At 35.3% G+C, this 113290-nt stretch carries 107 protein-coding genes, 1 tRNA gene and 1 rRNA gene; 18 read left to right on the top strand and 91 right to left on the bottom strand.

Annotated elements, in window-relative coordinates:
* Positions 1 to 16: 16 nt before the first annotated feature.
* The 8 genes from BN2667_RS09050 to BN2667_RS09015 all read right to left on the bottom strand — a co-directional run bounded on the left by BN2667_RS09050 (position 17) and on the right by BN2667_RS09015 (position 10454).
* Positions 17 to 1544, bottom strand: a 16S ribosomal RNA gene (locus BN2667_RS09050).
* 352 nt (positions 1545 to 1896) lie between these two features.
* Positions 1897 to 1973, bottom strand: a tRNA-Pro gene (locus BN2667_RS09045).
* Positions 1974 to 2122: 149 nt separating this feature from the next.
* Complete coding sequence (locus BN2667_RS09040) at positions 2123 to 2329, bottom strand: PF20097 family protein (RefSeq protein WP_054252996.1); 207 nt, start codon at positions 2327 to 2329, stop codon at positions 2123 to 2125.
* A 66-nt stretch (positions 2330 to 2395) separates the two neighbouring features.
* Positions 2396 to 3499: a peptide chain release factor 2 gene (prfB, locus tag BN2667_RS09035; RefSeq protein ID WP_054252995.1), complete on the bottom strand. Its 1104-nt coding sequence runs from the start codon at positions 3497 to 3499 to the stop codon at positions 2396 to 2398.
* A gap of 11 nt (positions 3500 to 3510) precedes the next feature.
* Entirely contained in the window at positions 3511 to 6255 is a 2745-nt protein-coding gene (gene secA, locus BN2667_RS09030; RefSeq protein ID WP_054252994.1) for a preprotein translocase subunit SecA, read from the bottom strand.
* A gap of 168 nt (positions 6256 to 6423) precedes the next feature.
* Positions 6424 to 8517: a type I DNA topoisomerase gene (gene topA / locus BN2667_RS09025; protein ID WP_054252993.1), complete on the bottom strand. Its 2094-nt coding sequence runs from the start codon at positions 8515 to 8517 to the stop codon at positions 6424 to 6426.
* A gap of 70 nt (positions 8518 to 8587) precedes the next feature.
* Positions 8588 to 9535, bottom strand: coding sequence for a DMT family transporter (locus BN2667_RS09020; RefSeq protein ID WP_054252992.1), 948 nt, complete (start codon positions 9533 to 9535; stop codon positions 8588 to 8590).
* The gene (locus tag BN2667_RS09015) at positions 9528 to 10454 is read right to left on the bottom strand and encodes a DMT family transporter (protein ID WP_054252991.1); all 927 of its coding nucleotides are present in this window, start codon (positions 10452 to 10454) and stop codon (positions 9528 to 9530) included. The genes BN2667_RS09020 and BN2667_RS09015 overlap by 8 nt, the downstream gene beginning before the upstream one ends.
* 328 nt (positions 10455 to 10782) lie before the next feature.
* On the opposite strand from BN2667_RS09015, the gene hydE reads away from it, so the two are divergent.
* Genes hydE through hydF form a run of 3 tightly spaced genes read left to right on the top strand, consistent with a single transcriptional unit; the run spans position 10783 to position 14421 of the window.
* Positions 10783 to 11832, top strand: a complete 1050-nt coding sequence (hydE, locus tag BN2667_RS09010; protein WP_054252990.1) for a [FeFe] hydrogenase H-cluster radical SAM maturase HydE — start codon at positions 10783 to 10785, stop codon at positions 11830 to 11832.
* Complete coding sequence (gene hydG / locus BN2667_RS09005) at positions 11825 to 13246, top strand: [FeFe] hydrogenase H-cluster radical SAM maturase HydG (protein WP_054252989.1); 1422 nt, start codon at positions 11825 to 11827, stop codon at positions 13244 to 13246. Before hydE ends, hydG begins: the two co-directional genes overlap by 8 nt.
* Positions 13246 to 14421 carry a [FeFe] hydrogenase H-cluster maturation GTPase HydF gene (hydF, locus tag BN2667_RS09000; RefSeq protein WP_054252988.1) on the top strand — a complete coding sequence of 392 codons (1176 nt, stop codon included), beginning with the start codon at positions 13246 to 13248 and terminating at the stop codon, positions 14419 to 14421. Before hydG ends, hydF begins: the two co-directional genes overlap by 1 nt.
* A 276-nt stretch (positions 14422 to 14697) precedes the next feature.
* On the opposite strand, the gene BN2667_RS08995 is transcribed toward hydF, so the two are convergent.
* The 9 genes from BN2667_RS08995 to BN2667_RS09640 all read right to left on the bottom strand — a co-directional run bounded on the left by BN2667_RS08995 (position 14698) and on the right by BN2667_RS09640 (position 32728).
* Positions 14698 to 17568 (bottom strand): Rib/alpha-like domain-containing protein, encoded by a 2871-nt coding sequence (locus BN2667_RS08995; protein ID WP_054252987.1) that lies wholly within the window; start codon positions 17566 to 17568, stop codon positions 14698 to 14700.
* Between the two features lie 369 nt (positions 17569 to 17937).
* Positions 17938 to 25485, bottom strand: a complete 7548-nt coding sequence (locus BN2667_RS08990) for an S-layer homology domain-containing protein (RefSeq protein WP_054252986.1) — start codon at positions 25483 to 25485, stop codon at positions 17938 to 17940.
* A gap of 574 nt (positions 25486 to 26059) precedes the next feature.
* Complete coding sequence (gene surE / locus BN2667_RS08985; RefSeq protein WP_054252985.1) at positions 26060 to 26806, bottom strand: 5'/3'-nucleotidase SurE; 747 nt, start codon at positions 26804 to 26806, stop codon at positions 26060 to 26062.
* A complete protein-coding gene (locus BN2667_RS08980; RefSeq protein ID WP_278308143.1) occupies positions 26803 to 27591 on the bottom strand; it encodes an MBL fold metallo-hydrolase in 789 nt (262 codons plus the stop codon). The genes surE and BN2667_RS08980 overlap by 4 nt, the downstream gene beginning before the upstream one ends.
* A gap of 32 nt (positions 27592 to 27623) precedes the next feature.
* The gene (locus tag BN2667_RS08975; protein ID WP_054252983.1) at positions 27624 to 28961 is read right to left on the bottom strand and encodes an MATE family efflux transporter; all 1338 of its coding nucleotides are present in this window, start codon (positions 28959 to 28961) and stop codon (positions 27624 to 27626) included.
* A 102-nt stretch (positions 28962 to 29063) separates the two neighbouring features.
* Positions 29064 to 29726, bottom strand: a complete 663-nt coding sequence (locus tag BN2667_RS08970; RefSeq protein WP_054252982.1) for an S-layer homology domain-containing protein — start codon at positions 29724 to 29726, stop codon at positions 29064 to 29066.
* Between the two features lie 146 nt (positions 29727 to 29872).
* Positions 29873 to 31879: an alpha/beta hydrolase family protein gene (locus BN2667_RS08965; RefSeq protein WP_054252981.1), complete on the bottom strand. Its 2007-nt coding sequence runs from the start codon at positions 31877 to 31879 to the stop codon at positions 29873 to 29875.
* Between the two features lie 10 nt (positions 31880 to 31889).
* Positions 31890 to 32507 carry a rhodanese-like domain-containing protein gene (locus tag BN2667_RS08960; RefSeq protein WP_054252980.1) on the bottom strand — a complete coding sequence of 206 codons (618 nt, stop codon included), beginning with the start codon at positions 32505 to 32507 and terminating at the stop codon, positions 31890 to 31892.
* 116 nt (positions 32508 to 32623) lie between these two features.
* Complete coding sequence (locus tag BN2667_RS09640; RefSeq protein ID WP_154865170.1) at positions 32624 to 32728, bottom strand: IS3 family transposase; 105 nt, start codon at positions 32726 to 32728, stop codon at positions 32624 to 32626.
* Between the two features lie 959 nt (positions 32729 to 33687).
* Between BN2667_RS09640 and BN2667_RS08955 the strand changes: the two genes are divergently transcribed.
* Entirely contained in the window at positions 33688 to 33933 is a 246-nt protein-coding gene (locus BN2667_RS08955) for a transposase (protein WP_054252979.1), read from the top strand.
* A 177-nt stretch (positions 33934 to 34110) separates the two neighbouring features.
* On the opposite strand, the gene ftcD is transcribed toward BN2667_RS08955, so the two are convergent.
* The 13 genes from ftcD to BN2667_RS08890 all read right to left on the bottom strand — a co-directional run bounded on the left by ftcD (position 34111) and on the right by BN2667_RS08890 (position 44670).
* Positions 34111 to 35031 (bottom strand): glutamate formimidoyltransferase, encoded by a 921-nt coding sequence (gene ftcD / locus BN2667_RS08950; protein WP_054252978.1) that lies wholly within the window; start codon positions 35029 to 35031, stop codon positions 34111 to 34113.
* Between the two features lie 163 nt (positions 35032 to 35194).
* Positions 35195 to 35941 carry a cyclase family protein gene (locus tag BN2667_RS08945; protein ID WP_075967917.1) on the bottom strand — a complete coding sequence of 249 codons (747 nt, stop codon included), beginning with the start codon at positions 35939 to 35941 and terminating at the stop codon, positions 35195 to 35197.
* A 205-nt stretch (positions 35942 to 36146) separates the two neighbouring features.
* Positions 36147 to 37670: an AbgT family transporter gene (locus BN2667_RS08940; protein ID WP_054252977.1), complete on the bottom strand. Its 1524-nt coding sequence runs from the start codon at positions 37668 to 37670 to the stop codon at positions 36147 to 36149.
* Between the two features lie 18 nt (positions 37671 to 37688).
* Entirely contained in the window at positions 37689 to 38870 is a 1182-nt protein-coding gene (locus BN2667_RS08935) for a M20 family metallopeptidase (RefSeq protein WP_054252976.1), read from the bottom strand.
* 29 nt (positions 38871 to 38899) lie between these two features.
* Positions 38900 to 40723, bottom strand: coding sequence for an adenine deaminase (locus BN2667_RS08930; RefSeq protein ID WP_054252975.1), 1824 nt, complete (start codon positions 40721 to 40723; stop codon positions 38900 to 38902).
* A 14-nt stretch (positions 40724 to 40737) separates the two neighbouring features.
* Positions 40738 to 40998: a EutN/CcmL family microcompartment protein gene (locus BN2667_RS08925; protein ID WP_054252974.1), complete on the bottom strand. Its 261-nt coding sequence runs from the start codon at positions 40996 to 40998 to the stop codon at positions 40738 to 40740.
* Between the two features lie 10 nt (positions 40999 to 41008).
* A complete protein-coding gene (locus tag BN2667_RS08920; RefSeq protein ID WP_054252973.1) occupies positions 41009 to 41584 on the bottom strand; it encodes a hypothetical protein in 576 nt (191 codons plus the stop codon).
* Positions 41585 to 41613: 29 nt separating this feature from the next.
* Positions 41614 to 41895: a BMC domain-containing protein gene (locus BN2667_RS08915; protein ID WP_242848732.1), complete on the bottom strand. Its 282-nt coding sequence runs from the start codon at positions 41893 to 41895 to the stop codon at positions 41614 to 41616.
* A 28-nt stretch (positions 41896 to 41923) separates the two neighbouring features.
* The gene (locus BN2667_RS08910) at positions 41924 to 42286 is read right to left on the bottom strand and encodes a BMC domain-containing protein (protein ID WP_054252971.1); all 363 of its coding nucleotides are present in this window, start codon (positions 42284 to 42286) and stop codon (positions 41924 to 41926) included.
* A 1-nt stretch (position 42287) separates the two neighbouring features.
* On the bottom strand, positions 42288 to 42500 hold the full coding sequence (locus tag BN2667_RS08905) for a hypothetical protein (protein ID WP_054252970.1): 213 nt from the start codon (positions 42498 to 42500) through the stop codon (positions 42288 to 42290).
* Positions 42501 to 42511: 11 nt separating this feature from the next.
* Positions 42512 to 42778: a BMC domain-containing protein gene (locus tag BN2667_RS08900; RefSeq protein ID WP_054252969.1), complete on the bottom strand. Its 267-nt coding sequence runs from the start codon at positions 42776 to 42778 to the stop codon at positions 42512 to 42514.
* Positions 42775 to 44097, bottom strand: coding sequence for a UbiD family decarboxylase (locus tag BN2667_RS08895; protein WP_054252968.1), 1323 nt, complete (start codon positions 44095 to 44097; stop codon positions 42775 to 42777). Before BN2667_RS08895 ends, BN2667_RS08900 begins: the two co-directional genes overlap by 4 nt.
* Before the next feature lie 12 nt (positions 44098 to 44109).
* Entirely contained in the window at positions 44110 to 44670 is a 561-nt protein-coding gene (locus BN2667_RS08890) for a UbiX family flavin prenyltransferase (RefSeq protein ID WP_054252967.1), read from the bottom strand.
* A 547-nt stretch (positions 44671 to 45217) separates the two neighbouring features.
* Here BN2667_RS08890 and BN2667_RS08885 point away from each other — a divergent pair.
* Together BN2667_RS08885 and BN2667_RS08880 are read left to right on the top strand one after the other, a co-directional pair.
* Entirely contained in the window at positions 45218 to 46942 is a 1725-nt protein-coding gene (locus BN2667_RS08885) for a transporter substrate-binding domain-containing protein (protein WP_054252966.1), read from the top strand.
* Positions 46920 to 48290, top strand: coding sequence for a sigma-54-dependent transcriptional regulator (locus tag BN2667_RS08880; RefSeq protein WP_054252965.1), 1371 nt, complete (start codon positions 46920 to 46922; stop codon positions 48288 to 48290). Before BN2667_RS08885 ends, BN2667_RS08880 begins: the two co-directional genes overlap by 23 nt.
* Before the next feature lie 850 nt (positions 48291 to 49140).
* Here the strand turns inward: BN2667_RS08880 and BN2667_RS08875 are convergent.
* From BN2667_RS08875 to BN2667_RS08840, 8 genes are all read right to left on the bottom strand, one after another.
* A complete protein-coding gene (locus BN2667_RS08875) occupies positions 49141 to 49545 on the bottom strand; it encodes a hypothetical protein (protein ID WP_054252964.1) in 405 nt (134 codons plus the stop codon).
* 143 nt (positions 49546 to 49688) lie between these two features.
* Positions 49689 to 50798 carry an ABC transporter permease gene (locus tag BN2667_RS08870; RefSeq protein WP_054252963.1) on the bottom strand — a complete coding sequence of 370 codons (1110 nt, stop codon included), beginning with the start codon at positions 50796 to 50798 and terminating at the stop codon, positions 49689 to 49691.
* Entirely contained in the window at positions 50785 to 51882 is a 1098-nt protein-coding gene (locus BN2667_RS08865) for an ABC transporter permease (RefSeq protein WP_054252962.1), read from the bottom strand. The genes BN2667_RS08870 and BN2667_RS08865 overlap by 14 nt, the downstream gene beginning before the upstream one ends.
* Position 51883: 1 nt before the next feature.
* Positions 51884 to 52822: an ABC transporter ATP-binding protein gene (locus BN2667_RS08860; protein ID WP_054252961.1), complete on the bottom strand. Its 939-nt coding sequence runs from the start codon at positions 52820 to 52822 to the stop codon at positions 51884 to 51886.
* A 142-nt stretch (positions 52823 to 52964) separates the two neighbouring features.
* On the bottom strand, positions 52965 to 53321 hold the full coding sequence (locus BN2667_RS08855; protein WP_054252960.1) for a hypothetical protein: 357 nt from the start codon (positions 53319 to 53321) through the stop codon (positions 52965 to 52967).
* Positions 53318 to 54730, bottom strand: a complete 1413-nt coding sequence (locus tag BN2667_RS08850) for a Y-family DNA polymerase (RefSeq protein ID WP_054252959.1) — start codon at positions 54728 to 54730, stop codon at positions 53318 to 53320. The genes BN2667_RS08855 and BN2667_RS08850 overlap by 4 nt, the downstream gene beginning before the upstream one ends.
* Before the next feature lie 16 nt (positions 54731 to 54746).
* Complete coding sequence (locus BN2667_RS08845) at positions 54747 to 55292, bottom strand: ImmA/IrrE family metallo-endopeptidase (protein ID WP_054252958.1); 546 nt, start codon at positions 55290 to 55292, stop codon at positions 54747 to 54749.
* A gap of 4 nt (positions 55293 to 55296) precedes the next feature.
* Positions 55297 to 55695, bottom strand: coding sequence for a helix-turn-helix domain-containing protein (locus BN2667_RS08840; protein WP_054252957.1), 399 nt, complete (start codon positions 55693 to 55695; stop codon positions 55297 to 55299).
* 262 nt (positions 55696 to 55957) lie between these two features.
* Between BN2667_RS08840 and BN2667_RS08835 the strand changes: the two genes are divergently transcribed.
* Positions 55958 to 56725, top strand: a complete 768-nt coding sequence (locus BN2667_RS08835) for an SDR family oxidoreductase (protein ID WP_054252956.1) — start codon at positions 55958 to 55960, stop codon at positions 56723 to 56725.
* Between the two features lie 112 nt (positions 56726 to 56837).
* Here BN2667_RS08835 and atpC read toward each other — a convergent pair whose 3' ends face one another.
* The 16 genes from atpC to BN2667_RS08755 form a co-directional block, all read right to left on the bottom strand.
* Complete coding sequence (gene atpC, locus BN2667_RS08830; protein ID WP_054252955.1) at positions 56838 to 57248, bottom strand: ATP synthase F1 subunit epsilon; 411 nt, start codon at positions 57246 to 57248, stop codon at positions 56838 to 56840.
* Positions 57241 to 58638 carry a F0F1 ATP synthase subunit beta gene (gene atpD / locus BN2667_RS08825; RefSeq protein WP_054252954.1) on the bottom strand — a complete coding sequence of 466 codons (1398 nt, stop codon included), beginning with the start codon at positions 58636 to 58638 and terminating at the stop codon, positions 57241 to 57243. The genes atpC and atpD overlap by 8 nt, the downstream gene beginning before the upstream one ends.
* Positions 58639 to 58650: 12 nt before the next feature.
* Entirely contained in the window at positions 58651 to 59538 is an 888-nt protein-coding gene (atpG, locus tag BN2667_RS08820; protein WP_054252953.1) for an ATP synthase F1 subunit gamma, read from the bottom strand.
* Positions 59539 to 59550: 12 nt separating this feature from the next.
* Positions 59551 to 61278, bottom strand: a complete 1728-nt coding sequence (atpA, locus tag BN2667_RS08815; protein ID WP_154865169.1) for a F0F1 ATP synthase subunit alpha — start codon at positions 61276 to 61278, stop codon at positions 59551 to 59553.
* Between the two features lies 1 nt (position 61279).
* Positions 61280 to 61759 carry an ATP synthase F0 subunit B gene (locus BN2667_RS08810; protein ID WP_054252952.1) on the bottom strand — a complete coding sequence of 160 codons (480 nt, stop codon included), beginning with the start codon at positions 61757 to 61759 and terminating at the stop codon, positions 61280 to 61282.
* 9 nt (positions 61760 to 61768) lie between these two features.
* Entirely contained in the window at positions 61769 to 62104 is a 336-nt protein-coding gene (locus BN2667_RS08805; RefSeq protein ID WP_082380244.1) for an ATP synthase F0 subunit C, read from the bottom strand.
* Positions 62105 to 62132: 28 nt separating this feature from the next.
* Complete coding sequence (locus BN2667_RS08800; RefSeq protein WP_054252951.1) at positions 62133 to 62933, bottom strand: F0F1 ATP synthase subunit A; 801 nt, start codon at positions 62931 to 62933, stop codon at positions 62133 to 62135.
* A 241-nt stretch (positions 62934 to 63174) separates the two neighbouring features.
* Complete coding sequence (locus BN2667_RS08795; protein WP_082380243.1) at positions 63175 to 63654, bottom strand: FMN-binding protein; 480 nt, start codon at positions 63652 to 63654, stop codon at positions 63175 to 63177.
* A gap of 111 nt (positions 63655 to 63765) precedes the next feature.
* The gene (locus tag BN2667_RS08790) at positions 63766 to 64713 is read right to left on the bottom strand and encodes a S41 family peptidase (protein ID WP_054252949.1); all 948 of its coding nucleotides are present in this window, start codon (positions 64711 to 64713) and stop codon (positions 63766 to 63768) included.
* Between the two features lie 109 nt (positions 64714 to 64822).
* The gene (alr, locus tag BN2667_RS08785) at positions 64823 to 65992 is read right to left on the bottom strand and encodes an alanine racemase (RefSeq protein ID WP_054252948.1); all 1170 of its coding nucleotides are present in this window, start codon (positions 65990 to 65992) and stop codon (positions 64823 to 64825) included.
* A 197-nt stretch (positions 65993 to 66189) separates the two neighbouring features.
* Complete coding sequence (locus BN2667_RS08780) at positions 66190 to 66372, bottom strand: hypothetical protein (RefSeq protein WP_054252947.1); 183 nt, start codon at positions 66370 to 66372, stop codon at positions 66190 to 66192.
* Positions 66373 to 66447: 75 nt separating this feature from the next.
* Complete coding sequence (locus tag BN2667_RS08775; RefSeq protein WP_054252946.1) at positions 66448 to 66876, bottom strand: hypothetical protein; 429 nt, start codon at positions 66874 to 66876, stop codon at positions 66448 to 66450.
* Positions 66877 to 66933: 57 nt separating this feature from the next.
* Positions 66934 to 67878, bottom strand: a complete 945-nt coding sequence (locus BN2667_RS08770) for a DUF4367 domain-containing protein (protein WP_054252945.1) — start codon at positions 67876 to 67878, stop codon at positions 66934 to 66936.
* A complete protein-coding gene (locus BN2667_RS08765; RefSeq protein ID WP_054252944.1) occupies positions 67868 to 68416 on the bottom strand; it encodes an RNA polymerase sigma factor in 549 nt (182 codons plus the stop codon). The genes BN2667_RS08770 and BN2667_RS08765 overlap by 11 nt, the downstream gene beginning before the upstream one ends.
* 88 nt (positions 68417 to 68504) lie before the next feature.
* Entirely contained in the window at positions 68505 to 69005 is a 501-nt protein-coding gene (locus tag BN2667_RS08760; RefSeq protein ID WP_054252943.1) for a hypothetical protein, read from the bottom strand.
* Positions 69006 to 69091: 86 nt separating this feature from the next.
* A complete protein-coding gene (locus tag BN2667_RS08755; protein ID WP_054252942.1) occupies positions 69092 to 70399 on the bottom strand; it encodes a S1C family serine protease in 1308 nt (435 codons plus the stop codon).
* A 150-nt stretch (positions 70400 to 70549) separates the two neighbouring features.
* On the opposite strand from BN2667_RS08755, the gene BN2667_RS08750 reads away from it, so the two are divergent.
* A complete protein-coding gene (locus BN2667_RS08750; protein WP_054252941.1) occupies positions 70550 to 71233 on the top strand; it encodes an MBL fold metallo-hydrolase in 684 nt (227 codons plus the stop codon).
* Between the two features lie 60 nt (positions 71234 to 71293).
* Here BN2667_RS08750 and BN2667_RS08745 read toward each other — a convergent pair whose 3' ends face one another.
* The 7 genes from BN2667_RS08745 to BN2667_RS08715 form a co-directional block, all read right to left on the bottom strand.
* Complete coding sequence (locus BN2667_RS08745; protein ID WP_054252940.1) at positions 71294 to 72145, bottom strand: DegV family protein; 852 nt, start codon at positions 72143 to 72145, stop codon at positions 71294 to 71296.
* A gap of 17 nt (positions 72146 to 72162) precedes the next feature.
* Entirely contained in the window at positions 72163 to 73503 is a 1341-nt protein-coding gene (gene glmM / locus BN2667_RS08740; protein ID WP_054252939.1) for a phosphoglucosamine mutase, read from the bottom strand.
* Positions 73496 to 74845: a CCA tRNA nucleotidyltransferase gene (locus BN2667_RS09670; RefSeq protein ID WP_054252938.1), complete on the bottom strand. Its 1350-nt coding sequence runs from the start codon at positions 74843 to 74845 to the stop codon at positions 73496 to 73498. Before BN2667_RS09670 ends, glmM begins: the two co-directional genes overlap by 8 nt.
* A 72-nt stretch (positions 74846 to 74917) precedes the next feature.
* Positions 74918 to 75889 (bottom strand): acyl-CoA dehydratase activase, encoded by a 972-nt coding sequence (locus BN2667_RS08730; RefSeq protein WP_054252937.1) that lies wholly within the window; start codon positions 75887 to 75889, stop codon positions 74918 to 74920.
* A 12-nt stretch (positions 75890 to 75901) separates the two neighbouring features.
* The gene (locus BN2667_RS08725; RefSeq protein ID WP_054252936.1) at positions 75902 to 76966 is read right to left on the bottom strand and encodes a hypothetical protein; all 1065 of its coding nucleotides are present in this window, start codon (positions 76964 to 76966) and stop codon (positions 75902 to 75904) included.
* Positions 76959 to 77882: an acyl-CoA dehydratase activase-related protein gene (locus tag BN2667_RS08720; protein WP_082380242.1), complete on the bottom strand. Its 924-nt coding sequence runs from the start codon at positions 77880 to 77882 to the stop codon at positions 76959 to 76961. Before BN2667_RS08720 ends, BN2667_RS08725 begins: the two co-directional genes overlap by 8 nt.
* Before the next feature lie 191 nt (positions 77883 to 78073).
* The gene (locus BN2667_RS08715; protein WP_054252934.1) at positions 78074 to 79393 is read right to left on the bottom strand and encodes a D-alanyl-D-alanine carboxypeptidase family protein; all 1320 of its coding nucleotides are present in this window, start codon (positions 79391 to 79393) and stop codon (positions 78074 to 78076) included.
* A 144-nt stretch (positions 79394 to 79537) separates the two neighbouring features.
* Here BN2667_RS08715 and BN2667_RS08710 point away from each other — a divergent pair, with 144 nt between their 5' ends.
* On the top strand, positions 79538 to 80551 hold the full coding sequence (locus BN2667_RS08710) for a PTS sugar transporter subunit IIC (RefSeq protein ID WP_054252933.1): 1014 nt from the start codon (positions 79538 to 79540) through the stop codon (positions 80549 to 80551).
* Positions 80552 to 80655: 104 nt separating this feature from the next.
* Here the strand turns inward: BN2667_RS08710 and BN2667_RS09385 are convergent, their stop codons facing one another.
* The 7 genes from BN2667_RS09385 to larE form a co-directional block, all read right to left on the bottom strand.
* Positions 80656 to 80832, bottom strand: a complete 177-nt coding sequence (locus BN2667_RS09385; RefSeq protein ID WP_156191371.1) for a hypothetical protein — start codon at positions 80830 to 80832, stop codon at positions 80656 to 80658.
* Complete coding sequence (locus BN2667_RS08705) at positions 80833 to 81099, bottom strand: hypothetical protein (RefSeq protein WP_054252932.1); 267 nt, start codon at positions 81097 to 81099, stop codon at positions 80833 to 80835.
* 9 nt (positions 81100 to 81108) lie between these two features.
* Entirely contained in the window at positions 81109 to 81597 is a 489-nt protein-coding gene (locus BN2667_RS08700) for a GAF domain-containing protein (RefSeq protein WP_054252931.1), read from the bottom strand.
* Positions 81598 to 81849: 252 nt separating this feature from the next.
* The gene (locus tag BN2667_RS08695) at positions 81850 to 82668 is read right to left on the bottom strand and encodes an Mrp/NBP35 family ATP-binding protein (RefSeq protein ID WP_054252930.1); all 819 of its coding nucleotides are present in this window, start codon (positions 82666 to 82668) and stop codon (positions 81850 to 81852) included.
* A gap of 77 nt (positions 82669 to 82745) precedes the next feature.
* The gene (gene larC / locus BN2667_RS08690) at positions 82746 to 84005 is read right to left on the bottom strand and encodes a nickel pincer cofactor biosynthesis protein LarC (RefSeq protein ID WP_054252929.1); all 1260 of its coding nucleotides are present in this window, start codon (positions 84003 to 84005) and stop codon (positions 82746 to 82748) included.
* Positions 84006 to 84021: 16 nt separating this feature from the next.
* Positions 84022 to 84768: a nickel pincer cofactor biosynthesis protein LarB gene (gene larB, locus BN2667_RS08685; RefSeq protein ID WP_054252928.1), complete on the bottom strand. Its 747-nt coding sequence runs from the start codon at positions 84766 to 84768 to the stop codon at positions 84022 to 84024.
* Positions 84768 to 85520: an ATP-dependent sacrificial sulfur transferase LarE gene (gene larE / locus BN2667_RS08680; RefSeq protein ID WP_054253026.1), complete on the bottom strand. Its 753-nt coding sequence runs from the start codon at positions 85518 to 85520 to the stop codon at positions 84768 to 84770. The genes larB and larE overlap by 1 nt, the downstream gene beginning before the upstream one ends.
* 286 nt (positions 85521 to 85806) lie before the next feature.
* Between larE and BN2667_RS08675 the strand changes: the two genes are divergently transcribed.
* The 3 genes from BN2667_RS08675 to BN2667_RS08665 are packed head-to-tail and all read left to right on the top strand — an operon-like array spanning position 85807 to position 88590.
* Positions 85807 to 86892 (top strand): MGDG synthase family glycosyltransferase, encoded by a 1086-nt coding sequence (locus BN2667_RS08675; RefSeq protein ID WP_054252927.1) that lies wholly within the window; start codon positions 85807 to 85809, stop codon positions 86890 to 86892.
* Complete coding sequence (locus BN2667_RS08670) at positions 86892 to 87533, top strand: polysaccharide deacetylase family protein (protein ID WP_054252926.1); 642 nt, start codon at positions 86892 to 86894, stop codon at positions 87531 to 87533. Before BN2667_RS08675 ends, BN2667_RS08670 begins: the two co-directional genes overlap by 1 nt.
* Entirely contained in the window at positions 87520 to 88590 is a 1071-nt protein-coding gene (locus BN2667_RS08665; protein ID WP_082380239.1) for a flippase-like domain-containing protein, read from the top strand. Before BN2667_RS08670 ends, BN2667_RS08665 begins: the two co-directional genes overlap by 14 nt.
* A gap of 57 nt (positions 88591 to 88647) precedes the next feature.
* On the opposite strand, the gene BN2667_RS08660 is transcribed toward BN2667_RS08665, so the two are convergent.
* Positions 88648 to 89295 (bottom strand): helix-turn-helix domain-containing protein, encoded by a 648-nt coding sequence (locus tag BN2667_RS08660; RefSeq protein ID WP_054252924.1) that lies wholly within the window; start codon positions 89293 to 89295, stop codon positions 88648 to 88650.
* Positions 89296 to 89418: 123 nt separating this feature from the next.
* On the opposite strand from BN2667_RS08660, the gene pepT reads away from it, so the two are divergent.
* From pepT to BN2667_RS08645, 3 genes are all read left to right on the top strand, one after another.
* Positions 89419 to 90633 carry a peptidase T gene (pepT, locus tag BN2667_RS08655; protein ID WP_054252923.1) on the top strand — a complete coding sequence of 405 codons (1215 nt, stop codon included), beginning with the start codon at positions 89419 to 89421 and terminating at the stop codon, positions 90631 to 90633.
* Positions 90634 to 90799: 166 nt separating this feature from the next.
* Positions 90800 to 91213 carry a GtrA domain-containing protein gene (locus BN2667_RS08650; RefSeq protein WP_054252922.1) on the top strand — a complete coding sequence of 138 codons (414 nt, stop codon included), beginning with the start codon at positions 90800 to 90802 and terminating at the stop codon, positions 91211 to 91213.
* 34 nt (positions 91214 to 91247) lie between these two features.
* Entirely contained in the window at positions 91248 to 91661 is a 414-nt protein-coding gene (locus tag BN2667_RS08645; RefSeq protein WP_054252921.1) for a GtrA family protein, read from the top strand.
* Between the two features lie 118 nt (positions 91662 to 91779).
* Here the strand turns inward: BN2667_RS08645 and tnpA are convergent, their stop codons facing one another.
* From tnpA to BN2667_RS08600, 10 genes are all read right to left on the bottom strand, one after another.
* Positions 91780 to 92229 (bottom strand): IS200/IS605 family transposase, encoded by a 450-nt coding sequence (gene tnpA, locus BN2667_RS08640; protein WP_154865151.1) that lies wholly within the window; start codon positions 92227 to 92229, stop codon positions 91780 to 91782.
* Between the two features lie 168 nt (positions 92230 to 92397).
* Complete coding sequence (locus BN2667_RS09380; RefSeq protein ID WP_154865168.1) at positions 92398 to 92610, bottom strand: hypothetical protein; 213 nt, start codon at positions 92608 to 92610, stop codon at positions 92398 to 92400.
* A 5-nt stretch (positions 92611 to 92615) separates the two neighbouring features.
* Positions 92616 to 93035 (bottom strand): hypothetical protein, encoded by a 420-nt coding sequence (locus BN2667_RS08635; RefSeq protein ID WP_054252920.1) that lies wholly within the window; start codon positions 93033 to 93035, stop codon positions 92616 to 92618.
* 30 nt (positions 93036 to 93065) lie between these two features.
* The gene (locus BN2667_RS08630) at positions 93066 to 93350 is read right to left on the bottom strand and encodes a hypothetical protein (RefSeq protein ID WP_054252919.1); all 285 of its coding nucleotides are present in this window, start codon (positions 93348 to 93350) and stop codon (positions 93066 to 93068) included.
* Positions 93344 to 93988 carry a hypothetical protein gene (locus tag BN2667_RS08625; protein ID WP_054252918.1) on the bottom strand — a complete coding sequence of 215 codons (645 nt, stop codon included), beginning with the start codon at positions 93986 to 93988 and terminating at the stop codon, positions 93344 to 93346. The genes BN2667_RS08630 and BN2667_RS08625 overlap by 7 nt, the downstream gene beginning before the upstream one ends.
* A 69-nt stretch (positions 93989 to 94057) precedes the next feature.
* Positions 94058 to 94459 (bottom strand): hypothetical protein, encoded by a 402-nt coding sequence (locus BN2667_RS08620; RefSeq protein WP_054252917.1) that lies wholly within the window; start codon positions 94457 to 94459, stop codon positions 94058 to 94060.
* Positions 94460 to 94514: 55 nt separating this feature from the next.
* Entirely contained in the window at positions 94515 to 95201 is a 687-nt protein-coding gene (locus tag BN2667_RS08615) for a DUF4367 domain-containing protein (protein ID WP_054252916.1), read from the bottom strand.
* A complete protein-coding gene (locus tag BN2667_RS08610; protein ID WP_054252915.1) occupies positions 95194 to 95751 on the bottom strand; it encodes an RNA polymerase sigma factor in 558 nt (185 codons plus the stop codon). Before BN2667_RS08610 ends, BN2667_RS08615 begins: the two co-directional genes overlap by 8 nt.
* A 149-nt stretch (positions 95752 to 95900) precedes the next feature.
* Complete coding sequence (locus BN2667_RS09270) at positions 95901 to 96491, bottom strand: rhodanese-like domain-containing protein (RefSeq protein ID WP_054252914.1); 591 nt, start codon at positions 96489 to 96491, stop codon at positions 95901 to 95903.
* Between the two features lie 93 nt (positions 96492 to 96584).
* On the bottom strand, positions 96585 to 98009 hold the full coding sequence (locus BN2667_RS08600) for an aminoacyl-histidine dipeptidase (RefSeq protein ID WP_054252913.1): 1425 nt from the start codon (positions 98007 to 98009) through the stop codon (positions 96585 to 96587).
* Positions 98010 to 98191: 182 nt separating this feature from the next.
* Here BN2667_RS08600 and BN2667_RS08595 point away from each other — a divergent pair, with 182 nt between their 5' ends.
* The gene (locus BN2667_RS08595; protein ID WP_054252912.1) at positions 98192 to 99004 is read left to right on the top strand and encodes an SDR family oxidoreductase; all 813 of its coding nucleotides are present in this window, start codon (positions 98192 to 98194) and stop codon (positions 99002 to 99004) included.
* Positions 99005 to 99078: 74 nt separating this feature from the next.
* Here the strand turns inward: BN2667_RS08595 and nox are convergent, their stop codons facing one another.
* The gene (gene nox, locus BN2667_RS08590; protein WP_054252911.1) at positions 99079 to 100425 is read right to left on the bottom strand and encodes a H2O-forming NADH oxidase; all 1347 of its coding nucleotides are present in this window, start codon (positions 100423 to 100425) and stop codon (positions 99079 to 99081) included.
* Between the two features lie 407 nt (positions 100426 to 100832).
* Between nox and BN2667_RS08585 the strand changes: the two genes are divergently transcribed.
* A complete protein-coding gene (locus BN2667_RS08585; RefSeq protein WP_054252910.1) occupies positions 100833 to 101222 on the top strand; it encodes a hypothetical protein in 390 nt (129 codons plus the stop codon).
* A 26-nt stretch (positions 101223 to 101248) separates the two neighbouring features.
* A complete protein-coding gene (locus tag BN2667_RS08580; protein ID WP_054252909.1) occupies positions 101249 to 101635 on the top strand; it encodes a hypothetical protein in 387 nt (128 codons plus the stop codon).
* Positions 101636 to 101686: 51 nt separating this feature from the next.
* Here the strand turns inward: BN2667_RS08580 and BN2667_RS08575 are convergent, their stop codons facing one another.
* The 11 genes from BN2667_RS08575 to dnaA form a co-directional block, all read right to left on the bottom strand.
* Positions 101687 to 102190: a dihydrofolate reductase gene (locus tag BN2667_RS08575; protein ID WP_054252908.1), complete on the bottom strand. Its 504-nt coding sequence runs from the start codon at positions 102188 to 102190 to the stop codon at positions 101687 to 101689.
* Between the two features lie 8 nt (positions 102191 to 102198).
* Complete coding sequence (locus BN2667_RS08570; RefSeq protein WP_054252907.1) at positions 102199 to 103068, bottom strand: hypothetical protein; 870 nt, start codon at positions 103066 to 103068, stop codon at positions 102199 to 102201.
* 35 nt (positions 103069 to 103103) lie between these two features.
* Complete coding sequence (locus BN2667_RS08565) at positions 103104 to 103880, bottom strand: SigB/SigF/SigG family RNA polymerase sigma factor (protein ID WP_054252906.1); 777 nt, start codon at positions 103878 to 103880, stop codon at positions 103104 to 103106.
* A gap of 11 nt (positions 103881 to 103891) precedes the next feature.
* The gene (locus tag BN2667_RS08560; protein ID WP_054252905.1) at positions 103892 to 104242 is read right to left on the bottom strand and encodes an ATP-binding protein; all 351 of its coding nucleotides are present in this window, start codon (positions 104240 to 104242) and stop codon (positions 103892 to 103894) included.
* Positions 104235 to 104558: an STAS domain-containing protein gene (locus BN2667_RS08555; protein WP_054252904.1), complete on the bottom strand. Its 324-nt coding sequence runs from the start codon at positions 104556 to 104558 to the stop codon at positions 104235 to 104237. Before BN2667_RS08555 ends, BN2667_RS08560 begins: the two co-directional genes overlap by 8 nt.
* Position 104559: 1 nt before the next feature.
* A complete protein-coding gene (gene gyrA / locus BN2667_RS08550; RefSeq protein WP_054252903.1) occupies positions 104560 to 106986 on the bottom strand; it encodes a DNA gyrase subunit A in 2427 nt (808 codons plus the stop codon).
* 8 nt (positions 106987 to 106994) lie between these two features.
* Complete coding sequence (gene gyrB, locus BN2667_RS08545) at positions 106995 to 108914, bottom strand: DNA topoisomerase (ATP-hydrolyzing) subunit B (protein WP_054252902.1); 1920 nt, start codon at positions 108912 to 108914, stop codon at positions 106995 to 106997.
* Positions 108914 to 110032 carry a DNA replication/repair protein RecF gene (gene recF, locus BN2667_RS08540; protein ID WP_054252901.1) on the bottom strand — a complete coding sequence of 373 codons (1119 nt, stop codon included), beginning with the start codon at positions 110030 to 110032 and terminating at the stop codon, positions 108914 to 108916. Before recF ends, gyrB begins: the two co-directional genes overlap by 1 nt.
* Positions 110033 to 110245 carry a S4 domain-containing protein YaaA gene (gene yaaA, locus BN2667_RS08535; RefSeq protein WP_054252900.1) on the bottom strand — a complete coding sequence of 71 codons (213 nt, stop codon included), beginning with the start codon at positions 110243 to 110245 and terminating at the stop codon, positions 110033 to 110035. It abuts the gene before it with no gap.
* Positions 110245 to 111342, bottom strand: coding sequence for a DNA polymerase III subunit beta (dnaN, locus tag BN2667_RS08530; protein WP_054252899.1), 1098 nt, complete (start codon positions 111340 to 111342; stop codon positions 110245 to 110247). Before dnaN ends, yaaA begins: the two co-directional genes overlap by 1 nt.
* Before the next feature lie 114 nt (positions 111343 to 111456).
* Positions 111457 to 112770: a chromosomal replication initiator protein DnaA gene (dnaA, locus tag BN2667_RS08525; RefSeq protein WP_054252898.1), complete on the bottom strand. Its 1314-nt coding sequence runs from the start codon at positions 112768 to 112770 to the stop codon at positions 111457 to 111459.
* Positions 112771 to 113290: the final 520 nt, after the last annotated feature.

Below are 113290 nucleotides of genomic sequence, written 5' to 3'. Positions count from 1 at the left end.
AGAATATACTCCTTAGAAAGGAGGTGATCCAGCCGCACCTTCCGGTACGGCTACCTTGTTACGACTTCACCCCAGTCATTCAATTTGCCTTAGGAGGCTGCTTCCATATGGTTAGCTCACCTACTTTGGGCCCCTCGAACTTCCATGGTGTGACGGGCGGTGTGTACAAGACCCGGGAACGCATTCACCGCGACATTCTGATTCGCGATTACTAGCAACTCCGACTTCATGTACTCGAGTTGCAGAGTACAATCCGAACTGAGATTGGCTTTTTGAGATTTGCTTGACATCGCTGTTTTGCTGCTCTCTGTACCAACCATTGTAGCACGTGTGTAGCCCAGGACATATAGGGCATGATGATTTGACGTCATCCCCACCTTCCTCCGATTTCTTATCGGCAGTCTTGCTAGAGTCCTCATCCTAAATGTTAGTAACTAGCCACAGGGGTTGCGCTCGTTGCCAGACTTAACTGAACATCTCACGACACGAGCTGACGACAACCATGCACCACCTGTATTAGTGTTTCATAGAAAACAGTGTATCTCTACACTTGGCACTAGTATGTCAAGTCCTGGTAAGGTTCTTCGCGTTGCTTCGAATTAAACCACATGCTCCGCTGCTTGTGCGGGTCCCCGTCAATTCCTTTGAGTTTCATACTTGCGTACGTACTCCCCAGGCGGAGTGCTTATTGCGTTAACTGCGGCACCGAGATTTGACTCCCGACACCTAGCACTCATCGTTTACGGCGTGGACTACCAGGGTATCTAATCCTGTTTGCTACCCACGCTTTCGTTCCTCAGCGTCAGTTAAAGGCCAGTAAGTCGCCTTCGCTACTGGTATTCCTCCTAATATCTACGCATTTCACCGCTACACTAGGAATTCCACTTACCTCTCCTTCACTCAAGTTATGCAGTTTCAGATGCTCAATGTGGTTAAGCCACAAGATTTCACATCTGACATGCATTACCGCCTACGAACCCTTTACGCCCAATGATTCCGGACAACGCTCGCCCCCTACGTATTACCGCGGCTGCTGGCACGTAGTTAGCCGGGGCTTTCTTCTATGGTACCGTCATTATCTTCCCATAGGACAGAGCTTTACGAGACGAATCCCTTCTTCGCTCACGCGGCGTCGCTGCATCAGGGTTTCCCCCATTGTGCAATATTCCCCACTGCTGCCTCCCGTAGGAGTTTGGGCCGTGTCTCAGTCCCAATGTGGCCGTTCACCCTCTCAGGCCGGCTACTGATCATGGCCTTGGTGAGCTTTTATCTCACCAACTAGCTAATCAGACGCGAGCTCATCATACACCGATAATTCTTTGACATTAAAGTAATGCTACTTCTATGTTTCATTTGGTATTAATCCCAGTTTCCCAAGGCGATCCCAATGTGTATGGCAGATTGCTCACGTGTTACTCACCCGTCCGCCGCTAATCCAGAAATGCGTCACTCCGAAGAGATCTGCTTTTCTTTCATCGCTCGACTTGCATGTGTTAGGCACGCCGCCAGCGTTCGTCCTGAGCCAGGATCAAACTCTCCAAAAAAATTTTTGTTCATTTAATCTTTAAGCTCATCTAAAAACTGACTTTGTTCGCTTTTATTTCGCTTGTGTGTTTTTTTCGTTCTCACACTATATTCAATTTATTTGGTTCTTGCTTTCCCAAAAGGTTAGCTTGATTATCTTATCAAATCTATTTTATCTTGTCAAGGCCTTTTTTAAAGTTTTTTAATTTTCTTTACTCAAGGCTTACATTCCCTTTCGAGACAGCTTATTTATCTTACCAAGCCACCATTCTTTTGTCAAGAACTTTTTTTAGAAAATTTACTTCCATTCTTGGTAAGCTAATCCAATTTATGGATTAAAAAAACCTGCCTATATAATAGGTAGGTTTTTATTGGTCGGGATGAGAGGATTTGAACCCCCGGCCCCATGGTCCCAAACCACGTGCGCTACCAAACTGCGCTACATCCCGTAAGACAAAAACTATTATAGCATAGCTTTTATTTCTTTGCAAGTGCTTTGTTAAGCTTCTTTAAAGTTTTTAAATTCTGCTTAAGAATCAACTTAGCTTTAATAATATACCACGGCTTATATTTTTTTGCAAGCCCTTATTTTATTTATTTACTTTTCTTCTAATTCTGCTAGGCAGTAGTGGCAAGATGGACAGTACCAAGCCTCTCCAACCGTCTCTAAGTTTACTTGGTCCTTGTCCATTATCTTTTTTAAGTTTTCTTCTTTTCTAAATGACATCATAGTTCCAAAGAGATTTGGGCTAGATGCTATTACTTTTCCTTTGATCATTTGGTCCTTGCACTTATTACATTCCATTTTGTTTTCTCTTCCTTCTATTATATATAGATAGAAAAAGGGCGATTTTGTTTTCTCGCCCTCTCTTTATTTTGCTTTCATTTGTAAGTATCCATCTACAAATATATCTAAGTCGCCGTCCATTACTCTTTGAGTGTCGCCTACTTCTATATTGGTCCTGTGGTCCTTGACCATTTGATAGGGGTTAAAGACATAGGACCTGATTTGAGATCCCCAGGCGATTTGGTTATAGTTGCCTTGGAGGTCTTCGATTTTTTCTTTTTGCTCTTCTTCTTTTATGGCTAGAAGTTTTGCTGTTAAAAGTTGCATGGCCTTTTCCCTGTTTTGGATCTGAGATCTTTCGTTTTGGCACTGGACAACTACTCCTGTTGGTATGTGAGTTATTCTAACTGCTGAGTCTGTTGTGTTTACGTGCTGGCCACCTGCTCCTGACGACCTGTAAGTGTCAATCTTTAAGTCTTCATCTTTTATATCGACTTCAATTTGCTCAGAAAATTCTGGATAGACGTCTACTGATGCAAAGGAAGTGTGGCGTTTTTTTGCTGCGTCAAAGGGAGATATTCTAACTAGTCTGTGGACTCCTTTTTCTGCTTTTAAATATCCATAGGCGTTTAGGCCTTCAATAGATAGGGTTGCAGATTTTATTCCTGCTTCTTCTTCTTTTAAGATATCTAAGACTGTTACCTTGTAGCCCTTTCCTTCTGCATAGCGGGTGTACATTCTAAGGAGCATATCTGCCCAGTCTTGGGCCTCTGTGCCTCCTGCTCCTGCATGAATTGACAAGATTGCATTTTCCTTGTCGTATTCTCCTGTTAAAAGGGTCTTTATTTCAAAGGACTTGGTATTTTTTTCTAATTTTTCCAAGGCCTTTTCAAGGTCTTTATAGCTTTCTTCGTCGTCTTCTTCTCTTAAAAGTTCGATTAAGATTTCTATTTCTTCTGCCTGGTCATTTAAATCATCATAGGCTTCTACATATGACTTTAGGCCATTTATTTGTCCAATTAATTTTTGCGCCTTGTCTGTATCATCCCAAAAGCCTGGCTCTAGGGTTTTCTTTTCTAGGTCCAAGGCTTCTTTTCTTTTTTCTTCTATTGTAATAGACTGGCCTAGGTTTTCTATTGTTTCTCTTGCATTATTTAGTCTTTCTTGGTCTAAATATATATTTTGCATAAGTCTCCTAACTAGCGTCCGTGACAGTTTTTATATTTTTTACCTGAGCCACATGGACAAGGGTCGTTTCTTCCTATTTTCTTTTCTTTTCTAACGTAGGTCTTTCCCTTTTTCTCTTCTCCTGAGTCAGATCCACCAACTTCTGAAATATTTTTAGCAACTCTCTTTCTTTCCATTCTCTCTGGGTTAATTACATGGTAAAGCATTTTTACTGTGTCCCTACGAATGGCATCGTTCATTGCCTCAAACATATCAAAACCTTCGTTGCCGTAGGCCCTAACTGGATCTTCGTTGCCCATAGCCCTTAGCCCGATTCCTCTTTTTAGTTGGTCCATGGCGTCAATGTGGTCCATCCACTTTTCGTCTACAACTTGAAGAAGGACAACTCTTTCTACTTCTCTAAAGACTCCCGCACCAAATTCGTCTTCCTTGCTTGAATATTTTTCTCTAGCAATTTCCTTGATTTTGTATTCAAGGTCGTCTAGCTTGTTAAGATCTTTTAACCTTGCAAAGTCATTTTCATTAAAGTCAAAAATTTCATTTAGGGTCCTGTATAGGCCTTCATAGTCGCGAGAGTCTTCGTCTACCTTAGATCTTAAGAAGAAGTGGATTTCGTCTAAGATTATTCCGTCTACCATTTTTAGAATGTCGTCTTTTAGGTCTTGGCCTTCTAGGACTTTCTTTCTCTCTTCGTAGATTATTCCCCTTTGCTTGTTCATTACGTCGTCGTATTTTAAAACTGACTTTCTAATGGCAAAGTTATTTGACTCTACTCTTCTTTGGGCTGTTTCTATAAGTCTTGTTAAAATTGGAGTTTCTAAGGATTCATCTTCTTCAACCTTGGACTTGTCCATTACTTGCTTAAATCTTTCGCCTGCAAATAGTCTAATTAGGTCATCTTCTGCAGAGATATAGAATTTAGATGAGCCTGGGTCTCCTTGTCTTCCTGACCTACCTCTTAATTGGTTGTCAATACGACGAGACTCGTGTCTTTCTGTACCGATAATGTGAAGGCCACCTGCCTTAATAACTTGGGCTGCTTCTTCTTTGGTTTCGTCTTTAAATTTTTCAACTAGGTTTTTGTATTCTTCTCTGGCTGCTAGGATTTCTTTATTATCAGTTTCTGCATAGCCGTCAATTTGTTCAAAAACTTCGTCTGCAAGGTTTTTCTTTTTCATAACTTCCTTGGCCATGTATTCTGGGTTACCGCCAAGGACAATGTCTGTACCACGGCCTGCCATGTTAGTAGCAATAGTTACTGCCCCTAGACGGCCTGCTTGGGCGACGATTTCAGATTCTTGTTCGTGGAACTTGGCATTTAAAACATTGTGTTTGATGCCTTGCTTTTTCAAAAGTGAAGAAAGGAGTTCTGACTTGTCAATAGAAACTGTACCTACAAGAACTGGTTGACCCTTAGCATGACATTCTTTTATGTCTTCAATTACCGCCATAAATTTTCCAGCTTCTGTTGAATAAATTCCGTCGTCGTCATCTTGTCTAATAACTGGTTTGTTTGTAGGCACTTCAATAACGTCTACATTGTATATTTCTCTAAATTCTTCTTCTTCAGTTTTTGCAGTACCAGTCATACCAGAAAGTTTTTTGTACATTCTAAAGTAGTTTTGGAAGGTAATTGTAGCAAGGGTCTTAGATTCTTTTTTGATCTCCATACCTTCCTTGGCTTCGATAGCTTGGTGAAGGCCGTCTGAGTACCTTCTACCTAACATCATTCTTCCTGTAAACTCGTCAACAATTATAATTTCCCCATCTTTAACAACATAGTCAACATCTCTTTTCATTACAGAGTTAGCCTTTAGAGCCTGTTTAATGTTGTGGGCAATTTCCATATTGTTTGGGTCTGCTAGGTTTTCTATATTAAAAAACTGCTCTGCCTTTTCTACACCAAGGTCAGTTAAGGAAGCTGATTTTTGTTTTTCGTCAACTAAATAATCTACAGTTTCTTCTTTAAACTCTCTGTCAAAAGGATCATTGGTCTTTTCGCTTTCTTCAATGACCCTGTGAGTTAACTTCTTTACAAAGTTGTCTGCTCTCATATAAAGGTCAGTAGACTCAGCTCCTTGGCCAGAAATAATAAGAGGAGTTCTAGCTTCGTCAATTAAAATCGAGTCAACTTCGTCTACTATGGCAAAGTTTAGTTCTCTTTGAACTCTTTCTTCCTTGTAGATAACCATGTTGTCACGGAGGTAGTCAAAGCCAAATTCGTTGTTAGTTCCATAGGTAATGTCTGAGTTATAAGCTTCTCTTCTTTCTACAGGGCTTAGGCCGTGGACAATATTTCCAACACTTAGGCCTAAAAATTCATAGACCTTACCCATCCACTGCCTGTCTCTAGTTGCTAGGTAGTCGTTTACTGTAACTATGTGGACTCCCTTGCCAGTTAGGGCATTTAAATAAGCAGCCAAGGTTGCCATAAGAGTTTTACCTTCACCAGTTTTCATTTCTGCAATCCTACCTTGGTGGAGAATTACCCCGCCATAAAGTTGGACCCTGTAGTGTTTCATTCCTAAAACTCTGTAGGATGCCTCCCTACAAACAGCAAAAGCCTCTGGCAAAATATCATCAAGGCTCTCTCCGTTTTTTAGTCTTTTCTTAAATTCTTCAGTCTTATCTTTTAGTTCTTGGTCTGACAAGGCTTGGGTAGGCTTGTCTAAACTTTCTATTTTGTTTATTATAGGATCAATTTTCTTTAGTTCTCTGTCGCTATATGATCCAAAAATTTTATCAAATAAACCCATATCTTTCCTTTCCCAAATTAAAATCTTAAGTTCAATTTTTTTCTTCTATTATATAAGCTGTTTTTCTCAAACTTTTTCTTTCTATATTATAACATATCTTATTTATTATGTATTTAAAAGAAAATTTTTTGTGAAAAAAGCACCTCCATCATAGAGGTGCTAGTGTTTTTATTTTTTTGAAGTTTTTTCAATAGCTTCCTTGTGAGAACATTCTGGATTAGAACAGCTATAGTACTTTCCTCTTTTTGTTGTAGGTTCTGTTAGTAAAGACCCACAAACTGGACATTTTTTCTCAATAGGTTTACCCCAAGATACAAAGTCGCATGCTGGATAAGAAGAACATCCATAAAAGACCCTGCCCTTTTTAGATCTCTTCTTAATAATTTCTCCATCTTCGCACTTTGGACACTTGATGCCAATTTTTTCAAGTAGAGGCATAGTGTTTTTGCATTCAGGGAAGTTTGGACAGGCTAAGAATTTGCCAAAACGGCCCATTTTTATTACCATATTGGCCCCGCACTTGTCACAAATTATATCTGTAACTTCATGTTTGATTTCCACCTTGTCCATTTCCTCTTCAGCAAATTTTAAATCTTTCTCAAAGGGACCATAGAAGTCTCTAATTACATCTTTCCACTTTTCCTCGCCAACAGAAATTTTATCTAACTCGTCTTCCATTTTTGCAGTAAAGTCCTTGTCAGTAATCATTGGGAAATATTCCATTAGCTGGTCGTTTACTGTTATTCCCAGTTCTGTTGGGATAAATCTCTTGTCTTCAACTTCTACATAATTTCTCTTTGTTATAGTTGTAATTGTTGGTGCATAAGTTGAAGGCCTGCCTATACCTAGGTCTTCTAGGGTTTTTATTAGGCTGGCTTCAGTATACCTAGCTGGTGGTTTAGTAAAGTGCTGGTCGGCTATTAAGTCTTCTAGCTTTAATTTCTCCCCTTCTTTAAGAACTGGAAGTTTATTTTCCTTTTCGTCTTCGTCGGCCTTGTTTTTTAAAATTAAAAATCCATCAAAAACTAGGTTTGAACCAGAAGCCCTAAAGACTTGGTCCTTGGAATAAATTGAAGCATTAATTGTATCGTATTTTGCTCCAGCCATTAAGGAAGCTAAAAATCTTTCCCAAATTAATTTATAAAGTCTATACTGGTCTCTAGTCAAATATTCTTTTATAGACAGAGGACTTAAAAATACATCAGTTGGCCTAATACACTCGTGGGCCTCTTGGGCTCCTCCCTTAGACTTGTACTTTCTAAAGGCTGAGTCATAGTCCTTGCCATATTTTTCTAGTATATAATCTCTGGCCTGGTATCTGGCTTGGTTGGAAATATTTACAGAGTCAGTTCTCATATAGGTTATAAGTCCTGTAGGTCCGCCTTTTCCAAGACTAATACCCTCATAAAGTTGTTGGGCAACTTGCATGGTCTTTCTTCCTGGGAAATTTAAAAACCTAGATGCCTCTTGTTGGAGGGTTGAGGTTGTATATGGTGGCCTTGGAGACCTAGTCCTCTGACCTAATTTTAAATCACTTACAGTAAAGTTTTCCTCGTCTATGGCTTTTTCGATTTTTTCTACATCGGCCTTTGATTTTAGATCAACTTTTTCTTCCTTGCCTTCAATTAATTGTCCATAGTAGGAGCTTTTAAAAGATCCACCTTTTGCTTTTAGTTCTGCATCAAGGGTCCAATATTCTTCAGGGACGAAGTTTTCAATTTCTCTTTCCCTGTCGCAAATTATTTTTACAACTGCAGATTGGACTCTACCTGCAGAAAGACCAGACTTTACTTTCTTCCAAAGTATTGGAGAAATTTTATAACCTACAAGTCTGTCTAAAACCCTTCTGCCTTGTTGGGCATCGACAAGATTTTGGTCAATGGCCCTTGGCTCCTTTAAGGAATTTTTAACTGCGTCTTTGGTAATTTCGTTAAAGGAAATTCTATTTTTACCATCTGGGTCCAAACCTAAAATATAGGCCAGGTGCCAAGATATTGCCTCTCCTTCACGGTCATTATCTGTTGCCAGGTAAACTTTTTTTGCGTCCTTGGCTTCTTTTTTTAAATCTTTAATTAAAGGGCCCTTTCCCCTAATATTTATATACTTAGGCTCAAAGTCATTTTCTATATCAACTCCAAGGGTAGACTTTGGCAGGTCTCTAACGTGACCTACTGAGGCTACAACCTTGTAAGATCTTCCTAACATTTTGCCTATGGTTTTTGCTTTAGTTGGCGACTCAACTATAATTAAATTCTGTGCCATATTCACCATCCTTATGGTATCTTAAACTATCACAAGTTAAAAACTTTTTCAACTATTTATAAATTTTCTTCTAGACTCCCTGTCTTTTTCTAACTGTCGCCTCATAAACTTGGATAAAGACAACTGATCCAAATAGAATAAAGGCACCTAGCATTTCTCTAGAAGACATAACTGTTCCTAGGAAAATCCATTGAGCTAAAAGAGCAATTATCGACTCTAAAGAAAGCATAAGCTGGGTTGTCAAGTCTTCAACGTGGACTTGGGCAAAGGCTTGGAGAGTAAAGGCTAGGCCTGATGAAAATACACCAGTAAATAACAAAGTTGGCATAGCAGTTTTTACAGCATCCATTGATACATCTTCAAAAATTAAAGACAAAATCGTACAAATTGTTGCTGCAAAGAAAAATCTAAAGGTGGTGTACTTAAAAGTCTCAACCCTAGTAGAATAATAGCCAGTTAAAATTGTATTAAAGGCATAGATAAAGGCTGAAATAATTAAATAAATTTCTCCTGTACTTATAGAAAGGTCTGATGTTAATGACATTAGACCAACGCCAAAAATTGCCGTAGCAATTCCCAGCCATTGAGGTAGTCTTATTTTTTTCCCAAAGAAAAGTCCAATAACTGCAACAAAGACAATAGTAAGAGAGGCTAAAAATCCTCCCTTGCCAGGGCTAGCTGTGGCCATTCCCATTTGTTGGAAGGTAACACCAAAGGTTATAGTTAGAGAATCGATAAAGGCACCCTTAATAGTCAAGGCCTTATTGTCAACGTGATACCAAAAACAAAGTTTACCAGTGTTTTTTGTCGCCCTTAAAATCGCAACAGGAAGGACAACTAAACCACCAATCCAAAATCTAACTGCATTGAAAAACAAAGGCGGAACGTGTTTGGCTCCTTCAGATTGGGCTAAGAAAGTAAAACCCCAAATTAAAGTGGCGGTAAAGAGCATCATCAGTCCCAGTCTTCTCTTTTCAAACCTATTTAAATCTCCAGCAATTGCCTTACCCTTAGTCATAACCTTTCTCCTTTCTTATTTTTTTGGCCCCATAAACTTGCATGGCCATAACAGATGTAAATAAAATTGTCGACCCTAAAATCTCCCTAGGACTAAGTTTCTGTCCCAAGACTACAAAACCAGCTAGGAGAGCAAATACAGATTCTAGACTCATAATTATTGATGTTGAAACATTGTCTAAATTTCTCTGACTCAGTGCCATTAAGGTAAAAGCAAGGCCTGAACCAAAAACTCCAGAAAACAAAACTGGTTTAAGAACAGGTCTTAGGTCTGCCCAGCTAAAGTTTTCTAAAAATATCATTATAATAAAAGAAAATATTCCTGCAAATAAAAATCTAAAGAGAGAAAATTTTATAGAGTCTACTCTTTTATTAAAGTGGCCTGCAGTGACAATGTGCAAGGCTATAAAAAAAGCAGTAGCAACCATAAAAAGATCTCCAATGTTAATTCCATTTAAATCATTAAAGGAAAGAATGAAAGCTCCAAGGAGGGCAAAGAAAATTCCCAGCCACTGGTAGCCCCTAACTTTTTTCCCCTCAAAAATTGAAATTAGGGGAACAAAAATTATAGAAAGAGAAGATAGAAACCCTGCCTTGCCTACAGAAGTGAACTTAATTCCACTTTGTTGACAAGTTAAACCTAAAATTAAAACAAGGCCACAAATTATTCCACCTTTAATTGTCTCCCTAGCCTTGTCTTCTTTAGACCAAAAAAATACCTTCTTATAGTTTTTATAATTTCTAAAAAATATAAAAGGTAGAAGAAAGGCAGTGGCAATAAACATTCTAACCATATTAAAAGAAAAAGGTCCTAGATGTTTTGCTCCTTTTTGTTGGGCAACATAATTTAGGCCCCAAAGCACAGTTGCAAAAGTCAAGGAAAGTCCACTTAATAATCTAGTTTTTTTTGAAACTTCCATGGCCTACCTCTTTCTACTTTATAAGAAAAATATTAAATATTCTTACAATCTTTTTCAATCGTCACTTCTCATTTTAACATCTCATAAAATCAAAGGCAAATTTTTGTAAATAAATTTTAGAATTTTTTTCACCTTCTTACAATTATATAGGAGTTAATAAAAGTCTATATAGGAATTAATAAAAGTCGCTTATAAGAACTAAGTTAGAACTTAAACTGTTACAGATAAATATAGAAAGATTCTAATATCTTACTTGATAAAATTTCTGTAAGTATTATAATAGATTGTGTACTTTTTAACTAATTGAACTAGTAAAGACAAGGAAAAAATGAATAAGACACTAGAAATATGTGAAAAATTTTATAAGACAAAAGACTTATCTTTTGAAGACTTTAAATATTTAATGGACTTAGAAGACTACGCAGACTTAAATACCTACGCCAGGTCTTTGGCAGTAAAAAACTTTGGCAGGAAGATTTATATTCGTGGCCTTATAGAGATCTCTACCTACTGTAAAAATAATTGTTTTTACTGTGGCCTTAGAGCGTCCAACAAAAATATTGAAAGGACCAGGCTAAGTAAAGAGGAAATTCTTTCAAGAGTTGCCCATGCAAATTCTCTTGGCATAAAAACAATAGTCCTCCAAGGAGGCGAAGATGATTTTTATAGCCTGGATTTTCTAGAAGACTTGATAGGAGAAATTGAAGATAAATACGATTTGGCCTTGACTCTTTCATTAGGCGAAAGATCTTTTGAAGACTTAGAAGCCTTAAAGAAGCTTGGAGCAAATCGCTATCTCCTCCGCCACGAAACTTCATCTAGGGACCATTACTATAAACTCCACCCAAGGTCCATGGACTTTGATAATAGAATTAAAAGTCTCTTTAAGCTCAAGGACCTAGGTTATCAAACTGGCTGTGGCATGATGGTTGGCTCGCCCTTTCAAACTCGAGAAGACCTCTACAGAGACCTTCAGTTTATATTAAAGCTCCAGCCACAAATGGTAGGTCTTGGCCCTTTTATTCCCCACCACGATACGCCTTTTAAAGACTATCCTGCTGGGAACTTAGACGATGTTTTAAAAATCCTGTCTATAGTTAGAATAGCAAAAGAAAATGTGCTCTTACCAGCAACAACTGCCCTAGGAAGCATTGACGACAGTGGCAGAGAAAAGGGAATTTTAGCAGGCTGTAATGTCCTTATGCCAAATATTGGCGATGAAAAACTTAGACAAAATTACAAGCTCTATGACAATAAAATTGGAACACAAGTCGAAAATAGTGACGACTTTTTAGACTTAGAAGAAAAACTTAAGAAAATTGGATATGAAATCTCCTTAGACAGAGGAGACTACAAGGAAGAAGGAAAATATGTATAAAAAAGACTCATCAAAAGCAGAAGAATTTATAAACCACCAAGAAATTTTAGACACTCTTGCCTATGCAGAGGAAAACAAAAATAACAAAGACTTACTTAGGAAAATTTTAAAAAAGGCCAAGGAAGAAAAAGGCCTAGACCACAGGGAAGCCTCTGTTCTTTTAATGACAGATGACAAAGAAATCAACTCTGAAATCTACTCCCTAGCAAGAAAAATTAAAGAAGACCACTACGGTTCTAGAATTGTGCTCTTTGCTCCCCTTTATCTTTCTAACTATTGTGTCAACGGCTGTGTCTACTGCCCTTATCACTTAAAAAACAAAAACATAAGAAGAAAGAAACTTAGCCAAGAAGAAATTAAAAAAGAAGTTATTGCCCTTCAAGACATGGGCCACAAAAGACTGGCCCTTGAACTAGGAGAAGACCCAGTTAACAATCCAATTGAATATGTTATCGAATCAATAAAGACCATCTATTCAATAAAACACGAAAACGGCCAAATTAGAAGAGTTAATGTAAACATCGCTGCAACTAGTGTAGAAAATTACAAAAAGTTAAAGGACGCAGAAATTGGAACCTACATCCTCTTCCAAGAAACCTACAACAAAAAATCTTACGAGGCCCTTCACCCAACTGGCCCAAAACACGACTACGACTACCACACAGAAGCCATGGACAGAGCAATGGAGGCAGGCATTGACGACGTTGGTATTGGCGTTCTCTTTGGTCTTGAAACTTATAAGTATGAATTTGCAGGACTTTTAATGCACGCAGAACACTTGGAAGCAAAATTTGGCGTTGGCCCACACACAATTTCTGTACCAAGGATCCAACCTGGAGACGACATTAATCCAGCCGACTTTGAAAACCAACTAGCAGACGAAATTTTTGAAAAGCTAATCGCCTTAATTAGAATTTCAGTTCCTTATACAGGCATGATTATTTCAACTAGGGAAAACCAAAAAGTTAGAGAAAAGGCCTTAGAACTAGGAGTTAGCCAAATTTCTGGCGGCTCAAAAACTTCAATAGGCGGCTACTCAGAAGAAGAAAAAAAAGAAGACAACTCTGCCCAATTTGACCTAGCAGACAACAGGACCCTAGAAGAAATTGTAGACTGGCTAATTGAACTTGGTTACATTCCTAGCTTTTGTACAGCCTGCTACAGAGAAGGCAGAACTGGCGATAGGTTTATGCAACTTTGTAAGTCAGGCCAAATCCTAAACTGCTGCCAACCAAATGCCCTAATGACCCTAAAAGAATATTTATTAGACTACGGCTCAGACTTTTCAAAAGACCTAGGCCAAAAACTAATAGATGAAGAGCTTGAAAAAATTCCTAATGAAACAGTAAAAGCCAAGGCCAAAAAATATATTGAAGAAATGGAAACAGTAGGAAAGAGAGACTTTAGATTTTAATGGATTTAAACAAGACAAATTCTGGAAACAGAGTTCACATAGGATTTTTCGGCAGGGTCAACGCAGGGAAAAGCTCCCTTATAAACGCCTTTGCCAACAGAGAAATCTCAATTGTATCAGACCAACCTGGCACTACAACAGACCCAGTTTATAAGTCAATAGAATTAAAAAACCTAGGCCCATCCCTTTTAATGGACACAGCAGGCCTAGTAGATCAAACAAATCTTGGCGTAGTAAGAACAAAAAGAACCAAGGAAGTTTTAGAAAAAACTGACCTGGCAATAATTGTAGTTGCTGGAGCTGACCTAGATGTAGAAAAAGACCTGATAAAATCCTTAAAGGACACTCCTAGAATAATCGCCATTAATAAAATTGACATCTTATCTACTGATGAAATTCAAAAGATAAAAAGTGAACTTCCAGGAGAAACTATTGTTGAAGTTTCTGCCAAGGAAAAAACTTCTATAGACAAACTTCTTGATGAGATCTTAAAATTTGCTCCAAAATCTGACGACCAGCTTTTTGAAAATATGGTTGAAGAAAAAGATTTAGTTTTTTTAGTTGTGCCCCAAGATATAGCCGCACCAAAAAACAGGCTTATCCTACCTCAGGTCCAAGCCTTGAGAGAGCTTTTAGATAGAAATTGTATAAGCCTAATGATAAAGTTAGAAGAATTCGAAACTGCCCTAAGGCTAGTAAATAAAAAACCTGACCTTATAGTTGCAGACTCTTCAGTTTTTTTACAAGTCTACGAAAAAAAGCCAGCTAATGTAAGGCTAACATCATTTTCAGTTTTATTTGCAAAACTTAAAGGAGACATTGATGAATATGTAAAAGGAGCTAGGGCCTTTAAAAATATAAATTCAAATTCGAGAATTTTAATAGCAGAATCTTGTGCCCATGCTCCAACAGAAGAAGACATTGGCAGGGTTAAAATTCCAAATATGATCAGGAAGAAGTTTGGCGACGAGATTATAATTGATAACACATCAGGTCCAGTCCTTCCAGAAAACCTAGAAACCTACGACCTAATAATCCAATGTGGTGGCTGTATGCAAAACAAAAAAAGCATCCAAGGAAGAATTAAAAAAGCCCAAGAAAAAAATATCCCCATAACAAACTACGGCATAGCCATAGCCTATTTTATGGGAATATTAGATAAAATAACTTACTAAGAACCAGCACAAGCTGGTTTTTTCAATATTGGGGACATTCCTTTAGGTGTGTCCCCTCTTTCTTGGTGTATACCCTTTTTTCTTTTTGCGTCCCATTTCCTTCCTCACCTTTTCTCTCACTCAAATTTCTTTCTTCTTTCCCCAGGGACAATCCCCTAGCTCTTTCTCATCTTCCACATTTTCCCCCAAAAAAGAACGAGAGAAATATTCTCCCGTCCAAAAATATTTTTCTTCAGTTAATAAAATTTCGCTGTCACTAACTTTTATTTTTCCATTTTAATAAGAATTAGCTGCTGCCATAATGTCCTTATAGGCCCAATGCTTTGAATTTAAATCTGTAAATTTCTTTACGTCTTTAGATCTTTCTAACTTTTCAAGACCCTTATCGTCAAGTTTTATATTATAAAGACGGTTGACCATAGCTGTAACTTCTGCCCTTGTTATGGCTGCATCTGGTCTAAAAGTACCATCTGGATAGCCTAAAATTCTTCCATTGGCGTAGGCTTTATTAATATAGGACTCATACTTGTGGCCTTTTGTATCTGCAAAAGGTGCAATGGCGTCTGACTTCTTATCAATAACAGAAATTAATCTAGCCAATTCTCCTCTAGTAATAGGATCGTTTGGTCTAAAGTTTTCGCCAATCTTTTCTTCTAAAATACCTTCTTCGTAGGCTGAATTAATAAATTCATTATACCAAGCCCCGTTTTTAGTATCGGAGAAATTCCCCTTATCTGAACTTGACTTAAGACCTTCAAGTTTTGCAATAATTGCAAGAGCTTCTGCCCTTGTCATCATTCCTTCTGGCCTAAAGTCACCTTGAGGATAGCCACTTATATAGGCCTGGTGACTTACTTCTTTTGTAGGTTTTTGAAGTCTTTGACTTGGCCTAGCTACTTGACTTGGTCCAAATATAAAATCAAGTGGAATATAAGAATAAGCTGGTCTTTGGTCTGGTCTTGGATTTATTTTTTCCTTATCATTATTATCTGCTGGAACTTCAGGTTTTTTCTCTTTTTCTCTTACTATCTTTTCAGCTGGAATTTCATTTATTGACCCATCTGCATATATAAGACTTCCATTTCCTTGGTCATCAACTTTCACTTCTTTGGTTAATGGGTTTTTGTCCTTAATCTTCTTTATTATTTCTGCTTTTTCTTCATCTCTTAACTTATCTTTATTGTCAATTTCTGTTATATCTGGATAAACTAAAGGATTATTTTCTGCATCAGATGCTTTTACTGTTACTTTTACTTCTACTATTCTCGTCGACCCATTTTTGAAAGTGATTTTTATTTTTCCTGTGTAAGAGCCAGACTTTTTATTATCAATTACTCCATCTTCTGTTAGGTCCTCGACTTTCGAACCTTCTGGCAGGTTTTTGATGTTATCTGTTAGGTCGTAGTCTTTTCCCCAGTTTACAATTTCTTCTTCTACATCTACTTCTGGAATTGGCCAAATTATGCCAGCTTCTTTTTCTACTTTAATTTTTACTAAAGCTTCTTCACTTGATCTATCTGGATAAGTTATTAAAACTAGCGCATCTACATTTCCTGCTTTAGCAGTATCTGGATTTTCTTTCCACTGGTATTTCGTATTTTCTGGCAAGTCGTCCTTGTTTTTAATGGCATCTTCTGCCTTTGGATTTTCGCCTTCTTTTATTGTAAGGTCTTGAGTTTCTGGAGTATATTTTTCTGCGTCAGATGCTTTTACTGTTACTCCTACTATTCTTGTTGATCCGTCTTTGAAAGTTATTTTTATTTTTCCTATATATGTGCCAGATTTTCTATTATCAATTGCTCCATCTTCTGTTAGGTCTTCGACTTTCGCACCCTCTGGCAGGTCTTTGATGTTATCTGTTAGGTCGTAGTCTTCGCCCCAGTTTATAATTTCTTCTTCTAACTCTACTTCTGGTATTGGTGTGATTAAACCAGCTTCTTTTTGTATTTTTATTTTCACTAAAACTTCTTCACTTGATCCATCTGGATAAGTTATTAAAACTAGCGCATCTACATTTCCTGCTTTAGAAGTATCTGGATTTTCTTTCCACTGGTATTTCGTATTTTCTGGCAAGTCGTCCTTGTTTTTAATTGCATCCTCTGCCTTTGGATTTTCGCCTTCTTTTATTGTAAGGTTTTGATCTTCTGGAGTATATTTTTCTGCTTCTGTAAAATCGACTACAGTAATTTCAACGGTTGAAGTTTGAATTGTATTTACTATACGAGGATATTTAATATTAATTGTAGCCTTTATTGGTTGACCATTAGTAGGCTTGCTTACGTCTGGTTCTTTTATCCATTCAAATATTATTTCGTCTAAGAGTTCTTTCTTATTTGCAATTGCATCTTCAGGCTTTGGAACTTTCCCAATAGTTGTAGTTATATTTTGGACTATGGCTTCTATATGTGAATACTTAGCAATATTTTCTACAAAATCACTATACATATAAGTTAATGGAAATTTCCATCCTGTGTGCTTCCAGCCCTTTTTGGCTATTACTTTTGGTGGTGTTAAGGTCACTTTTTTTCTAGGCTTTACCCAATAAATAGTTGTTTCTGTAGCTGGAATTTTTCCATGTTGACCTTTCGAAAATGTCACTTTGTTATATCCCATTGGAACATCTGGTCTTTTACTTCCAATTTGTGGAACTACATCTTTTACATAAGTTGCTACAAATCTGCTTGTCTCAACTTGACCTTGTTTTTCTGTTAGCCTTGTTCCTTGTCCACCATTATCTCTCCAAACGAAGAAGTTTTCATCATCGCTAACAGGTTCTGGATCTTCTGGCTTTATTTGAGTTTCTACTTCTGCCCAAGTTGCTTTATCAAATACATCAAAGATTTTTACTTGAGAATCTTTGGCCTTACTTGTTGGATCAAAAGTTATTCTAACATAGCCTTCTTTTGGTTTTTCTGTTTGTGGATTTTCAATTATCATGGGAGCTTCTGCTAATGGCTGCTTATCTAAGTTTTCATCAGCCCTACTGGTTCTTATTATGTAGTTATCAGTATCATCTACTAAACTAAGTTCATCTGCTCTAGCTTGATTGTTTTCTGATTCTGGTCTAAGTCCACTTGCTAAGGCTGGATTTGCTGTGCTAAAAATTATTATTAAGGCTAGCACAAGCGAAGTTATTTTTCTTTTCATAATCTTCCTCCTAATACGTTTTCCTACTAGCGATTTCAAGTTCTCTTATAATTATTCTCCATATAATTTATTGTAAGGTTTTTATATATGTTTTTCAAGCTGGTTATTGATTTTTAATATTCTTTTAATAAAAGACTACTGTTTTTATTGTTTGGGTTTTAGCCTAAAAGCAAAGTAGGTTAAAATAATTAGTTAGAAAAATTATTCTCTTGCTCTTAAAATTATTTTCCATGCTTAAAGCTAATGGGACGCACATAAATGAATGTCTCTTAAACTCACAAAGCAATGTCCACTTGCTTAGAATGTCCCTCCCAAAAAACAAAAACAAAAATGAGCGAAAGATTTTTCTCTCGCTCAAAAAATTATTTTTTATTCAATCTTTTCTACTAGAATTCTCTTCCAGTTTTCGACAATCATATCATCTACATAGTTTCGTCTTTCATATCTGTGGGAGTTTGCTGCTTCCATAACATCATAATAGGCCCAGTGACTTGGATTCATATCAGTAAACTTCTTCAAGTCATAGTGATTTGCTAAATAATCAAAGGACTTGTCGTCAGCTTTTCTGTCGTATAGACGGTTTATCATAGCTGTAACTTCTGCCCTAGTTATATCTGCATCTGGTCTGAAAGTACCATCTGGATAACCTAAAATTCTCTTGTTGCCATAGGCTTGGTTAATATATCTTTCGTACTTGTGACCTTTTACATCGGCAAAAGGTGCAATGGCATCTGACCTCTTATCAATAACAGAAATTAGTCTGGCTAATTCTCCTCTAGTAATTGGGTCATTTGGCCTAAACTTTTCTCCTGATTTTTCTTCTAAGATGCCCTTGTTATAGGCTGCATTTATAAATTTATTAAACCAGTCTTGCTTCTTAGTATCAGAGAAAATTCCCTCGTCTGAACCAAGAATATAATTTTCAAGTCTAACAATTATTGTAACTGCCTCTGCTCTAGTCATCTTGCCTTCAGGTTTAAAGTCTCCTTCAGGATAGCCCTTTACATAGGCCTTGTGAGGCTTTTCTTCAAGAACTTTTGGTTTTTTTGGTTCAACTGGCCTAAATATTGAGCCTAGTGTAAAACCAGGAATTTCTGGTCTTTCAACTTCAGGTTTTTCTTTTTCAGCTTTTTCAAACATAGCTACATAAACTTCTGAAGTTGGAGAGATTTCTTTAATAGTAGCTTCTCTTGAAACTTCCTTGCCCTTCTTATCAATCCATTTTACAAATCTATAACCAGCTTTTGCTGTAGCTGTTGATCCTTGAACATTATTAGCATTTGTAAGCTGTTCATAAGATGTGCTTACTGCTCCCATGTTTTCATCTGCTGGAATATAAAGAATTTGGATATTGTCATCAGCTTCTACATAAGTTGCAGTAATTGTGGTATCTTCTATAAATTGTTTTCCAACTTTTGGATCATAACTTTCTCCAGTTATTGGATCTCCAATTTTCCATTCGTTAAATACCCATCTATTTTTTCCACTTGGATCTTCAACTGGAATAGTTACTTCTTTTTTTGGATTTACCCAGAAAATCCTATTGGCTTTTGTCTCATCTGTTGCCTTGTCTGTTGGAACAAAGGTTACTTGAACAAAATTATTTGGCACATCAGGCTTCTTATTTGGATCAGTTTGTTCAACATAATCTGGAAGGACTTTTACTATAACTACAACTTCTTCTGTTTTTCCGTCATCATAAATAACTTCTATCTTAGCAGGACTGTAGCCTTCTTCACTTGTATCTGCATCTTCAAGTACTTTTATAGCTTTTACATCAACTAGTGGTTTTCCTTCAGAATCTTCTAGGATTATTAAAGCATCTTCATATTCTTGAACAGAAACTTTATCTCCTATATTTTTAATAATCTCATTGCTTTCAAAGCCTATTTGAATTTCAGGGTCTCCATTTTTTTCATAGAAGGCATAGATTTCTGTGTCAACTGTAAATTGATAGTCTTTTGTAAAGTCATAAATTCCATCATTATTTGATGAGTTTATTTCTTTGTTATTTGTTGTCCATTTCTTAAATCCATATTCTTCTTTGTCTGCTTCCTTTATTGAAATTTCAGGAATTGTAACTTTTGCCAATGGATTTACATAGTAAACTTTGATTTTTTGTTCGTCTTCATCATAAGCTTTAGGATTTACAGTAATTTTTACATAATTATCTGGTGTTTCAGAAGTCTTGTCACCATTTGTATCACCAGGATAAATGTTGTCATATACTTTAACTGGAACTGTAATTTCTTTTACTTGTCCATTGTTAAATTCTACCTTGACCTTTGCCTCAGTCATGCCTGGCTTACTTACATTAGGATCTTTTGTTATTTCAAAACTTGAAACATTTTCATCAAAGGATAAATCTGTTTCTCCAAGTATCATCTTTAAAGCCTTTTCATAATCTGAAAGTTCAGGTTCTCTTCCAACATAAGTTTCAACAAGACTTGCATCAAATATAGGTTCTGGAATAGTCTTTTCATACTTAGCAGTAATTATAGTTTCTTCTGTAAAATTAGCTGTTAAAGAACTTGACCATTCTTTAAATTCCCATTTAACTTCATTACCTGCAGCATCTGTTACTATATTGCCAAATTCGTCTTTAACTACATCACCTGTTGGTTCACTAACTGGGATAGTTACTACTTTTGTTGGATTAACCCAGAAAGTTCTTTCAAATCTTGTGTCTTCTGTAGCTTTTTCGATATCATCTTCTGTTGTCTTAACAATAACTTTTACAAAATTATCTGGTACATCAGGTTTATTATTTGGATCTTCTTGTTCAACAATGTCTCCAGTTACATTATATTTTACTGTAACTTCTTTTTCTTCTCCGTTAGGATAAATAACTCTAATTGTTGTTTCTTTGTTTGTTCCTGGTGTTTGAGTGTCAGGTTCTTCTCCTGGAACAAATTCAAACTTTGTTCCTGGTGGAAGATTATCTGGATTGTTTGGATCGTTATCGTCATAAGGATTTTTTATAAAATCTTTTGGCGATGGATCTGATCCTTGTGGTATCCACTCGTTATCTTTTCCTATAGGTTCAACATTGTCATCATACTTGTAAGTTGCTTCTATATAAGTTTCTTCACTAAAGGTATCAAAGATAGTTTCTGAATAAGTTTTACTATCATCTGGTTTAGTTGTCTTCCATCCACTAAACTTAAATTCTCTAAAGATTCCATCTACAAGTTTACTTGCGCCTGTAGGTGTATTCACTGCTAACCAAACTTCTTTTTCAGGATTTACCCAGAAAGTCCTTACAAAATAAGTGTTGTCAGTTGATAGTTCAGTTGTATCTACAGTTACTTTTACATAATTTTCAGGAACATTAGGTTTGTCTTTGCCCTTTTGTTCAATGACATCATCATTTTTACCTAGAGTTATAACAGTGTTTTTAGTAAATTTATGGCGTTTATTGAAGTCAAAAGCTCCATCCTCATTTTGATTTGTATCATCTGCGCTCCAATAAGTGCTTCCAAGAATTTCTTTGTCAGCATCACTTATAATTATCTCAGGAATATCTACCCAAGCTTTAGGATTTACATAATAAACTTTTGAATCCTTGTTTTGTGGCTCACCAGTTGGATTTACTGTTACCTTTACATATGGTCCTGTTATTTTGAATAATTCTCCATCTGGATCTTTTAAAGCATCATTTAATAATTTTTGTTCAGCTTCACTTGTAAGTCCTTCGTAAACATTTTTGTAAATTTTTACTGGAATTTCAATATCTTGTACAGAATTGTCTGCAAATTTAACCTTGGCCTTAAAGATTTCTGTTCTGACAAGTTCATCCTTGTCTAGCTTATTCTTTTCTTTTACTTTTTCATAGATGTCTTCTTGACTAAGTGAATTTCCAGCTTCATCAACGATTGTTATTTCAGCACCTGCTGGCAAGTCACTTTCAACATCATCTTTATTAACCCACTTAACTTGTGCTTTTAATTCATCAATTTTTGGAACAAAATCATTGGTCCAAATTCTCTCAGGATCTTTATAGGATTCTGTTTTTACAAGTTCATTTACCTTTACTCCTGACCAATCGAAATAAGCGGTAAAAGTGTAGTCCCTGTCTATGACAGTGTTGCTATTTAAAAGTTTTTCCTTGTCCCACTTGATAAATTTCTTACCAGCATCAGGAGTGATATAATACTTGCCTTCTTCTTTTGTTTGGCCTTCTTCCAATTTTTCTGGAACTGGAAGATTATCTGATTTTAGTCCAACTATTACATCGTAGTAAAGTTCCTTAACTGGATTGTCATTATCATCTGTAAAGTTTCCGCCATCATCTGCAATAAAAGTTACTCTCTTATATCCATCTGGCACTGGATCATCAGGCTCTTTTACTTCAATAACTCTTACATCCTTGTAGAAGAAGTTAATTTCATCAAGTCCACTTTCATTTATACCTGCAAAAGTATCTGTATCTTCATAAATATCAAAGAATAATTGTTGTTGAGGCTTGTCATTTAGAACCCAACCAGGAATTTCTCTGTAATTTCTAGCATCGTAATGACGCTTGCCGTTTACTACTGTTTCGTTAGGAACAATGGCATATTCTTTTTTTATATTTGCAAATTCTTCTTTATTCTTTGCAAGAAGTTCTTTATATGCAGCACTCTTTTCTTCAGAACTCATTTGAGTATTATCTTTTATAGCTTTATAAGCAGCTTTAGCCTTTTCCATAAAGGCTTCAACTTCTGTTTTACCTCTTTCATCAAGATAATTTACATCATAGACTCTTTCTTTAAATGGCTTGTAGAAAAATTCAAAGCGATTGTTCTTTGCCTTAGGATTATCTACTAAACCGCCTGTGTCAGGGTCATGAACTTTTTCTGGCTCAACTCTTAAAATTTGGTTGTAGGAGTTTTCTCTACCTGTTTCATCCTTATAAGTTTGATAATCAGTATTTGCATTGTAAAGGGCATCCCACTCAGCTTGAGGAACTAACAAGTACTTGTCCCCTTGTCTACCTCCAAGGCCTGTTGTATAGGATCCAACTCTTCTGTTATAAAGATTTTGTAATTCCTTAGATGTTTCCTTATAACCTGCATATAAGAAGTGGTGGATAGCCTTAACTGTAATTAGGTCTTGTTTGTTCCAAATTGCTCTAAGATAGACATTTCCTACAACTTTGTTGCCAAAGTGATACATTTCAGGAACCTTATACAAGTCCTTGTAACTTGTATCTTCGATTTCAGTGTCATTGCCATTTTCATCTTTTGTATATCTTACAAATTCCCAACCAGCAAAGTTGTAGCCAGGTCTTGTTGGTTCAATAGTATTCTTAATTCCATCTTCAGGTTCTTTAAGAATCATCTTGTGGACAAAATTAAAGGTGTTAGGTTCTCCAGCTACTTTTTCTGGATAAGTGTGAACTTCGCCATCTATTTCAAGTTTTTTACTTTCATCGGAAATATTTTCTGGGCTTAAGTTTCTTAAATTTCCACCATTTGGATCAAACTTTACCTTCCAAATTGTCTCTGGTTCTCCCCACTTAGCATAGAGAACTTGGTCGTAGTGAAGTTTGGTTTCTTTGCCGTCTTTTACCAGATTTTCGCCGGCAGGATCCAGTGCCCAGCCTAAGAAGCTCCAATCATCTGGTACCCAAGCTGGTCTAGTAGGTACATATTTTGTATCTAACTCTAAATCCTTTAATGGAAATTCATAAGGCACATCTAAAATATTACCCTCACCATATTCATTGTCATTTTTTACGGTCTTAGGGTCGTTGTTTAATTTTAATTTGTACTTGTTGCGAGAATAATTTGCAAAATTGTAGGCATTTCTACCTTCAAAGGATTTTGTACCCCAAGGAAATTTATCGATGTATTCAATCTTGTCGGTCTCGCTTCTAAAAGGCGTCTTTTCATTTCTCTCTGCATTTAATTCATCAAAAGATTTATCAAATCTACCTTTTGGATTAACAAATATCCATTCTGCTTCTCTTGTTTCTTCTTTTAGGGTAAAGCCTTGAAGATTAGGCAAAATGAAGGCATAGTTTGCATTCGTGTCGCTCTTCCAATAGGAAAGGTCATAATCTATTTGCTCATTGCCATCGAAATCGTCTTTTATAATATCAATGTGGTGGACAACGGATTCGACCCAGGATGTCGATCCAAGGGAAATCTCATATTTATCCCTAGCTTTTGTTTCATTTTCTCCTATAGGTATTTGATCTCCGTGACCAAATCCGTAATCCTTTACATCATCACTGTCGATAAAATCTTCTGCACTCAAACGATAAGGCGGTGTGTCACGAAAAATTAGTTCTCCTGGTTCATTAACGTTAATTGTCCATCCTATAGGACCCATGTCTCCATCCGGTGAACTACTGGCAGGCGGAAGTCCTGAGAGCTCCTCATCCCTTGGCCATATTTTATCTAAACTTTGGTTAAAGCGAGCCTCTACTTTATAAGGAGATCCTTTTGTCCCTATGACTTTTCCATTTCTTGTTATAGTAGGCCAATAGCTAGACGATGGATCCCATCCCTCTTCATTAGGGGCCGTAAAGTAAAGAGTATAGACTCTGCGGTCGTAGTAGACATTGTAGACAGTTTCTCCTGTTGCTAAGACTTCTTTTTGAACATTAGGATCCTCTTTTGAAGCATTTTGCTCTTTTGTCAATTTTTCATTTAAGAAATAATATCTTTCGAATTCTTCTTTGTCTTCTTGAGCTTTTTCCAAACGTCCGTCATTTAAGTCTGGGAAGGTAATACCATGGATATCTAAATCAGTAAGCTCTGGAGTTGAACCCGTATCAGCATTGTCTATCCTTCTTGCGCCGATAAAGTCGTAGCGGTCACGTAAAGGAAGGGTGTCGTCTTGGTCATTATAATCTGGTTTTTCAGTCCAAAATTGGATGACGTAGTCTGCCTTATCATTTTCAGTCCACTGTGCAGTAAAAGTAAGGCTTTCTGCTGACATGGCATTTTTTATACCGTCTTGGAACTTTCCACCTACTTCAAAGTCTGCTTTGGTAATTAAATCATCTGTAGAAAGAGTTTTTTTATTGCCATCAGCATCAACATAGTTTATATCTTTATTTACCTTCCAGCCTTGTAAGGTCGCTCCCAATTTTTTAATATCAAAATTTAATTTTGGAATAGTTTGTCCATAGATAAGAGTCATTCCTGGCAGTTCAGTTCCGCCTGCAGAATCAAAATTCACATCATAAATAGCACGGTTGTAACGCATTTCTATTTCAAAGTCAGCTGAATTTTGTGGCACTTGGGTTGTTAGAACATTGACTTCAGGCTCATATCCTTTGATTTTTTCTCCATCTAGAGCCTTTATAGTAACAGATGTTCCTGTAACACCAGTTTGAGATGTATAAATAAAGTTAGTATCTCCATCCCTATGACCATACTCATCACGATTTTCCAATTTTTGGAAAGTGTGTTTTATCTTTATTGTTCCTTGTTTTGCCTTATAAAGATATGGGTGCTCTCTCTTATATTCATTGCCATCCCAGTATCCTTCTCCATCATTTTTTTTAATGTAGTCATAATTTACAGTAAAGCTTTTTGTAGGCGAAGTATAGCCATCAATGTCTGGCAAGTCTATAGTCTTATTAATCTTTAATTTTTCTTCGTCTGTTAGAACTTTTTCGTCACCAACTGTTGCTATATAAGGCTGATAACCAATAACCTCTTCATCATTTCTTGGCAGCTTATAGTCTGCACGCATGGTGTAAAGCTTTGGCATGTCCGGATTTTTTATAATTTCCTCTGCAGCTTTGCCATTTGTCTTTGCTACTTCTACAGGCAGCTTTTCATTGTTAACAATGTTTGCCTTGTTACTTTTTAAGTTTTCATAGTTATAAGTAACTTGGGCAAAGGCCTGTACTGGTACTGATATTAGCATTAGTATTGCTAATATAAATGTTGTGATTCTTCTTGAAAAGTTGTTCATAATTACCCTCCTGTTGATTAACTTTTCTCTTTATATTTTTGTGTTTAGTTCTTTTATTATTGACCTTCAGCTATGGAATATAAATTATATATATAATGGTAATGTTTTCATGGTTTTTAATTTTCTCACTTATATTAGGTTATTAGGTCGATTTTACATTGAAAAGTTTTGATTTTTATAATCTTTCTATTTGAGTCTTTAAAAAAATTTGTTTGTTCTTTTGTGTAATAAATTTATCTTAATTATAAACGTTTTTTCGCTAAAATACAAATGTTTATGGGGTCTAGTTTTGTTTTTATTCTTGATTTTTTATTTTTATATTTTTCGATTGCAAAGAGGATAAAGTTAGTTGAGAAATTGTTTTAAGATAATAAAGCAGACAAGTTCTAAAAAATGTCTTCTTGCTTAAATGAAAATTAGGTCTCGTTTATAAAAATTTTTCTTCGTTTCATCGGGGACAGGCCACAAGGGACAGTCCCCTAACTTTTGGACTAGGGCTTCAAATGTCACCCAAAACAAAACATCTCCCAAATAATAAAAAATGAGCGAAAGTTTTTTCTCTCGCTCACAGTTTTTATTTTACTTGTAGAAATTCGTCCATTAGGGCTTGGTCTTTGTATATATATTTTATTGGTGTTAGGGTGATGTAGCCTTGGCTTAAAAGTTTTTGGTCGGCGCCGTCTTTTAGGTCTATCATCTTCCTGTCTTTTAAGAAGACATGGCTGATTTCTTCTGATATTATTTCTTGTCTAAATCTGTCGTGGACAAGGTCGCCAAGTTCACAAACTTTTATACCCTTGATTTCTTCTTCTGGAAGTTTTGGCACATTGATATTTAAAACAATAGGACCTGCTAAAACCAAATCTTGGTATTTTTGAAATATTCCTGGGACAAAACTGGCTGCTGTTTTAAAGTCGCTAGACCCGTCTTTGAATTCTGCTGATACTGCTACTCCTGGCAGGTTGTGAAGGTTGGCTTCTGCGCAGGCTGCTACTGTTCCTGAATATTTTATATCTCCTCCTGCATTGTAGCCTCTGTTGATGCCAGAAAAAATTAGGTCTACGTCTTCGTGTAATAGAGCCAGGCCAATTCTAACACAGTCTGCTGGCGTTCCACTTACTGAATAAGATGGATTTTTTAAGCCTTCAAGCTTTACTTTTTTTATTTCTAAGTGACTTCTTAGGGTTACTGCATGAGATGTGGCAGATTTTTCTGAGTCTGGTGCAACTACATAGACTTCATAATATTTTTCGAGTTCTAAGGCCAGAAGTCTAAGGCCTTCTGAATTAATTCCGTCATCGTTGGTTACTAATATTTTCATTTTTTCTCCTTTAGGTCGTATAGTCTTGATGGTTCAAATCTAGTGGCAATGTCTAAGTCAACTACTGACTTTTCGACTTTTAAATTCATTTTTTCTATTGTATCTTCCATATTCTTATAGGCCAGATGAGTGGTATTATTTTCTATTGATAGATGAGACAAAACCAAGGCCTCGCCATTTCCCTTTAATATTTCTCTGGCAACTTCTGAGCAGTTTTCGTTTGATAAATGACCTTGGGTTGATAAAACTCTTTGTTTTAATGGCCAAGAATATGGTCCGTTTTTTAGCATTTCTATGTCGTAGTTAGATTCTAAAAAGTAAAGGTCTGAGTCTCTTATGGCGTCGATTATCTCCTGACTGACCCAGCCTGTGTCTGTTATTAGAGAAACTTTCGATTTTTCGTCTGAAATTGTGTAGCCATTTGGATTTACTGCATCGTGAAAGGTTGGCACTGGAGTGATAAACATATCTTTAAAGTAAAAGCCCTTTTCATTTGAAAATTTTTTTATGTTTTTCATCTCAAGTTTTCCAAGTGATTCTTCCATGGCCTCCCAGGTTTTATAATTTGCATATATTGGCAGGTCAAGTTTTCTTGAAAGAATTCCAACTCCGTGAATGTGGTCTCTGTGTTCGTGGGTGACAAAAATTGCATCTAGGTCTTCTGGTCTTAGGTCAATTGTTTTTAAAAGACTGAAAATCTTTTTTGCTGACAGGCCTCCATCTATTAAAATTTTTCCTTTTTCCGATTCAATATACTGGCAGTTGCCTGATGAGCCACTGGCCAGTGAACAAAATTTAATTTTAACCAGCTCCTTTTTTAAATAACTATTCCCTTACTTTGCCACCTGTTTGACTTGTATCTAATAAAGACATAAAGAAATCCTAGAACCCAGCCGATAGCAGATCCGAACCAAACACTTCTTATTTGTAAAAGTGGATTTAGGCTGTAGGCAAAGATAACCCTGGCTCCAATTGAAACCAGCGACCCATAAAGGGAGTGCATGTTGTCTCCTGCTCCTCTTAATAAGCCTGAAATATTATTTAAAAGGCCTAGGAAAATATAAAATGGAACTAGGTCCCTAAGCATTAGGGCTCCAACTGCAATTGATTCTCCTGTTTGTGTCTTTAAAAATATTGCCACCAAATCTTCTGCAAAAATCCAGGCTATTGGCAGGGTGATAATTGAAATTACAAGTAATATTTTTGCTGCTGCCCTTAGGCCTTCTTTAACTCTCTCAAATTCTTTGGCTCCAATGTTTTGGCCAGAATAATTTGATAGGGCAACTCCTACGTTCATATATGGAAGAACTATAAAGGAGTCTATTCTAATTCCTGATGAATAGCCTGCTGCTGATGCAACTCCATAGCCGTTAATTAGCCTTTGGACTAAAATATTTCCTATGGCAATTACTGACATTTGGAAGGCTGATGGCAGGCCAAATCTTAAGATTATTTTAAACTTGTGAGAATCAAACTTGTAGTCTGATTTTTTTAGGTGTAAAAGTGGCAGTCTCTTTCTAATATAAACCATACAAAACAGAGATGATACCCCTTGGGATATTATTGTTGCCAAGGCTGCTCCCATTGTCCCCATAGAAAGATTAATTATAAAGACCAGGTCTAAAATTACATTTAGAAAAGCTGCTATGGCTAAAAATAAAAGGGGACTTTTTGTATCTCCTACTGCCCTTAGTATTGCTGAATACAAGTTAAACATCAAAGTAAAAATTGTTCCAGCCAAATAAATTTTTAAATAAATAGACGCATGGTCAAAGGCCTCAACTGGTGTGTCAATGACCTTTAAAATTTTATCTGTAGCTAGTATTCCTATAATGCTCACTACAATAGTTATCACTGCCAAACTTACAATTGTCGTTCCAATTGACTTGGCCATATTATCATAGTCCTTGGCACCAAAATACTGGCTGACTACAATTGATAGGCCGACAGAAATTCCCATTACTACAGAAGATAGGAAAAAAATTATTGGCATCGATATACCAACTCCTGCAAGGCCAGCTTCGCCAACGTAGTTTCCTACAATAAGTGCATCTACTGTGTTATATAATAATTGTAATATTGCTGATAGTATTTGGGGAATGGCTAGAGCCACAAGGAGCTTTAATGGATCTCCCTTGGTTAAATCTTTTTGCATATAAGTCCTTTCTAATTTATCATCACTATCTTATTATAAGGCAAAATTTTTCTAAATAACATAATGAATTATTTTTTCACAAAAAAATAGAGCAACTATGCCCTATTCATAAAGTCCCCTTGGTCCAAATTTAATTTCTGAATCTACTAAATATGTGGCCTTGGTTTCTTTTAACTTGTCCATGCTTAAATATAAAATTTTACATACCTCGCCTCTGGTAATTTCTTTTTTCGGATAGAAATTTCCATCTTGGTAGCCTTCTATAATTTTTAAATCAACTAAAGCACCAACATAGCCTAAGGTATCTTCTTTAATTTCGCCTTTGTCTAAAAAATCCTTGGCCTTGTCTGGAAGTTCGTCTAGTTTATAAACTTGGCCTAAAATTTTTACTACCTCCTGCCTGGTTATTGGCCTATTTGGGTGGAGGTTACCTGTTGTTGGTATAATGTAGCCAGCTTTGATTCCCCTTGCTACCTCATCATAATACCAATCACTTTTCTTTACGTCAGAAAAAGAGACAGCATAGCTTTTGTTGTAGCCTACTAGAGAATTTATTATTTTATAAAATTCTGCCCTAGTAATATTGTCATCTGGCTTAAAGCTTCCGTCTTTATATCCTGTTAACAGTTTTTTCTCTGCAAGAAAATCCACATACTCAGCTGACCAATGTTTATCTGTATCTGTAAAAGCATAGGTCTTAATAGGCTTTATAGTTATTAATGCAAGTAACAATAGAAAAATCAAAGGCAATTTTTTTCTTTGCATAATATCACCCTTGTTAGTCTTTGCTAACTTAATTATAACCCATATAAAAAAAGAATTTTTACTATAATATTACATTTTTAAAAATACTTAGGGAAAATAAAAACCCAAAAGCCTAAAGAGGTTTTTGAGTTTTAATCTTAGTTTTCTTATTTAATTTTTCTTTGGAAAAAGTCGCTCAATGCCTTAAGTCTTTCTATTCTTTGCTTAGGTCTGCCCTCTCTTGAAAGGTTGTGGTTTTCTCCTCTAATCATTAGCATTTCAGCATCGACTCCAAAGTACTTTAAGGCTGTGAAAAATTGGTAGCCTTGGTCTACGTCGCAGCGGAAGTCGTCTTCTGAATGGATAATAAGTGTAGGAGTCTCAACTTGGTCGGCGTATTTTAATGGCGAGTTGTCCCAAAGTTTTTCCATGTCTTCCCATGGGGTCACTCCAACTTGGTCTTTGACAAAGTAGTAGCCAATGTCTGTTGTATTAAATTTCGATGTCCAGTTGGAAATACACCTTTGAGTTACTGCTGCCTTGAAAATATTTGTGTGACCTACAATCCAGTTGGTCATATAGCCGCCATAGGATCCTCCAGTTACTCCTAATCTTTCTTCATCTATAAAGTCGTATTTTTCTATCATTTCATTGGTAAAGTACATAAGGTCATCGTAGTCAATTGAGCCGTATTTGCCTCTAATATCTGAAAAATCAAAACCTCTGCCATCTGATCCCCTTGGATTTGTATAAATTACAACATAACCAAGGTTAGCTAGGTATTGCATTTCTGAAAAGAATATTGACCCAAAGGCAGTTTTTGGTCCGCCGTGAATTTCTAAAATAGTCTTGTACTTTTTGTCTTCTTCAAAGTCAATTGGCTTCATTATATATGATTGAAGGAGGACGCCATTGTGGTCTACTTCTACATATTCTGGACTTGAAATTTTGTACTTTTCTAAAATATGGTCGTTAAAGGAAGTTAGTTTTTCTTCTACGCCATCCTTGTAGGAATATAGTTCTTGTAATCTATTTTCTCTAAAGGCAACAGTATAAAATTCTCCATTCTTTCCAATGTCAAAGCCGTCAGTTGATCCTGGAATATCCATTTCTAGGCGGTAGTCTCCGTCCTTGTCTATGGAATAAATTTTTGCATCTACTCCTTGGACTGAAGTAAAGTAAAACCTGTCCTTGTAGATCTTTTTATTTGTTGATCCATAAAGTCTGGCGTCTGAATTTATGTCAGAGCAAATTGAAATGTCTAGGCCTTCTGGATTTATATTTTTAAGGCTGCCGTCTTTTAGGATATAGAAGTTTATGGACCCGTTTATGCCTTGGTCACTTAGGTCTCCTCCTACTAAAAATATTTCTCCACCTAGTTCATTTACATAAAATGTAGAAATGTTTTCGTCACAGAAGAGATGGTTAAATGATAAGTCTTTTCTATCATAATAGCCGACTTTGTTATAAAGTTTCATTACTGGACTTAGGTCTTCATAAGTTACATAGATCCTAGAGTCAGTAAGTTCAAAGCTGGAAATTTCTATATTGTCAGCAGAAAGTTTTTCTGTTTTTCCTGTTGATATTTTATAGATGTAAAGACCGCTTACATCTCCATCTGTAAAGCCTGATCCATTAAACCAAAATGGAATTTGGCTTAGTCTTTCGTAGCCCTTTTCTTCTTCTAGGGTCTTTGCAAAGGCAGAAATTTTTTTATCTCTTTCTTCCCCTTCTAGGTCTTGGATGTCAAAGAGAGATAGTTTTTTTGCATTATAGGTCCCTGTGAAAATATAAGTGTCTGCATCTAATTTTTCTATCTTACCAATATCAAGGGGCAGGCTAAAAAGTTTTTTTGCCTCTCCGCCATCTAGGCTTAGGCTATAAAGATTGCTAGCCTTTAGGCCCTTGTCATTTAAGTCTTTTTCTTCTTTGGTCCTTGTGGCCTTAAAAACTAGGTCGTCATCTAGTAGATAAAATGAACTAACCTTGTTGTCAAAGGTCATTTGTTTTAAGGTCTTATCTTCTAAGTTATAGGTAAATATATTTGAGTCGTAGGAATTTTCGTCTTCGTTGGCTTGAGATACAACAAAGGCTAGGGTCTTTCTAGCTTCAATATATTTTAAGTTTGAAAGATACTTGTATTCTAAAAATGTTTTTAAATTTATTCCAGTCATTTTTCTCTCCTTATTTTTCTAGTTGGTTTGGATATCCCTTTATTTCTCCTAGGTCAAAAACTATTTTATAGCCTAGGTCTCTTAAGGCTCTGGCTCCGTCTCTTGCTTGCCTTTGACTTTTCCCATAGACGAAAACCATTTGGTCTTTTCTGTCTAGGTCTTCTAAAGATTCTCCTGCTTCTACTTCATTTAGGCTAATATTTATTGCCCCTGGCACATGGCCTTCTTTATATTCTTCTGAAGATCTTAGGTCTACTAAATAATATTTATCTGCATAGACTCCCATTATTGAAGAAGCCTTTACAAAGGACATATATAAATATTCGAACCTGCCTAGGTCTTCTGAAATTGATTTAATCTTAAAGGACGGCGGAGTTATTGTTGGCAGCTCTTCATCAACTAAAATCGAATAATTTTGCCCAAAGATTAGGCCGTCTTGGTCAGTTTTGTTAGAGGCGATAATTAAATCACCTGGCACAAAGTTTTCAGATTTTTTGCTGACGACAAAGCCTCCATCTCCAATATAATAGCCTTCAATTCTTCCTGACTCTGTTGCATTTATACAGGCTACTAGGAAGATCATTATAAAAAGTCCTAGGACCATAATTTTTCCAAATTTGTTTTTCATAGTTCACCTTTTCTTTCCTAACTATAATACAGCAAAAAGGTTCTTTTGTTAAGACAAATTCAAAAAGATAGGAAAATGAACTGAACCCGTAAACACAGAACAAATTTAATGTTATTTTACGTTGAATATAACTTATAGCTTATAAGGGACATTCCTTTTAATTTTGTTCTAATGCTATCATTATTGTACCATTCAATATATCTTTCTATTTCTTTTATCAATTATTTGTAGCTTTTAAACTCTAAGCCCTAGAGTATTTTCTGTTATAGTGTTCCAATGAAATTTTCTATAGGAGACTTATCTAAACAATTTCCTTTTCCAGATATACTTTATGTTATTTTATTTGCTTCTAGTTTAGTAGACCAAGATGTGTGTTGATTGTAGAAGCCTTGCTCTGAGTGTATTATTAATTTATCTTTATCTGCATCAGTTGTTTTTTAAACGCCTTATCAAGCATTGAGTTAGTAAGTTCTATGTTGGATGATAGATTGTTTTTTAGCTTATTATTTCGCCATTGTATACGTCTAATATCGGTTATAGGTATATCTCCTTTTCTTTTTCTTTTCCTTTTATTCTAAATTCTGTTATATCTGTTTGCCATAATCTATTTGGATTATTTGCTACAAACTTTCTATTTACTATGTTAGGAGCAACTTTTCCAACTTGGCCTTTGTATGATGAGTGTTTTCTTGTCCTTCTTTGAAATTTGCTACAGAGGATATTCTCTTCTCCCTTATCTTTAATACTTTTTATGGTTAATCTTAAATCCTCTTTCTTTTAATTTAGTCTTTTATTTCTTTATCTTTATAAATATGACTTTCTAACTTATTTTCACTCTTAGAATGATAAATTAGAAATATTAGTTATATTTAGCCAGTTATTAATTTTCGTTTCAGGATATTTTTCTATTCGATTTAAAATTACTTCTATTTTAGCCTTGTTTCTGCTTCCTGTTCCATCAACAAGACTTGTAGATTTTTTTCGTATATTATTTTCATTTTTAGAAGTTTGTTTTCTTTTCTAAGTCTTATTAATTCTTCTGTTTCAGACTCATTTATTGGTTTATTAAACTTAGATTTATTATATGATTTTCCATATCTTTATTAGACATTCCTATCTTATTTTCTAAGTCAGATAAACCACGCTCTTTATACGCTTTCTTCTTTATTTCATTTGAGACTTGATTCTAAGTGTTTCTCACTATGTTAATGTGGCAATTGAGATTTATAGGAGAAGTGAGGAGTTTATTTTAAATGCTTGTAAATACAATCTTTCTAATGGGCCTTTAGAAGGTAAAATTACCAAGATTAAGCTTATTAAGAGAACTGCTTTTGGTAATAGAAATTTCTATAACTACAAGAAAAGAACAATTTTAGTCTTTGAAAAGTCTCAATATATTGAAAATGACCCAGACATTTCTGTCTGAGTCATTTGATAGTTACTTTTCTCTTCATCAACACTATTTGACAAAGAGACAATCAAATTTCCTGGGTCATATAATTTAGAATTTGTCTTAAAATATAATAATTAATACTAACTTATATATTTGCAGTCTGTTTCATATCACACAATATTGTTTAATTAGATATTATTATTTTTTATATCATCCCATCAAATGATATTCAAGTAATTGTTTTATATCAAAGTTTTGTAATCTTAAATAAAACTTTAAACTATCTATAATATAATCTAATTTTACAGGTCCCACAAGTTCTGATCCTGTAACCATTACGCCATAAGCTTCTGCTTCTTTTTTAACAAATTCAAATGCTCTATATATTGGTGTATTGACACAATCAAACATATTCATTGAAACAACAACACCATCTCTTTCTGGAAATTTTATACCAACCGATCTTATTGTTGAAAAACCACCAGAGGGTCCTCTCAAAGCACTAGAAATTTTTTTAGCAATATTTAAATCTTCAGTATCCAAAAAAATATTATATGCAGTTAGTCCTTCATAGTCTGAAGAAACTATTGTAGCACCTAGTTTTTCACTTAATTTTCCGTCTACTGAAAGATCTGGTTTCCTACTTTCGAAGTCTGCATTTGATGAGTCTTTTAAAAGCTCTTTTAATCCTTCATATTGACCTTTTCTTATGAAAGATATCGATCTTTTTTCTTCGGACCTTGCATTTTTACCAGAAAAGTATATAGGTACTTTAAACTGATTAAATAATTCCATTCCAATTTCTTCTGCTATATTTGTTACTTCTTCTAATTCAATATTATATAATGGAAATAGTGGTATTGTATCTTGAGAGCCAATTCTAGGATGTGTCCCTTTTTGATTTCTCATATCAATATTTTCATAGGATTCTTTTGCCATTTCTATTAAAGCTTCTTTTAAAGGTTCAGGTTCACCGATTATAGTTAAAACCGTACGATTAAAATCGTATTCTGGTTCACACTTTATTAGCTTTACTCCCTCTTTATTTTTTATTGTGTTAGAAATTTTTTCGATTACATCTGGTCGCCTACCTTCGCTGAAGTTTGGTACAGCTAGAATATATTTTTTCATCTTTTACCTCCCGTCTTAATTCCAAAGTCATATACTATTTACTATTTTCAATAAGTTTTCATATTTTTTATTTTTAGATATTGATTATATGTTATTATATATATTTTTTGCTATTATGAAATCATTTCTTCTATAAAAAACAATTTTTATCTGAACTCTTAAACTAACGTTCTATAATAGCAACTGCCCTAATTGGCGAACCACTTCCATTTCTTATTCTAAGTGGTAATCCCATATATAAAAATCTTTTCCCTGCAACCATATGAAGATTCATCAAATTTTCGGTATTTGTAATTCCATATTGACCACACACCAGATGTCCTGAATAATTCAAATCATCTGGTGTAAGATCTATTGCAGGTGCATCACAACCAATATTAACAACACCTTGTTCAGCTAACCATTTTGCTGCTTCATATGAAAGGCCAGTATGTTTACTGTATAAACCACCATAATTTAATAAATCAACTTCGTCATCCTCAGAATGTATTGTAGGATGAGTCCTCTCATAATGTCCAGTATAAATAAGAAAAATGTCACCTTTTCTAATGTTAAGATTCGCTTTCTCTAAAGCCTTCTGTAAATCCCTTATTTCTATATAATCAGGATATCTTATATGTGTCAAATCTACACATATTGCATCTCCATAAAACAAACGCAAATCCATATTATCAATAGTTGGACCTGATGGCAAAAATTCCCATACAGCGTCACTGTGAGTAGGGCCATGTTCGCTTATTAATAAATTCCTCGCTGAAAACCCAAGTGTTTTTGAACCTGTATTTTTCATGTTTTGTTCATGTGTTTGATTTTTCATAATAAATGTCTTTTGGTGCATTCCAAATACTGGCATTCCTTCATATATTTCTTGAGTCAAATCTATTAATATATATCTTTCATTCCAATTCAAAATATCTCTCCTTTAAAAAATAGCTTTAATTCTGTAAAATTTATTTTAATATAATTGTCAAAGACTTTTTTAATCAAACAGCACCCTAATATTACAGATGATTCGCTTTAGTAAAAGGGTGCTGTGTAGTTCATCGATACTTATTTCTTATTATTTTTAAGTTTTAATAATACTTCTAAATATAGATAATAATTTTAAATCATAATTAAGAAAGGAAAAGTCCCGCACCTGGTCCTAATGGTAAGTTAAGTCCATACCACGCAAACAATAATAATACCCACGATAATAAGAATCCACCAGCAAGAGGAAGCATCATAGAAACAACTGTTCCTAATCCTGAATCTTCATCATATTTCTTGCATAAAATTATTATAAAAGGCATAAATGGTTCAAGTGGGGAAATACAGTTTGTTACTGAATCAGCAATTCTATATGCTACTTGTATTAATGCTGGCGAAAAGTTTACTTGCATAAACATTGGTACAAATATAGGTGCTAAAAGCGCCCATTTTGCTGATGAACTTCCTATTAGGAAATTAATTAACGATGTAAAAATAATAAATATTAATAATAATGGAATTCCAACAAGCCCTGTACTCTCTAGACGAACAGCTCCTCTAACTGAAAGTAATAAACCTAAATTACTATAGGCAAAAAACTCAACAAATTGAGCTGCAAAAAAACAAAGAACAATAAATCCAGCAAATCCTTTCATAGATTTTGTCATGTATCTTTCAATGTCTGATGAATTTTTAATACTCTTTGTTGTTATACCATATACTACAGCTATTGCAATAAACCAAACTAGCAAAATTGTTATCATACCTTTTAAAAATGGAGATGGAACAATAGTACCCTTTTCTGGATCCCTAAGTATTCCGTTAGATGGTATCAGCATAAATAATATAATTATTATATATATTATTGTCGTAATCAGAACGTTTCTTAGCCCTTTTTTCTCTTCTGGCTTAATTACACTTAAGTCTTCTCCATTTAAAGTTTCGTCAACATTATTCATTTTTACTTTTCCAAGCCTAGGTTCTACAACTTTCTCTATTATAATAGTACCTACAATTGAAAGAACAAAAGTTGAAATGAACATAAAGTACCAATTTACTGCAGGATGAACTTCAAATCCTGGCGAAACTATTTGCGCCGCTTTCTCTGTTATTCCCGAAGTTAATACATCTGTTGGTGTAATCAATAAATTTGCACTTAATCCCGCAGCAACTCCTGCAAATCCTGCAGCAACTCCTGCTAATGGATTCCTATCTAATGCTCTAAACACTAAAGCTCCTAGTGGAGGAATTACTACAAATGTTGAACTTCCAGCTATATTTCCCATAACTCCAGCAAAAACTATGATAAAAGTAACTAGTGATTTTGAAGATCCCACAATAAAACTCTTTAAGAAAGTTCTCAACAATCCTGTTTCTTCAGCAAGCCCGAGTCCAATCATCATAACAAGTACCATGCCTAAAGGTGGAAAATTTGAAAAGTTTTTTACTATGTTAGTTACAATCCATCGGATACCTTCACCTGAAAGAAGACTGTTAATGGTTTCAGTCTCACCAGTACCAGGATGTTTAAATGTATATCCTGATAGTAAAGCTGAGATAATCATGACAATTAAAGTGAGTATCATAAAAATATAAATTGGATGTGGTAATTTATTGCCAACACGCTCTATTGCATTTAAAAATCCTTTATTTTTCTTTTTTTCAGTCATTTTTATTCCTCCAGTTTTCTACTTGACTAATTTTTTAAATTCTTCATTCACTTTTTCTTGAATTTCTTTAGATTCCAAATAATCCACAGCTGTAGATGCCATAGCTTTTGCACCGATCATTAAACCGTTGAATCCCGCTTCTGAATGAGAGGCTTCTAAAAACTCATCTGAGTGACAAAGTATCCCATCTGGTCCTATTTTAATATAAGGACATAATGTTGGTACTCTGTAACTAACATTACCTACGTCCCATGCAAAACTAGCTGTATTCTCATAAGTATATTCAACTCCTAGTTCTTCCAAAGAATTTGAAAATAACTTAGCTAAGACATCATTCGGTCTAGTGTCATAGTATGTGTGTTTTTGTCTTGTTATCTCGTACTCGCATCCTGTTGTTAATGATGCAGCTTTTATACAATTCTCCACTCTTGACATTAGTTCCTCTAACTCTCTTTTGTTTGTGGCTCTAATAGTAAACCTTAGCTCTGATAAGTTAGGTATTGTATTAGGCAGCACACCACCATTGGTAATAATAGGATTAACTACTGCATTCGTAAAAAAATGTTGTCTTATTGCATTGATATTATTAATCGTCAATATAGCTGCAGTAAGTGCATTTTTACCATTAGTTACATCCCCACCTGCATGAATTGCAGTACCATAAAATTTTACTTTTAAGTTAGTAGATGCAACTAAATATCTTTTTACATATGTTGTGTTGTCACCATGACACATCATTGCTATATCAAGATTATCAAAAACTCCTTCTCTTGCCATTGGTACTTTCCCACCAGCATTTTCATTTGTTACTTCTTCACAAGGCGTTCCGATAACAACAACTTTGCCGCCACTCTTATCAACTTCTTCTTTTAAAGCCACGGCAGCTCCACAAGCAGCAACAGAAAATAGGTTGTGACCACAAGCATGTCCAATTTCAGGTAAAGCATCATACTCTGCAATCAATCCAATAGCTCTACCCTCTTTCAAAGAATCATAAGTGGCTATAAAAGATGTATCCATATTCAAAATTCCTAAGTCGATTTCAAAGCCGTTCTTTTTTAAAAATTCTGTTAATAATTTGCAAGAATTGTATTCCTTGTAACCTAGCTCTGGATTATTAAATATTTCAAGTGAAATTGATACCAATTCATTTCGCATATCTTCTATATTTTTGTATACGTTTTCGTGTTTGTTATACATATATATCTTCTCCTCTATAAATTTGATTATTAATAATTATAATTATGTTGCACTATTGGGTCTAACAACTCATACGTATCCACATCAAATAACCCTTTATTTGTCAATTTCCACTTTGGACTGGTGGATAGAGATAAAAATGACAGATGCATAAATGGAGCATGTACAGTACAACCTAAATCCCTTGTCACCGAACTTTGCAATTCATTTATTTTTTTAGTTAGTTCAATTCCAGTCAATTCATCTGTTATTAGTCCACCGACTTTTAAAGGCAAGTCATCTATTATTTCCTTATTTTGAGCTATTGCAATACCTCCTTGATTCTCAATTACTCTATTAATGGCCACTAAGGCATCTTCATAATTTGTTGACAACACCATTATATTATGAGTGTCATGACCTATAGATTCGGCTATTGCACCTTTTTTCATTTCAAATCCAGTCACAAAACATTTACCGATTTCGTTGGTCCTACCGTATCTCTCAACATTTAATAAAATTAGCACATCTTTCTCAACTGATGGATTCACAATTCCTAATTGATTATTAATTTTTACAGTTGTTTGTCCTGTTAGATTTTGATTTTGAATTAGTTCAATGCATCTTACTTCAGGGTTTTTATCTTCAGATTTAATATAAAGTTCTTCAATTGATAAAGGTTGTCTTTTTATTGATTTTTTTAAAATATCAGGATATTTATATTTTGGAATATCTATTAACAACTTATTTTCGTAAGCAACTAATTTTCCATCGATAAATACTCCATCAACTTTCATCGACTTCAGATCACTAATTATTGCTAAATCAGCATTTTTCCCAGGAGCTATTACACCAACATTTTCAAATCCAAAGTATGTCGATGGATTAATTGTGGCCATTTGGATTGCTTCTATTGGGTCAACCCCTTCTGCAATTGTCCTTTTGATTATCTCATTCATATGACCTAGTTCGTATAAATCACTTGCTACCATATCGTCTGTCGCAAGTATACATCTACGCGAGTCTAGTTTTTCCTCGGTAATAGCTTTAATACATTCAGACATGTTTCTTTGGGTTGAGCCTTCTCTCATAAATACATAAACACCTTGTCTTAATTTCTCTACACACTCTTCTTTAGTGGTTGTTTCATGACAAGAACATTCACCTCCTGTTGTTAGTATGTGTGCAGCTAATTCTCTACCAAATAAATCTGGAGCATTACCATCAACTACCATACCTTTACTTCTAGCAAATATGGTAGAAGATAGTAAATCATTGTATACTTCAGGTGTGTTATTATAGACATGTTTTGAAAGACTAACTCCCTGCAATTCCCCAATTCCTATAATATTTTTATAATCTAATAAATCTTCCATATCATTAGAGCTTATATTTGCTCCTGATGTTTCATATCCTGGGCAATCTGGTACTAAAGCCGGAACAACTAGGTGCACTTTATTAGGAACATTGTCAATCTCATCTGCCATAGCTTTCATACCAACGGATCCAAGTGCATTTCCAATTTCATGGGGATCTGCAACCAAGGTAGTCGTCCCTGATACAATTGAGAGTCTCGAAAATTCCGTAATTGTTAACATACTAGATTCAAAATGCATATGTGAGTCAATAAATCCAGGCGATATATATTTACCGTCTACGTCTATAACCTTTGTTTTAGAACCAATTAATTCCTTACAGTCTCCTATCATCAAAATGTATTTCCCTTTTATAGCAAGACTACATTCCTGAACCTCTCTAGTGATTACGTTTATTATCTTTCCATTTTCTAAAACAATATCTGCAGAATCATCACCTAAGAGAACATCTATTAATTTCCTATATTCGATACCTTTCTTAATATCAATAGTTTGCAAATAATTCACCTCATTTAATTTATGTCATCTACTATTCCCACTATTGCAGCATCAATCGGAGTTTGATTGTCAGCACAAGCGAACCTAGCAGCAGTACCACAACTTAATATAACGACCTCACCTATTCCTGATCCAACGGTATCAACACAAACTATAGCATTACCTTCTTCGTTATATTTTTGATTTATAGGCTGCACAATCATTAGCTTATATCCAACCAATTTTTCATCTTTTTTTGTAGCTACTATAGTTCCCTTTATTATCCCTAATTTCATAATACATCACCTAGTTTCTGTATATTACTTTAATAGAACTTGATTTTAAATAGTCTTTAGCTAAAGGAGTGAACTTGGTATCTGGGCTTATTACTATAGAATCTCCTTCTAATTTTTCTTTTATATCTGAATACGTAATATAAATAACCTGGTCATCCTTACTATTTTCAGAGTATTGCATATTTGTCTTTGTTACATAATCTTTAATATCTATTGCTCCGTAATTTTGGAGTTGTTGCCTTATCACTTTTATCTTTGCTAATAAATACTTATTCTTAATTTGTATTAAAGATTTATCTATTTTAGAATAATCTATGAGCAACTCTTTTTCTTTTAACAAATGTTCTACTATAACTTCCTCTAACTTATTTGTTGCCAATAAATTTGAAACATTTGATAGAACTGCAGTTGATGAATTTATGATCAAAATTGAATTGTAACTTTTTCTAAGATTTTGATTAAAATATATTGAGTTACTTCTATTACCATTAATATAATCAACCTGTTCTATGTTCCATAGTATCTTTTCAATTTGAGTATAACCTTCTGATATATCATTAAAATCAGCAACAAGTATTCTTTGCATTATTATCCTCGTTTCATTTTTTTAGCAAATTATTTATATTTTTCTAATATTTTTTTCTCTACTTCCATATGCGGTCTAGGTATTACATGAACTGAATGTAGTTCTCCAGTAGTCCTAGCTGCTTCAGCACCTGCTTCAACTGCTGCTTTGACTGCCCCAACATCTCCTCTTACCATTACAGTAACTAAACCATATCCTATTTTTTCATAACCTACTAAATTTACACTTGCTGCTTTTACCATAGCATCAGCAGCTTCAATAGCTCCTACTAACCCCTTTGTTTCTACTAATCCTAATGCTTGTCCCATAATAATCCTCCTGCAAATTAATTGTTTTTTATTATTTTGTTGTTTCAATCTCTTTTATATTTTCTTTTTGTTCTTCTGAATTTTCTAAACTAGTTGGTTTTAGATTTTCTTGAAATTTTGTTAATAGTTTATCAATCTCGTCATTTGGCCTCGGAATAACCGCGCTATAAAGTACAGTACCAAACCTGTTAACTGAGTCTCTAGCAGCGTCTACTGCTGCTTGTACTGCAGCAACCTCACCTGCAATTTGAATATTTACCCCTACTACACCTCCACTTCCTATGATGTTTTCAATCCCAAGTAAATAAACATCCGCAGTTTTACAAGCAGCATCTACTGCACCTACTGCAGCTGCTTTCCCGACCACCTCTAATACTCCCAAAGCTTGTTTCATTTTACCTCCTTATAGTTTTACTAAGGTCTTCTAAAGACAACCTTTTATTTCTTATTGATTCTGAAGAATTATATACATCACTATTGATAGAATTTATCTCTTTACACGCTTTATTTTCTGTTAAGTTTAATTTATCATAGTTTTCAAACTCATAGCTCATATCATCCTCTCCAAATATTCTTTTTAAGACGTTTATCGCTAATTCGCTGGGCATGAATTCACCTCCTAATATAATTTGTTCACTTCTGAATGTGGTCTAGGAATAACATTGGCAGATATAACCTCACCAATTAATTTGGCATCTTCACTCCCTGCTAATACAGCAGCTTTTACTGCCGCTACATCTCCCTCTACGCTTATTGCCACCACACCCGATCCAATAAAATCTACTGCCATTAAGCTAACGTTTGCTGTTTTTAACATAGTATCTGCGGCTTTTACTGCTGAAACTAGTGATCTGGTTTCTACAACTCCTAAAGCTTCATTTATCATTCAATTCCTCCATATTTCTTATCTATAATCGCACGATTAAATAGTTCTGTTTTCTTATCTGGAATAGTTGCATCTATTCCCAATTTATCAGACTTTTTATAGTACACATGAGATGGATCAAGGGTAGATCCTTTTGCATTTTCTATAATTACAAAATCCTTCCCAGCTTGACTCCTTGTTGTTATTGCCCATTCAACATCAGAACTGGAGAAAATATTAACATCTTCATCTACAATAACTACATTTTTTATGTCACTGAATGTTCCAAAAGTTCCAAGTATAGCTGTTTTTCCTTCTCCATGTTCACCATTTTCAATACTGACAACTGCATTAAATCTATATCCGCCCCCTTCAGTAATATACACATCCTTCACGTTTACAATTCTTTCAAGATTCGAGAATAGCTCAACTTCTCTAGTTAAACCATTGGTCAAGTGTTCCTCTCTGCAAGGAAAAGCGACTTGATATATCGGGTTGTTTCTATGCATTACTGCATCTATTTCTATTATAGGATGTAATGCCCTTTCGCCATAGTATCCCATAAGTTCCCCAAAAGGGCCCTCATATTCAAATTTACCAGCCGGTACTCTTCCTTCTAAAACAATTTCACTATAAGCTGGCACTAACAAGTCTTTCGTTTTACATCTTACTAGTTTTAATGGTTCTCCTCTAAGTGCTGAATCCAAAGTATATTTATCTACGTCGTATACATTAGAATTAATCTGACTAGCTAAAATAGCTTCAGCATCATATCCTAAGAATATTGCAACTTCTAGGTCTTGCCCATTATTGTTACATTTCTCTAGTATCCTATTAAACCTAGGAGAGGCTACCAACAAACTGAGACAGTTTCCTCCATTATATTGAAGCCTTCTTATTGAGGTTAAATATTTTCCTGATTCAGGCTCCTTTATAACTAAAATTCCTGCTGTAATAAATGGTCCTGAATCTTTTTCGTGAAATTTAGTGAATGGAATTATATCATCCAAATAAATTTTATTAGTTATAATATTTTCATATATTGGACCATTTTCTAATACCTGATAAGGTTTCGGGTTTATTATCGCTTTTGATATCTGCTTAATACGTTCACAATGTTCAAATTTAAGTAGAGAGAAAAATAATTCTCTATTTCCAAACAATCCACCTACCACAGCATTTCTGTGATTGACGTTTTTGAAAATTGTCGGCACTTTATTATTGTTCTCTTTTAAAATAGCTCCTAATTGAAAATCCTTATCCACTTTCTCAAAGACTGTTCTTAGATGCCCTTCTGACTCAAGGTTTTTTAATAAACACCTAAGCATTTGAGTTTCCATATAATACCTCCTTTATAGCTTCTGGCCCCATACTTCTGTAAGTTCATTGTTAACCCCTATGACATCTAATATTCTCCCCGTAGTATTTACTATTGCTTCTTCAAGATTATTAGGCCTATTATAATAACTTGGTATTGGTGGAAATATTGTTACGCCCATTTGGGATAAGTCCAGCATATTTTTTAAATGAATTGAATTAAAAGGAGTCTCTCTAACGACTAAAGTTAACTTTTTCTTTTCTTTTAATACTACATCTGCAGCTCTTGTTATCAAGTTATCAGATAGACCATTACTAATTGCTGCAACAGTGCGCATTGAACAAGGGACCACAACCATACCATTAGTCTTAAAGGAACCACTTGCAATAGGTGCGCAAAAATTGTTTGCATCATATACATAATCTGCTAATCTTGATATTTCATTTAAGTCCATATCAAGTTCTTGCTTTAGAACAATTTCTCCCATTTTACTAGCAACAAAATGAGTTTCAATGTTTTTCTTTTTTAAAGCAGCTAATAAAGATACGGTAAATATTGAACCACTACCACCCGTCATTCCTACAATAAGTTTCATAACGACCTCCTTTTATTAACTATGTATATTTAAAGCAAATTTCGTGCCAATATTTGAATCAGGTCTTAATATTAACTATATTTTTTCAATTTTTAAGTTTTGCCTTTAATACTCTCTTATTTAGCTTTTTAATCTTTAAATTTATTAAATCTAAGATAGTGGGAGTATTTTTTTACTAAAATATTTTTAGAATAAGTTTTTTTATCGGAATTTTTTTCCATTTATCGGAATTATTTTCATAGCTATTTGATTAAAACATTGCTTTATCTTATTTTAAGTTTATTTTATTTATTAATAATCTTTTTCAATGGTAGGTTTAAAATCATTGAAACTAATCAACTTTTTGTTATGTACAACTTCAAATGCTAGCAAATCTATTGTTTGTATGTTAAAATTTTAAACAAGGACGCAACTAAATATATTTTTTTGAGTGAATTATTTGCTATTGTATAGTTTGCTTTAAGTTTTTATATAGTAATTTTTTGTTTTTCAGGGCGTTTTAAAAATTTATTGCTTTATAATTACTGTATTTATATGAGGAGATCTTATGATATATAAATTTATCGGAGAAAAAAATTACCCTCCATTTGATTTTATTGTTGAAAATAAAGCTACTGGTTTTAATGTTGATATTACAAATGCTATTTGTAAAAGTTTGAATATCCAACATGATATTAATTTGAAAGAATGGGCGAAATTAATAGATGATACCAAGACTGATAATGGTTACATATATCAAGGTATCTTTAAATCTCAAGAGCGAAGTAAATATCTACATTTTTCTAATAGTTATTTGACTGTTTCACATTCATTTTTAGTAGATAAGTCGAAAAATAGTTTAGAAAACAAACAACTTAACGAAATGATTGTTGGAGTACAACGTGATTCTGTAACTCATGATTTTTTGAAAGAAAAAAGAAATCAAGTTGTTTTACGAGAATTAAGATTGTTTAATAATCATACAGAAATACTAAAAGAATTATTCAAAGGTAACTTAGATGCTATTGCTGGAAATCGAATGACGATATTATACCTAGTAAACAAGTACTTTAAAGATAAAGAGCTTATTACAGTTGGAAATCCAATAGAAATGTCCTCACTTTGTTATGCAGGTTCACATAATTCAAAAGAAATGATGGATAAAATTAATTTAGGTCTAAAAATTATTAAGGAAAACGGAATTTATGATTTAATTTATCAAAAGTGGTTCGGGGCAATCATTAGTAAATTCAACGACTATTTTGTTGATAATGTTGATACAGCTGTAATCTATATTGATTCTCTAGGTAAAATTGTACGTATCAATAAAGTTGCCAATGAACTTTTAAATAATTATGATTTAATAGGAAAAAATATATTCTCTTTTGGAATAAATAGCATACTGCCAATAGGTACTATAAGAAAAGTTATGGATGGACATGAAGAAAGTATTTTTGATAATGTTAAGTGTGAAATTAATAATTCAATCGCTTATTTATCTTACTGTGCGACACCAGTGCATGATAGTTTAGGTAACGTTAACGGTGCAGTAATAAGTATCAAAAATGAAACTAAAGACATAATTGCAAATAAAAAATTGGTAAACTATGATAAGCTAAAATCACTAAGTAGAATTGTCGGAGGAGTTGCTCATGAAATAAGAAATCCTCTTACTTCAATAAAAAATTATATCGATCTATTACCTAGGCTATATGATGACCCTGAGTTTAGATTATCAATAATAAAAAATTTACCTCAACAAATAGAAATTATTGATGAGTTAGTGAATGAACTCTTACAGTATACAAAGCCGCAAAAACCTTGCATGGAAGTATTAGATTGTAAGAATATTATCGATATAACTATAAGATTAACTAAATTCAATAAAAACTTAAACATAATAAATAATGTTCCAGAAAACGTTTTTGTTTTAGTTGATAAAAAATATTTGATGCAAGTTATTACTAATATTTTAATAAATTCTGTTGATGCTTCAAATGATGGTGATAATATTGTAATAAATGGATACCTGAATAAAAATAAGGATTATTATAACATTGAGATTTTAGATAATGGAATTGGTATAGAGAAAGAAAAATTAGATTATGTTTTTGAACCTTTTTTTACTGATAAAACTTCTGGAACTGGCTTAGGTTTATATATTTGTCATCAGTTAATGAGAGAAAACAATGGATCAATAGATATTGAAAGTAGTATAAGTAAAGGCACAAAAGTCACTTTAAGCGTGATTAAGTATAAAGGAGAACTGAATGGAAAGTATATTGATTGTTGATGATGATATTCTAATCTGCGAAACTCTTAGATTTACCTTAAAAGACAAATATGTTATTTTCACTGCTAAAAATATTGAAGATGCATTATATATTTATAACACAAATAATATTCAACTAGTAATAACTGATTTGAAGCTTGGGCAAGAGTCCGGAATGGATCTGTATAAAAAAATTAAGTATTTAGACCCTAAGAATGTAGTAATATTAATGACTGCTTATGGTAGCACTGAATTAGTTATCAAAGCAATTAAAGATGGAGTCTTTTACTATATTAATAAGCCTATAGACCTACACCAACTTGAACTTATTATTGAGCAGGGTATTAAATTTAAAAATCTTTATAAAGAAATTGAATATTTAAATAACCAGTTAAGTGCAAAATATTCTGACTTTGGAATAATCGCTGACTCCCACGCAATGAAGAAAGTAATAAATACTATTGAAAAAGTTAAAAACATTAATTCAACTATACTTTTAACAGGAGAGAGTGGTACTGGAAAAACTATGTTAGCAAAATATATTCACTATCATGGTAATAGAAGAACTAAGCATTTTGGAGTAATAAACTGTGCAGCTATTCCATCTAATTTGTTAGAATCTGAGCTATTTGGATATAAAAAAGGTGCTTTCACAGGAGCTTTAAAAGACAAACCTGGAATGATTGAGTTAGCTAATGGAGGTACGTTTTTATTTGATGAGATAGGAGAGTTAGACCTTGCTCTCCAAACAAAACTTCTCAGAGTAATTCAGGAAAAAGAAGTTTTTCCTATAGGAGGATCTCAACCTAAAAAGATTGATATAAGAATAATCGCCGCAACAAATAGAAATTTGGTTGATTTGATCAACGAGGGCAAATTTAGAGAAGATCTTTATTATAGACTTAATGTAATAAATATTCATGTTCCTCCACTTAGAGAAAGAAAAGAAGAAATATTTAAATTAGTCGAGTTATTTATCACTAGATACAGCACTCTTCTTGACAAAAAAATAGACCTTATTAGTAATGATTTTTGCAAAACTCTTTTAGACTATAGTTTCCCAGGGAATATTAGAGAACTTGAAAATATAATTGAAAGAGCAGTTGCTTTATCAACTGATGGAGTATTAGATACCATAGACATTGAAAATAATATTTTAAGTTATGAATCTATTGAAAATAGTAAACCTTCAAAGCTAATACCAATATTCTTAGGCGAAAGCTTAATAAACGCAGAAAAAAAAATTATTCTAGAAACTCTAAAACAGTGTAGCTATAATAAATCTGAAGCAGCAAAAATACTTGGAATTACAGAAAGGACCATAAGAAATAAATTAAAAACATACAAGAGTGATCTAATCATTGATTAAAACTTATGTCTTTATTGCTTACTATAATTTCAACATGTTATAATGATAAGTTTTGTAAGTATATTATATTGAAGAGGTATTAAAGCCATGTAAAAGTTTTAATAAGAAAATAATAAACGCTTAAAAAATCGAGTAGGGGCTAATTTATAGCCCCTCTCACACCACCCGTACGTACCGTTCGGTATACGGCGGTTCAATATTTTCTTGTATCATATTATTTATTACTGATGTATCTATTTAACTTTATTCTTTTTGTATCCGAACCTTGAGAAATAAATACGTCATTTCTTGTGTTCCATCAAGTCATAGTACATCCTTTTCAAATATTACAATAAATATCGTTCCTCCCTTCGCTCCATTTCCATTACAGAAACTTCTTCGCTACTATGGATTCTGCTGACTTCTCACTATTCGTTGTTACTACTATTCCGCTAGTGAGACCTCACGGGATAAGCCCTAATACTTTCATCGTTTACTTGCAGAATTTACGCTTTGGGTTTACGGTTACCTTTTGGGTCTTTGCTATCTTTGGCTAGCTTGCCCACCTGTCACGCCTTATATTCTGTTCCTGTTCGTAAAGCCACGATTTCGCTATTGCTTCTTCTCTCCTAGATGTCGCCATCTAAAACTTGCAAGTCGCTATTAGATTCGTCAGTAACTACGCTCCGTAGGGATTTTCACACCAGCATTAGAACATAACCCTCATACTAAAAAATAGGCCCAAGGTCTCCCTTAAGCCTAAATACTGGTCTTCTTCGTAAACTGTATGAATAATTTTATTAGATAAAAGAGGATTTCTGCTAGCTTTCCAGCGTTCCTGTAGGCCAGGTAGAGATTTTTCCACTGGGGCTTAAACTTTTCCTTGTAGGCTTCTTAGGTCTATTAAATAATACTTGTCTACATAGACTCCCATTATTGAAGCAGCCTTTACAAAGGACATATATAAATATTCGAACCTGCCTAGGTCCTCTGAAATTGATTTTATTTTAAAGGATGGTGGAGTTATTGTTGGCAGCTCTTCATCAACTAAAATCGAATAATTTTGGCCAAAGATTAGGCCTTCTTGGTCAGTTTTATTAGAGGCGATAATTAAATCCCCTGGCACAAAGTTTTCAGATTTTTTGCTGACGACAAAGCCTCCATCTCCAATATAATAGCCTTCAATTCTTCCTGACTCTGTTGCATTTATACAGGCTACTAGGAAGATCATTATAAAAAGTCCTAGGACCATAATTTTTCCAAATTTGTTTTTCATAGTTCACCTTTTCTTTCCTAGACTATAATACAGCATTTTTGTAGATTTGTCTTAGCTTTTTATAAAATTCATCTTTGAAAAATCAAAGAGAAACTTTTTATAAAAAAACAAGCCCTCTTTTGGGCCTGTCTTTCTTTGGATCTTTAATTGATCTTGTCGCTTGTCTTAGGTTTGGAAACAATAAAGATTATAATAAAGGCCAGGGCGTAGGCTAAAATTATAAATAGGTTAGTCTTTATTGTTTCAATTGACGGATTTTCTTCTAAGAGATTGTTGTTTTTAATATAGTAGTAGCTTGGAAAAATTTTGCCGATTTTTAAGGCAGTTGATCCAAGAAACTTTTGAGGCACAAAGGCTCCGCACAAAAATGACGAGCCAAGGGCCAGGACATTAGTAAGACCTTGGACTGCATTGTCGTTTTTAATTAGGCTGGTAAACATGACAGCCATTGCCACAACTGCCAGGGCAAAGACCAGGGAGTTTACCATCATTAGGTTGATGTCTGTCCTAGTAAAATCGTACTTGTACAAAATTACAAAAATTAACATATACAAAAACCAAACTCCTAGGCCTGTTGTTATATGGCCTAGCATTAGCTGAAAATTCATTTTGCTTTTAGGCAAAGGAGAGACTAGGTTTCTCATTGCCACAGTTTTTTTCTTGTAGACTTTTACAATAATAGCAACTATTAACATAACTTGAGACAAAAGCAGGTAGTTTAAAAAATTAAAGTAAAAGGCAGAGTGGTCCTCAGTTTTCACTCCAGCTGCAGACCTTATAGCAACTACAAATTTTTCTTCTAGGTCCTCATTTGTGTTTGAAATAGCTTGATCCATAGAAAAACCTGCTAGCAAATAGCTTTCAACTTGGCTTAGGTATTTATTTACTTCTTCCTTTATTTTCATGCCCCCTATGTCTCCAGGGGCTGCCTTGTATAAAACTTTTTTCTCCTCAGCAAAGTCCTTTGGAATTTCCAAAGCCACGTTGATATTTTGGTAAAAGAGTTTGTCTTCTACTAGGTCCCTGTCTATGTCTTTTATTTTATTGGCCTTGCCTAGGTAGGCTACAAGAGCTTTAGACAGGTCTGTCTGGGCCTCATCGTCTACATAAATATTTATAGCAACACTTTCATAGCCCTGGGCCTCTTCGCTTCGTGTAAAAAACATTAAAAGGACTAAGAAAATTACAGTGTATAAGATTATTGGGACCTTGTGGGTCCAAAGGATTTTGAAATAGTTTTTATAGACTTTCATATTCTTTACCTCTCATAAAGTACAAGGACAAGGCTCCAAGGACTAGGGTTATTAAAGATAAATAGAAAATATTTTCCATAAATCTCTGACTTGACTCGTAATAATAAAGGGAATAAACTGCGTCGGTAATTAAGGTGACTGGATTTATTTTCCCAAGTAGGGGCAGGCGTTCAGCAATTAGTATTTTCATATCTGGAACCATCATCCCTGCTAAAAATGACATAAACATAGTAGTTGCTATGCCCAGGCCTTGTTTAATATTGAGGCTTAGTTTGTTTGAAACTCCAAGGAAGATTCCATAGACAACTCCAGTTAGAGATGAAAGGGCAGACAGTAAAATTATAAGGGAAAACTTGTCCCCAAAGTCCACAGCTAAAATTTCCTTTAAATAAAAAATAAAAATCAAATTAATAGAAAAGTTTATTAGCCAGCTGGCAAGAATGGCTGCACTTAGGGTCAGGCGTTTTTTAGTCGGCGCCACTGTATTTCTCTTTGCATTTACAGAAAGGTTGGCCTCGTATTGGTAAATTACATACATGCCCCACATGTAGCCATAAATTGTGGTCATGCCTAAGAGGGTGTAGAAAAATGTATTTACTGGATCCATATTCTTTCTAGAGACGTCTTCTATGTGATCTTCAATGTCTAAAAATTTTGTCAGATCAGTAGTCGGATCTTTTGCCATAAGCCTGCCTATAAGAGAACTTTTTTGCAAGTAAACATTCATTATTGTCTCTACAATAGACTCATCTATGCCTGATTTTTTGGTATAAATTTTGTCCATAGAGGCGATGTAGGCTTTTACATCAGAGTCTCTAACTAAAATATTTTCATCACTGGTCTTTGTCAGCTTAAAATATTTTTCCTCTTCCATTTCCTCTAAGAAGCTTTTAAAGTATTGGTCTTCAAGGAGGTCTTCGTTTACAGCTACATTTATAGTCTCAAACTTAGAATCTGCCATTATATTTCCAAAGGCCAGCTTAAAGAAAATTCCTAAAATAATTGGAAAGACCAGGGCCCAAAAGACCATTTCCCTTTGTCTAAGTAAATATTTTAATGTGTTTTTAAATGAGTGCCAAAACATTTTAATCCCTCAAATCCTTGCCAGTTAGGTCTAAGAAGACGTCATTTAAACTTGGCTTTTCTACATTTAATGACTTGTAAGTTACTTTATTTTCGTCAAGAACTTTTATTAGGTCTATTAAATAGCCTTGGCCAGCAGAAAATTTAAGTTTGACTGTCTTGTCATCGTAGGCAAAGTCTATAAGGTTATTTAGGCCCTTAATTTTTTCAACAAGGTCGTCACTTAGATCATTGGCTGTAAAGCTTATTTTTTCATTTACTTCTATCATGTCTTTAAGCTCGTTAGAAGTTCCCTTGGCAACAAGCTTACCCTTGTCAATAATTACTATGTCGTCGCACAAAAAATCTACCTCGTCCATATAGTGGGAGGTATAAATTATTGTGGACCCTTCCTTGTTTAAATTTTTTATGCCTTCTAAAATATTATTTCTAGATTGAGGGTCTACAGCAACAGTAGGCTCGTCTAAAATAATTAATTCTGGTTTGTGGGCTATGCCACAGGCTATGTTAAGTCTTCTAAGTAGGCCGCCAGATAATTTTTTCGGTTTAAACTTTACAAAGTCATTAAGGCTAACTAGGTCTATGGCTCTTTGAACTAATTTTTTTCTCTCGTTTTTATCTCTTATATAGTGGCCGCAAAAATAGTCAATGTTTTCGTAGACATTTAGCTCATCATAGACTCCAACATCTTGGAAGACCACTCCAATTCTAGCCTTAATATCGTAGGCATCTGGAGACATTTCCTTGTCAAAAATTTTTACACTGCCTCCATCTTTTTTTAGGAGAGACAAGATACAATTAATAGTAGTCGACTTGCCAGAACCATTTGGTCCTAGGAGGCCTAGGATTTTTCCCCTTGCAACATCTAGGTCTAGGTTGTTAACTGCAATTAACTCCTTGTATTTTTTTGTAAGCCCTCTTATTTCTATTACATTTTCCATATAAGTCCTCCTTTGCCTTCTATTATTGTATAGCCTTATAAAAGTTCTTGTCAGACTTATGTAAATTTTTTGTAAATTTTTTACTTGTACTTGGACGTAAAAAAAGAAGACAGTTATTAACCATCTTCTCGCTTTTGTCCTTTTAATCTGAATTTGTTCTTTGAAAAAGTTCTAGGTGTATTATAGAAGAAAGGTTTATGGCCTGGACATTGCCCTCACTTCTAAAATAAATTGTGTCCTTATATATTTCTTGGACCCGACCTACAAAGGGATCTTTCCTAAGGTCGGTATAGAGTTTTAAGTCTAAAAAATTTATATAGGCCTGGCCTAGTAAAAGTCTTAAATCTTCTTCAGACATTTTTTTCGAATAGTCTATTGTCTCGTCTTCTGCTTCTAGGGCTGTCCTGTGTTCAGATATAAAAAATCCAATCCACTTGGCCATGCCTCTATCTACGTATTTTCTCGCCGACTTAAAGGGCAAGTAAGACCTGTCAATCATTTTATCCCCTCCATGCCTCCACAGTGGCCGCCAATTAATTTGCTTCTCTCTATGGCCCTGGCTCCTTCTAGGAGAGAGTCTCCCCTTTTAATGGCTAAAAAGCCATAGTCATTTCTAATTTCATCTACAACCAAGTCCAAGGCCTCCATTTTTTCAATTTTTTCTAAGTCATCAAAAAAGCTAAAGGGCCTGTAAGATTTATCTACTAAATTGTCATAGCGAACTCCTAGTCTTCTAACTGCCCCGCCCTCATAGTGTTTTCTAAAAAGTCCTAGGACATAGGACCTTAAAATTTGAGATGCTGCAGTTGGCATAATTTTTTCTTGGACATTAATAGATTTTAAATTTTCCTTGTAGGAGTAGCCAACATAAATTGAAACTACTCCAGCTAATTTTCCTATAGACCTTATCCGTCTAGCTACTTGGTCGGCCATTTCTCCAAGGACTAGTTCAATTTGTCCCTGGTCTGTGTAATCGTGGGGAAGGATTTGAGAATTTCCTAATCCCTTAGACTTTGGAATGTAGGGGACTTTTACATTGGACTCGTCTACTCCATTGGCGTGAAACCAAAGTTGGAGGCCGATTATGCCAAATTCTTTTTCTAGCCTGTCAGGATTTGCATTGGCCAAGTCTCTTATAGAAAAAATTCTAAGTTTATTTAATCTCCTTGCAGTCCTATCTCCTATGCCCCAAAAGTCTGTCAAATTTTTTATGGTCCAAACTTTTGTCTCTACATCTTCGTAAGACCAGTTGGCCCTCATGGTCTTAGTTTTTTTCGCCTCGTTGTCTAAGCAGAGTTTTGCAAGTAATGGATTTGCATTAGACATGCCTACAGTTGAATAAATTCCCGTGGCTTTTAAAATATCTTTTTGAATTTTTAAGGAGACTTGGTCTAGTTTGTCTTTTCTACTTAAACTTTTATCTGGCACAAAGTAGTTTAAAGACCTAGTCAAATCAATAAAGCCTTCGTCTATAGAATAGGGATAAATTTCCTCTACTGGCGCATAATTTTTAAAAACCTCTTGGATCTTTAAGTTCTCTTCTATATATAAGGCCATTCGCGGCGGAACAATTAAAGTCCTCTCTGCCCAAGTTTCTATATAGGAAACTAGGTCTTTGGTTATTCTTATGCCCTTGTCCTTAAAGGGATCTACTTTAAATTTTCTGGTCTCTATATCAAAGGGAAGGTCCCTGACCCGACCTACATTTCCCTTGCCAAAAACTTTTTTAAAAGTTGGGGAGGCTGCTAAAATTAAACCTGATGAGTTGTCAGCCCTAGACATTACACAAAGGGAAGTCCTTAAAGGATCAAGGCCTCTCATTACACATTCAACAGAGGCGTAAAAACTTTTCATATCTACAAAGGCTATATCTGATTTTGGTTCTTTTTCATAATCTATATAAGCCATTATGTTTACCTCTTTCCTAAAAAGAATCTTCTCCTGGCTTGTAGGCCTTTAAAAATTGAGAGCCTGGGGTTTCTACTTGGATTTTTTCTATATTTAAAAGTTTTAGCTTGACCATTTCAGCTAGCTTTAAATTTAGTAAATTTATATCTACGCCTAGGGTCCCTGCTAGGTCCCTGTCAGTCATTCCCTCTTTGAGATATTTAAAAATATCTTCGTCTCTTATAAGTAAGTGGGCAGCAAAAATATTGGCCTCAATTTCAAATTCATTTGTCGGATTAAAAATCCTACTTTCTTGAAAGCTGGCTCCGTTTTTACAATAGTCTCGATGAAGTTGGTCGTGGCCTAGTTCGTGGGCTAAAACTGTATTTTTTAAATGGCCCAAGTTTCCTGGGATGAAAATATAGCGGTTTTTTAGAAGAATTTTGTACATACCTAAGAGGCTTTTTGTGTCAGCCGTATATTTTATCTTCACATTAAGTCTGGCTGCTAGTTCTTCTGGGTCTCTGGTCTGGTATTTATCTACCAGGGTCTGAACCCTGTCATAAATCCACTTGTTAGCCATAAAATCAATCCTTTTTCTTGCCGTATTTTTTATTTTCTAATTTGGCCTCCCAGTAGGCCTCTTGAATGGCTTCAAAAAGGGCGTCCTTGTCTTCTTCAGCAAGTTCGCCACCAGCAAATAGTCCAGTCATAGATGACAAAAGTTCTTCTGCCTCTCTGGCTCCTTTAGATCCATAGGTCTTGTGGGCCTTAACTACAAAGGCCGATTCGTTAGTGAGCAGATAGTTAAGGTCTACCTGGAAGAGGTCGGCGATTTTTTCATACATGTCCATGGTCCTTGGCCTGGTGCCTTTAAGTTCGTAATTGCTAATGGCCTTAAGGCTAAGACCAAGGGCATCAGCAAGGTCTGCCTGGGTCATATTATTTTCTTCTCTAAGTTTTCTAAGTTTTGATCCAAAAGTCATAAGGGCCTCCTATTTTGTTTTTTAGAATTTAAACTTTAGTTTTTTTCTTTAATTAGAAGTTTAACTACTTATATTTTAAACTGCTTTTTGCTTTTAGTCAAGATAATTCTGAACATTTGTTTGTTTTTTTATTTCGAATACAAATTTTGAATTTTAAAATGAATTTCCTTGTAAATTTTTAAAACTCATTCTGAATTTTTAATTTTTGCTTTTTGGGTAGAAGAATAGTAAGTAGATTTTAAAAAATATAGGAGGTTATAAGATGGCATTTTCAATGAAAGACAAGAAAGTTATAATCACAGGCGGAGCCAAGGGCATTGGCGCAGGAATTACTGAAGCCTTTTTAGAAGAAGGAGCCAAGGTAGTTTTTACAGGCAGAAACGAAAAAGACGGCCTGGCCTTTGAAGATGAGATGACAAAGAAAAACTATGAAGCCAGCTTTGTAAAGGCAGATGTCTCTTCTGAAAAAGACACAGAAAAACTTTTTAAAGAAGCAAACGACATTTTAAATGGCATTGACATTGTAGTTTTAAATGCAGGTTATTTCCCAGAAGAAAAAACTTCAACTATGACCTTAGACCAATGGGACGAAGTTTTGGATATTAACTTAAAGGGAGTTTTTCTAAATACTAGAGAGGCGATGAAATATTTAAAAGATGGAGGCCGAATAGTTATTACCTCTTCAATAACAGGAAATAGAGTTAGAAACTCAAGCCTTCCTCACTATGCAGCAGCCAAGGCTGGAGTAAATGGTTTTATGAGATCTGTTGCCCTTGAACTGGCAGGAAAAAATATTACCATTAACGCAGTTGAACCTGGAAACATTATGACCCCAGGTATGAGAGAAAACTTAGGAGCAGAATATATTAAAAACCAAGAATCTGTTATTCCAATGGCAGCCCTTGGCGAACCAAAGGACATAGCCTATGCAATAATGTTCTTTGCATCAGATGAGGCAAAATATATTACAGGCCAATCAATAATTGTAGACGGAGGCCAAATTCTTCCAGAGTCTCCATTTGAAATGTAAAAATTTTTTTAAGTCAAGGATTGAGGTCCTTGGCTTTTTTTATTTGCTAAAAAATATTTTTGAAAATAAAAAATTAGTGCCAGAATTTTTTCTAGCACTAACAAATCTATTTTTACTTGTCGATTTTTACTTTTTCTCTGGCAAAGGCCCTGGCCAGTCTGCCTTGGAGCATCTTGTATTCTCTTTGGCTGGCCTGGTTTTTCAAGGCGGCTTTTGCATTTTCTTCTGCCTTCCTCGCCCTGTTTATATCTATTTCTTCTGGCCTTTCAGCAGTTTCAACTAAAACTAGAACGTCACCGTTTTCAATTTTTACTAGGCCATAAGAAACTACGAAGCTTTGTTTTTCATTGCCTAAGTCTATGGTCATTTTCCCTGGCACAATTTCGCTAATTAAATTTCTATGTCTGGCTAAAATTCCATACTGACCTATTTCAATTGGTAGGTTTAAATACTTGGCTGGTCCCTGGTAGACTATATGGTCTGAGGCGTAGACTTCTAAGTTAAAATCTTTTCTATCATTCATTTAAGGACCTGGCCTTTTTTATTACGTCGTCTAGATTTCCAGTATTGAAAAATGCTGCTTCTGGATACTTATCCATTTCTCCACCAACTATGGCAGAAAATCCTTTAATTGTTTCTTCAAGGGGAACGTAGACTCCCTTTTGGCCAGTAAATTTTTCTGCTACTGAAAATGGTTGGGACAAAAATCTTTGAACCTTTCTGGCCCTGTAAACTGTCTTCTTGTCTTCTTCAGCAAGCTCGTCTATACCTAAGATGGCAATAATGTCTTGGAGTTCGTTGTACTTTTGTAAAACTTCTTGGACCTTCCTAGCAACCTTGTAGTGGTTTTCTCCTACAATATCTGCTTCTAGGATTCTTGAAGTTGAAGTTAGGGGATCAACTGCTGGATAAATTCCCTGCTCTGCAATTTTTCTAGACAGTACTGTTGTTGCATCTAGGTGAGAAAAAGTTGTTGATGGAGCTGGGTCTGTTAGGTCGTCAGCTGGAACATAAACTGCTTGGACTGATGTAATTGATCCGTTTTTTGTCGTAGTAATTCTCTCTTGCAAGGCTCCCATTTCTTCTGCCAGAGTTGGTTGATAGCCAACTGCTGATGGCATTCTTCCCAAAAGTGTAGAAACTTCTGACCCTGCTTGGACAAAACGAAAGATGTTGTCTATAAAGAGAAGGACGTCCTTGTGTTCTTGGTCTCTAAAGTATTCAGCCATTGTTAGGCCAGATAGGGCCACTCTCATTCTAACTCCAGGTGGCTCGTTCATTTGGCCAAAGACTAGGGCAGCTTTTTCTAAAACTCCTGACTCTTTCATTTCCATCCAAAGGTCGTTGCCTTCTCTTGACCTTTCACCAACTCCAGTAAAAATTGAATAGCCACCATGTTCAACTGCAACATTGTGAATAAGTTCTTGGATCAAAACTGTTTTACCAACTCCAGCTCCGCCAAAAAGTCCAACCTTGCCGCCTCTTGGATAAGGCTCTAAAAGGTCGATGACTTTTATTCCCGTTTCTAGAATTTGAGATTCTAATGATTGGTCAAAAAATCCTGGTGCCTTTCTGTGAATATTCCATTTTAATGTATCTTTAGGAAGTTTTTCTCCGCCATCAATTTCTTTGCCAAAGACGTTAAACATTCTGCCTAGGACATCTTTTCCTACTGGCACCATAATTTCATTGCCATCTCTTAGGACTTCCATGCCCCTAGCTAGACCTTCAGTTTCTGACATCATTATACATCTAACTACATTGCCTTCTTCATGGCGGGCAACTTCCATTATTTTTTCTTCTCCATCTACCAAAACTTTTAAGGCCTCTCTCAGTCTTGGGAGATTATTTTTTTCAAAGGCCACATCAACTATTGAACCTGATATGGCTGTAATTTTTCCACTTGCTAACAAATTTTTCCCTCCCTATTTTTTCTGTGCCTGGGCTCCAGCAGAAATTTCTATAATCTCTTCTGTAATTTGTCCCTGTCTTAGTCTGTTGTATTGGATTTGTAAGTTTCCAAGTAGGTCGTCTGCATTTTCTATGGCAGAACTCATGGCATTCATCCTAGCATTTTGTTCAGCTGAATACGAATCAACTAGGGCCCCATAAATTATTCCAACAATATAGGAAGTAATTAGCGGCTCTAAAATTTCATCAAGGCTAGGATAAAAAGTAAATTCGTTTTTTATAGTCTTTTCTTCCTCGAACTTTTTGTCGTCAAAGTAGTCCCTGTGAAAGGGAAATAGTCTCATTGAAACAGCCTGGCTTGAAAAGCTATTGACCATGTTGGTATAAATTAAAAATATTTTCTTAAGTTTTCCCCTATCGTATTCTTCTAAAATATTTGTGGCAATTTCTCTGGCCTCGTCTAGACTAGGGTCTTCAGCTGAAAAGACAAAGTTCTTTTCTACAGGAATATTTCTCTTAGCAAAATAATTTTTCCCAAAAGATCCTATAGCAAAGAGCTTGCAGTCCTTGTGGTCTTCTAAAATTTTTACAGCTTCTTTAACGACGTTGAGGTTATAAGATCCAGCTAGGCCCTTGTCTGATGTTATTACTATTAGGCCGTAGGTTCCATTTTCAAAGTCCTTCATATCTTCTGGATAAATATATTTTGAATCAAAGGTCTTTAAAGTTCTAATAACTCTTTTTATTTCCACTTTTAAATTATCAAAATAAGGCCTAGTGTTTTCTAGACTTTCTTTGGCCTTTCTCATCTTTGTAGATGAAATTAAATACATGGCCTTGGTTATTTTTCTTGTATCTTTAATTGATCTAATTCTGTCCTTGAGCTCTTTTGAACTAGGCATACAATCACCCTTTTATTTGCTTGAATCTAAATAGGCCTGAGCTAGGCTAATAATTTTTTCCCTGCTGGCATCTGTAAGGTCCTTGGTCCTTTCAATTTCTTCAATTAAGGCTGGGTCTTCACTTTCAATATGAGAAATTATATTTTTTAAAGTTTCTTTGATTTTCTTTTTGTCTAAGTCTATTAAAAGTTTAGCAAGAGCAACTACTAGGATAATAACTTCTTCATAGTGCTTAAGGGGAGAAAATTGATTTTGCTTTAAAATTTCCATTAGCCCTGACCCGTAAACTAGTTGTCTCTTAGTGTTTTCATCAAGGTCTGAGGCAAATTGGGTAAAGATTTCCATTTCCCTATATTGGGCTAGACTTAGTCTTAGGGACGCAGCTGCCTTTTTTATGGCCTTGGTTTGGGCAGCGCCGCCAACTCTTGATACTGAAAGGCCAACATTTATAGCAGGTCTTTGGCCAGCAAAAAACAAGTCTGACTCTAAAAATATTTGTCCGTCTGTAATTGAAATAATATTTGTCGGTATATAGGCTGAAATATCTCCTGCCTGAGTTTCTACAATTGGCAGTGATGTAATTGAGCCGCCACCTAGTTTTTCAGAAAGCTGGGCTGACCTTTCTAAAAGTCTAGAGTGGAGATAAAATACATCCCCTGGATATGCCTCCCTGCCTGGTGACCTTTCAAGTAAAAGTGAAATTGACCTGTAGGCTACAGCGTGTTTAGACAAGTCGTCATAAATTATTAGGACGTCCTTGCCTTGGTCCATAAAGTATTCGCCAATGGCAGTTGCTGAATAAGGGGCGATGTATTGAAAGGCAGCTGAGTCTGCTGCAGTTGCTGCAACAACTATACAATTATCAAAGGCGTTTTTCTTTTTTAAGTTTTCTACAAGCAAGGCTAGAGATGAAGCCTTTTGACCAATAGCTGCGTAAATGCAAATTAGGTCCTCGTCTTTTTGTTTTAAAATTGTATCTAAGGCTATGGCAGTTTTACCTGTTTGTCTGTCGCCAATTATAAGTTCTCTTTGCCCCTTGCCAATTGGAAACATTGAATCTATTGCTAAAATTCCAGTTTCAAGAGGCCTATAAACAGACTGCCTGTCAATAATTTCTGGCGCTTCTTTTTCGATTTTGTAGTAGGCTATAGGAGAAATTTTTCCCTGGCCATCTATTGGTTCACCTAGAGGATTTACAACCCTGCCTAAGAGGTCAGGGCCAACTGGAATGCCAGCTGTCTTTTTGGTCCTAAAAACTTGGGACCCTTCTGAAATGTCTTTGTCTTCGCCAAAGATAATACAGCCTAGGTAGTCTTTTTTTAAGTCTAAGACCATGCCCTTTACTCCAGTTTCAAAGACTACAATTTCTCCGTAGGAGGCAGATTCTAAACCAGTAAGTTTGGCAATGCCATCTCCAATTGATAGGACCCTGCCAATTTCTTCTCCCTTGGTCCTTGGTCTAAATTCTTTGAGCTTGTCTGTTAAAAGACTTAGATAATTAGATGAATCTGTATCGATGTTTTCTATGGACCTAGCAAGGTCTTCAAGTCTAGAGGCCTTTGTCCACTTATAGGTTTTTGAGCCAATCGTTAGGACAAAACCATCTGAAATAGATTCATCTTTAGACCATCTTAGGTCCAGGTCTAAAGATTTTTCATTTTTAAAAAAACTTTTTAGCTTTTCTTCTTGGTCTGCCCTTGGTTTTTCTTTAGATCTAATAATAGCTTGAACTTTTTCCATCCTAGTCCTCTTTTCCAAAAGCGTGAATAAAGGCGTCATAAGGGTCTTGGTCATCGTTTACAGATTTTTCAATAGCCTTAACAAGAAGGTCTTTGACCTCTTCCTTGCCTTCTTTTATTAGTTTTTCTCTTTCAAAGTCGGCAGATGCTTTGGCTTTTAATAGAATGTTTTCTTCTTCTTTTTTAGCCTTAGCTATAATTTCGTCAGCTTCTTTTCTAGCTTGAGCCTCAGCCTCAGCCTTAAGGTCTTCTTTTTCTTTTCGAAAGTTTTCTAATTTTTCTTCATGGTCTTTAAAAAGATTTTCGGCATCTTTTAAATTTTCCTTGGCCTTTTTGTCCATATCTTCGTAGTAGGCCTTTCTCTTGTCCATAAAATTTACAACTGGCTTGTAAAGTAAAATATAAAGACCTAGACCTAAAATCGAAAAGTTGAAAATGTGATAGATAATTTGTAAAAAATTAATTCCTAAAATAGGATTCATTGCTGCCTCCTATAGTACAAATATAATTAGTATGGCTACAATTAGTGCATAAATAACTAAAGTTTCAATAAATACAAGTCCTAACATTAAGGTTGTTCTAATTGAGCCTTCAGCTTCAGGTTGTCTAGAAATACTATCAGTTGCCTTATAAATTGCAAGGCCCATGGCTATAGCAGCTGGGGCTGCAGCAAGACCTATGGCAAGAGCTGATGGTAAAGCCTTGGCTTCAGCTATAGTTTGTGCTTGATTGCTAGAATCTTCTTGGGCAAAGGCTACATTTGTTGAAAATACACAAACAACTAAGACGATGGCGACAATAACTAATAATTTCTTTTGATTTTTCATAATTCCTCCAAAATTTAAAATAGATTTTTTATTTTTTTAACTCTCCATGCTTTTCACTGACTTCTCCATAAAAAAGTGAAGTTAAAATTGTCAGTACATAGGCTTGGATAACAGCGTGAAGCAAGGTAAAGACAATTGCAACCACAACTGGCAAGCCATAGGAAAGATATACATAGTGATAGATTAACTCATTTACTAAAAGGCCACTTAACAAGGCTCCAAAAAGTCTAAAGGACATAGACAGTGGTAGAGAAAAATCCTTGAGTCCCTTTAAAAGTCCTTTCGGTCCGTTAGCAACTAGTCCTCCTCCTAAAATTACCAAATAAGAAAGACCGCCTAAGGCAATAGCTCCGTTTATATCAGAAAGAGGAGCAGGCAATGCCAGTGACCTAGAAGTTGTCGTCAAAGCCTGGATGCCAAAAAGTTCAAAGATGGTGCCGACAAAAACGTAAAGACCTGCTGCAAAAATATAGGCTCCTAAAAACTTATTTCTGTCAGGACTGTTGGACTTGGCTAAATTGTTAAAATATCCAACTATCTCTTCAATAATAATTTGTCCCTTAGATGGCACATAAGAAAATCTTGGAATAAAAAATATTCTAATAATAAGAGCCCCAAGGAGAATTATCCCACTGACAGTTACAGCAGATACAAGTCCTGGATTGACTTCCCTTCCTAGAAATAAAATTTTGTTTTCATTGTGAACTACAGCATCTTTCATAGCCTGGCTTATTGGCTCAGCTTCAATTTGAGGAGCCTTTATAATAAAGCTTAGGACAAAAGATGCTATAATTAAAGCTGCAAAAACATAAATTGGCTTTTTCTTCATTAATAACCTCCAATCTTAAAAACACAAAGGACCTTCAATCATTCGATTAAGGCCCTGGGTCTTAAAAAATATTTACTTACATATTCTACTCTTAATTTTTCAAAAAGCAAGAAAGATTTATTTAGAAAATAATTTTTGTCTCTCTATAATACTTATACCACTAAAAATAACTTTCCTACAAATTTTTTTAAAAAAAAATTTTTTTCAAGAAAAAAAGACAGCCTCTTGGACTGTCTCGTTTTTAAAAATCTTCTGGATTTCCTCCAGCTTGTCTAATTGTATCTCTGGCTCCTTTAATTATGGCGTCAGATGTTTCTGTTGCTCCAGAAACTCCGTCAACGTTAGGAGACTTATTTTTTAATATTTCATAGGACACATCTGTTAGGGCTGTTTTGGCAATTTGGGTAGTTTCGTTGTGGTCTACAACTTTAAAGTCAGATATCCTGCCGTTTTGTACAGTAAGTTCTACTGTAATTGGAGATATAAAACCGTCGTTAGTTGACTTATAAACTCCATCTCTTAGGTTTGTTTCGCTAGTAGTATAAAATTCTTCGTTGTTTGAAATTTCAGTAGCAACTGCCCCTTGAGGGGTTTCGTCTTTTAAAGTGCTTACTAAAATCATCAAAGCCATCAACAAGGAAGTTAAAAATAAAATCCTTCTCTTCTTTCTATCCATTAAAACTGCTCCTTTAAGCCACTTGTCCTTTAGTAATTTTTTCATCTACTAATATAATATAATAAGCAGAAAATTATATCAACTTGTAAAGTGTGTTATTTTTATTAAATTTTGAAGACAAAGATTTACAGGTTACTTTTTTATTTGCTTTATTTCTTAGTTTAGCCAGTCTATAGCGGCTTGGTAAGGATCTTCAGTAACTAAATCTGGACTTAGGCTTTCTTCTCCATAAATATTTCCTTGTCTGTCTTTAAAAAATCCAACAGTTAGATTTAGCATAATATTTTCCCACAAGGGAAAACTTTGGTTGACAGAAAGATAGCCTGCTGTATCTGTTCCAAAGGTCCTGACATTTTCTAAGCCTTTAAAAGCAAGTAAGGTCGCTTCTCCAGATGAACCTGTATTAGGTCCAATTAAAACTGCAATTTTTGTATCTGTCAGTTTATTCTTATTAGAAACTTCCAATCCATGATATGATTTTATCTTTCCATTTTCTAGGTCTATAGTCAAGGTCTCTTTGTTGTTTTTATCTACAAGAGAAAATATTCGTCCATCTGGAAAAAGAGGAGATAAGCCAAGAAGCATTGGATACATAGATCCACCTGGATTGTCTCTTAGGTCAACTATTACTTTTTTTATTTGACCGCCTTCAAGGGCTGCTGAAATTTTATTTGCATAGGCTTCTTCCCTTTCACTAGTAGAAACAAATTCTGGGACCTTAATGTAGACTAAGTCTCCTTGTCTTTTTATGCTAGGTTCAATGTAAGACTTTTCTCTTTCTTCTTCTGTTTGCAAAGTAAAGGCTGCAGAATGCTTTCCTCCAGCTATTTTAGCTGCGTCATTTAATAGTTTTACTAGGTCTTTCTCGCTTTCAATAGCTTTAACCTTGTCTAAGTAGGAAGTCTTAGCTGCTGTCCACTGGCTAGTAGAAGAATAAATTCCAAATTTGTCCATTTTATTTATTCCATCTCTTCCTAATCTTTCTAAACTTGGTGGAAGAACATAAAAATTATAGCCTAGACTAGAAAAAATAGCTGGCAGCAACAGACCTAGGCCTAAGCAAATTAATATTAATATTCCTATAACTTTAGTAAGCTTTTTCATTTTTTCACCTCATAAATTGAGTATAAGTCTTTTAAAACCTTAAGTCCTTTTGAATAAATAAAGAATTTCTTAAAAAACTATAAAGAAAAAAGGGCCTCAGCCCTTAAATCTATTTATCAAGTAGATAATCTATAATTTTTACAGGTCTCCCATCTTTAATATAGACCCTTGGAACCCTATGAGAAATTGAAGAAATAATATCGATTTTACATGTGTTAGACCAGCCTGCAACATCTCCAATTACAGGGGCATTTTCTTCATAGCCAAAGACTATAACCTCATCTCCAACTTGGCAGTCAATATCTGTAACGTCGACCATAAATTGGTCCATACAAATTTTCCCACGGATTTTGGCCCTCTTTCCCTTAATTAAAACTTCGCCAACATTGGCCATTTGTCTTTTTATTCCGTCGGCATAGCCTAGGGCAAGGGTGGCGATTTTTGTCCCGTCTTTTTCAACTGTGTAGGTGCCGTTATAGGAAATTTTTGTTCCCTTGTCGACAGTTCTGATCCTGACAATTTTCGTTTTCAATTGACAAGTTGGAAGAACTGGAAGATTTGAATATTTTTCAGGCTCTTCTACTAGGCCCATAACTGATGACCCAGGTCTAACTAGGTTGTGATTGTACTCAGGTAGGGATACAACAGCACCAGAGTTAGAAGTGTGTTTAAGACCTAGGTCCACTCCCCTAGCTTCAAGTTTATTTATAAAATCTAAATAAGCCTTTGCCTGTTTATAAGATGTTTCCTTGTCCCTTTCTTCAGAAGAAGTAAAGTGGGTAAAGATTCCTCCGATTTTAAGGCCCCTTAGTTTAGAAATTTTTTCAATATCAGCTAGCGACTGGTCAGAAAGGTCAAAACCAATTCTAGTCATGCCAGTGTCTAAGGCTAGATGAATGGTGTGAACCTTATTTCTCTCTTCAGCTAGGTCTGAAAGAACCTTAGCATCTTCGTAAGAAAAAATACTTGGCATAAGATTATAGTCTAGTAGATACTTGTACTGACTTCTTGGCGTATAGGATAAGAGTAAAATTTCCTTAGTCGATCCTAGCCGTCTAACTTCAAGAGCTTCGGAAACTAAGGCCAAGGCATAGTAGTCAACTTGGTCATCAATAAGGGGAAGCAGTCCCCTCACTCCCAGACCATAAAAATTTCCCTTAACAGGAACCATTAACTTAACATCTGGCCCCAAACGCTTTCTTATTAATCTTATATTTTCTAAAACCCTGTCTACATCAACTTCTAAATAGCCAGGACGAATATCGGATAGTTCTAGCACGCTTACACTCCTAAAAAATCATTTCCTATTATTATAGCACAAATTACTTGAAAATATTAAGTCTGGCTAAAATTATTAAAAAAAGACCTAAGAATTTTTATCTTAGATCTTTGGTTTTTATATTTGGTTTTATTTTGCTTCAAGAAGGTATAAGAAAATTAACTACAAGCTAGCAGCATAATTCTATAAATATGGTCTTAGTCTTCTTGCTTTTCTTCGTTAGTCTTTTCATTGATCTTATCAATTTTCTTTGAAAGATGTGATGCTAATAAGCCCATAGTAACAATTACCCCAGCACTTCCTTGTATCTTCCCATTTGACAAAAATAGAATAATATACTGGACAGCCAAACCTGCTAGCACTGATAAAAATATATACACTATAGAATCCTCCCACTCATTTTTCAAATTTTATTTTCTAATAGCCATATTCTTTTATATAATTATAACACATCCCTATAATAAAAAATCTCTTTCTTCCTCTTCTCCTTCACCTTCCCTTTTTATTTGCAAATAGCTAAGAAGGAAAAGTAAAAAGAATGAAATAGAGATAGCTGTTTGAAGGATAAAGTCTACTAGAGGTTTGTCCAAGGCCCTGCTTGCAAAATTATCTCCACCACTTCCCATCATTGCAAAAATAAAGATGCACACTAAAGGGATTATGAAAAACCACTTATGCTTGTATTTTGAAATCTTATAAAATGGGCTATAGTATTGCAAAATTAAATAAGCTGCAATAAAGTACATAAACGGCTTATGCTTCCACCAAGCATAAACATAAGAATCATCGACAAAGTCATAGATAAATGTTGCTACTATTGTTATTAGGCATACTAAAGTAGCTAGACCTAATTGGATTTTGTAAGATGTTTTCATCTTTTCCATTTTCTCACCTCCTCTACACTACTAACGTTATAAGGAGTAAAAAGGGGACAAAAATTTTTATTTTTTTGAAATATTTTCTCCTATTTTTATTATTTCTTCTCTGGAGATACTTCCAGAGATAAAACACTCAATTCCATTTTGCTGCCATAGAAGATAATTTCCATCTTCTCTTTCCCAATAGTATCCATCATGCCCAGCAATTATTATGTCTTTTATTTTTGCATCTTCTGTATTGTAATAATTTGTTCCATTATCTATAATCTCAGAAAAATAAATAACTAAATTATTGTTCTTATAATCTGCATATTGATATATTCTTTCTTCGTTCCCTCCTTGAATTTCTAAAAGTTCAAATCCTTGAGGAATATAATTTATTTTCAAGTCATCAATATCTAAAATTTCTTCCTCAATTGCTGGTTTTTCTGCTTTGAATATGCTATAGGTTCCGCGGTCTTCAATTATCCAGGAATAAATTTTGTCTCTGGCTTCGGCGTTAGTTGCTAAAAACATTCCAGCTATTGAGCTGAGAATTAAAATAATTGCTGCTGCTTTTTTTATTACTCGTCTTGCCTGTCTGCCAGTGTCTATGCTTAGGTCTTTTATTTGTTTCTTAAGAGTCTTTGATGGTTTTTTATTTTCTGCTCCTTGGATTTCTTCTACCTGGTCTCCTAGGACTAGCCTTGCTGCTGTTTCTAAATCTTCATCTGAAATTTGTTTTTCTTCTTCTAGGCCTAGGGCTCTAGATAGAATGTATCTTATATATAAAAATTCGTCTTCTGCATCTTCTATGGAAAATATTTCTTCTAGGGCTTCTGGTCCTGTTTTATAAATGTACTTGTCCATTAATATAGTCGAGTCTTCAAAGGATAGGGCCTTAATTAGGTCTTTAAGTTTTTTTATTTGATCTAACTTTAAGTCTGTGTATTTAATTTTTTGCTCTTTTAAATCTAGGATTTTTAAATCTCTAGCTAGATCTCTATTTATGTCAAAGCTATCTTTCATCTTGGCCCTCCTCTCTGTATTTATCTCTTAGTTTTTTTAGGATTCTTTGGCCTCTCTTTTTTGCTGCTTCTTCGCTTATTGAAAGGATTTTTCCAATTTCCTTGTAGGTCATGTTTTCTTGGTACTTATATATTAGTAGGAGCTTGTCTTCCTGGTCTAGGTCTTTTATCTTTTCTCTTAAAGAGGTCTTCTCTAGTTCTTCTATTACTTGAGCTTCTACTTGGCTTAGTGAACTTTTTTCTTGGTAGCTGTCTAAGTTTTCTGTGGCCTGGTAGTTTTTTTCTCTTCTTAGGATATTAATTGTTTCATTCTTTAATATACTAACGCAGTAGGCCTGTCTTTGGGGACAGGGAATTTTAGAAATTTTTTCTATGTGGTCAATTATTTTTACAAAAGTGTTGGCCACTGCTTCTTCTGCCTGGTAGGGGTCCTTTAAAAGACCTAGGGCCATAGCTTTCATCTGGCCACTTAGGTCTTTATAAAGGTCGTTTATTAAGTCTTTGTATTTTGGGTCTAGGTTTTTTTCTAGGCTTGGCATAGGGACTCCTTGAGATTTTTTCTACTTATAAAAATACCTCCAAAATTTTGTCCACAGACCAGTATCTTGGAGATATGAGTTTTTTATTTTATTTTTCTTGATCAAGGGCAAAGGCAAGTTCTGTGTCCAGTGGAAATTCGTAGTCGTAGTCGCATATATAGGCCCTTAGGTATTTTTGGCCAGAGACTTTTCTCATGTTTAAGCCCTTGGGAAAGGAGTGTTCTTCTCTTATTGGATCTGATATTATTGTTATTGAACAGTCTGAGTCTGACTTTCCATAGGGGCTTGAGGTTGAGTCTTCTTGGTTTTTATAGTCTAGGCGAAGATAGAAACCATCTGCTGGGTGGCAGGGTTTGTAGCCCTTATCTTTTGCTTTTTCAATTATTTCTTTTAAAGATGCTGGCTCTTTAAATCCAAGTTCTTCTAGCTTTAAAATAACCAGGGTCTTTTCGCCTTCTTGGCTAAAGCTAACTTTTTCATCTGCAATAAAGTTATCAAAGGACTGGTTTGTTAATACTCTTTCCCTTTGTAAGATGTTATATAGGTCGGCTTTGGTAGTTTTAAATTTATTTATTTTAATTTTTTTCATTTCTAGTCACAAGTCTCCTTATGTATTTATACTTTTATTATAACAGAAAAAAGCCCTTCCTTTAAGAAGAGCTTTGATTTTTATTTTTATTTGTTTGCTTGCTTTAGATTAAATTTTTCTAACAAGACCTTTGCAATATTTGTGCTGTCGTTTCTAATATATTCTAGTTCAATTGTGTCTCCAAATTTGTACTTGTAAAGGATCTTTTGGATGTCCATTACATTTGTAATTTCTTGACCATCAACTTTTGTTATTATGTCGAGTTTTTCAAGACCTGCTTTTTCTATTGGAGATCCTGGCATTACTTTTAGAAGAACTACTCCACTTTCTACTCCTGTATCAATTTGGAAGGCATTTTCGTAAGTTCTTACATCTGTGCCTGAAAATCCTAGGGCCACCTTGTGGTATTCTCCTGTTTCAATAATTTGGTTTATTATTGGTTTAGCTACATTTATTGGAATTGAAAATCCTAGACCTTCTGCTGAGGAAATTTTCATTGTGTTTACTCCAATAACTTCTCCATTTTGGTTAAATAGTGGGCCACCAGAGTTTCCTGGATTTATTGAGGCATCTGTTTGAATTAGGTTCATTGATGATCCGTCTGCTTCTGTTATAATTCTATCTTTTCCTGAAATGTATCCTGCTGTAACTGTGCCGTGAAATTCTAGGGAAAGTGGATTTCCTATTGCTATTGCTGGCTCGCCAATTACTAACTTGTCAGAGTCGCCTAGACTTACTGGCTTTAATTCCTGGTCTGTGTCAATTTTTAAAACTGCTAAATCTAAGGTCTTGTCTGCCCAAACAACTTCAGCTGGAACTTGGGCTCCATTATTTAATAAAACTGCAATTTCATCTGCGTAGGCTTTTTCCTCACTTTGGTTTGGCATTTGATTGCCAAAAAATCCTCCAAAGCCTCCCATATTGTCTTGTTTCAAAGATTCGATTACGTGATTGTTAGTAACTATATAACCTCTCTTGTCTACTATAAAGCCTGAGCCCATAGCCTCGCTGGCATAGTCTTGGTTAAAGATATTTTTTAAAATAGTCTTTGTTGTTATACCGACTACTGATTCTAAATTTGTTTGAGCTACTGCTGCAACTGTGTTTATGTTGTCAGTTGGGTTTAAAGTATAAGATGGTTGGGCCTGACTTGGTGCTGGCATAGATTCAAACTTTTCATAGGCTTTATTAAAACCAATATTTGCTCCTACTAGAGATCCTAAAAGTGAAAATACCAAGGCTAAAATTACAAATTTAAAGGCTCCTGATTTTTTCTTTTTTGGTTTTTTGTTTTGCTCTCTTTTTAAGTCTTCATAGGCCTTGTATTCTTCCCAAGTTCTTGTATCTCTATTTTTTTCTTCGTATATTTCTTGATTTTCATCAAAATTGTCCATAAGATTACCTCCTTTATGCTTTGTAAATTTAAAGAATATTTTTCTAATATTCCCCTCTTTTTCTAATTTTAACTATACCCATTTTTAATGGATTAATGATGAAAATCCAATGTGTTTTTGTTATAATCTTTGTTAAGGGAGTTGAAAAAAATGAAAGTTACAGTTAAATTTCTAAGTCACTCAGGATATTTTGTAGAGACTGACAACCACATACTTGTTTTTGATTATATAAAAGGCGACTTGCCAAAATTTAATAAGCCTTGCCTCTTTATAGCGACCCATTCTCACAAGGACCATTTTTCTAAAGACATTTTAGATATAAAGGGAGATGTTCGCTTTTTACTTTCTTCTGATATTAAAGAAGATGAAAAGTTAGATTTTCAAGATAATGTCTATTACATTGGCCCTAATGCCAAGAGAATTGTCGGCGATATTCAAATAAATACCTTTGGCTCTACTGACAAGGGGATTTCTGTCTTTGCCTTTGTAGATAATGTTGGAATTTTCCACGCTGGAGATTTAAATCTTTGGATTTGGGATGAAGACAGCGAAGAGGAAAGACTAGAAATGACCAAGGCCTTTAGGGAAGAAATTAAAAAGGTCCAACTAAAAAATGTAGACCTGGCTATGTTCCCCCTTGATCCAAGACTAGGAGCTTACGCCAGCTCTGGCATCGATTATTTTATAGATTTAATTAGGCCAAGGTATATTTTCCCTATGCACATGTGGGATGACTTTTCCATTGCCAAGTCCTATGCAGAAGATTTTTCTTCGCCTTTTACAAAATTTATAGAAGTTGAAAAAGACAACCAAGTCTTTACTTTAGACTTATAAGTTTTATAAGATTAAAAAACCAGCCTCTTTTAAAGGCTGGAATTTTTATGCGTATTTATTTTATTTTTCAAAGGCAATTACTATGCCCTTGTCTGAGGCGTAGGCTGATGATAGGCCCCTAGTTTGGGTTACTTCTATTCTTGCAAAGTCGTAGAGTTTTTTTACTCCGTCTAGGATTTTTTCTACACTTTCTGGTGCCCTAACTGCTGAGATTACTAGGGTCTTATTTTTTGTATCTTCAACAAAGTCGCCAATGGATTTTACTAACTTGTTTAAAGATGAGTTCATGCCTCTGGCGATTTCGTGAAGTTCTATTTCTCCGTCAACAGACTTCATAACTGGTTTTATGTGAAGAAAGTTTGCTAGCATTCCTGCTGGCTTGTTCATTCTGCCGTTTTTTATTAGGTTGGATAGGTCATCTAAGACGAATAGTGTTTGGGTATTATCTACTAGGTCTGTGATTTTCTTTACTATTTCGTCAAAGACCAGGTTTTCTTTTAGGATATCAACTAGTTTTGTATAAACTAGTGTTTCTCCTGAAACTGCAGACTTTGAATCGATTACATGAACTTTTTTGTCTTTGTGGTCTTCTAAAAACATATCTCTAGCTATGCAGGCCGAGTGATAAGACCCTGAAAGTTTTGAAGATATTGTTATTACAAAAATCTCCTCTGCATCTGCATTTTTTTCTAGAGCCTCTTGGTAGTCGCCAGGTGAAGGACAGGCAGTCTTTACTGGATTTGGAGATTCTAGCATAGTGTCTATAAAGTTATCTACATCTAAGTTTTCATCGTCGACAAAGTTTTGGTTGTCAATGTCGATTTTAAAGGGAACAAAGTCTATTTTAAAATCTTTTTCCATTTCTTCAGTTATTTCACATGATGTGTCTGCAACTATTGCATATTTTCTCATAACTTACTCCTGTCTACTTATTTTAATTGGTCCTCAATTGTGGCTGCTAGTTTTTTTGCCACTTGGTCAATTAGGTCTTGGTCCTTGCCTTCGATCATTACTCTAACTAGAGGCTCTGTTCCTGATGGACGAATTACTACCCTGCCAGTTTGGCCAAAGTCTCTCTCAATTTTTTCAATTTCTCTTCTTATTATATCATTTTCCATGTAGGAATATTTTTTCTTGTTGTCTATATGGGCGTTAACTAAAACTTGAGGATATCTCTTTACCATGTCGTTTAGGACAGATGGTTTTTCCCCTGAGCTTAAAATGGCATTTACTAAATGAACTCCAGTAGCTAGGCCGTCACCAGTTGTATTGTAGTCTAAAAATATTATATGGCCAGACTGTTCGCCGCCAATTGAGTCCTTTCCTCTTAGCATTTCTTCTAGGACATACCTATCTCCAACTTGGCTTCTTACAACTTCCATGCCTAGGTCTCTTAGATAATCGTCTAGGCCCATGTTGGTCATTACTGTGCCAATAACCCTCTTTGAAGAAAGTCTTTCGTTTGTCATTAAGTCTTTAGCAAAAATTGCCAGCATGTGGTCGCCGTCTATGACCCTGCCTTTTTCGTCAACTGCTATTAGTCTGTCAGCATCTCCGTCAAAGGAAAATCCTAGGTCACAGCTTTCTTCAACAACTAGCTTTGAAATTAGATCTGGATTTGTCGACCCACAAGAGGCGTTTATATTTTTTCCATCTGGATCTGTATTAATAGCTACAACTTCTGCTCCTAGGTCTTTTAATATTTCTGGAGCCATTTTGTAGGTAGCTCCATTGCCACAGTCAACTCCAATTTTTAGGCCTTTAAAACTAGTCCTTGCTAGGCTTCTCATATAAGCTTCATAGGCATGTACTAAATCTTCGCCGTCAATGAGACTGCCGATTTTGTCAAAGGTATTTTTCTCTAAGACTAAGTCCTCGTCAATCATCTTTTGGATTTGATCTTCTTCGTCATCTGTTAGCTTAAAGCCATCTGTGTCAAAAAACTTTATGCCGTTGTATTCGTAAGGATTGTGAGAGGCAGATATTACTGCTCCGCCTGAAAAGTTTCCTTCCATTACTAGGTAGGCAACAAGGGGAGTTGAAACAATGCCTAGGTCAATAACATTTAGGCCTGCTGCCATTAGCCCTGCTGCCAGTGAAGACTTTAGCATTTGGCCTGAAAGTCTAGTGTCCCTGCCTAATAAAAACTCTCCATTTCCTGTTTTTTTAAAAATTTCTCCTCCGTAAAGGCCTAATTTAAAGGCCAACTCTGGACTTAGGTCTGTGTTTGCCAGTCCCCTAACTCCGTCTGTTCCAAATAGTCTATTCATCTATCTTCTCCTGTATTTGTCTAGCCAGGTCAAGGAGTGCCTCCCTGTCGTTGGCAATTTTTTCATCTATAACTTGGTCTGTTAAATAATCTAAGGTCTGACCTAAGAATTTTCCTTCTTTATAGCCTAGGTCTAGTAGGTCCCTGCCTGAAATAGCCAGAGATTTTTTGTCTATAAGGGTTTTTGAATCTAGGATTTCTTGGATTTCTTTTTTTCTCTCTAAGAGAAAGCTAGGGTCCCTGTCTTTTTTTGTAGCCAGTAGGTCTGCTATCATCAGGTCCATTAAATCAAAAATCAAATCTTCTCCAACAAGTCTTATCATTCTCTTTAAGCCTTTTTTGCCCATTTGTGGACTGGCCTTCATATGTCTGTCAATAAGTAGAGACACACTTTCTATGGTCTTCTTGTCATAGCGGAGCCTTTTTAAAATTTCCCTAGCCATAGCTGCTCCAAGTTTATCGTGGCCGTAAAAGTGGCCCACTCCATTTTCATCCACAGACATGGTAGAAACTTTTCCTATGTCGTGTAATAGGGCTGCCAGTCTTATATGGAGTTTCTTTGGCGTCCTGTCTACTGTTTCAAGGATGTGGTCAAAAAGGTCCTTGTCGTGGTAGGGAGACAGCTGAACAAAACCTACTGTTGGTATAAGTTCAGGGATGATTTGTCCTAAAATCCCAGTCTGATCTAATAAATATATGCCCTTTGATGGACAGTCTAATAAGAGAATTTTATTTAACTCATCTCTTATTCTCTCCTTAGACACTTGGTTTATGTCCTTGGATTTTTCTTTAATGGCTTCCAAGGTTTTTTCTTCTATAGTAAAGTCATAAGTGGCAGCAAAGCGAACTGCCCTAAGGATTCTCAGTTTGTCCTCTTCAAAGCGGATAAATGGATCTCCTACTGCCCTTATTAACTTGTTTTCTAAGTCAACTTGGCCACCATAGGGGTCATAAAGATTCCCTTCTAGGTCCATGGCCATGGCATTTATAGTAAAGTCTCGTCTCTTTAGGTCTTCTTCTAAGCTGTCTGAAAATCTAATTTCTTCTGGCCTTCTACCATCTTTATAAGTTCCATCTGCCCTAAAAGTTGTAGTCTCAATTAACTCGCCATTTACTAAAATTCCAACTGTTCCAAAAGCCTTGCCTAAGAGAATTAGCTTTTTGTCAGCAAATATTTCTTCTAATTCTTCAGGTCTGGCTGATGTTGTTAGGTCAAAGTCTTTAGGTTTACGATTAAGTAATAAATCTCTTACACAGCCGCCAACTAAATAACCTTCTTGGCCACTTTTTCTAAGCCTTTCTAAGACAAAATTTGCCCCGGCTGATATCTTATAACTTTTCATAGTTTGATTATAACATAAGTAGAAAAACTACAGTAGTTTTTTATTTTTTACTAAAATTTCTCGTCTCTTCTTTTAATTTTTTAAAATTTGGTCGGCAGATGTAATTTGACCCCTGTCGCACCTGTTGCCCCAAGAGTCAATTAGTACATCTTCTCTAAGGACGCACATTATTTCACAGTGGTTTGGGCACTTGTTACACTCATGGCCTAGGGTTTTAAATTCTATATCTGTAATTTCAAAGTTAAAGTCCCTGTGGTCGCCCATTTTGTTGGCTAAAATTGCAATGCCAATTGCACCTGCTAGGTGGCCAACATCGTCTACAATAATTTCTTCTCCTAAGGCCTCTTGGAAAAACTTTGTCACTCCTTTGTTTTTACTAACACCACCTTGGAAGACAATTGGACTTTTTATAGTCTTGCCCCTGCCTACGTTGTTTAGATAGTTGTTTACTATTGACTTGCAAAGGCCAGCTATAATGTCGTCAATTTCGTAACCCATTTGGGCCTTGTGGACCAAGTCTGATTCTGCAAAAACTGTACACCTGGCTGCTATTGGCGTTGGGTTTTTAGAATTTACTGCTATGTCGCCAAAGTCTTCTACTGGAACTCCTAGTCTTGCAGCTTGGGAAGATAAAAAAGCTCCAGTTCCTGCTGCGCAAAGGGTGTTCATTGCATAGTCAACTACAACTCCGTCGTCTATAAGGATAATCTTTGAGTCTTGGCCGCCAATTTCTAAAATCGTCCTTACATCTGGGTGGATGGAAATTGTCCCAATGGCGTGGGCTGTAATTTCATTTCTCACTATTGATGCATTTACAATTGAGCCAACAAGTTTTCTTGCTGACCCTGTTGTTCCAACTGCCCTGACCTGATAATTGTCTTTGTCAAATTGGTCTTCCAAAGACTTGGTAAGTCTTTTTACTGCATCAATTGGATTGCCGTGGGTCATTAAATAATCCTGGGCCAAGATATTGTTGTCTTCATCTATAATTACTCCCTTGGTGGAAATACTGCCAATGTCTATTCCATAAAAAGCGTCTTTCATCTCATCCCTCTTTTAAAAAATTCTTTCTTTTCTCATCATTATCATATCGTAAAAGGCTTCCATCCTAGTTTGTAGGCCTAGGTCAGATGTTTGTGAATCAAAGGATATATACAAAATTGGAATTTTATAGTCCTTGCTAATATTTTGTAAAACAGCCATTGAATCAATTTCTGGCATACAGCCTGCTGACTTTATGTGGATAATTCCATCGAAACCTGCCTTGGCACAGTGGAGGGCCCGATCAATTGTGTACATAGATGTGGCTCCCATGTCATAGGAGGCGTATGGTTTTATGTGTTTTTTTACTTCTTTTTCTGGCCTGTCTATTATTGTATTTGTTAGGTTCATCCATCTTTCAACTTCAATGCCCTTTGAGGCCAGCCAGTTTTCCATATAGTGGTTGGAAAAAGGTTCCATAATTGTATAATACTCTCCAACAAGGGCCACCTTAAGTGGATTTTTAGGTTTATTAGTTGGAAGGTTTTTAAAGGCCTTGCTATAAGAGTCTTGAAGTGCTTTTAGGTCTTTTACGGATTCAATTTGTCTTAAGTCACTTAAGTATTTTTTATAGAGCCTATCAAAGGACCCTTTTTCAATTTCAAAGCCTGCGTTTTTTCTTATATAGTCGTCTGTCTCGTCTAGGTACTCAACCATTTTTAAAAAAATTGGCATAACTTCTCCAATTTTAATTAGAGACATATTTGGATTTAAGGCCTTAAATTTTTCATACCAAGATGAAGGCCTCCTAACTTTTGATTGGGCAAAGTTTACAAAGTCTACGTCATAGCCTAGGTCTCTAATAATTTGCTCGTGAAGTTCACCATAAAAGCCTAGCCTACAAAGGCCGCCAACAGAAACTAAAACTTCTGCCCCTTTTTCAATGGCTTCAATATAGTTGCCAAGCATAAATTTAAAGGGAGCACAAACTGAATCTGGGCTGTACTTGGACCCAATTTCTAGGGTCTTGTTAGTAATTTCTGGCGGCTTTATATAATCAACTTCTAAGCCTCTTTCAAAAACCATTTCTATGGGAACATTGTAATTTCCAAGTTGGGGAAAAGTAACTTTTCTAGTCATCTAAAAGCCTCCTCTTCTTAAATAAAATAATATCTACAAAACTTTCTAACCTAGTTTCAAGGCCGGCAATTCCCTCTTGGCCATCGACTACCAGATTTAAAATAGGCACATTGGTAATTTTTCTAATGACCATTTCGTTAGACATTGAATCTGGTCCACAGTCAAAGGAAGAAAGTAGTATTATTCCTTCAACTTCGTGGCTAAGGGCATTTATAGACCCAAGTAATTCCCTGTTTAAGGTCCAAGGCATAGTTGATGTCAATTCTTTAGACTGGCTCTCTGCGTAGTTGTCGTCAATGTCAGTTGCTAGGATCACATCTACACCTAGTTTTTCTAGACTGGCAATTAAAGGCCTGCCAATATATTCGTCCATGGTGTTGTACTTGTGACCGACAAGTAAAATTTTGGTCGTCGGTTTTTTTAAGGCCAGTTTTAAATTGTTTTTTCTAATTTGCTTGTCAGTGTTTTCTGCCTGTCTGGCAATTATATAGGCCCTAAGGATGTCTCTCTTTTTCTTCTTCAAGGTCTTTCCAATTTTTATACAAGATGCCAGCTCTGTGTCCCTAGAACTATAGTCAACATTAAAGGGCAAAACTTTTATATGATCATCTCTAAAAGTATTAGAAACTACATCTACTGTAGACAAATACCTGGTGCACATTCTGTCATAGAAACCAAAGCCTCCAATTCTTGGGACTAAAATATAGTCACACTTGCCAATTAAAGCATCAACATGGCCTAAAAATATTTTATAAGGCAAACAAGCCTCATGCAGGGCTAGGTTTCTGCCCCTGTCATAAATTTCCTTGTTGGTCTTAGGACTAATTATATATTCAATTTCTAGTTCATCAAAAAAACTCAGCCACATTGGTGCAAATTCATAGTAAAGTAAGGCTCTGGGTATTCCAACTTTCATTATTTCCTCCACATATATAGGTTAAAATTATTTATTTAAAATTAAAAATTTTATACATTACAACTTCTATTGTAACAAAAAACCTATAACAATTTCAACAAGACTTATGTAAAAAGTTTTTCACCTGCTTTTAATAAAAAAACTCCTTGTAAGTTTCTGGTCTTACAAGGAGCTTGTGGCTTATATAAATTTTAGCTGTTGAATATTTTAAAAAGTGACATGTAAAGGCTGGCGTAAAGGCCTTGGATTTTTCTCAGGATAGAAGCCTCTAAGACGTCTTGTTTTATTATTAAATCTGTTGTGAAAACTTCCTCTCCATTTAGATAGTAGCTTATAGTTCCAACTGTTTGACCTGCCTTTAGGGGTGGCTCTAACTCTTCTATAGTATTAGTTGAGTTAGTAAAGTCAGATTTTTTTCTAAGGAGGGAAAATTCTTCTTTGGGATAAATATTTACTTCTTTAGGGTCTAACTTGTCGTCTTCTATGCTTGCTATTAGAGTGTTTGGATTAGATAGGCTTTCGTAAACATAGGTGTCCAAGGATTTTTTTAAAAGTTTTTTCGCTGCCACATAGCGGGCTGCGTCTGAATTTGAACCCATGGTTATAGAAATTAATCTTAGGTCCTTGGTTTTTTCTCCATCTCCCTTGACTAAGGCTGTAGCAACTAAGCACCTGCCAGCTAGGCCTGTGTAACCTGTTTTTAGGCCGTCAACTTGGGGAAACTCTCCTAGTAGTGGGTTGGTGTTTTCTTCTTTAAAATCCCTTTCTAGATTTACCAGTTCTTTCATAGAAGTTATTTTTAGCATTTCAGGATAGTCTTTTATAAAGGCCCTAGATAGATAAAACAAGTCTCTTGTTGTCAGCATATTTTGCTTGTCTATATTGTAGTTAGGTAGGCCTGATGAATTTATTATTTGGTAGTTTGTAATATTTAATTCTTCTAACTTGGCTTTCATTTTTTCTACAAAGGCCTCTTCAGAGCCTGCAACGTATTTGGCCAAGGCCTTGGTTGCGTCGTTTCCTGAAACTATTAGGGCTGCCTTAATTAAATCTTCTACTGGAATTTCTTCTCCTTCTTTTAGCTTATAGGAAGAGCCTCCTAGCCTGCTAATTTCTTTGTCTATGTAGACCTTGTCATCTAGGGAAATATGACCTGCCTTTATCTCATCTAAGACTACATAAATTGAAAGGATTTTTGTAGTTGAAGCTATGGCAACTAAGTCATCAATGTTTTTTTCTTCTAAAATCTCTCCGCTGGCATAATCTCCAACTAGGTAGGCAGTTGTAAGTTGGTCTGGGTCCTTGTTTATATATTTTTTTACCTGTCTTTCCCACTCGGCTTTTATTTCGGCCTGTCTCTTGGCTTCTAATTCTTCTTCAGTAAGCTCTACTTCTTCTCCTTCTGCTGGAACTTCAGAATCTGCTGCAAGGGTTTTTAATGGAGCAAAAGTTCCTAGGAGAAAAATTATGGCCAGGGCTAAAGCGTATATTTTTTTAAGATTTTTCTTCATTGTCTCACCTTGTTTTATCATCTTATCATCTTAGTATAGCACAAATCTTCTTTGATAAGTCTTTTAAAGTTGAGAATTTATTTGTTTTCCATTGAATTTTTAGGCTCTTTTAGATATGATTTAAGAAAAAATCGAGGAGAACAAATGAAAGAATTTTTAAAAAGAAAAAATATTAATCTGTCAGCTTCTACTTATTTTATTAAGGCCCTTGGCGCCATGGCCTATGGACTCTTTGCCTCTCTTTTAGTTGGGACAATTTTAAATACCATTGGCAAGGAGTTTGGCATCAGCTTTTTAACTGAGGTCCTTTGGCCTATAGCAGTAAAGGCCACTGGTCCTGCAATTGCAGTTTCCATTGCCTATGCCTTAGAGGCTCCAGATTTAGTATTATTTGCATCAACCTTAGTCGGCCTTGGTGCCAATGATTTAGGCGGCCCTGTTGGCGTCTACATAGCCACAATTTTTGCCGTTGAATTTGGAAAAATTGTTTCTAAGGAAACAAAGCTTGACATTATTCTAACTCCAACTGTAACAGTTTTAGTTGGTCTTGGAGTTGCAGGCCTAGTTGGTCAGCCTATTGAAAACTTTATGACCTTTGTTGGCCAGTTAATTATGGTTTCAACTACAAAGGAGCCTTTTTTAATGGGAGCCTTGGTTTCATTAATTGTGGGTCTAGCTTTGACTCTGCCAATTTCATCTGCTGCAATTTGTATGATGCTATCTCTATCAGGTCTTGCTGGTGGAGCTGCAACTGTTGGCTGCTGCTGTCAAATGGTTGGCTTTGCTGTAATTTCCTTTAGGGATAATGGCCTTCAAGGACTTTTAGCCCAAGGCTTGGGAACTTCAATGCTCCAAATGCCTAACATTGTTAAAAATCCAAAAATTTGGCTGCCTCCAACTCTGGCGTCAATAATTTTAGGGCCACTGGCAACTGTCGCCTTTAAAATGGAAAACACTCCTTTAGGATCAGGCATGGGAACTTCTGGCCTTGTTGGACAAATTTCTACCTTTGATGCCATGGGTGGTTTTTCATCAGATGTTTTTATAAAAATCATTCTTTTACAAGTTCTTCTTCCAGCCTTGGTTTCCTATATTATTTATAGGCTTATGAGGGCCAAGGGTCTAATTAAAGATGGGGACATGAAATTAAACTTTTAAATTTTCCAGTACTTTTTTATTTTATCTAGAAGTCTTAAGAAAAAATTAAGCTAGATAGATTTTTTCTACCTAGCTTTTTTGTGCAAATTATTAACTTTAATGGCTTACTTGCCAATAAAATATCCTAGGGACAGGACAAGTGACGAAAGGCCAATTAAAAGGCCTGCTATAAATAAGATTAGATTTTCTATAGACTTGTCCTCTTTATAGTCCCTTAGTCTTTGGGGGCTGGTTAGCAAATACCCTAGGCCAAATAATAAAAACCCTAGAGCTCTTAACATTTACTTTTTTCTCCTTATAGCACTGCCAATAGCCATACCAAGGACCATGCCAAGGGCGGCAAAGGTCCCGATTTTTTCTCTAGCAAAAATTGAAGCCAAAGCTGCGCCAAAGATCATTCCCAGGCTTAGGCCTTCTTCCATATAGTCTGTCTTTTCTTCGCTCGACTTGTCCTTGTTTCTCTTTATTATCCTTATAAGCAGGACCACAAAGCCTCCAATTATCCCTAGAGGCAAAATTATTTTTAAAATTTCTAAAAAACTGTTCATAGGTCCTCCTTAGATTAAATGATCTTGAAAAATTTCTACGATTTGAACAAATTCTTCTTGGTCGTCTTTAGTAAACCTAGCTGGCTTTGGCGAGTCTAGGTCTAAGACTCCGTAAACTTGTCCATCTTTTATTAGAGGAATGACTAGTTCAGAATTAGATGCCGAGTCGCAGGCAACGTGGCCTGGAAAGGCGTGGACGTCCTCAACTAAAACTGGCTCTTTGTCCCTCCAAGCCTTGGCACAAACTCCCTTGTCATAGTCTAATCTTGTACAAGCTGGCAACCCTTGAAAGGGGCCGAGGACTAACTGGTCTCCTTGGACCAGGTAAAATCCTGCCCAGTTTAGGTCAGATACAAGAGCCATAATTATTGCTGAAATATTTGCCATTAGGGCTAGGGAGTCACTTTCATCTCTAACCTGGCCCTTAATAAATAATTTTATAAAATCATATTTTTCCTTGACAGATAGGTTTTCTGTTCCCTTTAATGTAAATGACATTTGTTCTCCTTTAAATTTTTTTATCCTGAAAGCTATTATACAAATAATTTTTTACTGGGACAAGTTCATTATACAAAACGGGGACACAGCTGAAGGAATGTCCCCTAATAACACAGAAAGAATTTCCCTTGATATCACACCAAGAAAAACGGGGACAAACTTGAAAGAATGTCCCTGATTAATAAAAATGGAGATATATACAAAACGGGGACACAGCTAAAGCAATGTCCCCTAATTGATTAATCTCTTATTTTACTTATTAACTTTATCCACAATCCTCTTGCCACAGTCTTCTAGGCCGTCAAAGTAAATTTGTTCAATGGATCCCATATCTACTGCCTCGGCAATGTTAGGATCTATTGGAAGTTTGGCTAAAACATCTAAGTCTAACTCTTTGGCAATTTGGTCTATTTTTGACTTGCCAAAGATTTCGTAGTTTTTTCCATTGTCTGGGCAGGTAAAGTAGGACATATTTTCTACTAGGCCGAGAATTGGTATTCTCATAATGTTGGCCATTTTTACTGCCTTTAGAACAATCATAGAAACTAGGTCTTGAGGTGATGTTACTATAATTATTCCATCAAGAGGCAGGGACTGAAAAACTGTTAGGGCAACGTCACCTGTTCCTGGTGGCATGTCAACAAACATATAATCAACATCTTCCCAAATAACATCTGTCCAAAATTGTTTTACTGTTGAGGCTATTACTGGCCCCCTCCAAACAACTGGGTCGGTCTCCTTGTTTAAAAGTAGGTTTATACTCATTAGCTCTATGCCAGTGGAAGTTTTTACTGGCAAAATCCCGTCCTTGTTGGCAACAGCCTTGGTGTGGACGCCAAAGGCCCTAGGAATTGATGGCCCTGTAATGTCTGCGTCTAAAATTGCGACCTTGTGGCCCTGTCTCCTAAGCTCAACTGCAAATAATGAAGTCACTAGGGACTTGCCAACTCCACCTTTTCCTGAAAGGACTCCTATAACTTTTTTTATTTTAGATTTTTTATTGGCTTCAAGTCTAAAGGCTGTGTTAGGTCCAGTCTTTTTTCTTATTGTATCTGTAGATTTTTCTGTCATTTTTCTCCTCACTTTTTAAGGCAAAATTCTTTGTCTTTTTTCTATTTTATCTTATAACCATCTTTATTTTTATAAAACTATTTGTCCAAGTCTTCTCTTAGAATTTTTTCCCTCAGGTCTTTAAGGCTCAGGTCATTTTCTAAGCTTAAGTCCCTTAGGTCTTCGTATTCGTATTTAAATTTTTCTGTGCCAAAACCCTTAGAAACTTTTTTCCTAACCCTGCCAAAACTAGTTTCTACTAGGACTTCTTGTCTGTCTAGTTTGTGCCTTTTTAGGGCAAATTCTTTGACTCCTATAGTTGGGCTGTGTTTAAAAATTTCTCTTAAAATCAAGTCCTTCTTGTCTTCTTCAACTAAAACTGTTAGTAGGATTCCTGGTCTAGATTTTTTCATTAAAATATTTGTGCTGTAGACTTCTAAGGCGCCTTTAGAAAAAAGAACCTCGTATAAGAAGCCAACTTCTTCTCCTGTTATATCGTCAAGGGATGTTTCTAGCTGGACTAATTTTTCTCCATCACTTTCATCTTCGCCGGTACCAAGTAGGGCCCTAATGGCGTTAGCTGCTTCAAAGTTTTTGGTCCCCATGCCGTAGCCGATTTTTTCGATTTCCATCATAGGCATTGGTCCAAAACCGTCTACAAAGTATTTTACTAAGGCTGCCCCTGTTGGGGTGCAAAGTTCTCCTTGGATAGACCCTTGGTAAACTGGAAGACCCTTTAGGATATTTGCTGTAGCTGGTGCTGGCACAGGCATTAGGCCGTGGGCGCACTTTACAAAACCTGATCCTAAATGGATTGGAGATGCCAAAATTTTATCTAAACCTAGACTGTTTATTAAAAGACAAACTCCAACTATATCGTAAATGGCATCTAGGCTGCCAACTTCGTGGAAGTGGACCTGGTCTACTGGCATATTGTGGGCCTGAGCTTCTGCCTGAGCAAGAATTTCATAAACTCCAATGGCGTCAGCTTTAACTTTTTCGTCTAAGTCCATGGACCTAATAATTTCGCTAACTGATCCTAAAGTTGAGTGATGGTGGTGGCCGTGAAGATGATCGTGGTCATGGTCGTGATCGTGATTGTGATCGTGGTCGTGGTGGTGATGAGTTCTAATGTCTACGTCAATAGACTCTTCTTCATGGCCGTGAATAAGGACGTCCATTTTTGTCCCAGCAATGCCTGCTTTGATATCAGGTCTGGCCTTTACTACAACTCCTAGGTCTTTGAGAGAATTTATTTTTTCTAAAAAACCAGCCTGGTCTTCTATAAGTTCGTAAAGGGCTCCCATTAACATGTCTCCACTGGCGCCCATATTTAAATCTAAATAAAGTGTTTTCATTTTTGTCCCCTGCTCCTTATTTTATTTGGTTGATCATTGAGGCCAAGTAGCCTGCCCCAAAGCCGTTGTCAATATTTACTACAGAAACTCCTGAGGCACAGGAATTTAACATAGAAAGAAGAGCGGCTAAACCAGAAAAGTTTGCCCCGTAGCCAATAGATGTAGGCACGGCAATAACTGGACAAGATGCAAGGCCGCCAATAACAGAGGCCAAGGCTCCTTCCATGCCAGCTATGGCAATAATTACCCGCGCTTCCGAAATTTCATCCATGTGGCTAAGGAGCCTGTGGATACCTGCAACTCCAACATCATAAAGTCTGACGACCTTATTTCCTAAAAATTCTGCAGTTAAAGCTGCCTCTTCTGCTACCTTCATATCAGAGGTCCCTCCAGTTGCCACTAGGATTTTCCCATCTGTCTTTAGGTCTGCCATCTGCCCATAAAGGCCAAGTTCTGCTAGGTCATAGTATTTTAGGTCGATTTCTTTTTTAACTAAGTCGGCCTTGTCCTTGCTTAGTCTGGTTATTAAAACTCCATCTTGGGTCTTTAATAGGCTTTTGGAAATTTCTATAATTTGGTCCGGGGTCTTGCCCTGGCCGAAAATAACTTCTCCTGCCCCTTGGCGCAAGGCCCTATGGCTGTCAACTTTAGCAAAGCCTAGGTCTTCAAAGGGATCTTTTTTTAATTTATTAACTGCCTGGTCTATGGAAAGGTCGCCAGATTTTACCTGGAGTAAAAATTCTTCCATTTGTCTTCTATCCATTATCTCACCTCTAGATCTAAGACTACTACTGGGCTTAGGGTCTTTAACTTCTCAAGAATTTCCAGCCTGTGGTCTAGTATTTTTTCTAGGTCTTTCTCCCTAACTTGGATTTTAAAAGTTCCATCTATTAGTCTGGCCCTAAAGTCTTTAAAGCCAAGACTAAAGAGAAAATCTTCTGCCTCTTCAACTTTTGTAAGTTTGGCCTTGCTTATTTCTTCTCCACTTGGAATCCTAGTTGCCAAACAGGAATAAGAGTCCTTGTCCCATGTAAAAAGTCCTGCTTCCTTGGATTTTTTTCTAATTTGGTCTTTGCTAAGGCCTGCCAGTCTTAGTGGCGATAGGACCTTTAATTCTTCTAGGGCCTTCATGCCTGGACGATCGTCATAGGAGTCTGAGGCATTGGTCCCGTCAACTAAAACACTGTATCCATCTGCCTTGGCTCTTTCAATTATTGTAGAAAAGATTTTGTTTTTGCAGTAGTAACATCTTTTAGCTGGGTTTGATCTCACATTCTCCTCTGCCAGCACATCTATTTCAATTATTTCCATGTTTGCCTTTAATTCATCAGCCAGCCTTTTGGCATCTGCTAGTTCAAAATCAGCTTGAAAGTCTGACTTTACATAGTAGGCCTTAATGTCAGCTCCAGCCTCAAGTCCTGCATAGAGTAGGTAGGCCGAATCTACTCCGCCAGAAAAGGCCAGGGCCAGTTTATTGTGGTCTTTAAAAAATTCATCTAAGGATTTGTATTCCATGTCTCCCCCGTTTTTAAATTTATATCTTATAGTCTTTATAGCCATTAATAATCTACTTATTTCATATCTTTAAATTTATCATATTTTAAAAAGTCGGTCAATTTGTGACCAAATTTCTAGAAAATTTTGGCCTTTACTTTTTTTCTCAAAATCTTTATAATTTCTTAAGAAATTTTTTACTCTTTTCTTATAGCTTTGTAACCACTTGTAAACCTTTTGTTGACCTAGAAGTATATAATTGCAATACGAAAACGAAATTTAAGAAAAATAGAAATAAAGGTGACTTATGAAAATATTAATGCTAACAGCAAAATGTGGTATGGGCCATTACAAATGTGCCTCGGCCATTGAAGAAAAAATTAAAACTGCTTTTCCTCATGCAGAAATTTCTTGCATAGATATTTACGAAGAACAATTTACCTGGGCAGTTCCTTATTTTTATAAGGTCTACAACTTAATAGTCAACCACGGCAACTACCTTTATAACTTGGCTTACAAAAAAGTTTTAAGGTCTTCTGACAAACAAGGCCCTCTAAAGTTTTTATCTAGGCTCTTACTAAGGGACTTTCCTGAAATGATAGATAGGGAAAAACCAGACCTGGTAATTTCCACCTACTCTTTTACATCAGAGTTAATGTCCTATTATAAGGAAAAGTCTAGGTCAGACATTCCCCTTCTTACTTGGATTACCGACCTAAGGCCCCACTACGGCTGGGTCAACCCAAACACCGACTGCTATATAGTTGCTGACTCTTCTACAAAAAGGGACCTAAGGCTAATGGGAGTTTCTGAGGACCAAATAAAAATTGGCGGCATTCCAGTTTTAGAAAAATTTGAAAATGCCAAACACATAAATCACTCTGAAGAAAAACAAGTTCTCTTAATGGGCGGAGGCCTAGGCATGCTTCCACGTGACATGGACTTTTATAGGGGCCTAGTTAATATTCCGTCAGTTAAACTGACAGTTGTAACAGGAAAAAATAAAAGCCTCTACAAAAAGCTAAAAAGAGAATTTCCAGCTATAAATGTCCTAGGATATGTCGATGATATAGACAGGCTTATGGCTCATTCAGACCTTTTAATTACCAAGGCAGGAGGCATTACCACCTTTGAAGCCATAGAGAGCCAAACTCCAATGATAGTCTTTAAGCCATTTTTGGACCAAGAACTTTCCAATGCCAACTACATTTCCAACAAGGAAATTGGCATAGTTCTTCCATCGAAGATGTCTAAGTCTACAAAGGACCTAGGCCTAATTTATGGAGTTCTTAAAAACGACAATCTTTTAAGGGACATGACAGCCAATATGGGAAAAATCAAGGCTTCTCTTAATCCTTATATAATTAACGACCTTGTGGGAGGCGCACTTTAATGGTCATAAAAATATTTCTAGGACTTGTCCTTGCCTACACAATTTATTCCCTGCTACCAACAATTTATTACAAGTATATTTATGTAGAAGACCATGAAGAGGGCAAGCTAACCTTGTCCTTTGACGATGGGCCAAATCCCCTTTATACCTTAAAAATAAAAGACATCTTAGACGCAAATGGTGTACAGGCATATTTTTTCCAAGTTGGGGAAAAAGTTCAGGCCTATCCAGAATTAACTAAAGAATTAGTAGCAAGTGGCCATCATCTTGGCCTCCACTGTTACAAGCACTCTAACCCTGCCCTTTGGGGCCCAATAAAAACCTACAAGGATATGAAGGCGGCCTTGGATGTCTTCGAAGCCCAAGACCTTAGGCCAAATTACTACAGGCCTCCTCATGGCTGGGTCAATCTTTCCATGATCTATTTAATAAAAAAATGGAATTTAGAATTAAAACTTTGGACCTGCCTGCCAGGAGACTGGAAGGAAGACCTGGCTTGGGAAAAAATTTATGGTGATTTAGAAAAAGAAAAGAAAAAAGGCGGCCTAGTTTGCCTTCACGATTCTAACCACTCTATTAATTCAAAATCTCAGGCTCCAAAAAATACCATCAGGGCCCTAGAAGAATATTTTAAAAAGTGAGGTTTTTGTCATAAGTAAGGATTCTTCATCTTATTTAAAAAAATACTGGAAAAACTTAATATTTATTCTGGCAGTCCTTGGCCTAACTTTTTATTTTGCCATTGACCTTGAGGATATAAAAAACCTGCCTAGGATTTTAGGCCGGGTAAATAAAATTTACCTTCTCTTGGCTTTTTTTACTATGCTGGCATTTTTCTTTGTCCAAGCCTTTGTCATAAAAAAGCTGCTTTATTCTCTTGGCTACTCAGTTTCTTCCAAGGCTACTTACAAGTACACCCTTATAGACTACTTTTTTTCCCAAATTACTCCAGGTGCATCAGGTGGCCAGCCTGCAGAAATCTACTTTATGAAGAGAGATGGCATTGCCCTTGGCGACTCGTCTTTGACCATGCTAATTTTTAACGGCTTTTACCATTTGGCAGTTGTTTTTGTAGTCTTTTTAACAGGCTTTGGCAGAATTAAAGAAATTCTAGGCCACAGTCCTGTCTTTTACAGGCTCTTTGTCTTTGGCATTTGTGTTCAAGTAATTCTTGCCATAGGTTTTTTCTTTTTAATTTTTTCTAAGTCCCTGGTCTACAAACTTTTCAGTGGAATTTTTAAGGTCTTAGAATTTTTTAACTATAAAAAGCTAGATGCTTTTAAGAAAAAAGTCTCCAAGGTCCTAGACGAATACAAGGAAGGGGCAGCTTGGATCAAGGCTAACAAGCTGGCAGTTTTAAAACTCTTTCCCCTTGTAATAATCCACCTAGGTCTTTATTATTCTATGTCCTATTGGATTTTAAAGGCCTTTGGCATAGGTAACCTAGGATTTTTTCAAATGATAGCCTACCAGGGAGTTTTTACTATGACCTTTGAGTCGCTCCCACTTCCAGGAGGAGTTGGCCTGGCAGAAGCAGGATTTTTAAATATTTTTACAAGGATCTATCCAGGAGAAATTCTTCCAGCTGCAATGCTTTTAACTAGAGGAGTCTCCTATTATCTCTTTATTATAATCGGCTGCCTAGTCACATTTTTTTCAAAGGCCCAGCCAGTTGAAAAGAGACTTACAAGTAAATAAAGCTATAAAAATAGAGATAGGGAAAAACTTCCTTATCTCTTTTTGCTTGCTTATATTTTATAAAAACCTGCGCAGTTCTACTGCCTTGGCTAGAATCCTAATATTTTTCTCTTCAAGGTCGGCCTTAGAAAAATACAAGGGCTGGTTTATACTTCTAGGGCCAGATATAATAATCCCTTCTGGAGTATTTTTGTAGTAGCCAAAGACGCTTGTGTGGTTGCCAATGTAAACTAAAACCAGGTCCCCATCCTTGGCTTTTTCGGTATTTTTACAAATTAAAATGTCCCCTTTATTAATAGATGGAAATAGATAATCGTCAGTTATTTTCATGGCAAAATAGTCGTTTTCAGTCTTGTCACAAGACATAATTAGGTCTAGGGACCCAACTGTATTTTTGTCGATTACAACATTTTCGTCTACTAAAATCTTGTCAAAAATTGGAATAGAAACTATCTTGTCTATATTTAAAAGTGAAGTCTGGGTTATTATTGACTTTTGTTTAATAAAGTTGGAAGACCCTAGGAGGTAGTCAGTAGATACATTAAAAAAATTTGCCAGGTGCAAGATTTTTTCAGCTTCTGGAATGACCTTGCCTGCCTCCCAAAGAGAAATTGACGATGCTGAAACCTTAATTTCCTCTGCCAGGTCTACTTGGGACAGGTTTTTTTCCTTTCTCAATATGTAAAGTCTTTTAGAAAATTTCATAATACCACCATTTTTCAATAATTATACTATAATTATAACATTAATTGGCCTAAGATAAAAATAAATAACCTTAAAAACTTCATCTCTTGTGCTATAATAATTTTATAAACAAGGAGGTTTTTTATGGATATTGTTGAAAGATTTTTAAAATACATTGCTATTGATACTAAGTCAGATGAGACCAGCGAAACTTGTCCATCAACACCTGGCCAACTTGAGCTAGGAAAGATCTTAGTAGCAGATATGAAAGAAATTGGCCTTACAGACGTCTTCCAAGACGACAATGGCTATGTCTACGGAACTTTAGAAGGAAATCTTAAGGGACTGCCAGTAATTGGCTTTGTTGCCCACATGGACACTTCACCTGATATGGACGGCAAATGCGTAAACCCACAAATTTTTACCTATCAAGGTGGGGACATAAAATTAAATGACGAATTTTCTATTAAAGAAAGTGAATTTCCATTTATAAAAGACTTTGTTGGCATGGAATTAATTACAACAGACGGTACAACTCTTTTAGGAGCTGACGACAAGGCAGGCGTTGCCGAAATCCTAGATGCCTGTGCCTATTTAGTGGCCCATCCAGAAATTGAAAGAGGAGACATAAAAGTTGCCTTTACTCCAGACGAAGAAATCGGCAGAGGGGCAGATCTTTTTGACGTCAAAGGCTTTGGTGCAGACTTTGCCTATACCCTTGACGGCGGCCCTATTGGCGAATTAGAATTTGAAAACTTTAATGCAGCTTCAGGAAAAGTTTCCATCCAAGGGAAAAACGTCCACCCAGGATCTTCAAAAAACACCATGGTAAACTCCCAAAAAATCGCCATGGAATTTGATGCCATGTTGCCAGCAGACCAAAGGCCAGAATACACTGAAAAGTATGAAGGCTTCTTCCACCTAACAGATATTTCTGGAACAGTAGAAGAAACTACTATGGCCTTTATAATCCGTGACCACTCAAGGGATAAGTTTGAAGAGAAGAAAAAGCTCTTTAGTGAAGTTGGAGACTTTTTAAATAAAAAATACCCAGGCAGGGTTGAAGTTCAAGTAAAAGATTCCTACTACAATATGAGAGAAAAAATTGAAGGCCACATGGAAATAGTAGAACTGGCAAAAAAATCAATGGAAGATTTAGACATTGAGCCAAAGATCCAAGCCATAAGAGGAGGCACAGACGGAGCCAGACTTTCCTTTATGGGTCTACCAACACCAAACATCTTTGCAGGAGGTATGAACTTCCACGGAAGATACGAATTTGTGCCAACAGACTATATGAGAAAGGCCTCAGAATTAATTGTAAAAATTGTAGAAAACCACGGCAAAAACCACAAATAAAATTTTTTAAAGTATCAGCCTTGAGCTGGTACTTTTTTATTTCATTTGCAATCTTAGGGAAAGCTTGTTATAGTGTAATTAAGATTAATAAGTTTTTGTTATTAATCCTATCTTAAAATTGTAATAAAGATTTTATGTAAGTACTTTAAAGGAAAGACGAAAAACTATGAAAGTTAAAGACCTAATAATCGACCACATGACCCTAATTAAATATATGGCAGCAGCCTTTGCAGGCCATGTACTAAACTTTATAACGGCCTATGTCCTCTATCTAGGCCTAGATAAAAATCTAATTTTTTCAAACACCACTGGCCTTATAGTTGGCTTTCTCTTTACCTTTTTGGCCTCAAAAATTGTCTTCCACAAGAACCACAGCTTAAAGGGCTTTTTAGTTTATTTAGGAACCTTTCTCCTAGGCTTGGTCTTAGACAACCTTATAATAAAGCTGGCATCAGGATTTTTTATAAAGTTTTTCGCAAAGAACATATCCTTTTTAATAAGCAAGCTCTTGTCGGGAATTGTGCCCTTTGCAGTTTCCTATATTTTGAGAAAGAAAATTTTTAAGTCTGCCTCTCTTTAAGATTTTAAGAAAAATAAATGCTAAGGATGATTAAATGAAAATAAAAGAATTAATAAAAGACCATTTCACCCTAGTTAAATATATGGTCGCAGCCTTTACAGGATCTCTTTTAAACTTTATAACAGCCTACATCTTCTATATAGTAGTCGACCTAGATATAATTGTGGCTAACTCTATAGGATTAATTGTAGGATTTTTGTGGACCTTTATAGCCTCAAAGCTAGTCTTCCATAAGCAGAGGACCCTAAAGGGTTTTCTCGTCTACCTAGGCACCTTTGTCCTAGGCATGGTTATGGCAAATTTAGTAATAAAGTACGCATCAGAATTTTTTGGAAGGTTTTTATCAAAGAAATTTTCCTTTATGGTTAGCAAGGTCCTGTCAGGAATTTTGCCATTTTTATCTAACTATTTAATCAGAAAAAAAGTCTTTAAAAATGATTTTGTATAAAATTTTAATAATCATCCCCCGGCGTAGCCGGGGGTTTTTCTCATGCGGCCCAAAGGGCCTGTATTACCAGCCACGCCTCAATGGCGTTGGTTAGTCCGCCACTTGCAACTTCTACTTGCTACCCTTTAAAAGGGTCAACTACATCAAATGTTAGTTGTTCGCTTAACTGATCTTGTTTTAATTGGTTTTGGATATATTCTTGGATTGCTTTTGCATTTTTACCTGCTGTGTCTACATAATATCCTCTACACCAAAACTGTCTTCCTCTGTATTTATATTTTAAATTTCCCCATCTTTCATATATCATTATGCTACTCTTTCCTTTTAAAAATCCCATAAAACTTGATACTGATAGTTTTGGTGGTATTTCTACTAACATATGAATATGATCTGGGCATACTTCCGCTTCTATTATGTTTACTTCTTTCCAGCTACATAATTCTCGAAGTATTTGTCCTATTTCTAATCTTTTGCTTCCGTAAAATTCTTTTCTCCTATATTTTGGTGCAAATACTATATGGTATTTACAGTTCCATTTTGTATGTGATAAACTATGTTTGTCATTTATTGATGACATTTTCTTACCTCCTTGATATTTTTTATTGCAGTTGGCGAACTACAATTTAATTATATATCATAGGAGGTTTTTTGTTGGTTTTTCATCGCTAAAGCTATACTGAACCCCCAGTCTAACTGGGGGTTTTCTTCTTACAAAAAAATAGGAGGCCTAAACCTCCTAAAGTAATTTTACAACAAAAGGGGACATTCCTTTAGGTGTGTCCCCATAAAAAATAGTTGGGATATTTGAAGCCCTAGCCAAAATCTTTGATTTTGTTGCAGGTCTCATGCCAAGAATTCCCAAGAAATCGACCGTAGGGAAGATTGATTGGCTAGAATTCGACGGCCTATTTAGCTGTGTCCCCATTGTTTTTCTTATTATTTTTTCCATTTTCCCTAATCATAGACAATTTCTTTTAACTCTCGTGTCTGGTCCTCAGTCAATTTACAAAAATCAGGGTCGTCCATATCAGACCTTACTACCGTGGCCCCACCATCTTCTTCAAACCATATATCAAACCAATAGGAATAGAGTCCCTCATTGTAAATAATGTAGCTAACAAGGTCTGAGCCTTCTAGCTCTCCCTTCCAACCTTGTTGAAAGACAGCTTGGTCAAAAAAGTTTTCAAAGGCAGTAACTTTTTCTGGATCTTTAATTTGTCTGTTAAAATTAACTCCATACTCATCAACCCTCTGGCCTAGGACTAAAATTTTTTCAGGCGCCCTTGCAATTTCTATGCGGTTTTTAACTGGCTTGTATAGAATTCCAAACAAAACAAGACCTGCTAGTATTAGTATTTTTGTCTTTTTCTTCATCGGCTTGGCTCCTCTGTGTTTTTGTAATATCTATGAAACACGTTTGTCTTTTATTAGACTATTAAAGTCCTTAACAACCTTAGTTTCAGCTGTTTCTACTCCTAGGAAAAATGCTAAGATAGTTTTAATTAAAAGGCCAAATGTCAAAAAATAAGTTAGAAAAGAAGCAAAGTTTATAGTGTTTTCATTAATCTCACTATATAGAATTTTAGCAAATAAATCATACTTCCATATAAAAATAAGAAAACCATAGGCAATAATATACCTAGCAAAGAATATCAAAACTTTAATTAATGATAAAAGCTTTTTTACCATTTAATATCCACCAACTTCCACATAGGGACTTTGCTTTCACCCCCATAATCAAAACCAGGGTCGTAATCAGACATTTCCACACATTCATAATAATAAGTTGCTCTGATTATTTTATTTAAGTCTCCATTCTTATATGACATATATAAGTCATATGTTGCTCCCCCCGTTATAGTAGAGCTTAAAAATCCTGGGATAATGCCTGCTAAAGGATTTATAGCTGTGAGCACACCAGTTAATAAGGCTAAAAAAGCAATGTCACTATCTATACCTTTTTTTTGGTAATCTTGCATTTTTAAATCAAACAACGAAATATTAATAGTTCTTGTTCTCGTTTGACCTGGTGTACAAACTGCAAATGGTACAACATAATTTTCATTTTCCACTATTATTCTATACTGATTTTCCTCTATTTGAATGATTTTGTTTTCTAAATTTAAATATGATTCAAGAATTTTATTGTCGCTTAAATTTGTAATTCGAATCAAAATCCATTTATCTGATACTTGTATTGATTCAATTTTATAATTTTTTCCATTAAAAGTTATCTTTACATCAGATTCTTTTCCTTCTGCAGCTAAAGATATACTCGGTGATAGAGTAAGAATAAAAACTAACAATAAAACAATTATTTTTTTCATATTAAACTCCTTTTTAATAAATTTTTTTAAATCTATCTCTTTCATTTTATTTGTTTTGTCACAAATATCCTATAGCCTTACAGAATTTGATGTTGCAGAAATTCTCTCTCCACCTACATCAGCAGATAGTCTTGCCCTATAAAGTTCACCACTTACTCCTTTGTAAGAATCTGATAGTATGGCACTACCTTTTCCCTTTATAACCCAAGATGCCACATTAACCCATCTTCCATTAGTGTATCTTTCTAAATAAACTCCTCCGCTGATAGAAGAACTCACATTATCTACCTTAACAATAGAATCGATATAAATTGTATTGTTTCTTTTTGATAAGCTTATGTTCGTATTGTAATTATTTTCCCATCTCAATACTTCATCATTACTAAATTCTAAAGCTTTAACATTAGAGTTTACTGTAAACAAAATAACTATTAACACCAATGAACTTAATAATAATATTTTTTTCTTCATCTCTCTCACCTCCTATCAAAAAAATTTTAATATAAAAATTGGGTATGATTTTTATCTACTTAGAAATATTTTCTCCAATTTTTATTATTTCATCTTTATTTAAATTACCGTAGACATTACATTCTATAGAATTTTGCTTCCATAGTATTGATGTCAATTCCTTTTTTTGCCAAAAATATCCATCTCTTCCACTTATAATTATATTTTCTAATCTTGTATCTTCAGTATCATAAAATGATTCTGTTGGATTTTCTTCTAAAAGCCTAAAGTGTACAATAAAAAAATTTTCTTTATTTTGCATATTTATAAATTGATAAATAAGATTAATCCTTCCCTCTTGAACTTCTTTTAGGTCAAAACCTTCAGGTATATAATTTATTTTTAAGTCATCTAAACTTAGACTTTCTTCATCTATGCTAGGTTTTTCAGCTGTAAAGCTACTATAGAGTCCAAAGTCTTCAATAATCCAAGAATAAATCCTCTCCCTGGCCTGAGTGTTTGTTCCTAAAAATATTCCAAGTATGGAAGCAGAGACCAAGAAAAACACTGCAACTTTTTTTAAGACAGAACTCAACCTAAATTTTTTCGCATCTTCTTTCCTAAAAAGCTCAGCCATTTTATTTTGAAAGTCTGGAGATGGATTAAATGGACTTTTAGAAGTATTTGCTATTTCGCTGTTAAAGTCTAGACTTAGGGCCTCTTCTAGGAGTCTATCAAATTGTCTATCGCTTATTTTATTCATTGTCTTCTTCACCTGCTTCTAGGATTTTTCTAAGCTTTTTCTTGGCCCTAAAGGCCTTGGTTTGGGCTGTTCTTACTTCTATATTTAGGATTTTTGAAATTTCCACATAGGACATTTTTTCTAGGTACTTCATTAGGAGTATTTGCTTGGCCTCTGGGTCTATGTATTTTAAAGCCTGGGCCAGGTCTTTTATTTTTTCTTCTTCAATTAGCCTTTCATCTAGGCTGGGACCTGGCGCTGGCAAATAGTTTTCTAGGTCTTCAAGGTCATTTTTTATAAATTTATTTTCTCTTCTTAGGATGTCTATGGACTTGCCTTTAATTATTGTTGTTGTCAGTTTTTTTATTTCTTCTTTATTAGGTCTAAAGTAGTTTTCTGAGTTTTCTAGCAGGTAAAGGAAGGCCTCGTGAACTGCTTCTTGGGCCTGGGTCCTGTCTGATAAAAACTTGTTGGCATAGTTTAGAAAAAAGTTTAGGTTCTCTACATAGACTTTCTCAAAAATACTTTTTTCTTCCTCGCCATCTATCATTCCTAGATATATAACTAACATTTAATCTCCTAAAATTTGTCCCTTCACCTATACATCGTTTGACTTTGGAAAATTACTACAGCTTTTTTCAAAAAAATTTTCTTTTCTTTATTTTATCATAGACTTTTTCACAAAAATAGGAGGCCTAAACCTCCTTAAAAATTCCTATTTCACACTTGGTCCTTGTAGGAAGAGATTCCTCCGCCATCTAATACCACCTTGTAGCCTAGGTCTTTTAAAATTTCACTTGCAGCCTCAGATCTTCTCCCACTTTGGCAGTAGACGACAATAACTTGGTCCAAGTCTTCTCTTATTTCATTTGCAAGGTTGTCTACTGGAATATTAATGGCTCCAGGCAGGTGGCCGCCTTGGTATTCTTCTGGAGTCCTAACGTCTATTATAGTAATCTTGTCAGATAAATATTCTTTAAGGGCCAGGGCCTGGTCTAAGCTTATTTTTTCCTTAGCTATTCCCAGGTCTTCTAAAATTTCCTCCCCTGAACCTTGGTAGGGATAGGATTCTCTTATGCCTTCTGCAATTTTTATCCTATACTTATGGCCAAGACTCATTTCTACATCTTCATCAAAGGAAAGACTTATTAGGTCCCCCTTTTTCAAAGTCCTAGAGTCCTTGGTTAGTAAAAATGTAAAAGCATCATCTAAAAGCAAGGCCTCTATGGCAGAATCGTCAGCCGTCTTACAGGCAACAGATAAAATTGTAAGCCCCAAACCCAGGGCAAGTATTTTTAAAAACTTTTTCATCTTAGCTCCTTTTTTATTTTTATCTTACCCTTTTTGGGAGTTTTATAAGATAAAAAAAGATCCTAGGATTTCTAGGATCTCATACTTCTATTCTTATTTTAAATTTTCCAATAATTTTACTGTAAAGTCAAAGACTCTTTGGGTTGATTTTATTGATATTCTCTCTTTTGGTGAGTGGACGTCCCACATGTTTGGACCAAAGGAGATCATTTCAGTGTCTTTTAGAACTTTTTTTAGTAAGCCACATTCTAGGCCTGCGTGAACTGCTGTATAGGTTGCCTTTTCCTTAAACATATCTTCGTAGGTTTTTAGGGCTATGTCTCTTAGTTTTGAGTCTTCTTCGTATTCCCAAGCTGGGTATCTTTCTACTTCTTCAAAGGTTGCACCTGCTTTATTTGCTAGAATTTCTAAAGTTCTAGCTACCTTGTCTAATTGGGATTCTACTGATGACCTTACTGATGTTATTAGAAGAATTTCATCTTCATGGTCTTCTATTACTGCATTGTTTAGTGATGTTTGGACCAGGCCTTTAATTGAGTTTGAAATAGCTATTACTCCGTCTGGAACTAGGTTGTAGTAGTCAATTATATTGTCTGTAAGATCTTTTGAAAATGCCTTTGCTCCAGATTTTTCTTCTATAGTTAGTGATAGGTCAGGATCAACTGCTGTAAATTCTCCCTTGATTTCTTTAAATAGGTCTTTTATTGCTTCTATGCTAGCTGAATCTTTTACATAAACTTGGGCTTGGGCTGTTGATGGAATGGCGTTGTGTTTGCTACCACCTTTTACTGAGCCAAGTCTAATTTCTCCTTCTTGTCTGGCCCTGTCTAAAAGTCTAAAGAGAATAATATTTGCGTTTCCTCTTTGCTTGTTTATTTCCATACCAGAGTGGCCACCTTCTAGGCCGCCTATTGATATTAAATAGGACTTTGCATCAAAGTCTTGATAGTCCTTTTTAAAAATGGTGTGGACAGTATTTCCACCTGCTGACGATACTAAAAAGATTCCCTCTTCTTCTGAGTCAATGTTTAAAAGTTTTTTGCCTGTAAGCATGCCTTCTTTTATGGCTCCTGCCCCCTTCATAGTTGTTTCTTCTTCAACTGTTATTAGGACTTCTAGGGCTGGGTGCTTGTAGTCGCCGTCTAGAATTGCCAGTGCGTAGGCTACTGCCATGCCGTCATCTCCACCAAGGGTGGTCTTGTTGGCCTTTAATAGGTCGCCGTCTACGAACATATCTATTGGGTCTTTAGAAAAGTCGTGGTCTGAGTCATCTGTTTTTACACAAACCATGTCCATGTGACCTTGGATTATTACTGGGTCTGAATTTTCGTAGCCAGGGCTTGCTGGTTTTTTTATAATTACGTTGTTAACTTCGTCTTGGATGTATTCTAAGTTTCTCTCCTTGGCAAAGTTTACTAAAAAGTCTGATACTCCCTTTTCGTTTCCTGAACATCTTGGTATTTGGTTTATTTCGTAAAACCAAGAAAACACTTCTTTTGGTTCAATATTTAATGGCATTTTGTCCTCCTAAAATATTTTTTTTCATATTTATTCTTTACCCTAAAATTCCTTTTTTATATGTTATTTTCTTTAATTTTCTTCATTTTTTGTTTGTATTTTATCTTCCAGAGTTTTTTATTTACTATTTGGGTATAGTAATACTAAATAAATGAGAAAAAATTTAATTGGAGGTAAAAATTATGACTAATGTTCACATTATAACTGGCGGTTCTAGTGGAATTGGCCTTGAGTGTGCCAAGAGATTTAAAGACGGCAAGGTTTTAATTACTGGTAGGACTGAAGCAAAACTTGTATCTGCTTGTGAAGAATTAAAGGGTCTAGGCGTAGATGCTTTATACAAGACTTCTGACATTTCTGACCAAGCAAGTGTTGATGAACTTTTCGCCTATGGAAAGAGCCTGGGAGATATTAAAACTGTTTTAAACTCAGCTGGCGTTTCTGGTGTCGGCGCTTCTGCTAAAAAGACTTTTGAAATAGACTTACTTGGAACCCTCCACCTAATTGAGTCAGCCAAGAAAAATATTTCTCCAGGAGGAGTTTTAATTTTAATTTCTTCTATGATGGGCCACACTGTTTTAGACAACCCAGCCTATGACGGCCTTTTAGTTGAACCTGATGCTGAAGGCGCCATAGACAAGTTAGTTGAAATTGTTGAAGACAAATCAGATCTTGCCTATAATTTTTCTAAAAAGGCTGTTCAACTAATGGTTAGAAAGTATGCATCTGACTTTGGGGAAGTTGGAGCTAGAATAGTTTCTATTTCTCCTGGAATTATTATGACTCCAATGGCTAGAAAGGCAGCTGAAGAACATGCTGAAAAGATGAAGGCCATGGAAACTGTTACTCCAATAAAGAGACTTGGAGAACCAGAAGATATAGCCAAGGCTGTAAAATTCTTAGCCTCAGATGATGCTTACTTTATAACTGGTACTGACCTACTTGTAGATGGTGGCCTACATTTAAAACTAGCAGAGTTAATGGCTAGAGCCTAAAAATTAAAAACTGAGAATTTGAAAATATTTATGAAAAAAGGGACTAGCTTAGGTCCCTTTTTTCTTTGCTTAAATTATCCTAAAACAGCTGAAACTGCTGCCATAGTTATATAGTTATATGGTTGGTTAAAGTGAGGCATAAAGAATATATCTGTTAAAGCTAGCTCATCTATTGTTACGTCTTTTTGGATGGCTAAAGAAAACATGTGGATACCCATTGAAACGTCATAAGTTGATCCAAGTTGGGCACCAATAATTCTCCTGTCATCTTTTCTGTAGACAATTCTAACCTTAACTTTGGCGTTTTCTACATTTTCCATAAAGGCAGGTTTTTGTAGGTCTTCAAAGTCTGTGTATTCTACGTCTATGCCGTATTTGGCTGCCATGTCTAGAGACATACCAGTCATTACAATTTTGTGGCCGTATATTTGCATACCTGATGAACCTTGAACTCCTGGAGTTTCTAAGTCAAGTCCGCCAGCGTTTAAAGCAGCTACAATACCTGAACGAACTGCGTTAGTTGCTAGGGCTACATATTCTTGAGAGTCAGTTGGTTTGTAATAAATTGTTGCACAATCGCCAATGGCATAAATATCTGGATTTGATGTTCTGAAGTGTTTGTCTACAAGGTAGGCGCCAGTTTTGTCGTGTTTCTTTAAACTTTCTCCCAAGAATACATTAGGAACAAAGCCAATAGAATTAATTACAAGGTCAGCTGGATACTCTCCCTTGTCTGTTTTTACAGCAGTAACTTTTCCATTTTCGCCCTTGTATTCTTTTACATTTTCGCCTAAAACAATTTTAATGCCGTTTTCTACCATGGCATCTTGTAGTGGTTTTGAAAAGTCTTCGTCATAGTAGTTGTGAAGAATTTTTTCAGATCTTGTAACTAAAGTTGTGTTTTTTCCAATTCTTTGGAAGGCTTCTGCTAGCTCAACTCCAATATAGCCAGAGCCAACAACTACAACATTTTTAATTTCATCTCTTAGGCCGATTTCCTTAACTTTTTTCGCGTCTTGGAATAATTTTGCAACTTCTATGTTTTCAAGGTCTTCTCCAGGTATGTTATTTGATCTAGGTCTAGATCCAGTTGCAAGTATAAGTTTGTCATAAGTATCTTCGATTTCTGATCCGTCAGCAAGTCTTACTTTTACAGTTTTTTTGTCTTCATCTATAGAAAGAACTTCAGATTCCATGTGAACCTTGGCGCCTTTCTCTTCAAAAACGTCCTTGCTGCAGTAAAATAGACCATCAGATGTAGAAATTTGTTCCCCAATCCAAAGGGCCATTCCACAACCTAAAAAGGATATGTTGTTGTTTCTGTCATAAATAGTTAAATCAACATCCTTAATGTTGTCAAGTAGTGTGTTAGATGCAGCAGTACCTGCGTGGTTTGCTCCAATTACAATAATTTTTGTCATTTTTTTCCTCCTTGTAAATTTGTTTGTTTAATTAAAAATTTGCCAATATTGGCTTTTTAAAAAATAAAAATTTTTAATCTTCATTAATCTTGTGTACTCCGATTTAAATTATACTCCACTAGTTAAGTTTATGCAAGTAGTATAGTATAATTTGTGAAAAAATATAAAGAAGAACTTTCAAAAGTTAAAGTTGTTTTTTAAGACTAGGTCATAACTTTCCAAATAAAAATGCCAATAGCTGTCTATTAGCATTTTAGGGGATTTTTAATTTTTTTACTAAATTAAGTATGGTTATTCTAAAAAATTATTTTTCCCCTACTTTGATTATTTATTATTGGCCTTTTTATTTAAGAATAAGCTTGTCGGGTATAGGACAATTAGAAATATATACTTTTGCGGAGGACCTTATGATTAATAAAATGAGTAAAATTCAAAAATACCTTTTTATCCTGGCCCTAGCCATGTTAATAATCTGGATAATAAGTAAAAATTATATTGTTAGCCTTGCTTATGGCCTAGGCTTATGTGGATTTTTCTTCTCTAGAGGCTTAGATTATCTAAAGATAAAAGAAAATATTGGAGGCTATGGCTACATAGGTCTAACTATAATCTTGCTTTTATATATAATACTTGCTAAGACCTTTGACCTATCCATTTTTACCCTTATCTTTATAAGTGCTAATGGATTTATTAAAGGAGCCTTGACCTATAAAGAAAATAATAAATCCACAGCCTTTGCAAATTTTTCCGCTGGCCTTTTTGGACTTATAGTCCTTATAATAATTTTAAAAGCTTAGGATTAAATATCTAAAAGGAGTTTATTATGAAGAAAAAGATGCTTTATTTGTTACTTGTCCTTTCCATTTTTGTAAATGTAATTTTTATTGCAAATGTTTTTACTGAAAAGTCCTATGACAAAAATATTATCGGCTACTACAGCTATGAGAATTCTCTGAATTTTAATTTTGAAAAAGATGGGGTCTTGTATGTTGATAATGGAAGGGAATATGTGGAAACGGTTTATGAGAAGATCTATAGGGACCATTACTTCTTTAATCTTGACGGCCAAGATGTCTTATTTATTGTTGACAACAAGGCCTATGTTCTTTATTTTCCCAAGGATAATAAGACTATAAATATAGAAAAAATTTCAAATAAAAATATTACAAATACCCAGCTAGAAAAAGTCCACTCACTGGGAAATCTTTAAAAGAAAAAGTGCTGATAGATTATTCTTCTATTAGCACTTTTCAAATTTCTCTTATTTTATTTTTTTATACTCTAAAAATGTTAGCAAGTGGGTTTTATCGTCTACTGGCCCTTGTTTTTTTACTATTTTCCAGTTATCTAAGTCATCTAAGTTTGGAATTGAGCTGTCGAAGTTTTTAAACTTGTGGTTGATTTTTGTTATATAGGCATAGGTGCAGGAGTCAAAAAGTTGCTTGACTAGGTTTTCTCCACCTATTAAAAATATTTTCTTGTCTGGGTATTTTTCTATTTCTCTTTCCATTTGGTCTAGGGAGTTTACTAGGACTATATTTTCTGCCTGGTAGTTTTCGTCTCTAGATAGGACTATGTTTATCCTGTTTTTTAGGCCCCTGCCTCCTGGTAGGGCTTCTAGGGTTTTTCTGCCCATTAAAAGGACCTGGCCTTCAGTTGTATTTCTAAAGTGGTCTAGGTCTACTTTCGTCTTATAGAGCATATCTCCATTTAGGCCTATGTTCCAGTTTTCGTCTACTATAAAGATTAATTCTAGGTCTCTCATTTGTCCTCCTATTTTTCTATTTTTTCAAAGTTTTTTCCACCGTCTATTGATTGGTAGGTGTAAGTTTTTCCATTTACGTCTATAAATTTAACTTCTATTTTCTCTTCTTTAATTTCTCCAGACTTATAGGCAGGGTAGCCTTTTAATTCTGAAATATAGGAGATTTTTCCATTTTCTTCCTTGCCAAAGTAATAAAAATAAGATGAGCCTAGGGCCTTGTCTACTATGCCTAGGACATAAGGTGATTCTGGGATTTTTATAAGGTCTTCTGGGTCTAAACTATTAAATAGGGCTTCTTTTTCTTCCCTAGTCTGTGCTTCTTGGACACTTTCTTCTACTTCTTGAGTAATTTCTTCTTGGGTCTTATCCACAGTTTCCTCATGACTTGTTGACCCTTCTTTATATTCATAGGTACCCAATATTAATTTTTCTATATTTTCTTCAGTTAGGTCTGGTATAAAATTATAGCTTGGTCCAGTTTTTTCCATTGTTACTGGCCCTGTCTTTTTATAAATTACATAATATGGATCAAAAAAGCTTTCGTCTATTATATAATAAGTCTGGTCCCTATAAGAAACTTTTTCTCCAGTCTTATAGGAAAAAACTCCTAAGATTATATAAAAATATAGGCCTAGACCTATTAGGCCATAATAGAGGCACAAAAGTATTATCTTTATAATTTTTGTGGCCTTTTTTCTCACTTTAATTTTTCCAAAAATATAGCCTAGAAATAAAGTCAAGGCTGCTAGGAGAAAAAATCCTCCTATTAAAAATATATTGTGGACTAAGGGTATCAAATCAAATTTTGCTAAAGAAAAAAATATGCTTCCAAGGATTAAAAGAAGTATTAAAATTATATAAACTTGTTTCTTTTTCATTTTCTCTCCAAGTCAAAAAGTCACCATAAAGGTGACTAGTTTGCAAATATTCTCTCTATTTCATTTTTCATCTTCTCTAGGATCTTCTTTTCCAACCTAGATACTGTCATTTGAGATATGTTTAATTCTTCTGCTATGGCAGACTGGGTTTTTTTGTTAAAATACCTGTCTATTAAAATTTTCTTTTCTGTTTCTGAAAGTATGGACATGGCTTTTTCTATAAAATCGTTGTTTTCGATTTTTTCATAGTACTTGTCTTCTTCGCCTATTAAATCTGCCAGGGAAATATCTGAATCTTCGCCACCGTCATAGGTTAGGTCCAAGGACTGAGGCGAGTAAACCTTTGAGGCTTCCATGGCTTCAAGGATTTCTTCTTCAGTTGATTCTAAATATTCTGCTATGTCCTTTACTGTTGGAGATCTTTGTAATTCTTGGGCTAAGTCGACTTTGGCGTTGTTGATCTTCTTAGATAGTTCTTGAATCCTTCTAGGCACTCTTATAGTCCAGCCCTTGTCTCTAAAGTGTCTTTTTATTTCTCCAATTATCGTTGGCGTTGCAAAGGATGAAAACTGATAGCCTCTATCTACATCAAACCTATCTACTGCATAAATTAGTCCTATTGACGCCACTTGAAAAATATCGTCATAGTCTATGCCCTTGTTGGCATATTTTTTTGCAAGTATTTCTGCTATATAGAGGTTGTCTTCTATAAGCTTGTCCCTAATAGCCTTGTCCTTGGTCTCTTTGTATTCTTTAAAAAGCCTGGTCTGCTCTTCTCTATCTAATTGTTTGTCATTTTTCTTAGTTGTCATAAGGGCTCCTATTAGACAAATAATTTTATCTTAATATATTCTTTTTCAAATTCTATTTCTTCTATTAGAGCTTGAAGTATCATTTTTGATATTTCAAAATTTTCTGCCTGGTCGTCTATTTCTAAGTTGTGAAATTTTATTTCTATAGCATTTTCTTCTCTGTCTAGGCTGTACTCGATTTTAAATAAGTTGTCTTCTTTTGATAGACCAAGGTTACAAAGTTCTGCTACACAAAGTTTTAAATCTTCGATTTGGTCTATGGTAAAGTCTAGCTTTGAGGCTATAGCTGATGTTGTCAGCCTTATTATGGTTATATTTTCACTTAGGGCTGGGATATTAAAGGTAAATACTTCTCTATTCATCTATGCCACCTACAAATATAAACATGTCTTCTAGGGCTGTAATTTTAAATAATTTTCTTATTCTCTCGTTTACATCTTTTAGATAGACTTTTTTGTCTATTTCGCCTGCTTCTTTTACTAAGGCTATTAAAGCTCCTAGACCTGTTGAATCGATATATTCTAATTCTTTTAGGTCCAAGTATAAGTGATCTTTAGTTTTTTCTAATATTTCTAAAACTTCTTCTTTAAAATCGCTAGAAACATAAATATCTAGTTCTCCAAAGAGTTTTATTATTGTCTTGTCTTTTCTTTCTTCAATTTCTTTTCTAAATGCCATTTTATTCTCCTATAAATATTGCCAGTGCAACAACCTTAGAGTTTTTCACATTAATCAGCCTTACTCCTTGGGTATTTCTACCTAGGATTGAGATTTGGTCTGCAGCAATTCTAATTACTGTTCCATCTTCTGATATTATCATAAGTTGGTCTTCTTTGCCAACTACAAAGGATCCTACAACTTTGCCTGTTTTTTCAGTTACCTTATAGGATATTACTCCCTTGCCTCCACGGTTTTGGACATTAAATTCATCAAGGTCAGTAAGTTTTCCATAGCCATTTTCCCCTACAGAAATTAAATACTTGTCTTTTTCTATTCTTGAGAAATTAACTACTTGGTCGTCTTTATTAAGTCTTATGCCTATAACTCCCATTGATGTTCTGCCTGTTGGATTTACGTCAGCTTCTTTAAATCTTATGGCATTGCCATCTTTAGTTGTTAGGATAAGGTCATTTTTACCGTTGGTAATTTCTACTCCTATTAGTTGGTCGCCTTCTCTTAGGTTTATTGCCCTAAGTCCTGATCTCCTAATGTTTTTAAATTCTTCTACACTAGTTCTCTTTATTGATCCTTCTTTAGTAACCATGGTGAAGTATTTTTCTGGATTAAATTCATCTACTGCAAGAACTGTAGATACTTCTTCTCCTGGTCTTAGGTCTAAGAGATTAACTATGGCCATGCCCCTAGCCTGCCTACCTGCTTCTGGAATTTCGTAGCCTACTAGTCTAAAGACATTTCCAAAGTTTGTAAAGAATAGGAGGTTGTCATGGGTGTTTACTATAAACATTTGGCAGACAAAGTCTTCGTCCTTGGTTGTCAAGGCTCTAATACCCTTGCCACCTCTGTTTTGTGGTTTGTAGGCCCCTTCTGGCATCCTCTTTATATAGCCCTTGTTAGTTAAGGTTATTACTACATCTTCCTCTGGAATCATAGAAGCCATGTCAATTTCTTCTGCTGCTGGCATTATTGCCGTTCTTCTCATGTCTCCATATTTTTCTTTTATTTCTATAAGTTCTTGTTTTATTATAGAGTCTCTTATATGAGGGTTGGCTAAAATTTCTTTAAGCCTTGCTATTTCTTTTATTAAATTAGCATATTCTTCGTCTAACTTTTCTCTTTGGAGTCCTGATAGACGTTTTAATTGCATGTCTAATATTGCTTGAGACTGGATGTCTGTAAGGCCATATCTCTTTTCAAATTCTGCCTTTATTTCTGCATCTGAATAGTTGGCCCTAATAATCTTTATTATTTCATCAATATTGTCTATGGCAATTTTTAAGCCTTCTAAAATATGGGCCCTTCTTTCTGCCTTGTTTAGTTCAAATCTAGTTCTTCTTTCTATAACTTCGATTTGGTGGTTTACGTAGTGATAAATTAATTCCTTTAGGCTAAGCTCTTTTGGCTCTCCATTTACTAGGGCTATATTTATTATGCCAAAGGTAGTTTGAAGTTGAGTGTACTTGTAAAGGTTGTTTATTACAACTTCTGGAATTGCATCTCTTTTTAATTCTATTACAATTCTCATTCCAGACCTGTCTGATTCGTCTCTTAGGTCTGAGATACCTTCGATTTTCTTTTCTTGGACATATTCAGCTATTTTTTTAATAAGCCTTGATTTGTTAACTTGGTAAGGAAGTTCTTTTACTATAAGGGAAGTTTTCTTCTTTGTTTCTTCTACTTCTATTACTGCCCTTAAAGTAAGTTTGCCCCTACCTGTTTCATAGGCTTCTTTTATGGCCTTTTTGCCCATAATCATTCCGCCTGTAGGAAAGTCTGGGCCCTTAATGTAGGTCATTAGCTCGTCTGTAGTTATGTCATTATTGTCTATATAGGCAACTACTCCATCTATGGTTTCAGATAAGTTGTGAGGGGCCATATTTGTAGCCATACCTACTGCTATACCTGATGATCCATTTACAAGTAAGTTAGGAAATTTCGATGGTAGGACTGTTGGTTCTTTTTCTGAGTCGTCAAAGTTTGGACCAAAGTCTACTGTGTCCTTGTCAATGTCTCTAAGCATTTCTTGGGCCAGCTTGGTCATTCTAACTTCTGTATAACGCATGGCTGCTGCACCGTCTCCGTCTATAGAACCGAAGTTTCCTTGGCCGTCTGCTAAAGGATACCTAGTAGAGAAGTCTTGGGCCAGTCTTACTACTGCTTCATAAATAGCTGAGTCACCATGAGGGTGGAACCTACCCATTACGTCCCCTACAAGTCTAGCGGATTTTCTATAAGGCTTGTCTGGATATAGAAGGAGCTGGTTCATACCATAGATTATTCTCCTGTGAACTGGTTTTAGCCCATCTCTAACATCTGGAAGAGCACGAGATACAATGACACTCATTGCATAGTCTAAATATGCCTCTTTCATAGACTTTTTTAAGTCTACATTTACTATTGTCTGTAAGTCTTTATTTTCTTCTGTCATTTTTCCTCCTATGCATCCAGATTCTTAACAAGTTTTGCATTTTCTTCTATAAATTGTCTTCTAGGTTCTACCTTGTCTCCCATTAGGATACTAAAGGTTTCGTCTAAATAAACTTCATCGTCAGAATCGTCAATGGTAACCCTGTGAAGGATTCTGTGGTCTGGGTTCATTGTTGTGTCCCAAAGTTGTTCTGCATTCATTTCCCCAAGACCCTTGTACCTAGAAATTTTTATGTTTTTCATATCGATTTCCTTAGATACTTTTTCTAATTCCTTTTCGTCATAGCAGTATCTTATAACCTTAGTTCCTCTAATTAGGCCATAAAGTGGTGGGTTGGCAACATAGACGTGGCCCTGTCTAATAAGCTCTGGCATATACCTATAGAAGAAAGTAAGTAGCAGGGTCATAATATGGGCGCCGTCAACGTCAGCATCTGTCATTATTATAATTTTTCCATACCTAAGTTTACTTATATCAAAGTCGTCGCCAATTCCTGTTCCAAAGGCAGAAATCATAGAAAGGATTTCTTCATATTCTAAAACCCTAATTAGGTTGGCCTTTTCAACGTTCATTATCTTACCCTTTAGGGGTAGGATAGCTTGGTGGTAGTTGTCCCTGCCCATTTTTGCAGATCCACCAGCAGAGTCCCCTTCCACTAGAAAAATTTCTGTTACTTCCATGTCATTTGACTGGCAGTCAGCTAACTTTCCTGGTAGGGTAGTTTTTTCTAACATTGAAGTCCTTCTTTGGGCTGTTTTTAATTTTCTTACAGCCTCTCTTTCTTCCTTGGACCTAACAACTTTTTCCATTATTGCCTTGGCAGTTTTTGGATTTTCTATTAAATAGGACTTTAAAAGGTCATTTATTATATTTTCAACAATTCCCCTAGTTTCTGAATTTACAAGTTTTCCTTTTGTTTGGCCTTCGTATTGAGGGTTTGGAAGTTTTATGGAAATTATTGCTGTTAGGCCAATTCTTGTATCTTCACCTTGGAAGTTGTCGTCTTTTTCCTTTAGGAAGTTAAATTCTCTGGCATAGTCATTTAAGGTCCTAGTAAGACCTCCCCTAAAGCCTGAGACGTGGGTTCCACCTTCTCCTGTGTTAATGTTGTTGGCAAAGGATAGGACATTTTCGCTGTAGCCGTCTACATATTGGATGGCAATTTGGACATTGTGGCCTTCTTTGTCATCTTCTAAGTAGATAACGTCCTTGTGGAGAGGTTCTTTAGACTTGTTTAGTTCGTCTACAAAAGATTTTATTCCTCCGTTATAATGGAAAGTTTCCTTTTTTCCAGTTCTCTCGTCTTCTAAAATTATTTTTACTTCTTTGGTTAAAAAGGCTGTTTCCTTAAATCTTCTAGCTAAAACTTCGTAATCAAACTCTACAGTTTCTGTAAAAATTTCTGGGTCTGGCTTAAAGCGGACAAAGGTTCCAGTTTTTTTAGCTTCTCCTACAACCTCTAGGTCACCTTGCCTAATTCCCCTTTCAAATCTCTGTTTGTATTTTTTTTCATTTCTAGATACTACAACTTCTAGCCATTCAGACAAGGCGTTTACTACAGAAACACCTACACCGTGAAGACCACCAGAAACCTTGTAAGCTCCAGCGTGAAACTTTCCTCCAGCGTGAAGGATTGTAAGTACTGTTTCTACTGTTGATAGGCCAGTAGACTTGTGAGTTTCTACAGGAATACCTGAACCGTCATCTTCTACAGATATGGACCCGTCCTTGTAAATTTTTACCTTTACTGTTGTGGCCCTACCTGCTAGAACCTCATCTATTGAGTTGTCTAAAACCTCATATACACAGTGGTGGAGGCCCTTAGGACCAGTTGAACCAATGTACATGTGAGGCCTTAGCCTTACTGGAGCCAGACCTTCTAGAACCTCTATATTGTCTGCTCCATAATTTGTATTTTTATTATCCATTAATTTCCTCCGTCTAATAATTTCACTTTACTATTATCAACTAAATATATATTATAAGAAAAACCTTTAAATTCATCTAAATATTTTTTCTCTGCCATAGTTATAAAAGATTGGACATCTAAAAGATTTTCTATTAGCATCCGCCTTCTCTTTTGGTCTAATTCTGAAAAAACATCATCTAATAAAACTATGGGAGCTATATTTCTCCTAGCCTTTATTAAATTAATTTCAACTAGCTTCATAGACAAAACTGCCGATCGTTTTTGTCCTTGAGACCCATAGGTTTTTAAAGAAATATTATTGCTTTCAATGTCAAAATCATCTCTATGGGGACCAAAGGTAGAATATTTTACAAAAAGATCCTTGTCTAAGGCCTCCATCATAGCCTGGTAAAGAGAACTTTCGATTTTTTTAATATTGTCCATGTCCTTAAAGGGATTTTGATAAATTAAGTCTAGGACTTCTTCTCCACTTGTTATAGAAAGGTGGATGTCTTTAATATCCTTGTTTACCTGGTCTAAAAATTCTTTTCTAGCTAGGATTAAGTAGGCTCCTAGGGATGCCAGTTGGACATTGTAGGCTTGAAATAAAAGTTTTGTATCTAGGCCCTTGTTTCTATCTTTTAAGAGACTATTTTTTTCTTTTAAAATCGAATTGTATTTTTTTAAATTGTACCTATAGATAAAGTCTAAATTTGAAATAGCCTGGTCCATGTATTTTCTTCTAAGGGCTGGACCGTCTTTTACAATTTCTAAGTCTTCTGGCACAAAGCTAACCAAGGGGCCTTCCATTCTAAGTTCATTTAAACTTTTTATATTAGATAGGTTTACTTGGTATTTCTTTTTCTTGTTTTTTTCATAAATTAGCTGGTAGTCTTTGTCTAAACCAGATTTTTCTATAAGGGCGAGAATTTCAAAATAGTCTTCGCCGAATTTTAAAATCTCTCTGTCTCTACTAGTTCTAAAAGACCTTGCAGAAATTAATATAGAAATTGCCTCTAAGATATTAGTCTTGCCACTGGCATTTTTTCCAACAAAGACATTTATATTTTTATTTGGTTGTAAAAATAAATCTGAGTAATTTCTAAAATTCTTTATAGAGATTTCTTTTACTTTCATCTATTTTACTTCTATTATTTGTCCTTCTAAGTCTACAAGGTCGCCCTTGTGGATTTTTCTTCCTCTCCTAGTTTCAACCTCACCATTTACTAGGACCTGGCCTTCTTGGATGAGGATTTTTGCCTCTCCGCCAGTTCCTACTAGGTTTGCATATTTTAAAAGTGAGTCTAGTTTTATAAATTCTGTGTCTATTTTTACTTCTCTAACCATCATTAGGCCAACCTCACTGGTAGTACTAGGTAAAGGTAAGAGTCGTTGTCTACTCCTGTTATTATCATAGGATTTACATCGTCTAAGAGACTTAAATTTATTTCTACATCTTCCATATTTTTTATTCCGTCTAAGAGATATCTAGAGTTAAAGGCTATTAGTTGGTCAGTTCCGTCAATGTCAGCTAAAACTTCTTCTTCTACTGATCCAAGTTCTGTATTAGATAGGATTCTAACCATAGAATTTTTAATTTCAAGTTTTACTAAATTTGCCTTTTCTTCTTTAGCTAAAAGTTCTGCCCTTTCTAGGGATTGTTGGAAGGCGTGTCTGTTTACTTTTACTGTAGTTACATGGTCTTTTCTAATAATTTCATCGTATTTGAAAAATTGGCCATCTATTAGTTGGGAATAAAAGGTGGTGTCCTTTAGGTCAAATCTTATATTATTTCTAGAAAAACATACTCTAATATTTTCATCTTCATCTGAAATAGTTCTAGATAACTCTGTCAAAGCCTTGGCTGGAACTATGGCTGTGTATTCTTTTTCAGATGGACTCATATCTGTATAAACTGCTAGCCTATATCCGTCTAAGGCTACAAAATTTATTTGGTCATTTTTTACTTCAAAGAGAACTCCTGTTAGGGCCCTTCTGTTATAGTCTAAAGATACGGCAAAGCTTGTTTGTTTAATGGCTCTTTTTAATGATCCTGTATCTATTATTATAGAATTTTCATCAGTTAACTTTGGAAGAGATGGATAGTCTTTATAATTGTGAGTTAGAAGCTCAAAGTTTGATTTTTGAACTTGGATAAACATCCTATCTCCCTTTACTTCTATTTCTATATCGTCATTTGGAAGCTTTCTTATTATATCTCCAAATAATCTGGCATTTACTAAAGTTGATCCTTCTTCTATAACCTGACAGTCTACATAGGTTTCTATGGATATTATTTCTGCATCTGTTCCTGTAAGTTTTAATTTACTTCCTTCAATTTGTAAAAGAACTCCTTCTAGTTCTTTAGATATAGCCTTAGAAGAAATTGCTCTTTGTACTATAGATATACTTTCATTTAGTTTTTGTTGGTTAATTGTAAATTTCATGGTTTCTCCTTAGTTATATTATATGTTTTAGTAGTAGTAGGACCTGTGAATATGTTGATAAGGTCCCTAAGTCTTAGTATGTCTCAATAAGCTCAATTTATAACTTGTGAACAACTAGTCGCCTTTTACTTTTCTCTTTAAATCTTGGATGGTCTTTTTTGTAGTAGAGTCTGCTTTAATTTCACTTGAAATTTTATCAACTGCGTGAATTACAGTTGTGTGGTCTCTGCCTCCAAAATCAGCTCCTATCTTAGGTAGGGACATATCTGTCATCTCCCTGCACAAGTACATGGCAACTTGTCTAGCATAGGCTATATCTTTTGGTCTTTTTTTAGAATCTAAGTCTTCTACACTTACGCCATAGTGGTCAGAAATAATATTTTTTATCCTATTTGAATCAATAACTATTTTTTTCTTTTGGTCTAGGATACTTCTAAGAACATTTTTTGCCATTTGTAGGTCTACAGTTTTTCCTGTTAAGTTAGAAAAAGCAACGACCCTAAGCAAGGCACCTTCTAACTCTCTAATATTTGAATCTACATTTTCAGCAATGTAGTCTATAACTTCGTCAGAAATTTGGAAATTTTCCTGTTCATTTTTATTTCTCAAAATTGCTATTCTAGTTTCTATATCAGGTTCTAAAATATCTGCAATTAATCCTCCGCCAAGTCTGGTTATAATACGAGACTCAAGGCCCTTTAAGTCCTTGGGAGGTTTATCTGAAGTTACTACAATTTGTTTGTAATTTTGGTGGAGCATGTTAAAGGTGTGGAAAAATTCTTCTTGAATTCGCTCCTTGCCTATTAGAAATTGAATATCGTCTACTAATAAAAGATCTACATTTCTGTATTTGTCCCTAAATTCTGGAGTTGTATCCTTTCTTAGAGCTTCTACCAGCTCATTAGTAAACTGTTCAGAAGATACATAAATTGGTTTTAGGTCGGGATTTTTTTCTAACATATAATTTCCAATTGCAAGCATTAGGTGGGTTTTTCCTAGGCCTGATGATCCATATATAAATAGAGGATTGTTTAAACCTCCAGGATTTTCTGCTACAGATAAAGCAGCAGCATGGGGAAATTCATTAGATTTTCCAACTACAAAATTGTCAAAGGTATACCTAGGATTAATATTAGATTCTGACCTGTAATTTGAGATTGGGTCTACATCATCTACAACAGAACCTTCAGCTATTTGAAAAACTAAATTGTAGTCGTAGTTAGTCACATTTCTAATGGCCTTTTCAACAATAGAATAGTACCTTTTGTTCATCTGGGTGTATGTAAAATTGTTGGGAACATAAATTATAAATTCATCATCAACAACTTTATGAGACACACCTTGAAACCATATATCGTAGTTACTACCAATATTTCTTTCGATTTCGTTTAGGATTCGGATCCAAGTTTCATTGTTATTTCTAGTCATACTCTCTCCTTATAAACATTAACAACAGTGGATAAGTTTATACACAAAAGTAAAAGACTTATTCACTGTGGACAGTGTGGATAATTTATATATTTTTCTTATTAACAGGCTAAAAAAATTTTCCTTGTGCATAGATTTTTTTGTAAATTATTAGCTTTATCTAGATAAATTTTTAAAAAAGCTAGTAGATATCCACAGACTTATCAACAGACTGTTGACAAGGAACTAATCCACAAAATCTAATTTTTATAAATTTTCGCCAAGGATAAGTTGTTAATAATAAAAAACATTTAAAGAGGATTTCCTCTAAAAAAAAGTCTTTATAAAAGTAGTTGAAAGCTAGGAGTTATCAACTACTTACAGATAAATTTATCTAGAAATATTTTATCACAAACAAATGTTTTTTACAAGACTTATCCACAGGTTAATAAATAATAACTTTTAAAAAGTTCTTGGTCAAATTTTAAAATCTTTATTTTTATTTTTTCCTATATTTTAAAATTATGTGAATATCTTTTTA

This window comes from Neofamilia massiliensis (assembly GCF_001299475.1).
GTDB classification, from domain to species: domain Bacteria; phylum Bacillota; class Clostridia; order Tissierellales; family Peptoniphilaceae; genus Neofamilia; species Neofamilia massiliensis.
The sequence above is the reverse complement of the archived record's forward strand: the minus strand, read 5'-3'. Positions and strand labels throughout refer to the sequence as shown.

Excerpts from the sequence above, each read along its gene's own strand:
- BN2667_RS08600 (WP_054252913.1), bottom strand. The coding sequence starts at position 98,009 with ATGCCATTAAATATTGAACCAAAAGAAGTGTTTTCTTGGTTTTACGAA.
- BN2667_RS09040 (WP_054252996.1), bottom strand. The coding sequence starts at position 2,329 with ATGGAATGTAATAAGTGCAAGGACCAAATGATCAAAGGAAAAGTAATA.
- BN2667_RS08935 (WP_054252976.1), bottom strand. The coding sequence starts at position 38,870 with ATGTATAACAAACACGAAAACGTATACAAAAATATAGAAGATATGCGA.
- larE (WP_054253026.1), bottom strand. The coding sequence starts at position 85,520 with ATGGAATACAAATCCTTAGATGAATTTTTTAAAGACCACAATAAACTG.
- BN2667_RS08895 (WP_054252968.1), bottom strand. The coding sequence starts at position 44,097 with ATGGAAACTCAAATGCTTAGGTGTTTATTAAAAAACCTTGAGTCAGAA.
- yaaA (WP_054252900.1), bottom strand. The coding sequence starts at position 110,245 with ATGATGGTTAGAGAAGTAAAAATAGACACAGAATTTATAAAACTAGAC.
- BN2667_RS08670 (WP_054252926.1), top strand. The coding sequence starts at position 86,892 with ATGGTCATAAAAATATTTCTAGGACTTGTCCTTGCCTACACAATTTAT.
- hydE (WP_054252990.1), top strand. The coding sequence starts at position 10,783 with ATGAATAAGACACTAGAAATATGTGAAAAATTTTATAAGACAAAAGAC.
- BN2667_RS08920 (WP_054252973.1), bottom strand. The coding sequence starts at position 41,584 with ATGCAAAGAATACTTGTTGCTGATTTTAATGATATATCAGAAGGTTAT.
- BN2667_RS08865 (WP_054252962.1), bottom strand. The coding sequence starts at position 51,882 with ATGTTTTGGCACTCATTTAAAAACACATTAAAATATTTACTTAGACAA.
- BN2667_RS08965 (WP_054252981.1), bottom strand. The coding sequence starts at position 31,879 with ATGACTGGAATAAATTTAAAAACATTTTTAGAATACAAGTATCTTTCA.
- recF (WP_054252901.1), bottom strand. The coding sequence starts at position 110,032 with ATGAAAGTAAAAGAAATCTCTATAAAGAATTTTAGAAATTACTCAGAT.
- ftcD (WP_054252978.1), bottom strand. The coding sequence starts at position 35,031 with ATGAAAAAATATATTCTAGCTGTACCAAACTTCAGCGAAGGTAGGCGA.
- BN2667_RS08560 (WP_054252905.1), bottom strand. The coding sequence starts at position 104,242 with ATGAATAGAGAAGTATTTACCTTTAATATCCCAGCCCTAAGTGAAAAT.
- BN2667_RS08910 (WP_054252971.1), bottom strand. The coding sequence starts at position 42,286 with ATGAAACAAGCTTTGGGAGTATTAGAGGTGGTCGGGAAAGCAGCTGCA.
- BN2667_RS09020 (WP_054252992.1), bottom strand. The coding sequence starts at position 9,535 with ATGACTAAGGGTAAGGCAATTGCTGGAGATTTAAATAGGTTTGAAAAG.
- BN2667_RS08625 (WP_054252918.1), bottom strand. The coding sequence starts at position 93,988 with ATGAAAAAAATAATTGTTTTATTGTTAGTTTTTATTCTTACTCTATCA.
- BN2667_RS09385 (WP_156191371.1), bottom strand. The coding sequence starts at position 80,832 with ATGTTAAGAGCTCTAGGGTTTTTATTATTTGGCCTAGGGTATTTGCTA.
- BN2667_RS08760 (WP_054252943.1), bottom strand. The coding sequence starts at position 69,005 with ATGAAAAAAATTAAAATAAATAAATTTAAAACTACCAAAGCCGACCTA.
- BN2667_RS09015 (WP_054252991.1), bottom strand. The coding sequence starts at position 10,454 with ATGGAAGTTTCAAAAAAAACTAGATTATTAAGTGGACTTTCCTTGACT.
- BN2667_RS08630 (WP_054252919.1), bottom strand. The coding sequence starts at position 93,350 with ATGGTAAAAAAGCTTTTATCATTAATTAAAGTTTTGATATTCTTTGCT.
- BN2667_RS08845 (WP_054252958.1), bottom strand. The coding sequence starts at position 55,292 with ATGGCTAACAAGTGGATTTATGACAGGGTTCAGACCCTGGTAGATAAA.
- BN2667_RS08835 (WP_054252956.1), top strand. The coding sequence starts at position 55,958 with ATGGCATTTTCAATGAAAGACAAGAAAGTTATAATCACAGGCGGAGCC.
- BN2667_RS08580 (WP_054252909.1), top strand. The coding sequence starts at position 101,249 with ATGAAGAAAAAGATGCTTTATTTGTTACTTGTCCTTTCCATTTTTGTA.
- BN2667_RS08620 (WP_054252917.1), bottom strand. The coding sequence starts at position 94,459 with ATGAAGAAAAAAATATTATTATTAAGTTCATTGGTGTTAATAGTTATT.
- gyrA (WP_054252903.1), bottom strand. The coding sequence starts at position 106,986 with ATGACAGAAGAAAATAAAGACTTACAGACAATAGTAAATGTAGACTTA.
- secA (WP_054252994.1), bottom strand. The coding sequence starts at position 6,255 with ATGGGTTTATTTGATAAAATTTTTGGATCATATAGCGACAGAGAACTA.
- BN2667_RS08940 (WP_054252977.1), bottom strand. The coding sequence starts at position 37,670 with ATGACTGAAAAAAAGAAAAATAAAGGATTTTTAAATGCAATAGAGCGT.
- BN2667_RS08725 (WP_054252936.1), bottom strand. The coding sequence starts at position 76,966 with ATGACTAGAAAAGTTACTTTTCCCCAACTTGGAAATTACAATGTTCCC.
- glmM (WP_054252939.1), bottom strand. The coding sequence starts at position 73,503 with ATGAATAGACTATTTGGAACAGACGGAGTTAGGGGACTGGCAAACACA.
- BN2667_RS08615 (WP_054252916.1), bottom strand. The coding sequence starts at position 95,201 with ATGAATAAAATAAGCGATAGACAATTTGATAGACTCCTAGAAGAGGCC.
- BN2667_RS08960 (WP_054252980.1), bottom strand. The coding sequence starts at position 32,507 with ATGAAAAACAAATTTGGAAAAATTATGGTCCTAGGACTTTTTATAATG.
- larB (WP_054252928.1), bottom strand. The coding sequence starts at position 84,768 with ATGGATAGAAGACAAATGGAAGAATTTTTACTCCAGGTAAAATCTGGC.
- BN2667_RS08850 (WP_054252959.1), bottom strand. The coding sequence starts at position 54,730 with ATGGCTTATATAGATTATGAAAAAGAACCAAAATCAGATATAGCCTTT.
- dnaN (WP_054252899.1), bottom strand. The coding sequence starts at position 111,342 with ATGAAATTTACAATTAACCAACAAAAACTAAATGAAAGTATATCTATA.
- BN2667_RS08585 (WP_054252910.1), top strand. The coding sequence starts at position 100,833 with ATGATTAATAAAATGAGTAAAATTCAAAAATACCTTTTTATCCTGGCC.
- BN2667_RS08885 (WP_054252966.1), top strand. The coding sequence starts at position 45,218 with ATGATATATAAATTTATCGGAGAAAAAAATTACCCTCCATTTGATTTT.
- BN2667_RS08840 (WP_054252957.1), bottom strand. The coding sequence starts at position 55,695 with ATGACTTTTGGATCAAAACTTAGAAAACTTAGAGAAGAAAATAATATG.
- BN2667_RS08575 (WP_054252908.1), bottom strand. The coding sequence starts at position 102,190 with ATGAGAGACCTAGAATTAATCTTTATAGTAGACGAAAACTGGAACATA.
- atpA (WP_154865169.1), bottom strand. The coding sequence starts at position 61,278 with ATGGAAAAAGTTCAAGCTATTATTAGATCTAAAGAAAAACCAAGGGCA.
- atpG (WP_054252953.1), bottom strand. The coding sequence starts at position 59,538 with ATGCCTAGTTCAAAAGAGCTCAAGGACAGAATTAGATCAATTAAAGAT.
- BN2667_RS08660 (WP_054252924.1), bottom strand. The coding sequence starts at position 89,295 with ATGAAATTTTCTAAAAGACTTTACATATTGAGAAAGGAAAAAAACCTG.
- BN2667_RS08750 (WP_054252941.1), top strand. The coding sequence starts at position 70,550 with ATGAAAGTTACAGTTAAATTTCTAAGTCACTCAGGATATTTTGTAGAG.
- BN2667_RS08775 (WP_054252946.1), bottom strand. The coding sequence starts at position 66,876 with ATGGAAAAGATGAAAACATCTTACAAAATCCAATTAGGTCTAGCTACT.
- BN2667_RS08710 (WP_054252933.1), top strand. The coding sequence starts at position 79,538 with ATGAAAGAATTTTTAAAAAGAAAAAATATTAATCTGTCAGCTTCTACT.
- BN2667_RS08855 (WP_054252960.1), bottom strand. The coding sequence starts at position 53,321 with ATGATTGACAGGTCTTACTTGCCCTTTAAGTCGGCGAGAAAATACGTA.
- BN2667_RS08610 (WP_054252915.1), bottom strand. The coding sequence starts at position 95,751 with ATGTTAGTTATATATCTAGGAATGATAGATGGCGAGGAAGAAAAAAGT.
- BN2667_RS08990 (WP_054252986.1), bottom strand. The coding sequence starts at position 25,485 with ATGAACAACTTTTCAAGAAGAATCACAACATTTATATTAGCAATACTA.
- BN2667_RS08675 (WP_054252927.1), top strand. The coding sequence starts at position 85,807 with ATGAAAATATTAATGCTAACAGCAAAATGTGGTATGGGCCATTACAAA.
- BN2667_RS08570 (WP_054252907.1), bottom strand. The coding sequence starts at position 103,068 with ATGAAAAAGAAACAAGTTTATATAATTTTAATACTTCTTTTAATCCTT.
- BN2667_RS08805 (WP_082380244.1), bottom strand. The coding sequence starts at position 62,104 with ATGAAAAATCAAAAGAAATTATTAGTTATTGTCGCCATCGTCTTAGTT.
- BN2667_RS09670 (WP_054252938.1), bottom strand. The coding sequence starts at position 74,845 with ATGAAAAGTTATAAGATATCAGCCGGGGCAAATTTTGTCTTAGAAAGG.
- hydF (WP_054252988.1), top strand. The coding sequence starts at position 13,246 with ATGGATTTAAACAAGACAAATTCTGGAAACAGAGTTCACATAGGATTT.
- nox (WP_054252911.1), bottom strand. The coding sequence starts at position 100,425 with ATGACAAAAATTATTGTAATTGGAGCAAACCACGCAGGTACTGCTGCA.
- BN2667_RS08705 (WP_054252932.1), bottom strand. The coding sequence starts at position 81,099 with ATGAACAGTTTTTTAGAAATTTTAAAAATAATTTTGCCTCTAGGGATA.
- BN2667_RS08970 (WP_054252982.1), bottom strand. The coding sequence starts at position 29,726 with ATGCAAAGAAAAAAATTGCCTTTGATTTTTCTATTGTTACTTGCATTA.
- BN2667_RS08790 (WP_054252949.1), bottom strand. The coding sequence starts at position 64,713 with ATGAAAAAGCTTACTAAAGTTATAGGAATATTAATATTAATTTGCTTA.
- atpC (WP_054252955.1), bottom strand. The coding sequence starts at position 57,248 with ATGAATGATAGAAAAGATTTTAACTTAGAAGTCTACGCCTCAGACCAT.
- BN2667_RS08595 (WP_054252912.1), top strand. The coding sequence starts at position 98,192 with ATGACTAATGTTCACATTATAACTGGCGGTTCTAGTGGAATTGGCCTT.
- dnaA (WP_054252898.1), bottom strand. The coding sequence starts at position 112,770 with ATGACTAGAAATAACAATGAAACTTGGATCCGAATCCTAAACGAAATC.
- BN2667_RS08860 (WP_054252961.1), bottom strand. The coding sequence starts at position 52,822 with ATGGAAAATGTAATAGAAATAAGAGGGCTTACAAAAAAATACAAGGAG.
- BN2667_RS09270 (WP_054252914.1), bottom strand. The coding sequence starts at position 96,491 with ATGAAAAAGTTTTTAAAAATACTTGCCCTGGGTTTGGGGCTTACAATT.
- BN2667_RS08720 (WP_082380242.1), bottom strand. The coding sequence starts at position 77,882 with ATGAAAGTTGGAATACCCAGAGCCTTACTTTACTATGAATTTGCACCA.
- BN2667_RS08890 (WP_054252967.1), bottom strand. The coding sequence starts at position 44,670 with ATGAAACTTATTGTAGGAATGACGGGTGGTAGTGGTTCAATATTTACC.
- BN2667_RS09380 (WP_154865168.1), bottom strand. The coding sequence starts at position 92,610 with ATGGAAAAAATAATAAGAAAAACAATGGGGACACAGCTAAATAGGCCG.
- larC (WP_054252929.1), bottom strand. The coding sequence starts at position 84,005 with ATGAAAACACTTTATTTAGATTTAAATATGGGCGCCAGTGGAGACATG.
- BN2667_RS08555 (WP_054252904.1), bottom strand. The coding sequence starts at position 104,558 with ATGGCATTTAGAAAAGAAATTGAAGAAAGAAAAGACAAGACAATAATA.
- surE (WP_054252985.1), bottom strand. The coding sequence starts at position 26,806 with ATGAAAATATTAGTAACCAACGATGACGGAATTAATTCAGAAGGCCTT.
- BN2667_RS08730 (WP_054252937.1), bottom strand. The coding sequence starts at position 75,889 with ATGAAAGACGCTTTTTATGGAATAGACATTGGCAGTATTTCCACCAAG.
- BN2667_RS08745 (WP_054252940.1), bottom strand. The coding sequence starts at position 72,145 with ATGAGAAAATATGCAATAGTTGCAGACACATCATGTGAAATAACTGAA.
- BN2667_RS08700 (WP_054252931.1), bottom strand. The coding sequence starts at position 81,597 with ATGTCATTTACATTAAAGGGAACAGAAAACCTATCTGTCAAGGAAAAA.
- BN2667_RS08880 (WP_054252965.1), top strand. The coding sequence starts at position 46,920 with ATGGAAAGTATATTGATTGTTGATGATGATATTCTAATCTGCGAAACT.
- BN2667_RS08975 (WP_054252983.1), bottom strand. The coding sequence starts at position 28,961 with ATGCAAAAAGATTTAACCAAGGGAGATCCATTAAAGCTCCTTGTGGCT.
- BN2667_RS08770 (WP_054252945.1), bottom strand. The coding sequence starts at position 67,878 with ATGAAAGATAGCTTTGACATAAATAGAGATCTAGCTAGAGATTTAAAA.
- hydG (WP_054252989.1), top strand. The coding sequence starts at position 11,825 with ATGTATAAAAAAGACTCATCAAAAGCAGAAGAATTTATAAACCACCAA.
- topA (WP_054252993.1), bottom strand. The coding sequence starts at position 8,517 with ATGGCACAGAATTTAATTATAGTTGAGTCGCCAACTAAAGCAAAAACC.
- BN2667_RS08995 (WP_054252987.1), bottom strand. The coding sequence starts at position 17,568 with ATGAAAAGAAAAATAACTTCGCTTGTGCTAGCCTTAATAATAATTTTT.
- BN2667_RS08810 (WP_054252952.1), bottom strand. The coding sequence starts at position 61,759 with ATGAATCCTATTTTAGGAATTAATTTTTTACAAATTATCTATCACATT.
- BN2667_RS08925 (WP_054252974.1), bottom strand. The coding sequence starts at position 40,998 with ATGAAATTAGGGATAATAAAGGGAACTATAGTAGCTACAAAAAAAGAT.
- prfB (WP_054252995.1), bottom strand. The coding sequence starts at position 3,499 with ATGCAAAATATATATTTAGACCAAGAAAGACTAAATAATGCAAGAGAA.
- gyrB (WP_054252902.1), bottom strand. The coding sequence starts at position 108,914 with ATGGATAATAAAAATACAAATTATGGAGCAGACAATATAGAGGTTCTA.
- BN2667_RS08900 (WP_054252969.1), bottom strand. The coding sequence starts at position 42,778 with ATGATAAATGAAGCTTTAGGAGTTGTAGAAACCAGATCACTAGTTTCA.
- BN2667_RS08650 (WP_054252922.1), top strand. The coding sequence starts at position 90,800 with ATGAAAGTTAAAGACCTAATAATCGACCACATGACCCTAATTAAATAT.
- BN2667_RS08695 (WP_054252930.1), bottom strand. The coding sequence starts at position 82,668 with ATGACAGAAAAATCTACAGATACAATAAGAAAAAAGACTGGACCTAAC.
- BN2667_RS08870 (WP_054252963.1), bottom strand. The coding sequence starts at position 50,798 with ATGAAAGTCTATAAAAACTATTTCAAAATCCTTTGGACCCACAAGGTC.
- BN2667_RS08755 (WP_054252942.1), bottom strand. The coding sequence starts at position 70,399 with ATGGACAATTTTGATGAAAATCAAGAAATATACGAAGAAAAAAATAGA.
- BN2667_RS08635 (WP_054252920.1), bottom strand. The coding sequence starts at position 93,035 with ATGAAGAAAAAGACAAAAATACTAATACTAGCAGGTCTTGTTTTGTTT.
- BN2667_RS08905 (WP_054252970.1), bottom strand. The coding sequence starts at position 42,500 with ATGCCCAGCGAATTAGCGATAAACGTCTTAAAAAGAATATTTGGAGAG.
- BN2667_RS08565 (WP_054252906.1), bottom strand. The coding sequence starts at position 103,880 with ATGACAACTAAGAAAAATGACAAACAATTAGATAGAGAAGAGCAGACC.
- BN2667_RS08795 (WP_082380243.1), bottom strand. The coding sequence starts at position 63,654 with ATGAAAAAATTACTAAAGGACAAGTGGCTTAAAGGAGCAGTTTTAATG.
- BN2667_RS08875 (WP_054252964.1), bottom strand. The coding sequence starts at position 49,545 with ATGAAAAACAAATTTGGAAAAATTATGGTCCTAGGACTTTTTATAATG.
- BN2667_RS08765 (WP_054252944.1), bottom strand. The coding sequence starts at position 68,416 with ATGCCAAGCCTAGAAAAAAACCTAGACCCAAAATACAAAGACTTAATA.
- BN2667_RS08645 (WP_054252921.1), top strand. The coding sequence starts at position 91,248 with ATGAAAATAAAAGAATTAATAAAAGACCATTTCACCCTAGTTAAATAT.
- BN2667_RS08800 (WP_054252951.1), bottom strand. The coding sequence starts at position 62,933 with ATGAAGAAAAAGCCAATTTATGTTTTTGCAGCTTTAATTATAGCATCT.
- BN2667_RS08715 (WP_054252934.1), bottom strand. The coding sequence starts at position 79,393 with ATGAAGAAAAATCTTAAAAAAATATACGCTTTAGCCCTGGCCATAATT.
- pepT (WP_054252923.1), top strand. The coding sequence starts at position 89,419 with ATGGATATTGTTGAAAGATTTTTAAAATACATTGCTATTGATACTAAG.